The 112,565-nt window shown below is 59.7% G+C and carries 113 protein-coding genes and 1 tRNA gene (1 of these 114 running past the window's edge); 37 read left to right on the top strand and 77 right to left on the bottom strand.

All coding sequences use genetic code 11. The annotated features are described in order from the left end of the window. On the bottom strand, positions 1–175 hold the 5' portion of the coding sequence (locus HX807_RS03855; protein ID WP_134327119.1) for a DUF2442 domain-containing protein. The gene continues 284 nt to the left of window position 1, outside the view; the window shows 175 of its 459 coding nt (coding positions 1–175); it begins with the start codon at positions 173–175; the stop codon falls past the left edge of the window. A gap of 155 nt (positions 176–330) precedes the next feature. Then, a tRNA-Ser gene (locus HX807_RS03850) sits at positions 331–420 on the bottom strand. A 333-nt stretch (positions 421–753) separates the two neighbouring features. Here HX807_RS03850 and HX807_RS03845 point away from each other — a divergent pair. The 3 genes from HX807_RS03845 (at position 754) to HX807_RS03835 (ending at position 3,457) form a co-directional block, all read left to right on the top strand. Next, entirely contained in the window at positions 754–1,443 is a 690-nt protein-coding gene (locus tag HX807_RS03845; RefSeq protein ID WP_177049286.1) for a crotonase/enoyl-CoA hydratase family protein, read from the top strand. Positions 1,444–1,658: 215 nt separating this feature from the next. Continuing rightward, positions 1,659–2,414 carry a 1-acyl-sn-glycerol-3-phosphate acyltransferase gene (locus HX807_RS03840; RefSeq protein ID WP_134327150.1) on the top strand — a complete coding sequence of 252 codons (756 nt, stop codon included), beginning with the start codon at positions 1,659–1,661 and terminating at the stop codon, positions 2,412–2,414. 71 nt (positions 2,415–2,485) lie between these two features. Then, entirely contained in the window at positions 2,486–3,457 is a 972-nt protein-coding gene (locus HX807_RS03835) for a magnesium and cobalt transport protein CorA (RefSeq protein ID WP_004371189.1), read from the top strand. Positions 3,458–3,588: 131 nt separating this feature from the next. Here HX807_RS03835 and HX807_RS03830 read toward each other — a convergent pair whose 3' ends face one another. The 3 genes from HX807_RS03830 to HX807_RS03820 form a co-directional block, all read right to left on the bottom strand. Further along, a complete protein-coding gene (locus HX807_RS03830) occupies positions 3,589–4,317 on the bottom strand; it encodes an amidotransferase (RefSeq protein ID WP_008434897.1) in 729 nt (242 codons plus the stop codon). A 210-nt stretch (positions 4,318–4,527) separates the two neighbouring features. Beyond that, complete coding sequence (locus HX807_RS03825) at positions 4,528–6,675, bottom strand: 3-hydroxyacyl-CoA dehydrogenase NAD-binding domain-containing protein (protein WP_134327152.1); 2,148 nt, start codon at positions 6,673–6,675, stop codon at positions 4,528–4,530. A gap of 16 nt (positions 6,676–6,691) precedes the next feature. Continuing rightward, positions 6,692–7,897, bottom strand: a complete 1,206-nt coding sequence (locus tag HX807_RS03820) for an acetyl-CoA C-acetyltransferase (RefSeq protein WP_102369690.1) — start codon at positions 7,895–7,897, stop codon at positions 6,692–6,694. Positions 7,898–8,578: 681 nt separating this feature from the next. On the opposite strand from HX807_RS03820, the gene HX807_RS03815 reads away from it, so the two are divergent. Then, positions 8,579–9,382: a cytochrome c gene (locus tag HX807_RS03815; RefSeq protein ID WP_177049284.1), complete on the top strand. Its 804-nt coding sequence runs from the start codon at positions 8,579–8,581 to the stop codon at positions 9,380–9,382. Between the two features lie 206 nt (positions 9,383–9,588). On the opposite strand, the gene HX807_RS03810 is transcribed toward HX807_RS03815, so the two are convergent. From HX807_RS03810 to HX807_RS03745, 14 genes are all read right to left on the bottom strand, one after another. Next, positions 9,589–10,392 (bottom strand): transglutaminase family protein, encoded by an 804-nt coding sequence (locus tag HX807_RS03810; protein ID WP_004371203.1) that lies wholly within the window; start codon positions 10,390–10,392, stop codon positions 9,589–9,591. Next, on the bottom strand, positions 10,389–11,339 hold the full coding sequence (locus tag HX807_RS03805; protein WP_004371204.1) for an alpha-E domain-containing protein: 951 nt from the start codon (positions 11,337–11,339) through the stop codon (positions 10,389–10,391). Before HX807_RS03805 ends, HX807_RS03810 begins: the two co-directional genes overlap by 4 nt. Positions 11,340–11,342: 3 nt before the next feature. Next, positions 11,343–12,752 carry a circularly permuted type 2 ATP-grasp protein gene (locus HX807_RS03800; RefSeq protein ID WP_004371206.1) on the bottom strand — a complete coding sequence of 470 codons (1,410 nt, stop codon included), beginning with the start codon at positions 12,750–12,752 and terminating at the stop codon, positions 11,343–11,345. Between the two features lie 425 nt (positions 12,753–13,177). Beyond that, positions 13,178–13,519 (bottom strand): ribonuclease E inhibitor RraB, encoded by a 342-nt coding sequence (locus HX807_RS03795; protein WP_003193463.1) that lies wholly within the window; start codon positions 13,517–13,519, stop codon positions 13,178–13,180. 213 nt (positions 13,520–13,732) lie between these two features. Further along, positions 13,733–13,993: a hypothetical protein gene (locus HX807_RS03790; protein WP_008434908.1), complete on the bottom strand. Its 261-nt coding sequence runs from the start codon at positions 13,991–13,993 to the stop codon at positions 13,733–13,735. Between the two features lie 79 nt (positions 13,994–14,072). After that, positions 14,073–14,678 carry an START domain-containing protein gene (locus HX807_RS03785; RefSeq protein ID WP_004371215.1) on the bottom strand — a complete coding sequence of 202 codons (606 nt, stop codon included), beginning with the start codon at positions 14,676–14,678 and terminating at the stop codon, positions 14,073–14,075. A 44-nt stretch (positions 14,679–14,722) separates the two neighbouring features. Next, positions 14,723–14,977: a YkgJ family cysteine cluster protein gene (locus HX807_RS03780; RefSeq protein WP_004371217.1), complete on the bottom strand. Its 255-nt coding sequence runs from the start codon at positions 14,975–14,977 to the stop codon at positions 14,723–14,725. 163 nt (positions 14,978–15,140) lie between these two features. Next, positions 15,141–15,641, bottom strand: coding sequence for a hypothetical protein (locus HX807_RS03775; protein WP_004371218.1), 501 nt, complete (start codon positions 15,639–15,641; stop codon positions 15,141–15,143). A 104-nt stretch (positions 15,642–15,745) separates the two neighbouring features. Continuing rightward, positions 15,746–17,185, bottom strand: a complete 1,440-nt coding sequence (locus HX807_RS03770) for a PLP-dependent aminotransferase family protein (RefSeq protein WP_008434911.1) — start codon at positions 17,183–17,185, stop codon at positions 15,746–15,748. Between the two features lie 313 nt (positions 17,186–17,498). Further along, positions 17,499–18,311: an OmpA family protein gene (locus HX807_RS03765; RefSeq protein WP_004371220.1), complete on the bottom strand. Its 813-nt coding sequence runs from the start codon at positions 18,309–18,311 to the stop codon at positions 17,499–17,501. Further along, positions 18,308–18,670, bottom strand: a complete 363-nt coding sequence (locus HX807_RS03760; protein ID WP_008434912.1) for a DUF4398 domain-containing protein — start codon at positions 18,668–18,670, stop codon at positions 18,308–18,310. The genes HX807_RS03765 and HX807_RS03760 overlap by 4 nt, the downstream gene beginning before the upstream one ends. A gap of 9 nt (positions 18,671–18,679) precedes the next feature. Continuing rightward, complete coding sequence (locus HX807_RS03755; protein ID WP_177049282.1) at positions 18,680–19,495, bottom strand: ABC transporter substrate-binding protein; 816 nt, start codon at positions 19,493–19,495, stop codon at positions 18,680–18,682. 83 nt (positions 19,496–19,578) lie between these two features. Next, positions 19,579–20,508 (bottom strand): electron transfer flavoprotein subunit alpha/FixB family protein, encoded by a 930-nt coding sequence (locus tag HX807_RS03750; RefSeq protein ID WP_004371223.1) that lies wholly within the window; start codon positions 20,506–20,508, stop codon positions 19,579–19,581. A gap of 2 nt (positions 20,509–20,510) precedes the next feature. Continuing rightward, entirely contained in the window at positions 20,511–21,260 is a 750-nt protein-coding gene (locus HX807_RS03745; protein WP_004371224.1) for an electron transfer flavoprotein subunit beta/FixA family protein, read from the bottom strand. Positions 21,261–21,814: 554 nt separating this feature from the next. Between HX807_RS03745 and HX807_RS03740 the strand changes: the two genes are divergently transcribed. Then, a complete protein-coding gene (locus HX807_RS03740) occupies positions 21,815–23,479 on the top strand; it encodes an electron transfer flavoprotein-ubiquinone oxidoreductase (RefSeq protein ID WP_177049280.1) in 1,665 nt (554 codons plus the stop codon). Positions 23,480–23,672: 193 nt separating this feature from the next. Here the strand turns inward: HX807_RS03740 and HX807_RS03735 are convergent, their stop codons facing one another. Further along, positions 23,673–24,563: an AraC family transcriptional regulator gene (locus tag HX807_RS03735; protein ID WP_177049278.1), complete on the bottom strand. Its 891-nt coding sequence runs from the start codon at positions 24,561–24,563 to the stop codon at positions 23,673–23,675. A 181-nt stretch (positions 24,564–24,744) separates the two neighbouring features. On the opposite strand from HX807_RS03735, the gene HX807_RS03730 reads away from it, so the two are divergent. Further along, positions 24,745–25,797 (top strand): NAD(P)-dependent alcohol dehydrogenase, encoded by a 1,053-nt coding sequence (locus HX807_RS03730; RefSeq protein WP_177049364.1) that lies wholly within the window; start codon positions 24,745–24,747, stop codon positions 25,795–25,797. Positions 25,798–25,933: 136 nt separating this feature from the next. On the opposite strand, the gene HX807_RS03725 is transcribed toward HX807_RS03730, so the two are convergent. The 6 genes from HX807_RS03725 to HX807_RS03700 all read right to left on the bottom strand — a co-directional run bounded on the left by HX807_RS03725 (position 25,934) and on the right by HX807_RS03700 (position 31,872). Then, positions 25,934–26,737 (bottom strand): IclR family transcriptional regulator, encoded by an 804-nt coding sequence (locus tag HX807_RS03725; protein ID WP_177049276.1) that lies wholly within the window; start codon positions 26,735–26,737, stop codon positions 25,934–25,936. Positions 26,738–26,922: 185 nt separating this feature from the next. Next, entirely contained in the window at positions 26,923–27,888 is a 966-nt protein-coding gene (araH, locus tag HX807_RS03720; protein WP_004371231.1) for an L-arabinose ABC transporter permease AraH, read from the bottom strand. A 16-nt stretch (positions 27,889–27,904) separates the two neighbouring features. Next, on the bottom strand, positions 27,905–29,413 hold the full coding sequence (araG, locus tag HX807_RS03715; protein WP_004371233.1) for an L-arabinose ABC transporter ATP-binding protein AraG: 1,509 nt from the start codon (positions 29,411–29,413) through the stop codon (positions 27,905–27,907). Next, complete coding sequence (locus tag HX807_RS03710; protein WP_008434927.1) at positions 29,410–30,390, bottom strand: substrate-binding domain-containing protein; 981 nt, start codon at positions 30,388–30,390, stop codon at positions 29,410–29,412. The genes araG and HX807_RS03710 overlap by 4 nt, the downstream gene beginning before the upstream one ends. Positions 30,391–30,421: 31 nt before the next feature. After that, entirely contained in the window at positions 30,422–31,243 is an 822-nt protein-coding gene (locus HX807_RS03705) for an SDR family oxidoreductase (RefSeq protein ID WP_004371237.1), read from the bottom strand. 149 nt (positions 31,244–31,392) lie between these two features. Further along, on the bottom strand, positions 31,393–31,872 hold the full coding sequence (locus HX807_RS03700) for a GNAT family N-acetyltransferase (protein WP_004371239.1): 480 nt from the start codon (positions 31,870–31,872) through the stop codon (positions 31,393–31,395). A gap of 112 nt (positions 31,873–31,984) precedes the next feature. Between HX807_RS03700 and HX807_RS03695 the strand changes: the two genes are divergently transcribed. The 5 genes from HX807_RS03695 (at position 31,985) to HX807_RS03675 (ending at position 35,119) form a co-directional block, all read left to right on the top strand. Beyond that, positions 31,985–32,644 carry an HD domain-containing protein gene (locus tag HX807_RS03695; protein WP_177027701.1) on the top strand — a complete coding sequence of 220 codons (660 nt, stop codon included), beginning with the start codon at positions 31,985–31,987 and terminating at the stop codon, positions 32,642–32,644. Between the two features lie 86 nt (positions 32,645–32,730). Then, on the top strand, positions 32,731–33,924 hold the full coding sequence (locus HX807_RS03690; RefSeq protein ID WP_087692765.1) for an MFS transporter: 1,194 nt from the start codon (positions 32,731–32,733) through the stop codon (positions 33,922–33,924). 85 nt (positions 33,925–34,009) lie between these two features. Further along, positions 34,010–34,363, top strand: a complete 354-nt coding sequence (locus HX807_RS03685; protein WP_102604805.1) for a hypothetical protein — start codon at positions 34,010–34,012, stop codon at positions 34,361–34,363. Between the two features lie 51 nt (positions 34,364–34,414). After that, entirely contained in the window at positions 34,415–34,681 is a 267-nt protein-coding gene (locus HX807_RS03680; protein WP_017475797.1) for a hypothetical protein, read from the top strand. A 57-nt stretch (positions 34,682–34,738) separates the two neighbouring features. Next, complete coding sequence (locus HX807_RS03675) at positions 34,739–35,119, top strand: Rho termination factor N-terminal domain-containing protein (protein ID WP_177049275.1); 381 nt, start codon at positions 34,739–34,741, stop codon at positions 35,117–35,119. 128 nt (positions 35,120–35,247) lie between these two features. On the opposite strand, the gene HX807_RS03670 is transcribed toward HX807_RS03675, so the two are convergent. The 21 genes from HX807_RS03670 to HX807_RS03570 form a co-directional block, all read right to left on the bottom strand. After that, complete coding sequence (locus HX807_RS03670) at positions 35,248–35,976, bottom strand: bifunctional 2-polyprenyl-6-hydroxyphenol methylase/3-demethylubiquinol 3-O-methyltransferase UbiG (RefSeq protein WP_177049273.1); 729 nt, start codon at positions 35,974–35,976, stop codon at positions 35,248–35,250. A gap of 38 nt (positions 35,977–36,014) precedes the next feature. Further along, positions 36,015–36,935: a PfkB family carbohydrate kinase gene (locus HX807_RS03665; RefSeq protein ID WP_023659250.1), complete on the bottom strand. Its 921-nt coding sequence runs from the start codon at positions 36,933–36,935 to the stop codon at positions 36,015–36,017. Beyond that, positions 36,928–38,394: a cytosine permease gene (locus tag HX807_RS03660; protein WP_008434943.1), complete on the bottom strand. Its 1,467-nt coding sequence runs from the start codon at positions 38,392–38,394 to the stop codon at positions 36,928–36,930. The genes HX807_RS03665 and HX807_RS03660 overlap by 8 nt, the downstream gene beginning before the upstream one ends. 197 nt (positions 38,395–38,591) lie before the next feature. Then, the gene (locus HX807_RS03655; protein WP_004371263.1) at positions 38,592–39,593 is read right to left on the bottom strand and encodes an ADP-ribosylglycohydrolase family protein; all 1,002 of its coding nucleotides are present in this window, start codon (positions 39,591–39,593) and stop codon (positions 38,592–38,594) included. Then, on the bottom strand, positions 39,590–40,303 hold the full coding sequence (locus HX807_RS03650; protein ID WP_080673275.1) for a GntR family transcriptional regulator: 714 nt from the start codon (positions 40,301–40,303) through the stop codon (positions 39,590–39,592). Before HX807_RS03650 ends, HX807_RS03655 begins: the two co-directional genes overlap by 4 nt. Positions 40,304–40,373: 70 nt before the next feature. Then, positions 40,374–40,934, bottom strand: coding sequence for a DUF1285 domain-containing protein (locus tag HX807_RS03645; RefSeq protein ID WP_177049271.1), 561 nt, complete (start codon positions 40,932–40,934; stop codon positions 40,374–40,376). A gap of 17 nt (positions 40,935–40,951) precedes the next feature. After that, a complete protein-coding gene (locus tag HX807_RS03640) occupies positions 40,952–41,557 on the bottom strand; it encodes a DUF4823 domain-containing protein (protein WP_063027950.1) in 606 nt (201 codons plus the stop codon). Positions 41,558–41,632: 75 nt separating this feature from the next. Then, positions 41,633–42,601, bottom strand: coding sequence for a GTP 3',8-cyclase MoaA (locus HX807_RS03635; protein ID WP_004371275.1), 969 nt, complete (start codon positions 42,599–42,601; stop codon positions 41,633–41,635). Between the two features lie 139 nt (positions 42,602–42,740). Then, positions 42,741–43,394: a TetR/AcrR family transcriptional regulator gene (locus tag HX807_RS03630; RefSeq protein WP_004371278.1), complete on the bottom strand. Its 654-nt coding sequence runs from the start codon at positions 43,392–43,394 to the stop codon at positions 42,741–42,743. A 438-nt stretch (positions 43,395–43,832) separates the two neighbouring features. Beyond that, a complete protein-coding gene (locus HX807_RS03625; RefSeq protein ID WP_169386005.1) occupies positions 43,833–44,618 on the bottom strand; it encodes a TatD family hydrolase in 786 nt (261 codons plus the stop codon). A gap of 63 nt (positions 44,619–44,681) precedes the next feature. Continuing rightward, a complete protein-coding gene (locus HX807_RS03620; protein WP_004371282.1) occupies positions 44,682–45,671 on the bottom strand; it encodes a DNA polymerase III subunit delta' in 990 nt (329 codons plus the stop codon). Then, the gene (gene tmk, locus HX807_RS03615; protein ID WP_008434959.1) at positions 45,664–46,296 is read right to left on the bottom strand and encodes a dTMP kinase; all 633 of its coding nucleotides are present in this window, start codon (positions 46,294–46,296) and stop codon (positions 45,664–45,666) included. The genes HX807_RS03620 and tmk overlap by 8 nt, the downstream gene beginning before the upstream one ends. Before the next feature lie 19 nt (positions 46,297–46,315). Continuing rightward, a complete protein-coding gene (gene mltG, locus HX807_RS03610; protein ID WP_023659249.1) occupies positions 46,316–47,434 on the bottom strand; it encodes an endolytic transglycosylase MltG in 1,119 nt (372 codons plus the stop codon). 1 nt (position 47,435) lies between these two features. After that, positions 47,436–48,251, bottom strand: coding sequence for an aminodeoxychorismate lyase (gene pabC, locus HX807_RS03605; protein WP_008434963.1), 816 nt, complete (start codon positions 48,249–48,251; stop codon positions 47,436–47,438). Further along, entirely contained in the window at positions 48,251–49,495 is a 1,245-nt protein-coding gene (gene fabF / locus HX807_RS03600) for a beta-ketoacyl-ACP synthase II (protein ID WP_004371291.1), read from the bottom strand. The genes pabC and fabF overlap by 1 nt, the downstream gene beginning before the upstream one ends. A gap of 110 nt (positions 49,496–49,605) precedes the next feature. Beyond that, positions 49,606–49,842 (bottom strand): acyl carrier protein, encoded by a 237-nt coding sequence (acpP, locus tag HX807_RS03595; protein ID WP_004371293.1) that lies wholly within the window; start codon positions 49,840–49,842, stop codon positions 49,606–49,608. Between the two features lie 192 nt (positions 49,843–50,034). Then, entirely contained in the window at positions 50,035–50,778 is a 744-nt protein-coding gene (gene fabG / locus HX807_RS03590; RefSeq protein WP_004371297.1) for a 3-oxoacyl-ACP reductase FabG, read from the bottom strand. A gap of 30 nt (positions 50,779–50,808) precedes the next feature. Beyond that, a complete protein-coding gene (gene fabD / locus HX807_RS03585) occupies positions 50,809–51,747 on the bottom strand; it encodes an ACP S-malonyltransferase (RefSeq protein WP_023659248.1) in 939 nt (312 codons plus the stop codon). Between the two features lie 126 nt (positions 51,748–51,873). Then, positions 51,874–52,884 carry a phosphate acyltransferase PlsX gene (plsX, locus tag HX807_RS03580; protein WP_080673274.1) on the bottom strand — a complete coding sequence of 337 codons (1,011 nt, stop codon included), beginning with the start codon at positions 52,882–52,884 and terminating at the stop codon, positions 51,874–51,876. Positions 52,885–52,888: 4 nt separating this feature from the next. Continuing rightward, positions 52,889–53,071: a 50S ribosomal protein L32 gene (gene rpmF, locus HX807_RS03575; protein ID WP_004371305.1), complete on the bottom strand. Its 183-nt coding sequence runs from the start codon at positions 53,069–53,071 to the stop codon at positions 52,889–52,891. Positions 53,072–53,084: 13 nt separating this feature from the next. Next, the gene (locus HX807_RS03570; RefSeq protein ID WP_004371317.1) at positions 53,085–53,612 is read right to left on the bottom strand and encodes a YceD family protein; all 528 of its coding nucleotides are present in this window, start codon (positions 53,610–53,612) and stop codon (positions 53,085–53,087) included. Positions 53,613–53,717: 105 nt separating this feature from the next. Between HX807_RS03570 and HX807_RS03565 the strand changes: the two genes are divergently transcribed. Beyond that, on the top strand, positions 53,718–54,296 hold the full coding sequence (locus HX807_RS03565) for a nucleoside triphosphate pyrophosphatase (RefSeq protein ID WP_177049269.1): 579 nt from the start codon (positions 53,718–53,720) through the stop codon (positions 54,294–54,296). A 129-nt stretch (positions 54,297–54,425) separates the two neighbouring features. Here HX807_RS03565 and HX807_RS03560 read toward each other — a convergent pair whose 3' ends face one another. From HX807_RS03560 to rluC, 3 genes are read right to left on the bottom strand one after another with little or no spacing between them, the layout of a single operon-like run. Beyond that, positions 54,426–55,418: a S49 family peptidase gene (locus HX807_RS03560; protein ID WP_177049266.1), complete on the bottom strand. Its 993-nt coding sequence runs from the start codon at positions 55,416–55,418 to the stop codon at positions 54,426–54,428. A gap of 21 nt (positions 55,419–55,439) precedes the next feature. After that, complete coding sequence (locus HX807_RS03555; protein WP_004371323.1) at positions 55,440–56,102, bottom strand: HAD-IA family hydrolase; 663 nt, start codon at positions 56,100–56,102, stop codon at positions 55,440–55,442. Then, positions 56,089–57,048 (bottom strand): 23S rRNA pseudouridine(955/2504/2580) synthase RluC, encoded by a 960-nt coding sequence (gene rluC, locus HX807_RS03550; protein ID WP_004371325.1) that lies wholly within the window; start codon positions 57,046–57,048, stop codon positions 56,089–56,091. Before rluC ends, HX807_RS03555 begins: the two co-directional genes overlap by 14 nt. A 747-nt stretch (positions 57,049–57,795) precedes the next feature. Between rluC and rne the strand changes: the two genes are divergently transcribed. After that, positions 57,796–61,050, top strand: a complete 3,255-nt coding sequence (rne, locus tag HX807_RS03545) for a ribonuclease E (RefSeq protein ID WP_177049265.1) — start codon at positions 57,796–57,798, stop codon at positions 61,048–61,050. Positions 61,051–61,117: 67 nt separating this feature from the next. Here rne and HX807_RS03540 read toward each other — a convergent pair whose 3' ends face one another. The 11 genes from HX807_RS03540 to HX807_RS03490 are packed head-to-tail and all read right to left on the bottom strand — an operon-like array spanning position 61,118 to position 69,683. After that, positions 61,118–61,705 carry a nucleotidyltransferase family protein gene (locus tag HX807_RS03540; protein WP_177049263.1) on the bottom strand — a complete coding sequence of 196 codons (588 nt, stop codon included), beginning with the start codon at positions 61,703–61,705 and terminating at the stop codon, positions 61,118–61,120. Further along, positions 61,702–62,688 (bottom strand): XdhC family protein, encoded by a 987-nt coding sequence (locus tag HX807_RS03535; protein WP_177049261.1) that lies wholly within the window; start codon positions 62,686–62,688, stop codon positions 61,702–61,704. Before HX807_RS03535 ends, HX807_RS03540 begins: the two co-directional genes overlap by 4 nt. Next, positions 62,688–62,831, bottom strand: a complete 144-nt coding sequence (locus HX807_RS03530; RefSeq protein ID WP_177041366.1) for a hypothetical protein — start codon at positions 62,829–62,831, stop codon at positions 62,688–62,690. Before HX807_RS03530 ends, HX807_RS03535 begins: the two co-directional genes overlap by 1 nt. A gap of 7 nt (positions 62,832–62,838) precedes the next feature. Next, the gene (gene murB, locus HX807_RS03525; protein WP_004371335.1) at positions 62,839–63,858 is read right to left on the bottom strand and encodes a UDP-N-acetylmuramate dehydrogenase; all 1,020 of its coding nucleotides are present in this window, start codon (positions 63,856–63,858) and stop codon (positions 62,839–62,841) included. Beyond that, the gene (locus HX807_RS03520; RefSeq protein ID WP_177045075.1) at positions 63,855–64,319 is read right to left on the bottom strand and encodes a low molecular weight protein-tyrosine-phosphatase; all 465 of its coding nucleotides are present in this window, start codon (positions 64,317–64,319) and stop codon (positions 63,855–63,857) included. Before HX807_RS03520 ends, murB begins: the two co-directional genes overlap by 4 nt. Next, complete coding sequence (gene kdsB / locus HX807_RS03515; RefSeq protein WP_008434982.1) at positions 64,319–65,083, bottom strand: 3-deoxy-manno-octulosonate cytidylyltransferase; 765 nt, start codon at positions 65,081–65,083, stop codon at positions 64,319–64,321. The genes HX807_RS03520 and kdsB overlap by 1 nt, the downstream gene beginning before the upstream one ends. Beyond that, the gene (locus HX807_RS03510) at positions 65,080–65,265 is read right to left on the bottom strand and encodes a Trm112 family protein (RefSeq protein WP_003174668.1); all 186 of its coding nucleotides are present in this window, start codon (positions 65,263–65,265) and stop codon (positions 65,080–65,082) included. Before HX807_RS03510 ends, kdsB begins: the two co-directional genes overlap by 4 nt. 24 nt (positions 65,266–65,289) lie before the next feature. Then, complete coding sequence (lpxK, locus tag HX807_RS03505) at positions 65,290–66,300, bottom strand: tetraacyldisaccharide 4'-kinase (protein ID WP_177049259.1); 1,011 nt, start codon at positions 66,298–66,300, stop codon at positions 65,290–65,292. After that, positions 66,300–66,728 carry a biopolymer transporter ExbD gene (locus HX807_RS03500; RefSeq protein ID WP_004371361.1) on the bottom strand — a complete coding sequence of 143 codons (429 nt, stop codon included), beginning with the start codon at positions 66,726–66,728 and terminating at the stop codon, positions 66,300–66,302. The genes lpxK and HX807_RS03500 overlap by 1 nt, the downstream gene beginning before the upstream one ends. Beyond that, a complete protein-coding gene (locus tag HX807_RS03495; RefSeq protein ID WP_004371363.1) occupies positions 66,725–67,360 on the bottom strand; it encodes a MotA/TolQ/ExbB proton channel family protein in 636 nt (211 codons plus the stop codon). Before HX807_RS03495 ends, HX807_RS03500 begins: the two co-directional genes overlap by 4 nt. A gap of 31 nt (positions 67,361–67,391) precedes the next feature. After that, positions 67,392–69,683: a DNA internalization-related competence protein ComEC/Rec2 gene (locus tag HX807_RS03490; RefSeq protein ID WP_177049361.1), complete on the bottom strand. Its 2,292-nt coding sequence runs from the start codon at positions 69,681–69,683 to the stop codon at positions 67,392–67,394. 147 nt (positions 69,684–69,830) lie between these two features. On the opposite strand from HX807_RS03490, the gene HX807_RS03485 reads away from it, so the two are divergent. Further along, the gene (locus tag HX807_RS03485; protein WP_004371367.1) at positions 69,831–70,346 is read left to right on the top strand and encodes a DUF2062 domain-containing protein; all 516 of its coding nucleotides are present in this window, start codon (positions 69,831–69,833) and stop codon (positions 70,344–70,346) included. A 3-nt stretch (positions 70,347–70,349) separates the two neighbouring features. Here the strand turns inward: HX807_RS03485 and HX807_RS03480 are convergent, their stop codons facing one another. Further along, complete coding sequence (locus HX807_RS03480; RefSeq protein WP_008434990.1) at positions 70,350–71,720, bottom strand: sensor histidine kinase; 1,371 nt, start codon at positions 71,718–71,720, stop codon at positions 70,350–70,352. Continuing rightward, complete coding sequence (locus tag HX807_RS03475) at positions 71,707–72,435, bottom strand: response regulator transcription factor (protein ID WP_004371371.1); 729 nt, start codon at positions 72,433–72,435, stop codon at positions 71,707–71,709. The genes HX807_RS03480 and HX807_RS03475 overlap by 14 nt, the downstream gene beginning before the upstream one ends. 205 nt (positions 72,436–72,640) lie before the next feature. On the opposite strand from HX807_RS03475, the gene HX807_RS03470 reads away from it, so the two are divergent. From HX807_RS03470 to HX807_RS03455, 4 genes are all read left to right on the top strand, one after another. Beyond that, entirely contained in the window at positions 72,641–75,394 is a 2,754-nt protein-coding gene (locus HX807_RS03470) for a response regulator (protein WP_008434994.1), read from the top strand. 267 nt (positions 75,395–75,661) lie between these two features. Further along, positions 75,662–76,651, top strand: coding sequence for a 2-hydroxyacid dehydrogenase (locus HX807_RS03465; protein ID WP_177049256.1), 990 nt, complete (start codon positions 75,662–75,664; stop codon positions 76,649–76,651). A 71-nt stretch (positions 76,652–76,722) separates the two neighbouring features. Then, positions 76,723–77,163 carry a hypothetical protein gene (locus tag HX807_RS03460; protein ID WP_004371378.1) on the top strand — a complete coding sequence of 147 codons (441 nt, stop codon included), beginning with the start codon at positions 76,723–76,725 and terminating at the stop codon, positions 77,161–77,163. Next, positions 77,160–77,564 carry an META domain-containing protein gene (locus HX807_RS03455; protein WP_177049254.1) on the top strand — a complete coding sequence of 135 codons (405 nt, stop codon included), beginning with the start codon at positions 77,160–77,162 and terminating at the stop codon, positions 77,562–77,564. Before HX807_RS03460 ends, HX807_RS03455 begins: the two co-directional genes overlap by 4 nt. Positions 77,565–77,682: 118 nt before the next feature. On the opposite strand, the gene HX807_RS03450 is transcribed toward HX807_RS03455, so the two are convergent. Next, positions 77,683–78,144, bottom strand: coding sequence for a TlpA disulfide reductase family protein (locus HX807_RS03450; protein ID WP_004371382.1), 462 nt, complete (start codon positions 78,142–78,144; stop codon positions 77,683–77,685). A 115-nt stretch (positions 78,145–78,259) separates the two neighbouring features. Between HX807_RS03450 and arsC the strand changes: the two genes are divergently transcribed. Genes arsC through HX807_RS03435 form a run of 3 tightly spaced genes read left to right on the top strand, consistent with a single transcriptional unit; the run spans position 78,260 to position 79,627 of the window. Beyond that, on the top strand, positions 78,260–78,613 hold the full coding sequence (arsC, locus tag HX807_RS03445; RefSeq protein ID WP_004371385.1) for an arsenate reductase (glutaredoxin): 354 nt from the start codon (positions 78,260–78,262) through the stop codon (positions 78,611–78,613). Beyond that, positions 78,610–79,224, top strand: a complete 615-nt coding sequence (gene wrbA / locus HX807_RS03440; RefSeq protein WP_004371390.1) for an NAD(P)H:quinone oxidoreductase — start codon at positions 78,610–78,612, stop codon at positions 79,222–79,224. The genes arsC and wrbA overlap by 4 nt, the downstream gene beginning before the upstream one ends. After that, positions 79,208–79,627, top strand: a complete 420-nt coding sequence (locus HX807_RS03435) for a DUF2069 domain-containing protein (RefSeq protein ID WP_102369711.1) — start codon at positions 79,208–79,210, stop codon at positions 79,625–79,627. The genes wrbA and HX807_RS03435 overlap by 17 nt, the downstream gene beginning before the upstream one ends. 106 nt (positions 79,628–79,733) lie before the next feature. On the opposite strand, the gene HX807_RS03430 is transcribed toward HX807_RS03435, so the two are convergent. Continuing rightward, positions 79,734–80,405 (bottom strand): DNA-3-methyladenine glycosylase I, encoded by a 672-nt coding sequence (locus HX807_RS03430; protein ID WP_004371396.1) that lies wholly within the window; start codon positions 80,403–80,405, stop codon positions 79,734–79,736. 67 nt (positions 80,406–80,472) lie between these two features. Continuing rightward, on the bottom strand, positions 80,473–81,297 hold the full coding sequence (gene ttcA, locus HX807_RS03425) for a tRNA 2-thiocytidine(32) synthetase TtcA (RefSeq protein WP_177049251.1): 825 nt from the start codon (positions 81,295–81,297) through the stop codon (positions 80,473–80,475). Between the two features lie 362 nt (positions 81,298–81,659). Between ttcA and HX807_RS03420 the strand changes: the two genes are divergently transcribed. Then, positions 81,660–82,262 (top strand): Yip1 family protein, encoded by a 603-nt coding sequence (locus HX807_RS03420; protein ID WP_004371402.1) that lies wholly within the window; start codon positions 81,660–81,662, stop codon positions 82,260–82,262. A gap of 128 nt (positions 82,263–82,390) precedes the next feature. After that, entirely contained in the window at positions 82,391–82,885 is a 495-nt protein-coding gene (locus HX807_RS03415; RefSeq protein ID WP_004371405.1) for a SprT family zinc-dependent metalloprotease, read from the top strand. 123 nt (positions 82,886–83,008) lie between these two features. Here HX807_RS03415 and HX807_RS03410 read toward each other — a convergent pair whose 3' ends face one another. Both HX807_RS03410 and HX807_RS03405 read right to left on the bottom strand, forming a co-directional pair. Further along, complete coding sequence (locus HX807_RS03410; protein ID WP_177049249.1) at positions 83,009–84,190, bottom strand: CaiB/BaiF CoA-transferase family protein; 1,182 nt, start codon at positions 84,188–84,190, stop codon at positions 83,009–83,011. A 149-nt stretch (positions 84,191–84,339) separates the two neighbouring features. Continuing rightward, positions 84,340–85,674 carry a dicarboxylate/amino acid:cation symporter gene (locus tag HX807_RS03405; protein WP_008435307.1) on the bottom strand — a complete coding sequence of 445 codons (1,335 nt, stop codon included), beginning with the start codon at positions 85,672–85,674 and terminating at the stop codon, positions 84,340–84,342. Between the two features lie 337 nt (positions 85,675–86,011). Here HX807_RS03405 and HX807_RS03400 point away from each other — a divergent pair, with 337 nt between their 5' ends. After that, complete coding sequence (locus HX807_RS03400; protein WP_177049247.1) at positions 86,012–87,010, top strand: AraC family transcriptional regulator; 999 nt, start codon at positions 86,012–86,014, stop codon at positions 87,008–87,010. A gap of 129 nt (positions 87,011–87,139) precedes the next feature. On the opposite strand, the gene HX807_RS03395 is transcribed toward HX807_RS03400, so the two are convergent. The 3 genes from HX807_RS03395 to HX807_RS03385 are packed head-to-tail and all read right to left on the bottom strand — an operon-like array spanning position 87,140 to position 89,487. Beyond that, positions 87,140–88,486: an ATP-binding protein gene (locus HX807_RS03395; protein WP_008435304.1), complete on the bottom strand. Its 1,347-nt coding sequence runs from the start codon at positions 88,484–88,486 to the stop codon at positions 87,140–87,142. Next, positions 88,483–89,160 carry a response regulator transcription factor gene (locus HX807_RS03390; RefSeq protein ID WP_003214228.1) on the bottom strand — a complete coding sequence of 226 codons (678 nt, stop codon included), beginning with the start codon at positions 89,158–89,160 and terminating at the stop codon, positions 88,483–88,485. Before HX807_RS03390 ends, HX807_RS03395 begins: the two co-directional genes overlap by 4 nt. A gap of 18 nt (positions 89,161–89,178) precedes the next feature. Beyond that, complete coding sequence (locus tag HX807_RS03385; RefSeq protein WP_003214230.1) at positions 89,179–89,487, bottom strand: hypothetical protein; 309 nt, start codon at positions 89,485–89,487, stop codon at positions 89,179–89,181. 180 nt (positions 89,488–89,667) lie between these two features. On the opposite strand from HX807_RS03385, the gene HX807_RS03380 reads away from it, so the two are divergent. Continuing rightward, complete coding sequence (locus HX807_RS03380; protein WP_177049244.1) at positions 89,668–90,384, top strand: 4'-phosphopantetheinyl transferase; 717 nt, start codon at positions 89,668–89,670, stop codon at positions 90,382–90,384. Here the strand turns inward: HX807_RS03380 and HX807_RS03375 are convergent. Together HX807_RS03375 and HX807_RS03370 are read right to left on the bottom strand one after the other, a co-directional pair. Beyond that, positions 90,381–91,991 carry an ATP-binding protein gene (locus HX807_RS03375; RefSeq protein ID WP_008435298.1) on the bottom strand — a complete coding sequence of 537 codons (1,611 nt, stop codon included), beginning with the start codon at positions 91,989–91,991 and terminating at the stop codon, positions 90,381–90,383. The two genes, HX807_RS03380 and HX807_RS03375, sit on opposite strands and share 4 nt — an antisense overlap. Continuing rightward, entirely contained in the window at positions 91,988–92,713 is a 726-nt protein-coding gene (locus HX807_RS03370) for a response regulator (RefSeq protein WP_003214236.1), read from the bottom strand. The genes HX807_RS03375 and HX807_RS03370 overlap by 4 nt, the downstream gene beginning before the upstream one ends. An 804-nt stretch (positions 92,714–93,517) precedes the next feature. Between HX807_RS03370 and HX807_RS03365 the strand changes: the two genes are divergently transcribed. The 7 genes from HX807_RS03365 to HX807_RS03335 all read left to right on the top strand — a co-directional run bounded on the left by HX807_RS03365 (position 93,518) and on the right by HX807_RS03335 (position 105,173). Beyond that, on the top strand, positions 93,518–96,415 hold the full coding sequence (locus HX807_RS03365; RefSeq protein WP_008435294.1) for a ribonucleoside-diphosphate reductase subunit alpha: 2,898 nt from the start codon (positions 93,518–93,520) through the stop codon (positions 96,413–96,415). Positions 96,416–96,555: 140 nt separating this feature from the next. Further along, positions 96,556–97,788: a site-specific integrase gene (locus HX807_RS03360; protein WP_256349367.1), complete on the top strand. Its 1,233-nt coding sequence runs from the start codon at positions 96,556–96,558 to the stop codon at positions 97,786–97,788. Further along, positions 97,766–99,265, top strand: coding sequence for a site-specific integrase (locus HX807_RS03355; RefSeq protein ID WP_177049243.1), 1,500 nt, complete (start codon positions 97,766–97,768; stop codon positions 99,263–99,265). Before HX807_RS03360 ends, HX807_RS03355 begins: the two co-directional genes overlap by 23 nt. After that, the gene (locus HX807_RS03350; protein WP_177049242.1) at positions 99,258–101,375 is read left to right on the top strand and encodes a hypothetical protein; all 2,118 of its coding nucleotides are present in this window, start codon (positions 99,258–99,260) and stop codon (positions 101,373–101,375) included. Before HX807_RS03355 ends, HX807_RS03350 begins: the two co-directional genes overlap by 8 nt. Before the next feature lie 14 nt (positions 101,376–101,389). Then, positions 101,390–101,782: a hypothetical protein gene (locus HX807_RS03345; RefSeq protein ID WP_177049241.1), complete on the top strand. Its 393-nt coding sequence runs from the start codon at positions 101,390–101,392 to the stop codon at positions 101,780–101,782. A gap of 239 nt (positions 101,783–102,021) precedes the next feature. After that, the gene (locus HX807_RS03340; protein WP_177049240.1) at positions 102,022–103,158 is read left to right on the top strand and encodes an XRE family transcriptional regulator; all 1,137 of its coding nucleotides are present in this window, start codon (positions 102,022–102,024) and stop codon (positions 103,156–103,158) included. A gap of 1,058 nt (positions 103,159–104,216) precedes the next feature. After that, a complete protein-coding gene (locus tag HX807_RS03335) occupies positions 104,217–105,173 on the top strand; it encodes a DUF4760 domain-containing protein (RefSeq protein WP_177049239.1) in 957 nt (318 codons plus the stop codon). Positions 105,174–106,456: 1,283 nt separating this feature from the next. On the opposite strand, the gene HX807_RS03330 is transcribed toward HX807_RS03335, so the two are convergent. Together HX807_RS03330 and HX807_RS03325 are read right to left on the bottom strand one after the other, a co-directional pair. Then, positions 106,457–107,131 (bottom strand): YEATS-associated helix-containing protein, encoded by a 675-nt coding sequence (locus HX807_RS03330; protein ID WP_177049238.1) that lies wholly within the window; start codon positions 107,129–107,131, stop codon positions 106,457–106,459. A 352-nt stretch (positions 107,132–107,483) separates the two neighbouring features. After that, a complete protein-coding gene (locus HX807_RS03325; protein ID WP_177049237.1) occupies positions 107,484–107,948 on the bottom strand; it encodes a hypothetical protein in 465 nt (154 codons plus the stop codon). Between the two features lie 477 nt (positions 107,949–108,425). Between HX807_RS03325 and HX807_RS03320 the strand changes: the two genes are divergently transcribed. From HX807_RS03320 to HX807_RS03305, 4 genes are all read left to right on the top strand, one after another. Continuing rightward, entirely contained in the window at positions 108,426–108,875 is a 450-nt protein-coding gene (locus tag HX807_RS03320) for a hypothetical protein (RefSeq protein WP_177049235.1), read from the top strand. Between the two features lie 29 nt (positions 108,876–108,904). Continuing rightward, complete coding sequence (locus tag HX807_RS03315; RefSeq protein ID WP_177049232.1) at positions 108,905–109,096, top strand: hypothetical protein; 192 nt, start codon at positions 108,905–108,907, stop codon at positions 109,094–109,096. Positions 109,097–109,196: 100 nt separating this feature from the next. Next, positions 109,197–109,835 (top strand): hypothetical protein, encoded by a 639-nt coding sequence (locus HX807_RS03310; protein WP_177049230.1) that lies wholly within the window; start codon positions 109,197–109,199, stop codon positions 109,833–109,835. Next, positions 109,832–110,881, top strand: a complete 1,050-nt coding sequence (locus HX807_RS03305; RefSeq protein WP_177049357.1) for a hypothetical protein — start codon at positions 109,832–109,834, stop codon at positions 110,879–110,881. Before HX807_RS03310 ends, HX807_RS03305 begins: the two co-directional genes overlap by 4 nt. Positions 110,882–110,982: 101 nt before the next feature. Here the strand turns inward: HX807_RS03305 and HX807_RS31905 are convergent, their stop codons facing one another. Beyond that, entirely contained in the window at positions 110,983–111,180 is a 198-nt protein-coding gene (locus tag HX807_RS31905; RefSeq protein WP_371316447.1) for a hypothetical protein, read from the bottom strand. An 18-nt stretch (positions 111,181–111,198) separates the two neighbouring features. Continuing rightward, on the bottom strand, positions 111,199–111,606 hold the full coding sequence (locus tag HX807_RS03300; RefSeq protein WP_177049228.1) for a hypothetical protein: 408 nt from the start codon (positions 111,604–111,606) through the stop codon (positions 111,199–111,201). 272 nt (positions 111,607–111,878) lie between these two features. Here HX807_RS03300 and HX807_RS03295 point away from each other — a divergent pair, with 272 nt between their 5' ends. Next, a complete protein-coding gene (locus tag HX807_RS03295; protein WP_256324234.1) occupies positions 111,879–112,388 on the top strand; it encodes a hypothetical protein in 510 nt (169 codons plus the stop codon). Positions 112,389–112,565: the final 177 nt, after the last annotated feature.

The following is a 112,565-nucleotide window of genomic DNA, read 5'->3' as shown; positions in this document are numbered from 1 at the left end:
CACCGACTTCAACCCGACCAAATAGAGCCAAGTCCTGAAGGGGTTTTAGAATCGGGAAGGTATTTATGTGATCAGTGAGATCAACGGTATGCCGCTTGCCGTTATTCCACTCAATTTCGATGGCATGCTTGCCGGCAACTGGTTGCACAGCAGAGATGCGAAGCTTGCTGGTCATAAGTCAGTTCCTCCGGTTTTGTTCATTCCATACCCGTTTAGACAAGGAGCTGAAGCTAGAGAAAATTTTTTCCTAGCACAACCAAATATTCAAACCCCAGAAACCACAAAACCCCTGGCTTCTCTCGAAACCAGGGGTTTTGTTTACATCGAATTTGGCGGTGAAGGAGAGATTCGAACTCTCGATACAATTTCTTGTATACACACTTTCCAGGCGTGCTCCTTAAGCCACTCGGACACTTCACCGTATCTCGTCAAACTGATTCAGTCTGTCGAGGCGCGCTAATGTAGTCGAAAGCTTTTCCGATGGCAAAGGTTTTTTTCAGAATTTTCATGCGCTTAGGCGGTTATACCGTTCCAGACCTCTGCGGCGCCGTGCACACCAAGGCAATTCTGCCATTCTCGGGCACTCACGGCGCTTGTCTATAGTAGCTGCTGCGCCTTGCCGAAGGCCACCTGCGGGTGGGCATGGGGGGAAAGTCTGACTGGGTAGTCAGTCATGGCGCTTTACCAGGGCGGGCGCGGTGGGTAACGTCTGCCGTCTGTCCTTCTATTACAAGCATTACAAGGAATCGCGTCATGAGTGAGTTGATTGCCTACCACCTCGAAGACGGTATCGCGACCCTGACCCTGAGCAACGGCAAGGTGAATGCCATTTCGCCGGCAGTGGTCAGTGCGTTTAATCAAGCGCTGGATCAGGCCGAGAAGGATCGGGCGGTGGTGATCATCACGGGCACGCCGGGGATTTTGTCCGGTGGCTATGATTTGAAGGTGATGACCGCCGGCCCTAAAGAAGCCGTGAGCCTGGTGACGTCGGGCTCCACCCTCGCCCGCCGCCTGTTGTCGCACCCGTTCCCGGTGATCGTGGCGTGCCCTGGGCACGCGGTGGCCAAGGGGGCATTCCTGTTGCTGTCGGCGGATTACCGGATCGGTGTAGACGGACCGTTCAGCATTGGTCTGAATGAAGTGATGATCGGCATGACCATGCACCACGCCGGGATCGAGCTGGCGCGGGATCGTCTGCGCAAGTCGGCGTTCCACCGTTCGGTGATCAATGCCGAGATGTTTAACCCGCAGGACGCGTTGAGCGCCGGGTTCCTGGATAAGGTGGTCGCGCCGCAAGAGTTGCAGGCCGCCGCACTGGAAGCCGCTCGCCAACTGAAGAAGATCAATATGAACGCCCACAAACACACCAAGCTGAAGGTGCGTAAGGCGCTGCTGGAAGCCCTGGATGATGCGATCATTCAGGACCAAGGCCACTTGGGTTAATCAAACCTACGCCTGCTGAATCGAAGCCCGACCTTGAGTCGGGCTTTTTCTTACAAAGAATTCCGGTTTGCCTACAACCGCTCTAGACAGTGTCTGTCACAGCATGTTGAAACATGCGCTTAAACATCGCCTATCTTCCGACTCTATAGGGGCAATTGCCGAATACAGTGCACATCCGTACACTGCGCCACCTTTTGTCCCGATGGGCTGTGTCGATGCTTTTTTTGTTACGCATGTTGTTGATGGGCCTGCATTTTATGATTGCGGGCGTACTGGGCGTGCTGCTGGGGATCTGTCGGCCGTTCAATCCGGACAACAGCCGTTACTGCGCGCGCCTGTATGCGGTACCGGCGATGTGGCTATTGCGCCTGCGAGTGAAGGCCGATGTCGACTCGCTGCGTAACAAGCCCAGCAGTTGCGTGATCATCGCCAACCATCAATCCAACTACGACCTGTTTGTGTTCGGCACCGTGGTGCCGTACCGCACGGTGTGTATCGGCAAGAAGAGCCTGAAGTGGGTGCCGTTGTTCGGACAGTTGTTCTGGCTGGCGGGCAATGTGTTGATCGACCGGGGCAATGCGCACAAGGCGCGGCGTTCGATGCTGACCACCACCCACACCTTGGCGCATGCCGACACCTCGATCTGGGTGTTCCCGGAAGGCACGCGCAACTTCGGTGAAACCCTGCTGCCGTTCAAGAAAGGCGCGTTCCAGATGGCGATCGCCGCAGGCGTGCCGATTGTGCAGGTGTGTGTCAGCACCTATGTGAAGCAGATGAAGCTCAATAGCTGGAACAGTGGCGATATTCTGATTCGCTCGTTGCCGCCGATTCCTACGAAGGGGCTGACGATGGATGACATGCCGCTGTTAATGCAGACCTGCCGCGAGCAAATGCGCGACTGCATCGAGGCGATGGACCGCGAGCTGCAAACCACGCCTGCAATCACGGCTGAACCCCGCCGAATTTGCTGACTCTGATTGGGCAGGGCAGCTAAGCTGCCTGACAGTTGTCATCTGCCATTCAAGAAGAAGCGATCAGCACTATGGGTAGAGTTGTTGCGGCCGCCGTCTATAGCGCCGGAAAGAAAGTCACCGATATCACCCTCGACGAAGGCGCCGCGTGGGCCGCCAAGCCTGACCACTTTGTGTGGATCGGCCTGGAGGAGCCCAGCGCGCTGGAACTGGCCAACCTGCAGCGCCAGTTCAACCTGCACGAACTGGCCATCGAAGACGCCCTGGAAAAACACAGCCGCCCCAAGCTTGAAACCTTCGGCGACGCGCTGTTTATCGTGACCTATTCGCCGGTGCGCGATAACGGCAAGCTGGAGTTTATCGAAACCCATATCTTTGCCGGCAACGGCTACATCATCACCGCCCGCAACGGCCACTCGGCATCCTACGGCTATGTGCGCCAGCGCTGTGAGGCGCGACCGCTGTTGCTGGAGCATGGGGAAGATTTCGTACTCTATGCGCTGCTGGATTTTGTTACCGAGAACTACCAGCCGGTGAGCGAGGCGATTCATGCCGAGGTCGATGAACTGGAGCGCAACGTGTTGTGCAACTCCCTGAGTGAAGCGGATATCCAGAAGCTCCACGGCCTGCGCCGCGATGTGCTGCGACTGAAGCGCTATGTGGCACCGATGGTGGAGATCAGTCAGGAATTGCAGAAACTGAGCTTCCCGTTTATCGACAAGAACATGCGTCCGTACTTTCGCGATGTGCAGATTCACGTCACCCGGCAGATGGAAGACCTGACCACCTTGCGGGATATCGCCAGCCAGACCATCGAGATTGGGGTGTTGCTGGAAGCCTCGCGCCAAAGCGTGGTGCAACGCAAGTTTGCCGCGTGGGCAGCGATTCTGGCGTTCCCGACGGCGGTGGCCGGGATTTACGGGATGAACTTCCAGAACATGCCGGAGCTGCAATGGCACTACGGCTATTTTGCGGTGCTGGGGTTTATTGCGGTGGGGTGTACAAGTTTGTGGGCCAGCTTCAAGCGTTCAGGCTGGCTGTAGGAAAACTGCTGTTGTGGCGAGGGAGCTTGCTCCCGCTGGGGTGCGAAGCGCCCCCAAGGCTTGCGACTGCTGCGCAGCCGAACGGGAGCAAGCTCCCTCGCCACAAAAAGCTCGTCAATCAACCCTAATAGTTAGGCCACGTCCGCTTTTGGTTTGTGCGCCACAAACCGCATCATCCATTCCGCCACGGTAACGCCGTGATGGTCTCGCTCCAGGCTGGCCACACCGTTGGTGTAGACCTTCTCCCCCAGCGTTGTCTGAAGAATCTCCAGCAACTCGCGGGAATAGTCGTGGATAAATTCCGGGTGGCCCTGGAAGCACAGCACCTGGTCTTCAATATGATACGCCGCAAACGGGCAGAACTCGCTGGAGGCGATCACGGTGGCGTTTTCCGGCAAGGTGGTGACCTGATCCTGGTGGCTGATCAACAGCGTCAGCTCTTCCACCACCGGGCTCATCCACGGTGCCTTGGCGTTCAGTTTGTAGTCATGGATGCCCATGCCCCAGCCCTTGGTCGCCCGCTCGGTCTTGCCACCCAACAGCAGCGCCAGCAACTGGTGGCCGAAGCAGATGCCGATCAGCTTGTCGCCGCGGGCATGGCGGTCCAGCAGGTAGGTCTTGAGGGTCTGGATCCACGGATCGGTGCCAAAGGAGTCGGCCTTGCTGCCCGTCACCAGGTACGCGTCGAACACTTCTTCATCCGCCGGGTATTCACCCTGCACCACGTTATAGATGACGAACTCGGCGGCAATCGGCTGTTTGGAGAACAGGCGCTTGAACATCTGCCCGTACCCTTGGTACTGATCGATCAGCCCAGGACGCAGGATATCGGTTTCCAGGATGCACACGCGTAACGACATAAAAAATACCTGACACGGCGATGGGAATAATGAACACCCCCAGAGCCTGCCTTGAAATACCCTTTCAAGGCAAGCCCCATCGCCATGCTCAATGTGGGAGCGGCGATTCGACTTACTCGCGAATGCGGTGTGTCAGTCAACACACTCGTTAGCTGATCCACCGCTTTCGCGAGCAAGTCGAATCGTCGCACCGCCGCTCCCACATTTTGATCACCGAAACGCTTCACCCTGTGCAGCTTTCTCCAACAGCAGCGCCGGCGGCGTGAAGCGCTCGCCATATTGCTCGGCCAGGTAGCGGGCGCGGGCGACGAAATCGTTCAGGCCGTACTGGTTGATGAATTGCAGCGCTCCGCCGCTCCAGGCGGCAAAGCCGATACCGAAGATCGAGCCGACGTTGGCATCAGCCGTCGACATCAACACGCCCTCCTCCACACAGCGCACGGTTTCGATGGCCTGGATGAACAGCAAACGGTCGCGCACGTCTTGCGGCGAGATCTGTTGGCCAGGCTTTTCGAAGCGGTTTTTCAGCTCCGGCCACAGGTGTTTCTGCCCGCCCGCCGGGTACTCGTAGAAACCGCCACCCGCCGCCTTGCCCGGGCGCTTGTATTCATTGAGCAACAGGTCGATCACGGCAAACGCCGGGTGCTGCGGCAACGGCTTGCCCTCGGCCTGTAGGTCCTTGGCCGTTTGCTGGCGGATATGGCTCATCAGGCTGAGAGAAACTTCGTCAGAGACCGCCAGCGGTCCCACAGGCATGCCGGCCTTGCGTGCCTCGGTCTCGATCATCGGCGCCGCCACGCCTTCGCCGAGCATGGCGATGCCTTCGTTGGTGAAGGTGCCGAACACCCGCGAGGTGAAGAAGCCGCGACTGTCGTTGACCACAATCGGGGTTTTCTTGATTTGCAGTACGAAGTCGAATCCCCGCGCCAGGGTTTCGTCGCTGGTGCGGGCGCCCTTGATGATTTCCACCAGGGGCATTTTGTCCACCGGGCTGAAGAAGTGCAGGCCGATAAACTTGCCCTGGTCTGGAACGGCGGTGGCTAACCCGCTGATGGGCAAGGTGGAGGTGTTGGAGGCGATCACCGCTTCGGCACCCACCACGCTTTGCGCGGCCGCCGAGACCTTGGCCTTGAGTTCCCGATCCTCGAAGACGGCTTCGATGATCAGGTCGCAGCCGGCAAGATCGGCGTCGGATTCGGTAGGAACAATCCGCGCGAGGATGGTTTCCCGCTGTTCGGCGGTCAATTGCCCACGCCCGACCTTCTTGTCCAGCAACGTGGCCGAGTGGGCCTTGCCCTTCTCTGCCGCCGCCTGGCTGACGTCCTTGAGCACCACCTCAATGCCCGCCGAGGCGCTGACGTAGGCAATGCCCGCGCCCATCATCCCGGCGCCGAGCACGCCGACCTTGCGTGTTACATAAGGTGCAAAGCCCTTGGGCCGCGAACTGCCGGCATTGATTTCATTGAGCTGGAACCAGAAGGTGCCAATCATGTTTTTCGCCACTTGCCCGGTGACCAGCTCGGTGAAGTAGCGGGTCTCGATCAGGTGGGCGGTGTCGAAATCCACCTGGGCACCTTCCACGGCGGCGCAGAGGATTTTCTCCGGGGCCGGGAAGCAGCCGTTGGTTTTGGCGCGCAGGATCGATGGCGCAATGGCGAGCATTTGCGCGACTTTCGGGTTGGACGGCGTACCACCCGGGATCTGATAGCCCTTGATGTCCCAGCGCTGTTTCGCCTCGGGGTTGGCCAGAATCCACGCCCGGGACTTGGCCAGCAGCTCGTCACGGTCTGCCACCAGCTCATCAATCAACCCGGCTTGCAGCGCCTGCTGCGGCGTAATCTTTTTGCCTTCCAGCAAGTAGGGCAAGGCTTTTTCCAGGCCCAGCATCCGCACCATGCGCACCACACCGCCGCCACCCGGCAAAAGCCCGAGGGTGACTTCCGGCAGGCCAATCTGTACCGACTTGTGGTCCAGCGCCACACGGTGCTGGCACGCCAGGCAGATCTCCCAGCCACCGCCCAGCGCTGCGCCGTTGATCGCGGCCACTACCGGTTTGCCGAGGGTTTCCAGGGTGCGCAGTTGCGCCTTCAGCACCAGCACGCTGTCGTAGAAATCCTTGGCGTGGGGCTTGTCGACCTTGATCAGTTCATTAAGGTCGCCGCCGGCAAAGAAGGTCTTCTTCGCCGAGGTGATGATCACGCCCGCAATCGAATCCTTCTCGGCGTCCAGCCGGGCGACGGTGGCCGCCATGGCCTCGCGGTACACCCCGTTCATGGTGTTGGCGCTCTGGCCGGGCATGTCGATGGTCAGCACCACAATCTGGTCCTGGCCCTTTTCGTAACGAATGGCATCGGTCATGACTGATTCCTTAGGCTCAGAGGCGTTCGATGATAGTGGCGATACCCATGCCGCCGCCGACACACAGGGTGGCCAGGCCATAACGCTGCTGGCGCACCTCCAGCTCATCGAGCAAGGTGCCGAGAATCGCGCAGCCCGTGGCGCCCAGCGGGTGGCCCATGGCGATGGAGCCACCGTTGACGTTGACCCGGGCGGCGTCGATGCCCATGTCCTTGATGAACTTGAGCACCACCGACGCAAACGCTTCGTTGACCTCGAACAGGTCGATGTCTTCAACCCGCAAACCCGCCTTGGCCAGTGCCTTGCGGGTTGCCGGTGCCGGGCCGGTCAACATGATGGTGGGATCGGTACTGGTGACAGCGGTGGCGACGATCCGCGCCCGGGGTTGCAGGCCGAGTTCGCGACCTTTGGCTTCAGAACCGATCAGCATCAGCGCCGCGCCATCGACGATCCCGGAACTGTTGCCCGGTGTGTGCACGTGATTGATGCGTTCGACGTGGCTGTAGACCCGCAACGCCGTGGCGTCGAAGCCCATCTGGCCCATCATTTCGAAGCTGGGCTTGAGTTTGCCCAGGCCTTCGAGGGTGGAGTCGGCACGGATGAATTCGTCATGATCCAGCAGCACAATGCCATTTTGGTCCTGCACGGCGATCAGCGACTTGTTGAAGGAACCGTCTGATCTGGCCCGCGCCGCTTTCTGCTGTGAGTGCAGGGCAAAGGCGTCGACGTCCTGGCGGGTGAAGCCTTCCAGGGTGGCGATCAGGTCGGCACCGATGCCTTGCGGGGTGAAGTGGCTGTGCATATTGGTTTGCGGGTCGAGAACCCAGGCGCCGCCGTCACTGCCCATGGGCACTCGGGACATGGACTCGACGCCGCCCACCACCACGAGGTCTTCAAAGCCGGAGCGCACTTTCATCGCGCCGAGGTTCACGGCTTCCAGGCCCGAGGCGCAAAACCGGTTGATCTGCACACCGGCGACGCTGATATCCCAGTCCGCCACCAACGCGGCGGTCTTGGCGATGTCGGCGCCCTGGTCGCCAATCGGTGTGACACAGCCCAGGACGATGTCATCCACTTGCCGGGTGTCGAGGTCGGTGCGCTGTTGCAGTGCCGTCAGCAAACCGGCCACCAGGTTCACCGGCTTGACGCTGTGCAGGGCGCCATCCGCCTTGCCTTTGCCCCGGGGCGTGCGTATCGCATCAAAGATCAAAGCTTGGGTCATGACGTCCTCGAATCACTATGCAACGAATCGTGCCCTTACCTTAGGCGCCGGGGCGCCGGATTCAATGACCGAACCGCTCATTGACCTTGACGCTCACGCTCAGACGAACGGTAGGAGGCTACGGGAATCGGCTGATTAATCGTTTTAGCTGTCTAGCCGTAGGGCTGGCGTCTGGCTGGCAATTGGCCTCATGCCTTTTTAATAAGTTTTCTTCAGGTGATGAGATGAAATGGATCTAAGCCATATAGAACGAGGGCTCTAAGGTTGAATCTGTAAGAGAAGTTAAAGGTTGCTGCCGGGTTTTGCTGGAGCACCTGTAGGAACTGTAAGAAAAGAGTCATGTAGCACCGTCATAGTTGAATCGACCGGCACGCATTTGACGCTCAGGAATAACAACAAAAGGCAGTCAGCCATGTTCAAGCATTCGAAAGTACGTCAGGCGGGACTTATTCTGTTCGCCACCACCCTGATTCTGATCTTGCCCAACCTCACCAAGGTCATTGGGTGACCTCTCACACCCCACATTCTGCGCAGACACAGCGCCAGGATCGCAGCCTTTGGCAGCGCCTTTCGGGATATTGCGTATAGCGATCCCGTCAGGGGCTGCCGTTTTGCGCGCCGAGATTTTTTGATTTTGCGGTATCGTGAGTTCCACCGCCTTTTCCGATATGTGGCCCTTCCTTGAAACAGATCATCGTCCTCCTGATCCTGCTGCTGGCCTTGCCGGCGCACGCCGCGAAATTGACCGTCGAGCTGGATCACGCCAGCAAAACCTGGGAAACCACCGAACTGCTCAAGCGTCCGGATGTGCAGACGGTGCAGATCGTTGATGACGTTTCCTACAAGCGCAACATGACGTATCGCGCAGTGCCGCTGGCAGCACTGTTGCCGGGCATCACGCCGGAAAATCATCTGCAGGCAGTGGCCCTCGACGGCTTTGCCGCGGAACTGACGGCGGCACCGCTGCTATCAAAAAGCGGCGCGCGGGCCTGGCTGGCGGTGGAAGATCCGGCGCATCCGTGGCCGCCACTGGCAGACGGCAAGCCCAGTGCCGGGCCGTTTTATCTGGTGTGGACCGATCCACAAGCCGGGCATATCAGCCCTGAGCAGTGGCCGTTTCAGATTTCCGGGATCAAGCAGTTGAAGACGGTGGCGGAGCGCTTCCCGGCTTTGTTGCCGGATCCGAAACTGGCGGCGAATGACCCGGTGAATCAGGGGTTCGCACTGTTCCAGAAGAACTGCCTGGCATGTCATCGCCTGAACGGGGCCGGCGATGCGCAGGTGGGGCCGGACCTGAATATTCCTTACAACCCCACTGAATATTTTGCCGGGGATTTCCTCAAGCGCTACATCCGCGATCCGCAAAGCATGCGGCACTGGCCACAGGCGAAGATGCCGGCGTTTGCCACCAGCGTGGTGCCGGATGCGGACCTGGATCTGCTGGTGGGGTATTTGAAGCATATGGCGGGCAGAAAGCAGCCTTAAGGCTCAGGTAAATCTGTGGCGAGGGAGCTTGCTCCCGCTGGGCTGCGCAGCAGCCCCAATCAGACAATCGCATTTCTCCAGACAGAACTCGGGGGCATGCCTTGGGGCCGCTTCGCAGCCCAGCGGGAGCAAGCTCCCTCGCCACAAAAAACTGTCCTGGCACGGAGAGCTTTCCTGCTACACAGAGCTCCCTCTCTCCCTGGATCCTACTGCTGCTGCACCGAAATCACCGGTGTCGGCGCTACAAATACCTTCGCATGCATTTGCTCATGCCCTCCCCCACGACGCATGCCTCGTACCGGGCAGGCGTCCAGGTAATCCAGACCCACCGCCAGCTTCAAATGCCGCTCCGGCCGCGCCAGTTGATTGGTCACGTCAAAACTGTACCAGGCGTCATCCAGCCACGCTTCAGCCCAGGCATGGCTGGCGAGGTGCTCGCAGTCTTCGCTGTACAAATACCCCGACACATAACGCGCCGGAATCCCCAGGCTGCGGGCACAGGCGAGGAAGGCGTGGGTGTGGTCCTGGCACACCCCGGCACGCCCGGCAAACGCCTTGGCCGCACAGGTGTCGACTTCGGTAGAGCCGGGCGAATAGGTCATGTACTGGTTCAGCGCGTGCATCAGGTCGATCAATGCGCTGCGGTCGCGGCGTTGATGGCAATGCTTTTCGGCAAAGCTGCGCAGGGCCTCGTCCGGCTCGGTCAACCGGGTGCAGCGCAGGAACGGGAAGGCCGACTGGCTTTCATGCTCGGCCTCGCGCAATTCGTCGATATCCACCTGGCCACGGGCGCCAATGATGATGGCTTCATGGGGCTCGTCCAGGGTCAACACGTGCAGGATGTTGCCGAACGGGTCCAGTTGCGCCCGTACCGGCCGGGGCAAGTCCAACTGCCAACTGAGGACATGCTGGCGCTCGCTGTCGTGGGGCGTGAGCCGCAGGTACTGGATGCTGGCACGCACCTGGTCTTCGTAGTGGTAGGTGGTTTCGTGGCTGATGGAAAGTCTCATGCCGCCTCCAGGTAGGAACTGTAAATAGCATCGCCCAGCTCGCGCACAAGCGGGATGAAGTCGGTCAGCCAAGCGTGCAGGCCTTCCTCGAGAATTTCGTCGATGGCGGTATAGCGCAGGCGTGCGTCCATTTCCGCTGCCAGGCGTTGGGCCGGGCGACCGTTGATGCCGGGCAGGCTGCCAAGGATCTGGTCGATCTCTTCACTGCAGGCCCGCAGCGATCGCGGCACGTCGGCGCGCAGCAGCAACAGTTCGGCGACTTGCCGGGCGCCGGGGGCATCACGGTAGATTTCGGTGTAGGCCTCGAACGACGACAACGCCCGCAACAACGCACTCCATTGATAGTAGGCGTGGGCGGTACCATCGGTGACCGCTTCGGCCTGGTCGCCGGCCATTTCATAGCGGGCGTCGAGCAAGCGCAGGGTGTTGTCGGCGCGCTCGATAAAGGTGCCCAGGCGAATAAAACGAAAGGCGTCGTTACGCATGATGGTGCCGTAGGTGGCACCGCGGAACAGGTGGGAACGTTCCTTGACCCACTCGCAGAACCGGCTCATGCCGTAGCGACTCAGGCCTTGCTGGGCGATGTCGCGAATCTCCAGCCAGGTGGCGTTGATGTTTTCCCACATGTCGGCGGTGATTCGCCCACGCACGGCATGGGCACTGGCGCGTGCAGCGCCGAGGCAGCTGTAGATGCTGGCCGGGTTGGCAGCATCCAGGGCGAAGAAGTGCAGCAGGCGTTCGGCGTGCAGTTCACCGTGGCGCTCGCGGTAATCGTCGAGGGTGCCGGTGATCAGCAGCGGCATCGCCAGTTCATGCAGGCCATCGCCGCGCCCGTCCTGGGGCATCAGCGACAGCGAATAACTGACATCGAGCATCCGCGCGAGGTTTTCCGCGCGCTCCAGGTAGCGTGACATCCAATACAAATCCGAGGCAGTTCTACTTAACATATTTCAATCCTCGACCACCCAGGTGTCTTTGGTGCCGCCGCCCTGGGACGAGTTGACCACCAGCGAACCTTCCCGCAGCGCCACACGAGTCAGGCCGCCGGGGACCACACGGGTTTCCTTGCCTTGCAGCACAAACGGGCGCAGGTCGATGTGCCGTGGGGCGATGCCGTTTTCGACGAAGGTCGGGCATGTCGACAGGCACAGCGTTGGCTGCGCGATATAGGCGTGGGGCTTGGCCTTGATGCGTGCACGGAAGGCTTCGATTTCCGCCGCCGAGGCGGCCGGGCCGACCAACATGCCATAGCCACCGGAGCCCTGGGTTTCCTTCACCACCAGTTGCGGAAGGTTGGCCAGTACGTGGGACAGTTCACTGGGATTACGGCACTGGAACGTCGGAACATTCTTCAGGATCGGTTCTTCATCCAGGTAAAAACGGATCATCTCGGTGACGAAGGGGTACACCGACTTGTCATCCGCCACCCCGGTGCCGATGGCATTGGCCAACACCACGTTGCCCGAGCGGTACGCCGCCAGCAGGCCCGGCACGCCGAGCATGGAGTCCGGGTTGAAGGCCAGCGGGTCGAGGAACGCGTCGTCGAGGCGGCGGTAAATCACGTCGACCGCCTTGGGGCCGTCGGTGGTGCGCATGAACACGCGGTCATCGCGTACAAACAGATCGGCACCTTCCACCAGTTCCACGCCCATTTCCCGGGCCAGGAATGCATGCTCGAAGAACGCACTGTTGAAACGCCCAGGCGTCAGCACCACCACACTGGGATTATCCAGCGGGCTGGAGCTTTTCAGGGTGTCGAGCAACAGGTTGGGATAGTGGTCGATGGGCGCGATGCGCTGGGCCGCGAACAGTTCGGGGAACAGGCGCATCATCATCTTGCGGTCTTCGAGCATGTAGCTCACGCCGCTGGGGGTGCGCAAATTGTCTTCGAGGACGTAGTAAGTGCCGTCGCCATCGCGTACGAGGTCGACACCTGAGATGTGGGAATAGATATCCCGGTGCAGGTCCAGGCCCTGCATCGCCAACTGGTATTGCTCGTTGGCCAGCACTTGCTCGGCGGGGATGATCCCGGCCTTGATAATGCGTTGTTCGTGGTAGAGGTCGGCGAGAAACATGTTCAGCGCCTTGACCCGCTGGATGCAGCCGCGCTCGACGATCCGCCATTCACTGGCCGGGATGCTGCGGGGGATCGTGTCGAAGGGGATCAGGCGCTCGGTACCTTGCTCATCGCCATACAAGGTGAAGGTGATACCGGCCCGGTGAAACAGCAAATCGGCTTCGCGCCGGCGCTGGGCCAGCAGTTCGGCCGGCGTGTCGGCCAACCAGCGGGCGAATTCGCGGTAATGGGGGCGCACCTGCCCTGCCCCGTCGTACATCTCATCATAATAAGTGCGGATCATGCCGTACTCCTTGTCACCCGGACGCCAGAACCATCGCAAGGCCCGTGCCAGCGGCATAAACACTTAAGTATCAATCAGTTGGATATAGACGCAGGTCTCATCGCACCGTCCCGGTGCAGCAAATGCCCGCTGTCATGGGCGGCGCCTCATTGCAATGCAGGCCATGACTATCACCAGCATAGTCAGAGTTGATTTCACTGCCCGGCAAACCCCGCGGATAATCACCTCCATCAGCTGAACAGGACGCGTCCTACAGCTTCATCCATTGCGCATTACCGCTTGTACCGAATCGCTCTCCTCCCTTGCGATCTTCCCTTTGGCCACCCTGCTCGGGTGGCTTTTTTTTGCGCAGGATTTTTCCCGCGCCAGAAACAAAAACGGCCGACCCAAAGGTCAGCCGATACGCTGTGTTATTGCTCATGCCGCTACATGGGTAACCCACGCACCTCCTGTTTCACGCCCCATCCCTCGATGATTCCGCCCAAGGGCTCGACCACCGCCTCAAAGTCCTGCTCGAAGTCTCCTATGCCGTCGTAGGTGGCGAACATGATTTTGCTCAATTCCAGGTACCAGGCGCCGTCATCCCGCGCGCTGACCTGGGCATTCAGGGATTCCCCACGAAACCGACCCGCAGCCCGCCGCGCACGTTCCTCATCCGGGAAAATGGCGTAGAACTCGATGGGGTGGAAACGCGAGAAGTCAAAGCCGCCCTCTTTCATGCGGCGCAACACGTTGGTGCTGATGTCTTCTTGATAGGCTGTGCTCATGAAACGTCCTCCTCAAACCGATGGATAGACTTTCCGTGCTTCCCAAGGCCCGCGCTGCAAGGGCGCGGGTGTTACGGCAGTGACGTCGCCGCTGGGAGACAAGCATGTAGCTGACAAGACCAGACCTTAGCGATTCATTCGCTGATCTCCATTGCAGAGTAGCGCGAAGCTATCACCTCCACCAGAGTCTGTTTAAAGGCGTACAGGGAATGTTCAGGCGGCGGGTTCGACGTTGAGGTCTTTGATGCTGTTTTGATCTTTCAGAATCTTGACCGTGGGTTCGGCGATACGCCCCTCCAGATCGTTGAGATCCAGTTCCTCCAGCACCGGTGATACGCGGGCGCGAACCAGGCGCGCAGCTTCTTCAAGCGTGGGTTTCTGCTCGCACTCGAATTGCTCGACTACCGACTCACCATGATCATTGGTGAAGGAAACGTTCCACTTTGGCATCAGAGCCTCCTCGATAAAACCCATGGGTGGGCTTACATCTATCTGGACCTTGAGGGCCTGGAAATCGTTCCACTCAAGGCAGGAGGCACCTGATCAACTGCAGTTATTTTTCAGCGTGTTCTTTCAGGGCTTTCAAGGTGTTGAACGGTGCGTCCACCACAAACTTGTTGGCCAACCACGACGGCACGCTACCACCTGGCTCGGTGTGCACCTGGTAGGTCACTTCGGTCAGGTTGTCGCCTTTAGGCACCAGCTTCCAGTAACCATCGACCTGGGCTACGCGCACATAGCCTTTGACTTCTGGCTGGTAGGTCGGCACTTCCAACAGCTTGCGGGTGACGGTGCCGTCGGCAGCCTTGGTGGTGGTGATTTCCAGGATCGAGTCACGATCGGTCACCGGGAACGGTGCCTTGAACTGGGTGTAGGTCCAGCTCTTGTCGCCTTCCTGCTTGAGCAGTTTCTGCGACTTGCATTCGTGGATCCAGGAACAGGCCCCCGCCACGTCTTCCTGCAGCGCCTGGATCTTGGCCAGCGGCGCCTTGATGGTCGTCACACCGCGATAAGCCTTGTACTTGGAGCCGGCAATTTCACTCAAGGACACTTTGATGCCGTCTTCATCCTTGGCAGTCTGCCAGTCTTCAGCATGCGCTGCGGCAGCGAACAACGCGGTAAAACCGCACAACACAGCAATTCGTTTCAGTGAACCCATGGTCTTATTCCTTATTGTTGAAGTTCAGTACTTTGAACAGCCCACTAAGCCGCCGTCATCTGTTCCCACCAGCCGATCAACCTGATCGCTTCTGCCTGGCTACTGCCGCAGACCTCGATATCCGCCTGGAACGAACTACACACTGCCGGCCGCTCAGGCTGGCCAAACAACTGGCACAGTTGTTCGACCGAAAGATGCAGGCAGCGTTCGCCCGCCGGTTTGCCGGCAGGCATTCCCGGCAACGGAGAACTGATGGATGGGGCAATGCAGCAAGCGCCACAGCCTTCACGGCATTTCATGACGAACAGATCCTCGACAACTCAAGTGTTGATGGCCACGTAAGACTACGCCCTTAAACAGACGTTTTAAATTGGCTTAACAGGGGTTTTTCACCGAAAACAAAAGTGACTGACCAGTCTGCGACAGAAGGTCAGGGGTGCGCGTCACGTTTACTCGTCGGGTTTATTGCTTGAACTGGAAATCCAGCGCTGCGCCTTCTACTTCGCGGCGTTCTTCGTTGCGCAGTTGCAGCTGCATTTCATTGCTGAGCAGGCGCCCGTTGATCTGGAATGCACTGTTGTCAGTGGGCTTTTCGGCAAACATCGGCGGCAGCAGCGGCACGTTCTTCGGCTGCGGCATGGTGCCGAGGGGTTGCAGGTGGCGGACCATGTTCGACGGCAGGCTCAAATCCAGCTCTGCAGGCGGCAGCGGCGTCTTGGCGACTTCGTGGGCCGACTTTGACTTGCTGGCGATAGGCGCACGTTTTTTCACCGGCGTTGCTTTCTTTGCGGGGGCTTTCTTCGCGACCGGTGCCTTCTTGGCCGCAGCGGCTTTTTTCGCCGGCACCGTTTGCTGGGAGCTGGCAGCAGGTGCCGCTTCACCGGCGGGAGCCGCCAGGACAGCGCCAGCGTTACACAGGCTTAACACGCAGATCAGCAGGGCAGCAGGAAAGGTATAAGTCATATCGCCAGCAGCATTAACGGCAGAAGGCCATATGCTCGCTTGTTGAGGACGGTATGACAAGCATGGTAATTAGCCAGCTACCCGTCGTGTCCCCTTTCCATGCCTCAAAAACCCGCCGCAGTCTCCTGGCATAACTGGCTTGCCAGCATCCCGAGGGTCATTAAGGCGCGCTCCGCCTCGCGGTTCCACGGCGTGCCGCAGTTCAGGCGAATACAGTGGTTGAACTGTTCCGTATTACTGAAGATCAGCCCCGGTGCAATGCTGATGCCCTGCTGCAAGGCGCGCACGTGCAGTTCCTGGGTATTGACCCGTCCAGGCAAACTGACCCACAGGATAAAACCGCCGGTCGGGCGGGTCATCTGGGTGCCTTCGGGAAAATACTGCTGCACGGCCAGCTGGAACGCGCTGAGGTTCTTGCGGTACTCCTGGCGGATATAGCGCAGGTGGCGGTCGTAACCGCCATTCTCCAGGTACGCCGCCGTGCCCATCTGGGTCACGCTGCAGGCCGAATGGGTGCTGAACATTTGCAGGCGCTGGATTTCCTGCTGGTACTTGCCGGCAATCATCCAGCCAATGCGAATGCCCGGTGACAGGGTCTTCGAGAAACTCGAGCAATAGATGACCCGGTCCAGACGGTCGTAGGCTTTCAGGGCCTTGGTGCGGCCCAGTTCGAACATCAGTTCGCCATAGATATCGTCCTCGACCACCTGGATATCGAAATCCGAGGCCAGGCGCAGCAACTGTTTCTGCCGCTCTTCGGGCATGGTGCCGCCCAGGGGATTGCTCAGGCGCGTGGTCAGCACCAGGGCCTTGATCGACCATTGGTTGGCTGCCAGTTGCAGGGCTTCCAGGCTCATGCCGGTGGCCGGGTCGCTGGGGATTTCGATGACCTTCAGGCCCAGCAGATCCGCCAGTTGCAGCAAGCCGTAATAGGTCGGCGATTCGGCGGCGATCAGGTCGCCGGGACGGGTCAGCACCCGCAGCGACATCTGCAATGCATCGACACACCCATGGGTGATCACAACTTCGGAGGGGTCGACCACCACCCCGGCATCGCGCATACGGATCGCCACCTGGCGCCGCAGCGGCTCGAAACCCGGGCTGAACATGTAGCTGAACGCCCGCGGGCTCTGGAAACGCGTGACCTTGGCCAGTTGCTGATGCAGCGCGCGCACAGGCAGGTAGTCGACACTCGGCACGGCGGCGCCCAGCGGGAACACGCCTTCGCGACGGGATTCCACCAACACCTGTTGAATGATGCTGCTGCGGGTGACCAACCCTGGACGCTCGACCCGGGCGATGTCCGGCGTGGGCGCAGTGAGCGCCGGCGTCTGGTGCACGTAATACCCGGACTGCGGCCGCGCGCGAATCAAACCCTGGTCTTCCAGGTTCGCGTAGGCCTGCAACACGGTGGCGTGGCTGACGTTGAGCTGGGAGCTCATTTTGCGTACCGAAGGCACGCGCTCGCCCGGTTGATAGACACCGCGGCGGATATCCTCAGCCAGCTGCTGGGCGATACGTTGGTAGAGCAACAGATTGGTCATGACGCAGCACTCGATTTCACGGGTATTTTATTTTTGTGTGAAACATACCGGCACAGTTTAGAAGTGTACGGGGACAGTTGCCACAATAGTCGAGCGCGGGCGGCAGTGATAGAAAAAACTGTAAGGGTTGCGAACTGAATCGCGGGCATAAAAAACCCGATCATTGATCGGGCTTATGTGGGAGCTGTCGAGCTTCAGCGAGGCTGCGATGCAGGCGCTGCGGTCTCGCAGGTCCACCGAGGCGATCCTGTCGCAGCCTCGCTGGGGCTCGACAGCTCCTACAGGAATCACCCCTCCATCTTGAACAACAGGTTTAGCGAGCAGCGCCCAGTTGGCCTTTCTCGTCGGAGAACACAATTTCTACCCGACGGTTCTGCGCCCTGCCCCGCTCAGACGCGTTGGCTTCGACCGGATACTGATCGCCGTAGCCTTCGACCTGAATGCGTTTTTCGTCGATCCCCAGGTCGCTCAGTACATCCGCAACCGCTTGAGCGCGGTCCCGGGACAGTTTGATATTTTCCTGTTCGCCGCCGGTATTGTCGGTGTAACCCTCGATGCGCACCACGCGCTTGGGGTTCAGTTGCAGGAACTGCACCACTTTGAGCACGGTGCGGTTGGCCGAGTTTTGCAGCTCTGCATCACCCGTATCGAACAGCACGTCACCCAGGGTCATCACCAGCCCGCGATCAGGCTGGACGGTGGTCAGGCTGGATATCTGCGCCTCAATCCATTTGCCCTGTTGCTGAACGCTGGAGAGCTTGGCTTCACGCAGGGCCAGTTGCAGGCGCTGGCGTTCCAGCTCCAGCTTGACCCCACGCTCCTGATTGAGTGCCTGCTCGGTGTGTTCCCGGGCAATCGCGCTGTAGCGCTGGCTCAGGTAGGCGTAATGCGCCACATCGGCGCCGCTGCCCCAGAAGCTGGAGAAACGGTCGGCACGGGCCAGGGACTCACCGGCGCGAATCACGTCCTTGGGTGCGATACGCAGCACATTCGAATCTTCCTTGACCTTCTGGAAGTCAGTGCTGGCCTGTTGCAAGGCGAGGTTACTGTCGGGATGGGTCGCACAACCACCCAGCGCACTGCCCAGCAACACCACACAGCTCAACCCACGCATCAACGGGCTCATTGGGCGTCTCCCAACTGCAACTGCTTGCGCAGGCGGGTGATGCGGGTGTTGAGCACGTTCAGTTGCTCCTGGCTTTTGCGGGTCAGCACCCGCGCTTCCGCCAGGCGGGCGTCCAGCTCGGCTTCTTCAGCCTGCATGCGGGCGTCCTTGTAGGATTCATCGGCCATGTCGGCACGGGCCTGGGTGAACTTGTCTTCCGCCAGCTTCAGCTCGGGCGAATCGCTGGCAACGGCGCCCACGGCGCTGGCTTGTTCCAGGGCTTGCTGGGTCAGGCGCATCTGTTCATTCGGCGCAGGATCGGCTGCACATCCCGCCAGAGCTACAACGGCGAGGGCCGCGAAAAGAGGTCGAATAGTCACTGAAAATCCCTACTTTGTTGGGGTGCCGACGGGTTGCTGCAACTGCGCTTTCCAGCGCTCAAGATTGCTCTGCAGCGCGGTTTCCGCCAGACCGGACGCGGGCAATTCTGTCATCTTTTTGGCGAGCTGTCCGCGCAACCACGGATCGTTGCAGGCGGAGTTGTGGGAAATGGCCAGGTACAGGCCCGGCTGGTCGATGGGGATTTCCCGCGCCACCAGGTCGTTGCTCATGCCCAACGTCTGGGCCATGGCCATGCCGGAATAACGTCCGGCGAGCACGTAGTCCACTTCTCCCAATAGCAGTTTCTGGAACGCCGGGGTCAGGCTGGGCAGGCGCTGCAGGGTCAGTTGCTCACCGGCGAAGGTTTCAAAGTCGCGGCTCAGGCGCGCCCTTTCCGACACCGCGCCCTTGTGACCCTGCAGGTCGCTGGCCTGGCTGTAGGCCAGGGAGGAATCCTTGCGGGTCCAGACCAGATAATCGGTTTGCACCAATGCCGGGTGGATGTAGTCGAGGGAGTCCAGGGCGTCGAGGGTCAATGGCGCGTCGGCGAGGATGTCCATGCGCCCGCTGCGCACTTCTTCCAGCGCCAGGGAACGTTTGCCGCCGTACAGCAGGTCGATTTTCACCCCGAGGTCCTTGGCCACTTGCTGCAGCATGTCGGCGGTGGCGCCGATCAAGTGCGTGGGGTCCTGGGGATCACGCCACAGATAAGGCGGGGCGTCCGGGCTGCCGGTGATCACCAGGCGATCACATTTGCCCGCCGCCAGCGACACCGCCGGCAGCAGTGACAGGGCCAGCAGTACAGTCCAGGAACGCAATTCCATGGCAGGGTTCTCCAGTTGAAAAATTACCGGGCAAAAAAAAGCCCGGTCAAAAGACCGGGCTCTTTATAAGTGAAGCGGCTGGATTAGACCAGCTTCTCCAACTCGGGTACGGCTTCGAACAAGTCCGCCACCAGGCCGTAATCAGCCACCTGGAAGATCGGTGCTTCTTCGTCCTTGTTGATCGCAACGATCACCTTGGAGTCTTTCATACCGGCCAAGTGCTGGATCGCGCCGGAGATACCGACGGCGATGTACAGCTGTGGCGCAACGATCTTGCCGGTCTGGCCGACCTGCATGTCGTTCGGTACAAAACCTGCGTCGACGGCTGCGCGGGAAGCGCCGACCGCAGCGCCCAGCTTGTCGGCCAGGGCGTACAGGTGCTTGAAGTTGTCGCCGTTCTGCATGCCGCGGCCGCCGGAAACGACGATCTTGGCAGCGGTCAGTTCCGGACGATCGGACTTGGCCAGCTCTTCGCCAACGAAGCTGGAAGTGCCAGCGTCGTGGGCAGCGGCCACAGCTTCAACCGCAGCCGAACCACCTTCAGCAGCCACCGGGTCGAAACCGGTGGCACGCACGGTGATGACTTTTACCGACGCAGTGGACTGCACGGTAGCGATGGCGTTACCGGCATAGATCGGACGCTTGAAGGTGTCGGCGCTTTCTACCGAAACGATCTCGGAGATCTGGTCAACGTCCAGTTGCGCAGCAACGCGCGGCAGGATGTTTTTGCCGTTGGAGGTGGCGGCAGCCAGGATGTGGCTGTAGCCAGCGCCCAGCTCTGCTACCAGCGGCGCAACGTTTTCCGGCAATTGGTGAGCGTAGGCTGCGTTATCGGCAACCAGTACTTTGCTCACGCCAGCGATTTTGGCAGCGGCCTCAGCCACGGCACCAACGTTTTGGCCAGCGACCAGGACGTGGATATCACCACCGATTTTGGCGGCGGCGGCGACAGTGTTCAGGGTGGCCGGAGCCACGACCTTGTTGTCGTGTTCTGCGATTACCAAGATAGTCATGGTTAGATTACCTTCGCTTCGTTTTTCAGTTTCTCGACCAGTTCAGCCACCGACTTGACCTTGATGCCCGCGCTGCGTGCAGCCGGCGCTTCGACTTTTACGGTCTTGTTGGTGGAGGCGGTGGAAACGCCCAAAGCATCCGGAGTCAGCACTTCGAGAGGCTTCTTCTTGGCTTTCATGATGTTTGGCAGGGACGCGTAGCGCGGCTCGTTCAAACGCAGGTCGGTGGTGACGATGGCTGGCAGTTTCAGGGAAACCGTTTGCGCGCCGCCGTCGATTTCGCGGGTCACGGCAACCTTGTCGCCGCTCACTTCGACTTTCGAGGCGAAGGTGCCCTGACCGTAACCGGTCAGTGCAGCCAGCATCTGGCCAGTCTGGTTGTTGTCGCTGTCGATGGCTTGTTTGCCGAGGATCACCAGCGATGGCTGTTCCTTGTCGACAACGGCTTTCAACAACTTGGCAACGGCCAGGGAAGTCAGCTCTTCAGCGGATTCGACGAGGATGGCGCGATCGGCACCCAGCGCCAGGGCGGTACGCAGCTGCTCTTGAGCAGTGGTCGGACCGATGGAAACGACGACGATTTCAGTCGCAACGCCTTTCTCTTTCAGGCGTACGGCTTCTTCCACGGCGATTTCGCAGAAAGGGTTCATCGACATCTTGACGTTAGCGAGGTCGACGCCGGAATTGTCCGCCTTGACGCGAACTTTCACGTTGTAATCGACAACGCGTTTGACAGCTACAAGAACCTTCATGGATTCCTCGTTACTCTCCGGTGAAAAGAAAGTCGCCTAGGCGAACCTGGCGGTTTGATGCTCATCGGCACACAAGGGCACCTCCAAAAACACCGGCAATCGTCGGCGGGGGACCTTGCTCACGGGAGTGATGACCGTTCGTCAGCGGTGACTGAGAGGTCATTCATTATCGTGGCGTGTAAACTGCGCGCCATCGTGGCTCGCGCGTCACCCTTATTTGCCTTCAGCCTGTCTTTCGAGGTGGCCTTGAAACCCACAGTCTGCCTACGGGATGCGCAAAACCGACCGTATATTGACCGGAACGCCTATTCCGGTCAATACGCCAAAATGGTCAGTTATAAGCCGCGTTGCTTTGATTTACCTAGCTTGCGGGCAATTCAAACAAACGTTTGTATTGGACGCTGAGAGTGGTGTAGATATAATGCGCCACCTAGAGAGAAAGGTGGGTCGTCCCCTGCCCCTTGCATGAGATTGATGCAGGCATTGTGGGACGGATTACCGAACCTCCACCCATTAGAAAAAAAAGCCGTTGAGCCTTGAGTAGGAGATAGCCTGTGGAACGCGAATACATGGAATTCGACGTGGTCATCGTCGGCGCTGGCCCGGCAGGCCTGTCTGCCGCCTGCCGATTGAAGCAGAAGGCCGCCGAAGCCGGTAAGGAAATCAGCGTCTGCGTGGTCGAAAAAGGCTCCGAAGTCGGCGCTCATATCCTGTCCGGTGCCGTGTTTGAACCCCGTGCCCTGAACGAACTGTTCCCGGACTGGAAAGAACTCGGTGCACCGCTCAACACCCCTGTTGTGCGTGATGACATCTATGTACTGCGCTCCAGCGAAGCTTCCACCAAGGTGCCTGACTTCTTTGTGCCCAAGACCATGCACAACGAAGGCAACTACATTATTTCCCTGGGCAACCTGTGCCGCTGGCTCGCCCAGCAGGCCGAGAACCTGGGTGTGGAAGTCTACCCGGGCTTCGCCGCCCAGGAAGCGCTGTTCGACGAAAACGGCGTGGTGCGCGGGATCATCACCGGTGACCTGGGCGTCGACCGTGAAGGCAACCCGAAAGAAGGCGTCTACACCCCGGGCATGGAACTGCGTGGCAAGTACACGCTGTTCGCCGAAGGTTGCCGTGGCCACATCGGCAAGCAACTGATCCAGCGCTTCAACCTGGACAGCGACGCCGACGCCCAGCACTACGGCATCGGCCTGAAGGAAATCTGGGAAATCGACCCGGCCAAACACCAGCCAGGCCTGGTGGTGCACACCGCCGGTTGGCCGCTGGACATCATGAGCAACGAGAACACCGGCGGCTCGTTCCTCTATCACCTGGAAAACAACCAGGTTGTAGTGGGTTTGATCGTCGACCTGTCCTACAGCAACACTTTCCTGTCGCCGTTCGACGAGTTCCAGCGCCTCAAGCATCACCCGGTGCTGGCCCAGTACCTGGAAGGCGGTAAGCGCATCAGCTACGGTGCCCGCGCGCTGGCCAAAGGTGGCATCAACTCGCTGCCTAAAATGGTATTCAAGGGTGGCGCATTGATCGGCTGCGACCTGGGCACCATGAACGTGGCCAAGATCAAGGGCAGCCACACCGCCATGAAGTCCGGCATGCTCGCCGCTGACGCGGTGGCCGAGCGCCTGTTCGCCGAATCCGAAGGCGGCGACGAGCTGACCAACTACGTCGACAGCTTCAAGAACAGCTGGCTCTACGAAGAACTGTTCGCCAGCCGCAACTTCGGCCCGGCGATGCACAAGTTCGGCCCGATCCTGGGTGCCGGCTTCAACTGGTTCGACCAGAACATCCTCGGCGGCAAAATGCCGTTCACCCTGCACGACACCAAGCCGGACTACGCCTGCCTCAAGCTGGCCAAGGACAGCAAGAAGATCGACTACCCGAAACCCGACGGCAAGCTGAGCTTCGACAAGCTGAGTTCGGTGTTCATCTCCGGTACCAACCACGAAGAAGAACAACCGTGCCACCTGAAGCTGAAAGACCCGAGCATCCCGATCGGCACCAACCTGCCGCTCTACGATGAACCGGCGCAGCGCTACTGCCCGGCCGGCGTGTATGAAGTGATCACCAAGGAAGACGGCGAGAAGCGCTTCCAGATCAACGCCCAGAACTGCGTGCACTGCAAGACCTGTGACATCAAGGACCCTTCGCAGAACATTACGTGGGTGACGCCGGAAGGTGCGGGTGGGCCGACTTACCCGAATATGTAAATCCGCTGCTTGAACAGAAGGCTCCCAAATGGGGGCCTTTTTTGTAGCCCGGAAAAAGACCCATCGACTCGGTCAAATGTGGGAGCGGGCTTGCTCGCGAAAGCGGTGTATCAGTCACAGATATTTTGGCTGAACCACCGCTTTCGCGAGCAAGCCCGCTCCCACATTTTTGACCGAATTGTGCCCGGGAGAGCTACGCAACCCGCTCATCCCCGGGGCTGCGCTCGAAGTAGCGCTTGTACTCCCGGCTGAACTGCGACGTGCTCTGATACCCCACACTGTGGGCCGCCTGCGCCACGCCCATGCCTTCCACCAACAGCAACTGCTGTGCCTTGAGCAGCCGCAGACGCTTGAGGTACTGCACCGGCGACAACAGCGTGCAGCGCTTGAAGTGTTCGTGGAAGGTCGACGCGCTCATGTGCGCATAACCTGCCAATGTCTCGATATTCAGCGGCTCGGCGTAATGGGCATGCAGGTGATTCAACGAAGTCGCCACCCGCGAAAACTGCCCCTGCTGCTCCACCAGCGCCCGCAGCACATCCGCCTGTGGCCCGCGCAATGCGGTGAACAATAATTCCCGCACCCGCGCCGGGCCCATGATCCGGCTCTCCAGCGGATCGTGCAGGCACTGCAACAGGCGTTCGACACAGCCGCGCATGGCGTCGTCCAGCACCACCGAACTCATCGACTCCAACGTCTGCGCCGCCGGCGGTGGCCCGCTCTGGATCCCCATCGCCATCACCAACTCACCCAGCACCACCCGATCAATGCCCACCGTCACACCCAACAGCGGTGCATTCGGCATGGCAAAAGTCTCGCATTCGAACGGCACCGGCATCGCCTGGATCAGGTAATGCCCCGCGCCGTACTCCAGGGTACGCGGGCCCAGGTACGCGACCTTGCTGCCCTGGGCGACGATCATCAGGCTCGGTTCATAAATCTGCGGGCCCCGCGCCACATCGCAACTGGCACGCAATACCTGCACGCCCGGCAGGTTCGTGGGCGAGAACCCATCACGGGGTGTCAGGGGTTCGATCAAGGCAACCAACGCGGCATTGGCATCGACATGGCGGGTCAACAACATGGCAAAAACTTCGCGGAAAAGGGGATGACACCATCATCGCAGGTCTGGCGCCACAACGATCCAATCCAGGTGCACTCCCGGACGAATAGGCATGAGACTCGGAGCAATCGCCATGGCCGCACCCAGGCACGGCGCGGAGAATGCGCCACCTCACCTGTTACTGCACCTGCGAGGTTTCTCCATGTACACCGCCATCGGTTATGCCGCTCAATCGGCCACCACTCCCCTCGCCCCCATGTCCTTCGAACGCCGCAGCCCGCGCGCCGATGACGTGGCGATCGAAATTCTCTACTGCGGCGTCTGCCACTCCGACATCCACCAGGCACGCAACGAATGGGGCATTGCCGTGTACCCGCTGATGCCGGGCCACGAGATCGTCGGTAAAGTCACCGCCGTCGGCGCCAGCGTCACCGCGCACAAAGTCGGCGACCTGGTGGGTGTTGGCTGCATGGTCGACTCCTGCCGTCACTGCGACGCCTGCCACGCGGACCTCGAGCAATACTGCCTCGAAGGCCCGACCATGACCTACGCCACGCCAGACCGGGTCGATGGCAGCAACACCATGGGCGGCTACTCCGACAGCATCGTGGTCAGCGAGCACTTCGTGGTGAAGATCCCGGCCAAGCTCGACCTGGCCAGCGCCGCGCCGATCCTCTGCGCCGGCATCACCACTTACTCGCCGCTCAAGCACTACGGCGTGAATGCTGGCGACAAGGTTGGCGTTCTGGGCATGGGCGGTTTGGGCCATATGGGCATCAAGTTCGCCAAGGCCATGGGCGCGGAAGTGACGCTGTTCACCCGCTCCGCGAGCAAGGCTGAAGAAGGCCGTCGCCAGGGCGCCGACCACGTGATCGTGTCCACCGACGAAGCCCAGATGAAAGCCGCTGCCGGGCATTTCGACTTCCTGCTGGACACCATCCCGGTGCAGCACGACTTGAATCCCTACCTCGACGTACTGCGCTTTGACGGCGTGCACATCCTGGTAGGTTTGATCGAGCCGGTCGACCCGCCCGTCAACGCTGCCAAGCTGGTGCTGGGCCGCAAGGTGCTGGCCGGTTCGTTGATCGGTGGGATTGCCGAAACCCAGGAAGTCCTGGATTTCTGCGCCGAGCACGGCATCACCTGCGACATCGAGATGCTCGACATCCGCCAGATCAACGAAGCCTACACCCGCATGATTGCCGGTGATGTGAAGTACCGCTTCGTGATCGACATGGCGACCCTCAAGGCCTGACCAAGATCGTTCCCACGCTCTGCGTGGGAACGCATGCTGTGACGCTCTGCGTCACCGTTGCGCAGGGCTCAAGTGCTGGACGCGGAGCGTCCGAAGCGGCATTCCCACGCGGAGCATGGGAACGATCACGGCCTGATCAGACCTTCGCGCCCAACTCCGCTGACAGCCGTGCTGCGACCTGTTTGATCACAGGGATCAGCTCGGCCATTTTCTCCAGCGGCATGTAGGGCACGGTACTGGCGATGCTGATGCCGGCGACGATTCGCCGGCTGGCATCGCGCACCGGTGCCGCGACACAACGGATCGACGGTTCGTTGTCTTCCAGATCGAATGCATAACCGCCCGCCACGTATTCCTGCATGCGCTGTTCAAACTGCGCCCAGGATTGCTCGGGGTGCTGCGGCCACTGCAGATTCTTCCCGCCCGTCGGCAAGCTGACCTGATACAGGCGCTGCCACTCTTCCACGCTGTCATCCAGCAACAACGCCTTGCCGATCCCGGTGCGCGCCAGCGGCATGCGATGGCCGACGCGCGAGCGCATTTCCGGGCCGTTGCGGCCAGGGTTCTTGTGCAGGTACAGCACGTCGTCGTATTCGCGAATAGCCAGGTGGATGGTATCGCCGGTCAACGCCGACAACTCGTCCAGATACGGCACTGCCAGGCTGACCAAAGGCAGTTCTTCACGGGCCTGGAAACCCAGCTCGATCAATTTGGGGCCCAGCAGATAACCGACTTGCGGCACTACGCGCAGGTAGCGTTCTTCCACCAGGCAACTGGCCAGGCGGTGAGTGGTGCTGCGGGTGGTGCCGATGCGCTTGGCGATTTCCTTCAGATCCCGCGCACCGGCCGCCACTGCCTGCACCACGCCCAGGCCACGAAGCAGGGTTTGAGTGCCGGTGGGCGCGGCTTCTTTGACGGGAGTTTGGGCGTTTTCCTGCATATCGGGCCTATTGGGAAGTACGAAAACGGCGAGCATTATGGCAAATGCGGACCAGCAAAACAGAGGAGATCAAAATGTGGGAGCGGGCTTGCTCGCGAATGCGGTTTTCCAGTTAATGCATACGCTGACTGACACACCGTTTTCGCGAGCAAGCCCGCTCCCACATTGGTCGTGTGGCGCCCTTTTTATCGTTGTTTCATCCTGTCGATAATCACCGCCAGCAACAGGATCGAGCCGCGAATCACGTATTGGTAGAAGGTGTCGATGTTCTTCAGGTTCATCGCGTTCTCGATGATCGCCAGAATCAGCACCCCGGCAATCACATGCCGGATCATCCCGATTCCGCCGCTCAGCGACACCCCGCCCAGCACGCACGCCGAGATCACCGTCAGCTCGAACCCCTGGCCAATCATCGGTTGCCCCGAGGTCATCCGCGACGCCAGGATCACCCCGGCCAACGCGCCGATCACGCCGTGCACGGCAAAGATGATGATCTTGGTGCGATCGACATTCACCCCGGCCAACAGCGCCGCTTCCTGGTTGCCACCGATGGCCATGGTGTTGCGCCCGTAGGTGGTGTAGTTCAGCAACCAGCCAAAAAACACAAAGCACAGCACGGTGATGACGATTGGCACCGGCACGCCAAACAGCTGGCCGTTACCAAAGACGAAGAAGTTTTCGTCCATCACGCCGACCGCCTTGCCGTTGGAAAAGATATACGCCAGCCCACGCACGATCTGCATCGTCGCCAGCGTCGTGATCAACGCGTTGATCCGCAGCTTGGCGATCACGATGCCGTTGATCAGTCCCACCACCAGGCCCATGGCCAACGCCGCCGACACGCCGAAGAACACGCTGTCGGTGTCGCGAATCACGATCCCCGCCACCACGCCCGAACAGGCGATCACCGAACCCACCGACAAGTCGAAGTGCCCCGACGCCAGGCAAAACAGCATGGTGCAGGCCGCAATCCCCACAGTGGAAATCGCCAGCCCCAGGCCACGCATGTTCAGCGGCGAGAGGAAGTTGTCGATGAAGATGGCGCTGAGCACAAAGATGCTCAAGGCCGCCAGCAGCATGACCCAATCATCGAGAAACTTGCGCTGGTTGAACCCCGGCCAGAAGCTTCTTGCAGTTTTTACCTGTGACATACCCACCTCGTATTCTTCAGTCCCGCGTACGCGGAAGAGCCAGTTGCAGCAGCCGTGCTTCGTCCGCTTGATCGCGGGTCAATTCGCCGGTCAGGGCGCCTTCGCTCATCACCAGGATGCGGTCGGAGATGCCCATCACTTCCATCAGGTCGCTGGACACCACGATCACCGCGATGCCACTGGCCGCCAGGTTGTGAATGATCTGGTAGATCTCCGACTTGGCACCGATATCGATGCCGCGGGTCGGCTCGTCCAGCAGCAACACTTTCATCGGCATCGACAACCAGCGGCCGAGAATCGCCTTCTGCTGGTTACCGCCCGACAGGAACAGAATCGGCTGGTCCGCCGACGGCGTGCGCACGTTCAGCGCGCTGATCTGCCGCTGGGCGTTGGTGCGTTCCCAGCCGCCCTGGATCAGCCAGCCGAAGCGCGCATGGTCGCGCCGCGCACTGATATTGATGTTCTCCGCAACACTCGCGCGGGGCACGATGCCTTCCTTCTTGCGGTCCTCGGGGCAGAGCAACACCCCCGCCGCAATCGCATCCCGTGGTGTCTTGAACGTCTGCGCCTGGCCATGCAGCACCAGGGTCCCCTGGGTGCTGCGGGACAGCCCGGCGAGCAGGCGCAACAACTCTGTGCGCCCGGCCCCCACCAGGCCGAACAGCCCGAGAATCTCGCCCTTGTTCACCTGCAGGCTCACCGGTTCCTGCAACCCCGGCCCGAGCAAACCTTCGACTCGCAGCGCTTCACCGCAGTGCTCGCGCGGCCTGTAGTCGTAGATATCCTGGATATCGCGCCCGACCATGCAGTTGACCAACTGGTCGACGTTCAACTGCGTCATGTCCTCGAACGTGCGCACGAAGCGCCCGTCCTTGAACACCGTCACCGCGTCGCAAATGCGGAACACCTCCTCCATGCGGTGCGACACGTAGAGGATCACCCGGCCTTCATCCCGCAGCCGGGCGATGATCACCATCAGCCGCTCGATCTCACGGGCCGAGAGGCTGCTGGTGGGTTCGTCGAACGCAATCACATGGGCGTTGCGCGACATGGCCTTGGCGATTTCCACCAGTTGCCGCTGGCCGAGGGACAGGCTGCCCAGGCGCATGTTCGGATCGATTTCATCCGCCAGGCCCTTGAGCAGTTCCCGTGCCTTGCGCACCATCGCCCCGCGATTGACCACGCCAAAGCGCGACGGCATATGCCCCAGCAGCAGGTTCTCGGCGACGGTCATTTCCGGCACCAGTTGCAGCTCCTGGTGAATCACTGCGATGCCGCTGGCGATGCTGTCGGCCGCCGACTTGAAACTCACGCTGCGTTCGCCCAACTGCAAGCTGCCGCTGTTGGGCGGATAAAAACCGCCGAGGATTTTCAGCAAGGTCGACTTGCCCGCGCCGTTCTCGCCCATCAGCGCATGCACCGAATGGGGCCGCGCTTCGAAGCTGATCTGCGCCAGGGCCTTCACCCCGGGAAACTCCTTGCCGATGCCGTTGAAGCGCAGGCTCTCTGCAGCGGCGCTGTTCATTTCCACAGACCGATCTTGCTCAACTCTTCCTTGAAGTTGGCGCGGGTGATCAGGGTCACGTTATCCAGTGCGGTGAACTTGGCAGGCTCAGTGCCTTTGGTCACCCACTCGAACATCGAGGTCGCGGTTTTATAGCCGGACGCATCGGGGCTGAGCAGCATCGAGCCGTAGAAACCGGTGTCGGATTTCTTCAGTTCTTCGATGGCGTCGGTGCCGTTGATGCCCACGCCAATCACGTTCGTGGCCTTGAAGCCGGCGCTTTCGGTGGCGCGTACGCCGCCCAGTACGGTGCTGTCGTTCATGCCGCCAATCAGCAGGTTTTTCGCGCCGCTGGGCAGTTTCACCAGGGCCGAGTTGGTGGAGTCCATGGCGCCCGGCACGTCGAGGGTTTTCTGCGCGGTGAACAGGATATGGTCAACCGGCAGGCCGGCGGCCTTGAGGCCTTCTACCGACCCGTCGGTGCGCTTCTTGCCGGTTTCCAGCTCGTCGAAGGTATTGATGACGGCGTAGGTGTCCTTCCAGTCCCAGTTGCGATGCTTGGCTTCGGTGGCCATGGCTTCGCCTTGTTTCTGGCCGATCTTGTAGGCGTCCAGGCCGACGTAAGGCACGTCTTCCATGGGCTTGCCCTTGGCGTCGACGAAGCGGTCGTCTACCGCCAGCACTTTGAGGTTATTCAGCTTGGCCTTGGCCATGATCGCAGGGCCCAGGGACACGTCCGGCGGGCAGATCACGAAACCCTTGGCGCCGTTGGCGGCCAGGGTATCGATGGCGGACAGGGTTTTCTCGCCGTCGGGCACGGCGATCTTGATCACGGTGAAACCATGGTCCTTGCCGGCTTTTTCAGCGAAGGCCCATTCGGTCTGGAACCAGGGCTCTTCCGCCTGCTTGACCAGGAAGCCGATCTTTACTTCTTCGGCAGAGGCCAGGCCGCTGAGCGCCATCGTGAGGGCAAGGGTGCCTAGTGTTTTCTTGAGCATGAACCACCTCTTCTTGTTATTTGGAAAAGTTTTAATCGTGGTACATCACCGACCGCCCACCATCGATCATCAGGCAGGTGGCATTGATAAAGGGCGCCTCATCGGTCGCAAGAAACAGTGCCGTCATCGCCACTTCAATCGGCTGGCCGATGCGCTTGGGCGGGTGCAGGTCGAAGGCACGCTGGCGCTCGGCGTGCGGGTCGGCAAAGCCGTTCCAGTAATCGACGTTGAGTTGGGTTTCGATATAGCCCGGCGCGATGGCATTTACGCGGATGCCCTTGGGCGCGTATTCGATGCCCAGTGCGCGGGTCAGCCCCAGCAGGCCGTGCTTGGCCACCGGGTACGGGAAGCAACCGGGAATGATGTGGCTGGAATGGGTGGAGGCGATATTGATGATGTTGCCGATGCCCTGCTCGATCATGTGCGGTAACACGGTGCGGCAGCCGTACCAGGCGCCGTCGAGGTCGATGGCGAAGCAGCGGCGCCAGTCTTCGTCGGTCATTTCCAGCGGGTCGCGGAACACGTTGACGCCGGCGCAATTGACCAGCACATCGACGCGGCCAAAGCGTTCGATAGCTACGTCCACCAGGGCGCGCCATTGATCCTTGGAAGTGATGTCGACAGGTTGTGCGTAGATCTCGGCGCCGTGTTCGCGCCAGTGGGCGGCGACCTGCTCGACCTTCTCGCCCTGGATATCACCGATCACCAGGCGCGCCTGCTGAGCCTGGAAGCAGGCGACGATAGCCTCGCCAATGCCTTGGGCGGCACCGGTGATGACCACGACTTTGTTCTTCAGTCGCTCGCCGTAAGTCGGCTCGGGCACCGGAGGTAACGACAACGGTTGTGCCTGCATCGCTTCACCTGTTTTGTTTTTGGTAGTGAGTGCTGATGCGCAAGACTATAAACCCAGAAACCGGAACATCTCAATATATAAATTATCATCCCATATAGTGAGCAAATATATAAAAAAACCGGCTTTAAAAGCCGGTCCTTTATGCACACTTAACCCTGTGCGAAATCCCTGAGGGCGTCGCCTTCCATGCGGTAGCGTACCCACTCTTCCTGGGGCTGGGCACCGATGGATTTGTAGAACGCGATGGCCGGCTCGTTCCAGTCCAGCACGCTCCACTCGAAACGCCCGCAGCCGTTGTCACAGGCGATTTTCGCCAGGTGGCGCAGCAACTTCTTGCCCGCCCCGCCACCGCGTTGCTCGGGGTTGATGTACAGGTCTTCGAGGTACAGGCAGTTGCTGCCCAGCCACGTGGAATAGCTGAAAAAGAACACCGCAAAGCCGATCGGCAAACCGTCGCGCAGGCAGATCAGGCCGTGGGCGGTGGCACCTTCACTGAACAGGCTGCGCTCGATGTCCACCACGCTGGCGATCACTTCGTGCCGGGCTTTTTCATAGTCGGCAAGCTCGGTGATGAAGGTCAGGATCTGCGCAGCATCGCTGGGCACGGCGGGGCGAATCTCGATGGTCATGGGCAGGCCTTGTCAGGGAAATAAAGCACACATACTAAGGCGCTTTAATGACCGATTGCAGTGCAATTTGATTCGCGGCTAACCTGCAGGCCATCGATCTTTGAGAATCCCCATGCCCTTCACGCCCTTGACCGACCTTGCCGCGACGTTATTGCCTCACGCCCTTGAGCCTTCGGAAGACGGCGCCCACGACCTGTCCCACTTGCAACGGGTGTGGCACAACGTGCGGTCGATCCAGGCAGAGGAAGGTGGCGATCTGGAGGTGCTGCTGGCGGCGGTGCTGCTCCATGACTGCGTCGCGGTGGAGAAGAATTCGCCGTTGCGTTCCAAGGCCTCAACATTGGCGGCGGACAAGGCCGGGCAGATTTTGCAGGGGTTGGCGTGGCAGCCCGAGACGATTGCAGCGGTGACCCACGCCATCGAGACCCACAGCTTTTCGGCGGGCCTGACGCCGGTGACGCTTGAAGCAAAGATTATGCAGGATGCCGACCGTTTGGACTCCCTCGGCATGATCGGCGTGGCCCGCACATTTTACATCGCCGGGCGCATGGGCAGCGGGCTGTATGACCCGGCTGACCCAACGGCGCAGCATCGCGAGTACGACGACAAGCGCTTTTGCCTCGATCATTTCCAGACCAAGCTGCTGCATCTGGCGAGCGGATTTCAGACGCCGACGGGGCAACGCATGGCCCTGGCGCGCCATGAACGGCTGAAGGGATTCATGGATCTGTTCATCGAAGAAATCGGCACACCATACTCCGCTGCGGGCTAACGCAAGCGCCGCGAACCACAGAACAATCCCACGTGCCGTGCATGGTAAAAAGTTGGGCATAAATCCAACAGACGCAAGGCTCTTCCATGCACGCCTCACCTGCGGTTGGCGGAAAACTGTTCGCCCTCTTCTGCCTCGCCAGCTACCTGCTTTCCCTGTCCTATGGCTCGACATTCTTGCTGTCGCTGCTGATCCATTCGCGCGGCGGCAACGAACACGACGCCGGCAGCGTGATCTCCATGGCGATGCTCAGCACCTTTGTGGCGGTGCTGGTTTCCGGGCATCTGGCCGACCTGCTGGGGGCTGCCAGGTCGATCGCCCTGCTCGGCGTATTGCTGGTGGTGGCGTGCCTGGGCTTTGCGCTGGCGCCGGGGTTCGGCGAGGGCTTGATGTTCTTTGGCTTGTCGTTGGGATTGGGCTGGGGCGTGTTCTACACGTTGGGGCCGATCATCGTCGCGATGCTGGTGGAACCGGCGCAACGGGCCAAGTATTTTGCCCTGCTGTCGGGCAGCATGATGACCGGAATCGGCTCCGGGCCACTGCTGGGGCGGGCGGCAAGTGCCCTGGATTTTTCGCTGACGGCGGCCTTTCATATAGCAGCGCTGGCGAGCTTGGTAGGTGTGCTGATTTTCTGGCGACTGGGTCGCGCGCTGAGTCAACACACCGCGCCGGTGGCGAAGATTTCCTGGTCGGCCACGCGCCAGGTGCTGTCATCGAAAGCGGTGTTCGCGATCATCATGGTGGGCCTCGGCGGTTGCGTGTTTGGCGGGCTGTCGAGTTTCCAGACCAGCTACGCAACGCTGCACGGGCTGGACTATTCGCTGTTCTTCCTGGGCTTCATGAGTGCGGCGATTACCAGCCGCCTGCTGATCGCCGGCATCGTGGTCAAGCGTGATCCGTATTGGGCGGCGTGTGTGTTGTCGGGGTTGATGCTGGTGTCGATTTTCCTGTTCGGGTTCAGGGTCAGCGGCAACTACAGCTACCTGCTGGCGGCCGTCACCCTGGGCGTCGGTTACGGCCTGACGTATTCGGTGATCAATGGTTTGGCTGCGAACGAGGCACCCGCTGGCACCACCTCCCAGGCGTTGCTGTTGTTCAGCCTGGCGTACTTTATCGGGGTGTTCGGTTTCCCGCTGCTGGCGGGCAAGGTCATCGTCGAATACGGCATGCCGACCCTGTTGATGAGCGTACTGGCGGTGGCGCTGCTCAATTGGCTGATCACGGTGGCGCGGTTGATCTGGCGCCGAATCTCGTCACACAAAATCTTACAAGCGACCTAAGACCGTTCGTCGGTATCGAGGCACGAATCACAAACGGGGGCGGACCAATATCAGGTAAGGACATTAATCATATGGAGACACCATCATGACGACTTCCAAATTTGCCGCCCTCGCCCTCACCGGTTTGCTGTCTGCTGTTTCGCTGAGCAGCTTTGCCGCCTCAACCTCCACCGGCCCGACGAATCCCATCGGCAGCCCGGAAAATCCTGCCACCCAAAAGTCCCAGGACTCCATGGGCACCGGCAGCAAAGCGATTGATGGCGGTTCCACCGTGGACCCGAGCGGCACTGACCCACGCGTCCAGGGCAATGACCAAAATCGCCAGGGCTTGGGCACTGATGTTGAAAACGGAAAAATGGGCACCGGTACCGGCAAGAGCGTCACGCCGGGTGGCGACGACTCCAATGTTCCCGGCGCGCCAAAACAGCCACACCCTTAAGCAAGTATCAGTCAGACGAACACCCAACCATTTCCCAGTGAAGAGGTATGCATGAACGTCGATCACAACCTTGAAAAAGAAGTCCTCACCCGTCTGCTCCACGCTCATCCCAGTGGGTTGGGCAAGGAAGTGCTGGACAACTACCGAGGTGAAAAAGTAGTGGCCAGCGCCTTGGCCACCTTGCAGGACCGCGGGTGGATCAAGGAAGGCCATGTGACCTGCAACGATGCCGGGGAACACGCGCTGAACCTGCCGATCAAGCTCACCGCGTCCGGCGTGGAAGCGGCTCGCAAGCTGGAAAGCGAAGCGGGCCAGTAACGCACTTTGTCTGGCCTGGCCCTCGTATCTTGTATGAGGGCCAGAAGGAGTATCGCAATGCCTCGTGGAAGCAAAGCCAAATACACCACCGAACAGAAGCGCAAGGCCGCCCATATCGAAGCGAGTTATGAGCACCAGGGCTTGTCGAAAGAAGAAGCCGAGGCGCGGGCCTGGGCCACCGTCAACAAGCAGTCTGGCGGCGGCGAAAAGGCCGGAGGTTCAGGCCAGCGCAAGGCGCCGGCGAAGAAGTCCCAGGACCGGCATGAGTCGGCCAAGCGGGCTGTGGCCAGTCGTGAAGGGCATTCGCGTAACAGCCGGGTTTCGCTGAGTACACAGACCAAGGAAAGCTTGCTGAAGGAAGCGCGCGCCAAGGACATTCCCGGGCGCTCGACCATGCGCAAGGATGAGTTGATTGAGGCGCTGAAAAAGGCCGGTTAAAGCGGATCAAAATGTGGGAGCGGGCTTGCTCGCGAAAGCGGTGTATCAGTGCCAGATTCATTGGCTGAGCCACCGCATTCGCGAGCAAGCCCGCTCCCACATTTTTGGTCGGGTTTTCACCCAAGGAATCAGCGGTGGGCGGCCACCAGTAGCATCATTGGGCGTTCAAGCTCTTCTGCCAGTGCGGGACGGGCTTTCAGGTCCGCTTCGCTCGGGCCCCACTCGTCGACATGAGTCAGGGTAAACCCCGCCTGGATCAACAGCGTCAGCAACGTGCCCACGGTGCGATGTTGCTTGATCACACCCTCCGCCAGCCAGTTTGTCACCCGTGGTCCTTGCAACTGGTAGCTGTCCACCGGCCAGCTCTTGCGCCCTTGCTCATCAATCAGCCAGCCCGGTTGCCGGGGTGCCATGAAGATCGGGTGTTCGATGGAAAACACCAACCACCCACCCGGGACCAGCGCTTGATGGATGCGCGCGAACAGGCCTTTCAGATCGACGATGTAATGAAACGCCAATGAGCTGTAGGCCAAGTCGAAAGCGGCATCCGGAAGGTCGAGTTTTTCCAGGTCGGCGATGCCATAGGTGATGGCCGACGACGAAGTCATCTCCTTTGCCCGCGCCAGCATTTTTTGCGAGACATCCAGCCCCAGCACCTGCTCGGCGCCCTGCTCCCGGGCCCAGCGACTGAACCAGCCGTAGCCGCAACCCAGGTCCACCACTTTCAATCCCGACATGGGCGGCAGCATGGATTGCAACGCCGGCCACTCCGGCGCGCCGGCGAGGCCTTCTACCGAGCGGCCCATTTTGCTGTAGCCCTCGAAGAAAACCTCGGTGTCGTAGATGTTCTGAGTCATGACGCTGCTCCGTGCTGAATGGCGACTATTCTGCCGAATCAGCCCTCGCTCAACAACGCATCCACTTCAGCCGTGCCCGGTGACGTGGCCGGCCCCCAGCGCGTGACCGCCAAGGCCGCCGCCGCGTTCGCGCGACGTGCCGCGACAGCTGGCGCCAAACCATTGGCCAGGCCAGCGATAAACACCCCGGCGTGAGCATCGCCGGCACCGTTGCTGTCCACCGCCTTGACCTTGAATCCCGGCACATGCTCGGCCTGGCCATTACGGCTGATCCAGCAGCCATTCGGCCCATCGCGCACCACCAGCAAGGTGTCGGCGGGCAAGTGCTCGTTGAGCTTGAGCAATGCCCCCGCCAGATCGCTCGCGCCGGTAAAGGCCAGCGCTTCCGGACCGTTGCTGGTCCAGATATCGATACGCGGCAACAGGGCGACCATCAAGGCCGAGTCCGGTGCCTTCACCAGCGGGCCCGGATCGAACACCACCGTGATCTGGCGCGGCAATGCCAACAGCCAATCGAGCAACGCCTGGGCCTTGCCTTCCAGCAGCAGGCTGTAGCCGCTGACGTACACGTAGTCGTCGTCGCGTGGTACCGCATTGGCCAGGTCTTGCGCCAGCAAGTCACCCTCAGCGCCGATATGGGAAATGAAGGTACGCTCGGTGGTGGCTTCGGTCAGGGACACACACAGGCCGGTGTCCTTGTCGTCGCTGGCGGCCAAGGCCATTTCAATGCCCTCGGCCTGCATCGCCGCGCGCGCCAGGTCGCCGAAGCGGCCGGTGCCATGGCGGCCCAGGTAGACCACCGGCAAGCCATTGCGTCGGGCCGCGGCCATCACGTTGAAGCCACCGCCGGCTTCGAAGCTGGCGGAGTTGGCCAATACATCGCCACCGGTGGCAGGCAATGTGTCGAGGGACATGACCAGGTCGACGATGACCTGGCCGCTGTGCAGCAATCTAGACATTAGCGCTCTCTACCAAAGCCGGACGACGATCAGCCGCGCCACCCAGTACCGCATAAATCCCGCCGGCCACCAGGAAGGTGACGATCCAGCCCAGGCCGTTGTGGCCCAGCCACGAATCGGACAGCGGCCCGGCGAACCAGATGTTCTCGGCCGTGGTGCCGATGGTGGTGAAGCTGAAACCCAGCACAATCGCAATCGCCCAGGCGCCGAACGCACGCCATTCAACTCCGCCACGGTACCAGTAGGCGCTGCTTGGCGTTACGTCCAGCAGGTCTTTGGGGCTGTAGTAGTGGCGATGAATCAGGTCGACGACAAAGATCCCGACCCAGGCGGTGATCGGTACCGCCAGCAACGAGATGAAGGTGATGAACGGGCCGTAGAAGCTGTCGGCGATCAGCATGAAGTAGATCGAACCGGCGAAGATCGCAACGATGTCGACGATCACCGCGTGCACGCGCTTGACCTTCAAACCGAGGGTCAAGGTGGTGAGCCCCGCCGAGTACACCGACAGGTTATTCGACAGCAACAGCCCGCCAAACGCGGTGATCAGGTACGGCACCGCCATCCAGGTCGGCAGCATGTCGCGGATCGCGATGATCGGGTCAGTGGCCGACGCCAGGTCATTGTTGCCCACCGACAGCAAGCCGCCGAGGGTGATCAACAGCACCAGCGGAATCCCCGCACCGAATGCCGCGGAGGCCACCAGGCGCACGGCCTTGACGCTGCGGTGCTGGTAGCGCGACATGTCGGCACCGGCGTTGGCCCAGCCGATACCGGTACCGGCGGCCATGGTGCCGACGCCGATGATCATCGCGCTCAACGGCGCAGGCGTGGCGTTGAATACCGCGCTCCAGTCGATGGTGGCGCAGAGGAAACCGCCCACCAGGATATTCAGTGCGCCGAACACGTAGGTGGCCCACTTCTGGATCACCAGCAAGGTGGCATGGCCCAGGCCCGACACGGCGAGGGTCAGCAGCACGAAGATGCCGATGAACAGCAGGGTCAGTACCGGAGCGCTTTTGGCGGCAACCGGCGAATTGAACAGGATCGAGCACAACGACAACAGCACGAACGCAGCCGTAGTGGTGTTGACGGTTTCCCAGCCGAGGCGCGACATCAGCGACACCAGCGTCGGGCCGATATTGCCGCGTACGCCAAAGATCGCCCGGGACAGGGTCAGGCTCGGTGCACGGCCACGACGGCCGGCGATGGAGATGATGCCCACCACCGCAAACGAGCCGGCGGCGCCGAGGATCGCCACGATGATCGCCTGCCAGATCGCCAGGCCGCGAAACGCTACGAGGGTCGCGCCCAGGGGCAAGCCGAGGATGCTGATGTTGGCCGCAAACCAGACCCAGAACAGTTGCAGCGGATGGCCGTTGCACTCGCCTTCCGGGACCGGCTCGATGCCGCGTGTTTCCAATTGCCCGGCGCTTTGGCCGGAAGAGGACGTACTCATGGTGGGTGCTCCTGATGCCTGTTTTTTTGTGGTTGTGGCAGGTTGGCAAGTTGAATCTGTGTTCCGGTCTTCCTGACTCGACTGGATCAATGTGGGAGCTGGCTTGCCTGCGATAGCGTGGTGTCAGTCGATGATTCATCAACTGATCGACCGCTATCGCAGGCAAGCCAGCTCCCACATTTTTCGATCTGCGGTGCTCAGCGCAGCTCGAGCAGGCCTTGGACCAAGGGTTCCAGGTCCAGGCGGTTAACCTGCTTGACCTGTTCGATCATCGCCTCAGGCCAGCACTGCATCCCCAGGCACGCACCGAGCATCGCGCCGAGAATCGCGGCGATGGTGTCGGTGTCGCCGCCGAGGCTGGCGGCCATGCACAGGGCTTCGATGGCGTTCATTTCACCCACCGCGACTTGCTGCGCGAGGGCAAACGACACGACCACCGATTCCTGGGACGCAACGGAGGTGCCGATCAATTCGTAAAGCAGGTCGGTAAACAGCGCCTTGTCGCCGCTGTCGACACTCAAGGTGCGCGCCCAACTGATGCGGGTGGCGATGCGCCCGCCGGCAATCCAGTGGCCGTGGTTTTCCGCCTGCTGGGCGATCTGCGTGCCGATGTTCAGCGCTTCGCCCAGATCGACGCCGTTGATCCCGGCGGAAACCACCGCCGCCACCGCCGCCGCGCTGGAGATGCCCAGGTTGGTGTTATGGGTGACCTGGCACGCCTGGATCACCGCCTGGATAAACTGCGCCGGGTCGTTGACGTCCGCCGCGATGCCCACCGGGGTGATACGCATGGCGGCGCCGTTGGTGGTGCCGTAGCGCCCGGACTCTTCCGGGGTATGGCCCGCCAGGATCATGTCGATCGCCCGTTTGGTGGACGGGCCCAGCAAATCCTGGGAGCCCTTGGCGCGCATCACCGCTTCCCAGTCGATCAAACGTTGGGCGAGTTCGGTGGGTTCAATCCTGCCCTGCCCGTCCACCAGCAACTGGCCGACGAGGATCGCCTGTTCGGTGTCATCGGTGATCGAGCCCTTGGGCATGTTCGGCGCGATCGGCTGATCGGCGTCGGCATCTTCCAGGCCGGTGATCGCGCCGAAACGCGCCTTGACCTGCTCGCGGCTCAGGGACTGGGTGGGCATGCCCAACGCATCGCCCAAGGCCAGGCCGTAGAAGGCGCCGAGGGCGCGGGTGGTGGCGGTCATGTCGGTGTTCCAAATTGAAGGTGCAAGCGGAAATGCAGAGGGTCGAGCAGGCTTTCGACGGATTCCATGAAGCGGTCCTGGCGGTCGTAGGTGGTGCGCAGGGCCTTGAGGAACACTGTGCCCACCGGGCGCCCCAGGAGTTGGGCGTCTTCTTCGTTCAGAGGCTCGGCACCGATCCATTGGTTGCCGGTGGCGCCGACATAGCCATAGGCCGCCAGGGTGATGGTCAGGGAATTATCGATCAGGCCGACTTGCGGCAGGCTTTCCAGGCCACCCGAGGCCGGCATCAGCGAGCGCTCCAGGGACACGAACGTGCCGTCGGCAGCGCGACGGCGGCGGTCGAGGGCGATGAATTGGTCGCTGCCGTGACGGCTGAGCAGGTCCGGGCGGGTGACCGCTTCCAGGCGCAGGATTTCGGAGGTCACCACCGCGCCGGTGTCGGCCAGGGCTTGGGCCCAGCCGCTGCGCTGGTCGAGCACCATGCCGTCGAAGGTGACGATGGAGCCGACACCGCTTTGGGTGGCGATGTAGCTGCGGCGCTTGAGTTCGGCCAGGGCTTCACGCAGGGTGCCGCGGCTGACGGAAAACTCTTCGGCCAGTTGGTGCTCGCCCGGCAGCAGGACACCGTCAGCCATCACTCCACCCTCGATACGGCGGATCAGCTCGTCGACGACGCGTTTTTTCTTATCAAATCGGACATGTCTAATCATGTACAAATTGATAACCGAAAGCGCCCGGCTACAGCAAGCGAATTATTTCAGGGAGAGCGAGAAATCAGCCTCAGGGCTCCAGGCCGATGGGGAAAAATACCCCGCCGCTCCAGACGCCAAGCCAGTTCTTACCGTTGATCGGACGGGTCACCGCCAGCTCCACCAGCTGGTAGAACGCATTGCGGTGAACCAGGGCTTCGAGGTTGGTGCGCACCCGCAGGTATGGCGAGGGTTCCTGGGTGTCCGGGTCGATCACCACCCGCAGCGGATGCTCGATACCGGCCTCGACCTGCTCATCCACGTTGGTGGTAAAGCGCAGGACCTGGCTTTCGCCCTGCCCTTCGACTTCCAGGGTCACGGCGACGAAGGGCGCGTCATCGACCTTGATCCCGACCTTTTCCACCGGGGTGATCAGGAAATAATCATCGCCATCGCGGCGGATGATAGTGGAGAACAGCTTGACCATCGGCTTGCGGCCAATCGGCGTGCCCATGTAGAACCAGGTGCCGTCGCGGGCGATGCGCATGTCGATATCGCCGCAAAACGCCGGGTTCCACAGATGCACCGGCGCGGGCCCCTTGCCCTTGGGCAATTGCGCCAACAACTCATTGGCCTTGGCCGAATCGGTCATGCTGCTCTCCTTGTGTCTTACTGATCGCTCATGCCCAACAGGCTGCGCGCGTAGTGCGCCAGGGGCTTGCCGATCAGATCATCAGGCTTGTTGTCGTGGAACGTCAGTAAACCGCCACGGCTGTGAATCCGCACAGTATCAATCAAATACTGGGTGCTGGTCTCGATCAACATGACCTGAATGGTGCCGGTGTCGATGCCCAGGCGATCCACCGCCTCCTGGTCAGACCATTCATCGGCGTTACCGATCCGGTCATCCGCCTGGGCAAAGCGGCAGTACAGCAGGTAATGCGCACCGGCCGCGCGGGCTTCAGACATCGCCTGTTCCAGGCCTTCGGGTTTGCGGGCGCGGCGGACCATCGGAAAATATTCGACAAAGCCGTTGAAGGCTTCCTCGGCCACCACGTTAGGCCGTGGATAAGCACTGCCCGGCGGGGTGAAGGCGCCCTGGGCGATGAAGACGAAGGAGTCCGGCTGTATGCGGACCGAATTGACGCGGCGAGTATCGCTGTGGTCCAGCAGCCCGGCATCGCTCATCTGATAGCGCGTGCCTTCGGCCATATCACTGACGGTCATGCAGCCACCCAGCGCGAGTGACGCCAGCACCAAAACCAGACTACGCATCCTAATTCTCCAGAGGCCGGTGACGGAAAACCGGCGAATGGGCACGAGATGCAGATTTTGCGCCAGCTTGCGGGACTAGCCGCCGATGATCTTCATGATGGTGGCGCCGCCGGAGAAGGCCACTTCCTGCTTGTCACCCAAGGCCTTGACCAACAAGCGCTGCAAGGCCGGCAGGGCCTGGTGGCGGGGTTTGTCCAGCAGGTCGCCGACGTAGTGGCGGTTGCTCGACGACAGGCAGCCATGCAGCCAGCCGGTGGACGACAGGCGCAAACGCGAACAGGTCCGGCAGAACGGCACGCTTTCGTTGGCGATGACACCGAAGAAACCTTTGCCGGGCACTTCGTAGCGCACGGCAGTGGCGTCCACCGGGGCGTTGGCTTGCAGGTATTCGTACTGTTCGCCGATCAGGCTGAGCAATTGCTGAAGGCTGACGAATTGCTGCAGGAACGCGTTGGAATCGTTGGCCAGGTGGCCCATGCGCATCAATTCGATAAAGCGCAACTCGTAGCCACGCTCCAGGCAGTAGTCGAGCAGCGGCATCACCTGGTCGAGGTTCTGGCCGCGCAGCGGCACCATATTGACCTTGATCTTGATTCCGGCGGCGCTCGCCTGGTCCATGCCATCGAGCACGGTGGCCAGGTCGCCACCGCGAGCGATGCTGCGGAAGGCGTCGGCGTCCAGGGTGTCGAGGGACACGTTGATCCGGCGAATCCCGGCGTCCACCAGCAGCGGCAGTTTGCGCGCCAGCAGTTGGCCGTTGGTGGTCAGGCTGATATCACTGAGCCCCATCTGCCCCACCGCGCCCATGAAGGCTTCCAGCTTGGGGCTGACCAACGGTTCACCGCCGGTAATCCGCAGGCGCTCGATGCCGGCGGCCTCGATCAGGTACTCGACACCCCGCGCCATCGCCTCGGCCGACAGTTCGTCCTGCGCAGCCACCAGCCGCTTGCCGTTGGGCACGCAGTAGGTACAGGCGTAATTGCAGGCTGAGGTCAGGCTGATCCGCAAATTGCGGAATCGCCTGCCTTGACGATCAACGATCATGGATCACTCCGGCAGAGGATAATTCGGGCGCACTAAAACCTGACTGAAAAATCAAGTTTTAGCAAGGTCCTTGCCTGAGTATATTCCTGGGTTACTGCGCTGGGCAGGAAATCATATCGCCATCACGCTGGCGAATGATTCAAGTGGCCGGCGTTTCGGCGTTCGGCAAATCGGTGCTGTGCTTGCGCTTATTGCCCATGCGCACGCCGATGTCCATCAGGAACTGGAAGAAACCTTCCTGGTCTTCCAGCACATTGCTCCAGAACGGCGAGTGGTACAACGCCACGGCGCCGTGCACCAACGCCCAGGCGGCGCAGTAGTGGAAATACGGTGGCACGTCTTCGAGCTTGCCTTCGCTGATACGGCCCTTGATCAGCAGGGTCAGGCGTTCGAAGTTCGAGGCACGGATCTTGTGCAGCTCCTCGACCATTTCCGGCACCTGATGGCCCTTCACCACTTTTTCTTCCAGGCGATCAAACAAGCGGTAGCGCTGCGGGTCACGCATGCGGAACTCGAAGTAGGCGCGGGACAGCGCTTCCTTGTCCTTATCGACATCGGCCGAGTGCAGCAGTTCGTTCAGGTCGCGCTCGTAGTCGAGCATCAGGCGCAGGTAGATCTCGGCCTTGGACTTGAAGTGCTTGTAGATGGTGCCTTTGCCGATACCCACGGCATCCGCAATCATCTCGACGGTGACGCTGTCTTCACCCTGGTCGAGGAACAGCTTGAGTGCGGTGTCGAGAATTTCCTGCTCGCGGCGGCGAAACTCACGGACCTTGCGGGGTTCTTTGTGCATAAGAAAAAGGTCTGCAGAGATGGATATTGGAAGGGCGTTCGCTCCCCAAGCCGTGCTTGTCGGAACGTTTTACCCGGTGCGCGGGATTATCCCGACTGAACGGTCGTTGGGCAACGCCTATATGAACAACCTTTGCACTTAACTTACAACACGCCAACGAATGTGCCGATTCGAGTCAGAAATAAAACAGGTGATTGGCGCGTGTGCATCGCATCCAATGAGAACTCAACCGAAGCGGGCGTATTCCAAATCTGTTTAAAAAACGATCAGATGTGGCTGGACTGAATCGGATACTGATCAATACTTGAAATGTCGGCGTGGCATCTCCCCCAAGTGACGCGTCGACCTGGGTACCGACGGACTGCGTACCCTTGTTTTACTCCTAATGGTCTTAGCCCGGATTCACCCCCCAGAACCCGGGTTTTTTTTGCCTGCGATTCAGTGGCCGACGTGGGCCAGCGGGAACAGGCGCTTGAAGTTTTCGGTGGTCTGTTCGGCAAAGCGCTCGTAGGACTCGCCCCGCAGCATCGCCAGGTAATCCGCCACATCCCGTACGTATTCCGGCAGGTTGGGTTTGCCGCGATGGGGAATTGGCGCCAGGTACGGCGAATCGGTTTCCACCAGCAGGCGGTCTGCCGGGACCTGGCGCGCGACATCGCGCAGGGCATCGGCGTTGCGGAAGGTCACGATGCCCGACAAGGAAATGTAGAAACCAAGGTCCAGCGCGGCCTTGGCCATGTCCCAGTCTTCAGTGAAGCAATGCAGCACACCAGCCTGGGGCAGCGCGGCTTCGCGCAGCAGGGTCAGGGTGTCGGCACGGGCGCCACGGGTGTGGACGATCACCGGCTTGCCAGTCTGCCGGGCGGCTTGCAGGTGCAGACGGAACGACGCCTGCTGCAACTCGGCGGCTTCCGGTTCGTAGTGGTAATCCAGGCCGGTCTCACCGATGGCCACCACGCGCGGGTGATTGAGTTCGCCGAGCAGCCAGTCGAGGGCCGGGGCTTCGCCGGGCTTGAGGTCCAGCGGGTGAATGCCCACCGAGCAGTCGACGTCGGCATAACGATCGGCCAGGGCTTTGACGTCGGCGGCGTTTTCCGCGCTGACGCCGATGCACAGGAAGTGCCCTACCCCGCGCTGGCGCGCAGCTTCAAGGGCGGCGTCGAGGGAGCCGCCGTGCTGGGCCAGGTCGAGGCGATCAAGGTGGCAATGGGAATCTACGAGCATAGGGATCTACAACTTGAGTCACGGAAAGTGTCTGGCCAACGATACACCCGTCGGCCACTGAAATTAACGGCGGCCGAGCAAACCGACCCACTGCACCAGCAAGGCCTCAAGCAACAGCACGCGATTGAGGTTGGCCTTGCCGAGGACTTTCTGGCGTTGGGCGAGGATCCAGTCCTGGATGTTCAGCACCTTGTCCTGGGCGCTCTTCTGCGCCAGGTATTGCACGACTTTGCGCATGTCCGGCAGCCCAAGGCCGTTTTCGTCCTGGGTCAGCTGGTAGCGCAGGATCAGGCTCGACCAGTCGCAAAACCAGTCGAACAGCAGCAGCAAGGGAATGTCTTTCCAGGCGCTTTCGGCCAGTTGCGTGGCCGACACTTCCTGCTTGAGCAGTTTCTTCACCCCGTCCACCACCAGCGCACGCTGTTCACGCACGCCCTGGGCCTGGAGCTTGACCGCCGCCAGGGGCGAACCGGCCGCCAGGGTCAGCAACTCGACGCGCTCCGCCTCGCCGCAGTCCGGCAACGCCTGGGCCAGCCACTGCAAGCTCATGGCTTCGCTCGGCAACGGGCAGGCCTGCTGCACGCAGCGGCTGCGAATGGTCGGCAGCAGGCGGCTGGACTGGTGGCTGACCAGCAGCAGCACGGTATCGCCGGACGGTTCTTCCAGGCTCTTGAGCAAGGCGTTGGCGGCGTTGATGTTCATCGACTCCACCGGTTCGATCAGCACCACCTTGCGCCCGCCCATCTGCGCGGTCTGCACCACGAAGCTGACCAGATCACGCACCTGGTCGACCTTGATCGCCTTGTCGGCCTCTTCCGGTTCCAGCAGATAGTTGTCCGGGTGGCTGCCGGCCTTGAGCAGCATGCAGGATTTACATTCGCCGCAGGCTTCCAGGCCGTTGGGCCGCTGGCACAACAAGCTGGCCATCAGCCGCTCGGCCAGGGCGCGCTTGCCGATGCCCACCGGGCCGTGGAGCAGGTAGGCGTGGGCGTGCTGGGCACGGCCCGCCAGTTGCTGCCAGAGGCTGTCCTGCCACGGGTAGGCTTCAGCCACGGACACGCTCCACAAGCTTCGGCAACAGGGCGTCAATGCACTGCTGAACCTGAGTCAACGGTTGTGCGGCGTCCAACAGGTAGTAACGGGCGGGGTCGGCTTCGGCGCGCTTGAGAAACGCGCCGCGCACAGCTTCAAAAAAGACTCGGGTTTCCAGTTCGAAACGATCGAGGCGACCCCGGGCGGTGGCACGGGCCATGCCGACTTCCACCGGGAGATCGAACACCAGGGTCAGGTCGGGCCGCAAATCGCCCTGGACGAAGGTCTCCAAGGCCGCAATGCGCTCCAGGGACAAGCCACGGCCGCCGCCCTGATAGGCATAGGTGGAATCGGTAAACCGGTCACAAATCACCACGGCGCCCCGGGCCAGTGCCGGGCGAATGACTTCGGCCAGGTGCTGGGCGCGGGCGGCGAACACCAGCAACAGCTCGGTGTCGGGGTTCATCTGTTCGTCGCCCGGGGTCAGCAGCACTTCACGGATACGCTCGGCCAGTGGCGTGCCGCCAGGCTCACGGGTCAGCAGCACCTCGATACCTTCGGCGCGCAGGCGCTCGGCCAGGTATTCACGGTTGGTGCTCTTGCCGGCGCCTTCCGGGCCTTCCAGGGTAATAAACAAGCCAGTCACAGGCAGTCCTTAGTCAGAGTCATTGCGGGCTTTGCGGCGCGGCGTCATCGGGTGCCGGAGCCGGCTCGGCGGGCGTATCCAGCGGCGCGTCCGCAGGCTTTGCCGCCGGCGCCGGGCTGGAACGGTAATCGGCGCGACGCTTCATCTGGAACTCACGCACTGCTGCGTTATGCGCATCCAGGTTATCCGAGAAAATATGGCTGCCATCGCCTCGGGCAACGAAATACAGGCTGCTGCCCGCCACCGGGTTCAGCGCAGCATGAATCGCCTCCCGCCCGACCATGGCGATCGGCGTCGGCGGCAGGCCGGCGATCACGTAGGTGTTGTAGGGCGTGGCTTCCTTGAGGTGTGCGCGGGTCAGCTTGCCGGTGTAGCGCTCACCGAGGCCGTAGATCACCGTCGGGTCGGTTTGCAGCAGCATGCCGATCTGCATGCGCCGCACGAATACCCCGGCGATCTGGCCGCGCTCTTCCGGCACGCCGGTTTCTTTCTCCACCAGCGAGGCCATGATCAGCGCTTGATAGGGGTCGGTGTACGGCGCATCGGCCGCGCGCTTGCTCCACTCTTGGGCGAGGACATCGTCCAGACGGTTGTAGGATTTTTTCAGCAGTTCGACGTCGCTCATGCCACGCACGAAGCGGTAGGTGTCCGGGAAGAAGCGCCCTTCAGGAAATACGCCCGGGTGGCCGAGTTTTTCCATCACCTCGCTGTCACTCAGGCCGGACAGGGTCTGCTCGATCTTTTCATGCTTGGCCAGGGCCGCGCGCACCTGGCGGAAGTTCCAGCCTTCCACCAGCGTAATGCTGTACTGCACCACTTCGCCACGCTGCCACAGGCCGATCAGGCCCTCGGCGGTGAGGCCCGGGGTCATGCGGTATTCGCCGCTGTGCAGCGGCTGGCCGTCGAGGTTGAAGCGCCAGTAGAGACGCAACCAGAACGCATCCTTGAGCACGCCGTCATTTTCCAGGCGATTGAAGGTGCCGGTGGGCGTCGCGCCAGCCGGTACATCCAGCAATTGCTCCTGGGTCAGATTCAGGGGCTGCTCAAGGGCCGAGTTCAGCTTCCAGGCCGAAGCGCCCAGCAGCAAACCCGCCAGGACCAGACCGATCTCCAGCAACAATACAAATTTACGTCTCAAATCAAATATCCAATAGTGCGCGAACAATGCCCTGCAGTTTACGGGTGAGCGGCCCAACCGGCCAGCTCATCGCAGCACATCCGCGCACCGGCCAAATGCCATATACGCTGTTGCACACCAAGACTTCATCGGCCTGTTGCAGCTGCTCAAGGCTGATATCGGCCACGCTCGTCGGAATGCCCAACGCCTGCGCCTGGGCCAACACCTCGGCCCGCATGACGCCGGCGACGCCGCAGCGTTTCAGATCAGCGGTCAGCAACACGCCGTTACGCACCAGAAACAGGTTGCTGAAGACGCCTTCGATGACTCGACCGGACATATCCAGCATCAAACCTTCGGCGTGTTCGGCATCCTGCCATTCGGCGCGGGCGAACACCTGTTCCAGTCGATTGAGGTGCTTGAGGCCGGCGAGCAACGGTTGCTCGGACAAACGCGTGGTACACGCAAACAGGCGGATGCCTGACGCTGCATGTTCCGGGGGATAAGTGGCAGGTGGACTGCCTTGCAGAATGCGCCGCGCCGGAGCGCCAGCACTGATGCCATAACCGCGCTGGCTGTCGCCACGGGTTAGGATCAACTTGAGTACACCGTCACCGAGGGCGGCGGCGTAGGCCAGCAATTCGCTGCGGATCAGGGGTTGATCCGCAACAATCGCCAACCGCCTGCAACCTTCTTCAAGGCGCTGCAGGTGGCGGTCAAGCAGCACGGGCTGCCCGGCCTTGACGGCAATGGTCTCGAACAGCCCATCACCGTATGCCAGGCCACGGTCTTTCAGGGGCACTGCGCCCGCCGGCTGACCGTCGACCCAGCTCTCCATCACTCGGCGAACCGGCGGAACACCAGGGAACCGTTGGTACCACCAAAACCGAACGAGTTGGACAGCACCACGTCGATCGGCATCTTCTGCGGCTCGTGAGGCACGAAGTTCAGGTCGCAGCCCTCATCCGGTTCATCGAGGTTGATGGTCGGCGGAGCGACCTGATCCTTGATGGCCAGCACGCTGAAGATTGCCTCGACCGCGCCCGCCGCACCCAACAGGTGACCGGTCATGGACTTGGTGGAACTGACCGCCAGCTTGTAGGCGTGCTCGCCGAACACCGACTTGATGGCCTCGGCTTCCGCCAGGTCGCCGGTCGGGGTCGAAGTGCCATGGGCATTGATGTACTGCACCTGGTCAACGTTGACCTTGGCATCACGCAACGCATTGGTGATGCAGCGTGCAGCACCCGCGCCGTCCGACGGAGGCGAGGTCATGTGGTACGCATCACCGCTCATGCCGAAACCAATCAGCTCGGCGTAGATGGTGGCGCCACGGGCCTTCGCGTGCTCCAGCTCTTCGAGTACCAGCGCACCGGCACCGTCGGCCAGAACAAAACCGTCGCGGCCCTTGTCCCACGGACGACTGGCACGGGTCGGCTCGTCATTGCGGGTCGACAACGCACGGGACGCGCCGAAGCCGCCCATGCCCAAACCGCAGGCGGCCATCTCGGCACCGCCGGCGATCATCACGTCGGCCTCGTCATAGGCGATATTGCGCGCCGCCATGCCGATGCAGTGAGTGCCCGTGGTGCACGCCGTGGAAATGGCGTAGTTAGGCCCCTGGGCACCCAAGTGGATGGACAGGAAACCGGAAATCATGTTGATGATCGAGCCAGGCACGAAGAACGGTGAAATTCTGCGAGGGCCGGACTCATGCAGGGTGCGGCTGGTTTCTTCGATATTGGTCAGACCGCCAATACCCGAACCCATGGCCACGCCGATGCGCTCACGGTTGGCGTCGGTGACTTCCAGGCCGGCATTACGCACCGCCTGAAAACCGGCTGCCAGGCCGTATTGAATGAACAGGTCGAGTTTGCGGGACTCTTTGACCGAGAGATATTCCTCGACATTGAAGTCCTTTACCGAGCCGCCAAAACGGGTGGAATAGGCAGAAAGGTCCGTGTGTTCGATCAGACCAATACCACTGCGGCCAGCCAGAATGCCCTGCCAACTGCTCGGCACATCCGTACCCAGTGGCGACAACATACCCATACCGGTGACTACGACGCGTCTACGCGACACAGCACTCTCCTTTTTCTAATGACGACACTTTGCATCAGGCTTAAAGGAAAAAACCGCACGCCATAGGGCAGTGCGGTTTTTCCATCACAGCAAGCGACGATTACAAACTATTACGCCTGGTGGCTAGTAACGTAGTCGATAGCAGCTTGAACGGTAGTGATTTTTTCAGCTTCTTCGTCCGGGATTTCGGTCTCGAATTCCTCTTCCAGAGCCATCACCAGCTCAACGGTGTCAAGGGAGTCGGCACCCAGGTCTTCAACGAAGGAAGCGCTGTTGGTCACTTCTTCTTCTTTAACGCCCAGTTGCTCGGCAACGATTTTCTTGACGCGCTCTTCGATGGTGCTCATACCTTGTTTTCACTCCTAATGGACAAATTCAGGCAGCTGGCCAGTGGGTAAGTGTATAGAAAGACTTTTCAGCTTTTCAACTGAAAGCTTCACCCTCGTACCCTATTGGCCATCTGCCTATAAATAGATTGCAGCTTTATAACGGATTTTAGACAGCTCGTATGACATTTTTTTGAAGCGATCCGTCACAATTTAACTCATGTACATCCCGCCGTTCACCGGGATTGTAGCCCCAGTCACGTATGCCGCACCGTCGGATGCCAGGAAAGCGACCACATTCGCGATCTCTTGAGCCTGGCCCAGACGGCCCAGCGGAATCTGCGTCAGCAACGCTTCACGCTGCGCTTCAGGCAATTCGCGGGTCATATCGGTGTCGATGAACCCTGGGGCCACCGAGTTGACCGTAATCGACCGCGAGCCTACTTCACGCGCCAATGCACGGCTGAAACCTTCCAGACCGGCCTTGGCGGCTGCGTAGTTTACTTGGCCTGCGTTGCCCATGGCACCCACAACAGAGCCAATATTGATAATTCGACCCCAACGAGCCTTGGTCATGCCGCGCAAAACACCCTTGGACAGGCGAAACAGACTGTTCAGGTTGGTATCAACGACGTCATGCCACTCGTCGTCTTTCATACGCATCATCAGGTTATCGCGGGTAATACCGGCATTGTTCACCAGAATAGCCGGTGCACCGAATTGCGCCGTGATTTCAGCCAATACGGCCGCCACGGACTCATCGCTGGTCACGTTAAGCTCAAGACCGGTGCCCTGGACGCCGTTTTCCTTCAGCGTCGCGGCAATACGTTCAGCGCCGGCGGCGGAGGTTGCGGTACCGATGACCACAGCGCCCAGACGGCCCAGCTCCAGGGCGATCGCCTGGCCAATGCCACGGCTTGCGCCGGTGACCAGTGCAACTTTACCTTGCAGACTCATGCAGGCTTCTCCTAGGTTCGGAAATTAACGTCAGGCCAGGGCTGCGCGAGCGGCAGCGAAGGCATCCGGGGTATTGAGGTTGGAAGTCGACACGCCTTCGGCGCAACGCTTGTTCAGGCCGGCGAGGACTTTGCCCGGGCCGCACTCTACCAATTGGGTGGCGCCGTTGGCGGCCAGGGTCTGCACCGACTCAACCCAGCGAACCGGCTTGTACAGCTGTTCCAGCAGATCGCGCTTGAGGGTTTCCAGGTCAGAGGCCACGGCGGCACTGACGTTCTGCACCAACGGAATCTGCGGCGCCTGCCAGTTGATCGCAGCGATCGACTCGGCGAAACGCTCGGCAGCCGGGCGCATCAGTTCGCAGTGGGACGGCACGCTGACCGGCAACGGCAACGCACGCTTGGCGCCACGGGCCTTGCAGCCTTCGATGGCGCGCTCTACCGCCGCCTTGGCGCCGGCGATCACCACCTGGCCAGGGGAGTTGAAGTTCACGGCGCTGACCACTTCGCCCTGGGCCGCTTCGGCGCAGGCAGCAATCACGTCAGCATCTTCCAGGCCGAGAATGGCAGCCATGCCGCCCTGCCCGGCAGGAACCGCTTCCTGCATCAACTGGCCACGACGCTCCACCAGCTTGACCGCTTCACCGAGGGTCAGGCTGCCAGCAGCTACCAGGGCGCTGTATTCGCCCAGGCTATGACCGGCAACGTAGGCCGGACGTGCGCCGCCTTCAGCCAGCCACAGGCGCCACAGGGCGATGGAGGCGGTGAGGATGGCGGGTTGGGTCTTGTCGGTTTGATTGAGCAGCTCTTCCGGCCCTTGCTGGGTCAGTGCCCACAGGTCGTAACCCAAGGCATCGGAGGCTTCCTTGAAAGTGTCCAGGACCAACTGATGTTCCGCGCCCAGCTCGGCCAACATGCCGAGGGACTGCGAACCCTGCCCTGGAAAGACGAATGCGAGGGATGTAGACATGTAACAAGCCCCTAATGATCTGGTCGTCGGAAATTGGCGCCCCACACGTGGGAGCGCAAGAAACTGACAGATTGGATGGTCAATTGAACTGGCCGGTCACATTTAAGCATTTCCGGCCCGATTCGCCTAAGGCAACAGATCCTCAAGGCGGCCGTGCAAGCGTTGCGGCAGGTTTTCCTGGATCTCGATCAAGGCGCGCTGGATGGCACTTTGAAAACCCTGCACCCCCGCCGAACCATGACTTTTCACCACGATGCCCTGCAACCCGAGGAAACTCGCACCATTGTGCCGCGCCGGAGCCAGGTCAGCCTGCAAGCGCCGCATCAAGGGCAGCGCCAAGGCGCCCACCAGGCGTGACGCCAGGTTGCGCTTGAACAAGGCCTCAATGCGCGCAGCAATCATCGTCGCCAGGCCCTCGCTGGACTTGAGCAGGATATTGCCGACAAAACCGTCGCACACCACCACGTCGGCTTCGCCGCGGTACAGACCGTCACCCTCGACAAAGCCGATGTAGTTCAGGCCTCGCGCGCTTTGCAACAGCGTCGCCGCCAGCTTGACCTGCTGGTTGCCCTTGATGTCTTCGGTGCCGATATTCAGCAGCGCCACCCGAGGCCGGGCCACGCCCAGCGCTTCGGCCGCCACCGAGCCCATCAGGGCAAAGTGCAGCAGATGCTCGGCACTGCAATCGACGTTCGCCCCCAGGTCCAGCAACTGGCAATAGCCCTGCTGGGTCGGAATAGCCGCAACCATCGCCGGCCGGTCAATGCCCGGCAGGGTTTTCAGCACATGCCGGGACAACGCCATCAACGCCCCGGTATTGCCGGCACTGACACAGGCCTGGGCCTTGCCGTCGCGTACCAGCTCAAGCGCCACCCGCATCGAAGAATCAGGCTTGCCGCGCAAGGCCTGCGCAGGCTTTTCATCCATGGTGATGGTTTCGCTGGCCGGTGTAATAGTCAGGCGCGCGCGATCCACCGCCGGATGGCTGGCAATCAGTTCTTCAAGTAAGGAGGGTTGACCGACGAGGGTCAGGTGCAGCGAGGGCGTGGCAGACAGGCAAGCAATGCAGGCCTGAACAATGCTGCGGGGACCGAAGTCCCCGCCCATTGCGTCAATCGCGATGACTTGAGCAGACAAGTGATTACTCGTCAGCGCCCTTGTCGATCACTTTACGGCCACGGTATACGCCTTCTGGCGATACGTGGTGACGCAGGTGAACTTCACCGGTGGTTTTTTCTACAGACAGAGTGCTTGCCGTCAGGGCGTCGTGCGAACGACGCATGTCACGGGCAGAGCGGGATTTTTTGTTCTGCTGAACAGCCATAATTGATTAACTCCTAAACGTTTGGGTCACGCTTTAACTGCGCCAATACACTGAACGGGTTGGACCGCGTTACCTCGTCCTCGCTCGGTTCGGGCTCATCGAGACCCGCCGGCTGCTGGCATTCTTCCGGATGATGAGCAGGCACAATGGGCAAGGCGAGCAAAAGCTCCTCCTCGATCAGTGACTGCAGATCCAAAGGATCTTCGCCCAGTTCCAGCACGTCATAACCTTTCGGCAACGACTGGGTATTCGCACCCTCTTTCACCACAGCATAACTGCATTCGCTGTGGATCGGCAGGGTGACCAGCTCAAGACAACGCTGGCAAACCATTTTGACTTCGGTGTCGATAAAGCTGTGGATTACCACAGACTTACGTTCATCTCGTTCAAAAACGAATTTAGCCTGCACCGTACCGACAGTGTCGGAAAGCGGGTCGCAGAGTCTCTCCAAATCGGCCAGGAGCAGCTCACCTTGAAGGGTGGTGCCACGATCAGCCAATTTGCGCGGGTCAACGTGAGGTGGAATCGGGTCATTCAACATAGGCGCAGCATTATAGGGATGCACCCGGCCATGTCAAAGGAAATTCAGCCCTGTCCGTCACCGGGCCTCCCCGCTAGAATCCGCGACTGCCTTGAGGAGACGCCCATGCTGCCTTTATTACTCGCTTCCAGCTCGGTTTATCGCCGGGAATTGTTGAACCGCCTGCACCTGCCGTTCATCTGCAGTTCGCCGGATATCGACGAAAGCCACCGCCCGGACGAGTCCGCCGTGGAGCTGGTCAAGCGCCTGGCCGAGGAAAAGGCCCGCGCCCTGGCTGACAGCCATCCGGACCATCTGATCATCGGCTCGGACCAGGTCGCCGCGCTCGACGGCCAGATCATCGGCAAGCCCCACACCTTCGAGAAAGCCCGTGAGCAACTGCTGGCGGCCAGCGGCAAGCGCGTCAGCTTCCTGACCGGCCTGGCTGTACTGAACAGCGCCACCGGCCATTGCCAGGTCGACTGCATCCCCTTCACCGTACACATGCGCACGCTGGACGCCGCACGCATCGAACGCTACCTGCGCATCGAGCAGCCCTACGACTGCGCTGGCAGCTTCAAGGCCGAAGGCCTGGGGGTGAGCCTGTTTCAAAGCACCGAAGGGCCAGACGCCACCAGCCTGGTCGGACTGCCGCTGATCCGACTGGTGGACATGTTGCTGGCCGAGGGCGTGCAAATCCCCTAAGGACACCACAAACAGATGCGGGAGCTGGCTTGCCTGCGATGCAGACACCTCGGTACATCAGTTGCACCGAGGTGATGCTATCGCAGGCAAGCCAGCTCCCACATTTCGAGCCATGTCGCGCTCAAGCTCTCAGCGCAGGGTCGGACCCTGGAAGCCCATGTATAGCGCCAGCTTCTCAGCCACGCTGGCACCCAGCTTCTTGGAGAAACGGTCAAACGGCGATTCCTGAACAGTGAAGTCCACCAGTTCTTTCTCGCCAATCACGTCCCGCGCCACCGAACTGGCACTGCCCAGGCCATCGATCAAGCCCAATGGCAGCGCTTGCTCGCCAGACCAGACCAGACCGGAAAACAGCTCCGGATGTTCCTTATCCTTGAGCCGGTCACCGCGCCCCTGCTTCACACTGGCGATGAACTGCCGATGAGTGGTATCCAGCACACCCTGCCAGAACTGGGTTTCATCCGCCTTTTGCGGCTGGAACGGGTCCAGGAACGACTTGTGCTCACCCGACGTGTAGGTACGACGCTCAACCCCGAGCTTCTCCATGGTGCCGACAAAGCCATAACCGGCCGCCGTCACACCAATCGAACCCACCAGACTGGCCTTGTCGGCATAGATCTGGTCGGCAGCACTGGCGATGTAGTAGGCACCCGAGGCACCCAGGTCGGAAATCACTGCATACAGCTTGATGTCCGGGTGCAAGGCGCGCAGGCGACGAATCTCGTCGTACACGTAACCCGACTGCACCGGACTGCCGCCCGGGCTGTTGATGCGCAGGATCACAGCCTTGACCTTGGAGTCCTCGAAGGCCGCCCGCAGGCTGCTGACGATGTTGTCTGCACTGGCAGACTCCTTGTCGGCAATCACTCCGCGCACTTCGATCAACGCCGTGTAATGACCGCTTCGGGTGGCGCTCTTCTCCATGTCCATCAGCGGACTGAACAGCGCCAGCATGCCCAACAGATAAATAAAGGTCAGAAGCTTGAAAAAGATCCCCCAACGCCGGGAGCGACGCTGCTCCTGGACACTGGCCAGCAGCGTCTTCTCCAGCAACTTCCAGCTTCTGTCATCGCCATTGTTATCGGCATTGGCCTTCTCAGGCGCTTTCCACTCATCGGTCATGCCATCTACCCCAGCAAAGACTTAATGGGCCCGGCTGAGCCAGGCCTGCAATTCAGAAAAACGGTCAATTGTCAGGCGCGGCTCGTAGGCCTGCAACGCCTGGGCAGATTGGGCGCCGTAGCTGACCGCCACGGAGTCCATGCCAGCATTACGCGCCATCATCAGGTCGAACGACGCATCACCCACCATCAACGCCTGCCGAGGCGACACGCCACATTGAGCGAGGATCTGCTCGAGCATCAGAGGGTGGGGCTTGCTGGCGGTTTCGTCCGCCGCACGGGTGGCGTCGAAATAATCCTCCCAGCCATGGGCCTTGAGCACCCGGTCCAGGCCGCGACGGGCCTTGCCGGTCGCGACCGCAAGGTGATAACCGTCGGCGCGAAATGCTTCCATGGCCTGCGCCACGCCTTCAAACAGCGGCGAAGGCTGGGCGTCGAGCGCCATGTAGTGATCGGCGTAGTGCTGACGAAACGCTATCAGCTCGTCATCACCAATCTCCGGGTACAGGGTGCGGATCGCTTCCGGCAGGCCCAGGCCAATAATGCCCTTGACCGCCAGGTCGTCGCACAATGCATAACCGGAACGGGTCGACGCCGCGTGCATCGACTCGACAATCCGACCAATGGAATTACACAACGTGCCATCCCAGTCAAAGATCAACAGCTTGTAGTCAGGGTGCGACACTCAGGCGCTCCACGGTCTTGGCCCACATTTCATCGACAGGCGCTTGCAGCTTCAATTCGCCACCATCGGGCAGCGGCACGGTCAGCATGTAGGCGTGCAGGAACAGGCGTTTGCCACCCAGGTCGCGGATTTCCTTGGAGAAATCTTCATCGCCGTATTTGGTATCGCCGGCAATGCAGTGCCCCGCATGCAGGGTGTGCACACGAATCTGGTGGGTACGGCCAGTGACCGGCTTGGCCTCGACCATGGTGGCAAAGTCACCAAAGCGGCGCAGCACCTTGAACAGGGTCAGCGCCTCCTTGCCCTCCTCGTCCACCTCGACCATGCGCTCGCCGGAACGCAGGTTGCTCTTCTGCAATGGCGCGCGCACGCTCTTGATCGAGGTGGCCCAGTTGCCACGCACCAGCGCCATGTAGCGCTTGTCCACGCCATCACCGCGCAGGGCGGCATGCAGGTGGCGCAACATGCTGCGTTTCTTGGCGATCATCAACAGGCCGGAGGTGTCACGGTCCAGACGGTGGACCAGCTCCAGCTCCTTGGCATCCGGGCGCAACTGACGAAAGGCTTCGATCACCCCGTAGTTGAGGCCGCTGCCACCGTGGACCGCGATGCCACACGGTTTGTTGATCACGATCAGTGCCTTGTCTTCGAAGACAATCGACGCTTCAAGGCGCTGCAACAGGCCCTGGGCCAGAGGGACCGGTTCGTCACGCTCAGGCACCCGCACCGGCGGCACGCGGACGATGTCGCCCGCCTGCAGCTTGTACTCGGGCTTGATCCGGCCTTTGTTCACGCGCACTTCGCCCTTACGCAAAATGCGGTAAATCAAGGTCTTGGGCACGCCTTTGAGCCTGGCAAGAAGAAAGTTGTCGATGCGTTGGCCGGCATATTCCGGCGAGACCTCGAGCAGCTGGACGCTGGGGGTCTGGGGGGCGGTAGTCGTCATAGCGGCGATGATAACAATTTTTTATGGAATTGAAGCACTTAATCATTGCTGCTATAGTCGCGAACGCCGCCAAAAGCGGCCTGGACAGAGGACTAGCGGCAAACTGCCGGCCCTGACCATCGCAATTCATCAGGACGCGAGGCCGTCCTACGGGGCTTTCGCCACCCTGGAAGGCTCGAGATTGTAACAAGCGCAGGTGACATGAGGCCTGAAGCGAGTGCAAAAAGCAGAGTGATTACTCGCCTTTTGCGCCGATATTTACGGCCAGTTCACAAAGTGCAGTCAGTCTGGAGCCAGACCACGGCGAATGCTTCGGAAACAACGCCTGTTACGAGCTGAGTGAGAGCACAATCGCCCACACCCGGTCTTGTTTAGCCATGAGCGTGGACTCCCCATTGGAGAACACGGTAAATGCCAACCCGCTGCGGATTCTGCGCGCGGCAGCACCCGAATTATCAGGGATACGTGTAGGGTGGAGATGCACAACCGTCGGACTGTGTAGCACTAGGCTTATATTTAGACGCTTCATCTCGTCCACAGTCGCCGGTTGATTCCTCCTCCTGACTGAGTGCTTAAGTCACCACAGCAAGCAGGAAGCGTACGTCGCGATACCGCCCATTTTGGCGAGTATTGCTGGACACTGGAGTGGCCAACCACTCTTGACGCACCTGACACCGACCGTGAGAAGTCGTGTGTGCCGAACGCCGTTTCCGGCAGCCCGGAAACCGACGGTACAACATGAAAAGAATGCTGATTAACGCAACTCAACCCGAAGAGTTGCGTGTTGCACTGGTAGACGGCCAACGCCTCTACGACCTGGACATCGAGTCCGGTGCACGCGAGCAAAAGAAGGCCAACATCTATAAAGGCCGGATTACTCGCATCGAACCAAGCCTTGAGGCTGCCTTTGTCGATTTCGGCTCCGAGCGCCATGGCTTCCTGCCCCTCAAAGAAATCTCCCGCGAATACTTCAAGAAATCCCCTGAAGGCCGCGTGAACATCAAGGACGTCCTGAGCGAAGGCCAGGAAGTCATCGTTCAGGTAGAAAAAGAAGAACGTGGCAACAAGGGCGCCGCCCTGACCACCTTCATCAGCCTGGCTGGCCGCTATCTGGTCCTGATGCCGAACAACCCGCGTGCCGGCGGTATCTCCCGTCGCATCGAAGGCGAAGAGCGCAACGAACTGCGTGAAGCGCTGAACGGCTTGATCGCTCCGGCCGACATGGGCCTGATCGTGCGCACTGCCGGCCTGGGCCGCAGCAGCGAAGAAATGCAGTGGGACCTCGACTACCTGCTGCAGCTGTGGACCGCTATCAAGGAAGCGTCCCTGGATCGTTCCGCGCCATTCCTGATCTACCAGGAAAGCAACGTGATCATCCGCGCCATCCGCGATTACCTGCGCCAGGACATCGGCGAAGTGCTGATCGACAGCGTCGAAGCCCAGGACGAAGCCCTGACCTTCATCCGCCAGGTGATGCCGCAGTACGCCAGCAAGATCAAGCTGTACGAAGACAGCGTTCCGCTGTTCAACCGTTTCCAGATCGAAAGCCAGATCGAAACCGCTTTCCAGCGCGTCGTCGAACTGCCTTCCGGCGGCTCCATCGTGATCGACCCGACCGAAGCCCTGGTGTCCATCGACATCAACTCGGCGCGTGCCACCAAGGGTAGCGACATCGAAGAAACCGCCCTGCAGACCAACCTGGAAGCGGCTGAAGAGATCGCCCGCCAGCTGCGCCTGCGTGACATCGGCGGCCTGATCGTGATCGACTTCATCGACATGACCCCAGCCAAGAACCAGCGCGCCGTGGAAGAGAAAGTCCGCGAATGCCTGGAAGCTGACCGTGCCCGCGTACAGGTCGGCCGCATCTCGCGCTTCGGCCTGCTGGAAATGTCCCGTCAGCGCCTGCGTCCATCCCTGGGTGAAAGCAGCGGCATCGTCTGCCCGCGTTGCAACGGCACCGGCATCATCCGTGACGTTGAATCGCTGTCGCTGGCGATCCTGCGCCTGATCGAAGAAGAAGCCCTGAAAGACCGCACTGCCGAAGTGCGCGCCCAGGTGCCGATCCCGGTCGCTGCGTTCCTGCTCAACGAAAAACGCAACTCGATCACCAAGATCGAACTGCGCACCCGTGCCCGCATCGTCATCCTGCCGAACGATCACCTCGAGACGCCGCACTTCGAAGTGCAGCGCCTGCGTGATGACAGCCCGGAAGCCCACGTCAACCAGTCCAGCTACGAAATCGCTGCTGCCGCTGCCGAAGTGGAAGAAGTCCAGCCAGCCGCTGCGACCCGCACCCTGGTTCGCCAGGAAGCCGCCGTCAAGACCGCGCCAGCCCGTGCCAACGCACCGGTTCCGGTCGAGGCAGCTGCGCCGGTTGCCGCACCAGCTGCCCTGCCTGAGCCAAGCCTGTTCAAGGGCCTGGTGAAGTCGCTGGTCAGCCTGTTCGCCACCAAGGAAGAGCCGGTGGCTCCAGTTGTGGTCGAGAAGCCTGTGACTGAACGCCCTGCACGCAATGAAGAGCGTCGCAACGGTCGCCAGCAGAGCCGCAATCGCAACGGTCGCCGTGACGAAGAGCGCAAGCCTCGTGAAGAACGCGCACCCCGCGAAGAACGCGCCCCACGTGAAGAGCGCCAACCGCGCGAAGCCCGTGAAGAAACACCAACCGTAGCCCGTGAAGAGCGTGCACCACGCGAAGAACGTGCACCGCGTGCTCCACGCGCTCCACGTGAAGACCGCAAGCCACGTGGCGAGCGTGAAGAACGCGTGCGTGAACTGCGCGAGCCGTTGGATGCCGCTCCAGCCGTAGCCGCTGCTGCTGCCACCGCTGCCACTGCTGAAGAGCGTCCAGCTCGTCAGCCGCGTGAAGAACGTGCGCCACGCCCTCCTCGTGAAGAGCGTCAACCACGTGCCGAGCAAGCGGCTCCAGCCGGTGAAGAAGAAGAGCTGCTGTCCAACGAAGACCAGCAACAGGAAGACGGCCAGGACAACGCCGAAGGCGATCGTCCACGCCGCCGCTCCCGTGGCCAGCGTCGTCGCAGCAACCGTCGTGAGCGTCAACGTGATGCCAACGGCAACGAAATCGAAGGCTCGGAAGAGACCGGCGAAGCCAACGCAGCCGCTACCGGCGAACCGACTGGCGCCGAACTGGCTGCCGGCCTGGCCGTTACCGCTGCTGTCGCCAGCTCGGTCATCAGCGCACCTGCTGAAGCCCAGGCCAACGAGCAAGCTGAAGCAGCCACCGCTGCCATCCAGGAAAACACTGTTGTAGAGACGCCAGCCGTCGAAGCGCCAGTGGTTGAAGCAACGACCCCGGTCGAAGCCCCGGTTGTTCCGGAAGTGGAAGTAGCTCCGGCTCGTCACGTTCGTGAAGTTCGTGAAGTTCGCGAGCCTCAGCCTGAAATCGACGTGGTTGCCGAGCCTGCCGTGGTTGTTGAACAACCGCCCGTGGTTGAAGCTGCCGTTGAAGCACCGGTAGCCGAGCCAACCCCTGAAGTGCGTGAAGTTCGCGAAGAACAGACCACCTTCCAGTGGTCTGCCGAACCTGCCCCGGTGGTTGAAGCGGTTGAAGCTCCAGCGCCTGCGCCAGTGGTCGAAGAAGCTCCAGTGCCAGTCGCTGAAGTGGTGGTCGCTGCTGAACCTGTTGCCGTTGTTGCCGAGCCTGCGCCAGTGGTTGAAGCGCCAGTGGTTGCCGAAGTGGCAGCCCCGGTGGTTGAAGCCGCTCCGGCCAGCGCCCTGACCGAAAATGGCCGTGCGCCGAACGACCCACGCGAAGTGCGTCGTCGTCGCAAGGAAGCTGAAGCGGCCGCCGCTGCTGCCAACGCCGCTGCCGAAGCTGCTCCAGCCGTCGCTGAAGTTGCCCAAGCAACCCCTGCTCCGGTCACCGAAGCCGTGGTTGAGCACACTGCCCCTGCCATCGACGAGAACGTACGTTCCGTTGAAGAAGTGGTAGAGCACCACCCTAAGGCGCTGGAAGAAGAGCACGAGCCTAAACCCCTCGTCTGATTCCATCGGCCACTAAAAAGCCCCGCCTGAGTGATCAGGCGGGGCTTTTTTATGCCCGCTACATCAGTTAGCGGTAGTCCAACAACCCTGGCACATCGACGTCCCACAACACACCGGGATCATCGACTACGACTTCCTGCACCGAAGCCTTGGCAAATAACGGTTTTGCCCCGCGGTCTCCGATCAGCGCGATCAAGGCCGGGCCGAATGAACGGCCAAACCCCACGGGGTGCCCGTACTGACCTGCATGCACCGGGGCGCTGATACCGTCTTCCTCCAGGCCTGCCATCACTTGCTCGATACTTGCCGGCAGGATAAACGGCATATCCCCCAACACCACCAGCCAACCAGCCGACGGCCCACTGGCCGCCACCGCTGCGGCGATGCTGTCACCCATGCCCGGCGAGCGCAAAAGCAATACTTCGCAACCGTGCACCTCAGCCAACCGAATCACTTCGGTGCGATCCGGTGACGTCACCAGCCAACGTCTCGTAGCCACAGGCGGCAGATTCACCAATACCTGCTCGATCACCGGCCGCGTGATGCCATCCCGGCCCACGCAGGGCGCCAGCAACTTGTCCTGATCGGCCCCCGCCTCGGCCCGAAAACGACTGCCCTGCCCCGCCGCCAGGATGATTACGGCGATGCCCGTCAACTGACCGCTGCCTGCAACGGCTTTTTCTGCAGCAGATCGATCCCGTTCTTGATGGCGACGATTTCCGCCATCAACGACAAGGCGATTTCCGCCGGCGTATGGCTGCCGATATGCAGGCCAATCGGCCCATGCAGCCGCGCAATGGCGTCCGCACTGAGCCCCAGTGCCGCGAGGTTTTCCCGGCGCTTCTGGCTGTTGACCCGCGAACCCAGCGCGCCTATGTAGAACGCCCGGGAATTGAGGGCCGTCAGCAACGCCATGTCATCCAGGCGCGGGTCATGGGTGAGCGCGACAATGGCGGTGCGTTCATCGGTCTGGATATTCAACACCGCTTCATCCGGCATACCCGGCACAAAGCGCCCGTGCTGCTCCTCCCAGCCATAAACAAACTCCTGGCGCGGATCGCAGATCAGCACTTCGAAATCCAGCAACCGAGCCATTTCCGCCACATAACGTGACAGCTGGCCCGCGCCGATCAGCAGCAGGCGCCAGCGCGGACCGTAGATCGCGCGCAAACGCTCGCCGTCGAAGCTGACCACATCGGTCTTGCTCGCACCGCTCAACACCACCTCGCCGGTGGCCAGGTCCAACTCACGGGCAACAATCTCGTGGGCCTCACAGCGCGCCAGCAGTTCAGCTACCCAACCCGGATCACTCACCCGCTCTTCGGTGAGACGCAGAGTGCCGCCACACGGCAAGCCAAAACGCGCCGCTTCGTCCCGGGTGACACCGTAGGTGACCAGCTGCACCGGCGGCCCGTCGTCAGGCAGCCGACCGTCCTGCAACCGGGCGATCAAGTCGTCCTCGATACAGCCGCCGGACACCGAGCCAATCACCACCCCGTCGCCGCGCAAGGCCAGCATCGCCCCCGGCGGACGCGGGGCGCTGCCCCAGGTCTGGACCACGCTGTACAGCACCACTCGCTGCCCGGCGAGGCGCCATTCCAGCACGCTGCGTAATACATTCAGATCAACACTGTCCATCAGGCTTTCGCCTCCCGCCAACCTTGCAACTGATTTTGATAAACAGCATCTATGGGTTGATCAAAAATATCGGTAGTCAGCCAAGTTAACTCACCGGCAATAAAAAAGCCCTGCAATGCAGGGCTTGGTGCGTCAAAAAACAAGCTTAGTTCAATAGCGATTCGGCTCCATTTCCAGCACCACCTTGAAGCGCTTTTCGATGTCCTGCTGGATACGCAGCGCGAGCCCGGCAATGTCCTGGCCGCTGGCCGCGCCGTAGTTCACCAATACCAGTGCCTGCAAGCGATGCACGCCGGCATCGCCATCGCGAAAGCCTTTCCAGCCGGCCTTGTCGATCAGCCAGCCGGCGGCCAGTTTCATCTGCCCGTCGGCCTGGGGGTAAGCCACCAGGTCCGGGTATTGACGCTGCAACTCGGCAGCCAGTGCCTGGGACACCAGCGGGTTCTTGAAGAAACTCCCCGCATTGCCGAGCACCGCCGGGTCGGGCAGTTTCTCGCTACGAATGCTGCAAATCGCGCGGCTGACATCGCTGGGCGTGGCCTGCGCGATGCCTTGCTCGGTCAGGCGCTGTCGCACCGGCCCGTATTCAAGTTTCAGATGCACGGCGCGGCTCAGGGCAAAACGCACCCGCAGGATCAGCCAGCGCCCCACTTCGTGCTTGAACAGGCTGTCGCGGTAGGCAAAGTTGCACTCGGCCAGGCTGAAATCCCGCAGTTCGCCGGTCTGGCGATCAAGGGCGGTCAGGCCGCTGAATACATCCTTGATCTCTACACCGTAGGCGCCGATGTTCTGCATCGGTGCGGCGCCGACCGTTCCGGGAATCAGGCTGAGGTTTTCCAGGCCGGAAAAGCCCTGGGCCAGGGTCCACAGCACAAACGGATGCCAGGCTTCGCCCGCTTCGGCCTCAACCACGACCTGCACGCCATCGTCGTGCAACACCCGGATGCCCTGGCTGGCCATGCGCAGCACCAGTGCGTCAATATCCTGGGTCAACAGCAAGTTGCTGCCACCGCCAATCACCAGCAACGGCAGTTGTTGCTCGGCGGCACAGGCCAGGGCCTCACGCACGTCGGCGTCATTGTGGGCCTCGGCAAACAGCCGGGCACGCACGTCGATGCCAAAGCTGTTGAACGGCTTGAGCGAAACCTGTGCCCGTACCTGCAAAGTCATAACCGGCCCTTCAATTCAATCACCAACAGGTCACAGGCGCGCTCGATCAGGTCGAGGACAGTTTCAAAGCCCTGGTCACCTTCGTAGTACGGGTCCGGCACTTCATCCACCATCGAGTCGTAGCGGCGCAGGAACAGGTCCAGGTCCGCCTTGCCCTGAGCCGGCTGCATGGCCTTGAGGTTGCGCAGGTTGCTCTGGTCCATGGCGAGGATCAGGTCGTAGCGGGAAAAGTCGGCACGCGACACCTGTTGTGCACGCTGGGCCGACAGGTCGTAGCCGCGTTGCAGCGCTGCACGCTGGCTGCGCTTGTCCGGTGGATTGCCGACGTGCCAATCACCGGTACCGGCAGAGGCCACTTCAACCTGATCGGCCAGGCCGGCTTCGCGCAATTTGTGGCGCAGAACGCCTTCGGCCGTGGGCGAACGGCAGATGTTGCCCAGGCAGACGAACAGAACCTGCATCAGGCCCCCAGAAGGCGACGGACGCGCTCGAGGTCTTCAGGGGTGTCGACGCCCGCCGGCGGCGCTTCCAGGGCATCGCCCACATGAATGCGCACGCCGTGCCACAGGGCACGCAGTTGTTCCAGGGATTCGGTATTTTCCAGCCAGCACGGGCCCCAGCTCACGAAGTCGTGCAGGAAACCGGCGCGGTAGGCGTAGATGCCGATGTGGCGACGGTACGGCACGCCAGCCGGCAGCACGTCAGGCTGTTTGGCGAACGCATCCCGCGCCCACGGTAAGGTGGAGCGGCTGAAGGTCAGCGCCAGGCCATTGATGTCGCTGACCACTTTCACCACGTTGGGGTTGAACAGGGTCTCGATGTCTTCAATCGGCTCGGCCAGGGTCGCCATGCGCGCTTCGCCATGGGCTGCCAGGTTGGCCGCCACCTGATCGATCACGCTGGGCGGAATCAACGGCTCGTCACCTTGCACGTTGACCACGATGGCGTCCGCCGCCAGGCCCAGCTTGGTGGCCACTTCGGCCAGGCGGTCGGTACCGGAGTTGTGGTCTTCACGGGTCAGCACCGCTTCGGCACCAAAGCCTTTGCAGGCCTCGATGATGCGCGGATCGTCGGTGGCCACCACTACCCTTTCGGCGCTGCTTTTGCAGGCCTGTTCCCACACCAGCTGGATCATCGGCTTGTTGCCGATCAGTTGCAGCGGCTTGCCGGGCAGGCGGGTGGAGGCGTAGCGGGACGGGATGACAACGGTGAAGGCGGTGGTCATTTATCCAGGCGCTCGTCGGTGGTCAGGGTGCGGGCTTCGCTTTCGAGCATTACCGGAATGCCATCACGAATCGGGTACGCCAGGCCGGCGCCCTTGCTGATCAGCTCGGTTTTGTCGGCGCTGAGCTTGAGCGGCCCCTTGCAGATCGGGCAAGCGAGGATATCGAGCAGTTTGGTGTCCATGAGTATGTCCTGGAGAGCAGCGTTTTAAGGCAAAAGGCGAGCGGGCAGCAAGCGCATCAACTGCGTGTCGAACCAGGCGATAAACGCCGGTGACGGTGCCGCGTCCACCGCAAGGTACCACCAGTCGGGCCTGGCAAAGGCGCGGCACTTCACCGCGTCCTTTTCAGTCATGACCAACGGCAGTGCCGGTGTGAAATTCAAGACCTCGGCGCTGTACGGCGCGTGGTCGGCAAAAGCATGGGGTATTGGGCGCCAGTGTAGCGTTTCAAGGGTATTGAAGAAACGTTGCGGGTTGCCGATACCGGCCACCGCATGTACCTGCTGCCCCACCGGGAAGTGTTCGACGGGTTTACGCTCGCCGGTATGCAGGTTGACCAGCGCGGCAGGCAACAGACGGAAGGCAAAGCCGTCGTCACGGTCAGAACCTGCGCCGTTGTAAAGCAGCGCATCGACGCTCTGCAAACGCTCGACCGGCTCACGCAACGGCCCCGCCGGCAGGCAGCGACGGTTACCCAGCCCGCGGGCGGCGTCAATCAGCACCAGTTCCAGGTCACGGGCCAGGCGGTAATGTTGCAGGCCGTCGTCGGAGAGGATCAGGTCGAGGGTTTCGCTGGCCAACAGCGCCTTCACGGCGCGGCTGCGGTCGGGGTCGATCATCAGCGGCACGCCGCTGCGCTGCACGATCAGCAAGGGTTCGTCCCCCGCCACCGCAGCGGTTTGATCGGCCTCTACGCGCCATGGAAACTGTGGCGGCTTGGCGCCATAACCGCGGCTGACCACACCGACGCGCAAACCACTGCGCTGGCAATGGTCGATCAGCCAGAGAATCATGGGCGTCTTGCCGGTGCCACCCACCGTGATATTGCCTACCACCACGACCGGCACCGGCGACTGATAGATCTCGCCCTCGCCCGCCAGGAACCGTGCGCGCTTGCGCTGCACCACCCGACGATAGAGGGATTCCAGCGGCTGCAATAACGCAAGTGCAGGATGGCCTTCGTACCAGGCCGTGAGCAAACGATCAGTCATGGCCATCAGGGTTGGCTCGCCGCCTCGACGGTGGTCATGCGCAAATGGCTGAAGCCGAGCTTGCCGGCAGCGTCCATCGCCGTGATCACGGCCTGGTGCTTGGTGTTGCCATCGGCGCTGATGGACAGTGGCAAGTTAGTGTCGCCACCGGACTCCTTCTGCAGTGCTTCCATCAGGCTGGCCAGGTCGTTTTTCTCCAGCAACTGGTTATTCACCGAGAACACGCCATCGGCGCTGATGGCGATGTCCAGTTGCTTGGCCTGCTGGTCTTCCGCCGGCGAACCGCTGACGGCTTCCGGCAGGTCGACGCGCAGCTGGGTTTCCCGGGTAAAGGTGGTGGTGACGACAAAAAACAGCAGCAGGATAAACACCACGTCGATCAACGACGCCAGGTTGATATCGACGTTTTCCCGTTGCTTGCGACGAAATTTCACGCGTTGCCCTCAACCAGGTCCACGTCACGGTCGCCCTGTACCACTTCCACCAGCTTGATGGCTTCCTGCTCCATGCCCACCACCAGTTCGTCGATGCGCCGTTGCAGGAAACGGTGGAAGAACACCGAAGGAATACCGACCATCAGGCCCGCCGCCGTGGTGATCAAGGCCTTGGAAATACCACCGGCCAGCACTGCGGCGTTGGTGGTCATGCCCGACCCCATGAATGAGCTGAAAATATCGATCATGCCCAGTACCGTACCGAGCAGGCCGAGCAACGGTGCCATGGCGGCGATGGTGCCCAGGGCATTGATGTAGCGCTCCAGCTCATGGATGACCCGGGCGGCGGCCTCTTCGATGCACTCCTTCATGATCTCGCGACCGTGCTTGGAGTTGGCGAGGCCGGCGGCGAGGATTTCACCCAGGGGCGAGTTGGCGCGCAGTTCCTTGAGTTTTGTCTTGTCGAGCTGCTTGTTCTTGATCCAGCCCCAGACCTGGCCCAGCAGGTGGTCAGGCGTTACACGGCTGGCACGCAGGGTCCATAGGCGTTCGGCGATGATGCCGAGTGCGGCGATGGAACTCAAAATGATCGGCAACATCATCCAGCCGCCGGATTTGACCAATTCCCACACAGTGAATGTCCCCTCGAAAAAGTGCGCCACTTTACCATAAGGGTCCGGTGGAAGGGCTGGCCTGCCCCAGAGCATCCTGACGCAGGGGCCGGTCTTTGGTAACGCTGTTTTGCGACGGGCGCTCGCGCCAGAAACGCCGCTGGCTGCGCGCGGCCAGCGGCGGCTGGAAGGTGCCCAGTTGCAGGCGGAGTGCGCCTTGCTCGGCACTGTCATAAATCGCGCTGCCCACGGCCTGGTAACGCTCCAGCACCTGTGGATGCGGGTGGCCAAACCCATTGCTGCGCCCCCGGGAAATCAACACGGCCTTGGGTGCCAGGCGCTGTAGAAAGGCCCATGACGACGAGCTGCGGCTGCCGTGGTGCGGCGCTTGCAGCCAATCGACAGGAGCGCCCATGGGAGTGGCCAGCAATGCCCGCTCGGCGTCATGGTCAATATCCCCGGTCAGCAACAAGCGCTCGCCATTGGCCTGCACCCGCAACACGCAGGACATCTGGTTACCGTCCGTCGCATCAGGCCATTGCCATAGCTCGAACCTCACGCCGTCCCACTCCCACTGCTCGCCGCTGACACACGCCTGGGTACCGAGCGAGGCCGGCAGCCGTGCCGTCTCACCGCCCACCACACGCTTGACCGGCAACCCATGGGCGACGGCCAACGCGCCGCCGGCATGATCGGCATCGGCATGACTGAGCAGCATCACGTCCAGCTCTGCGACCCCCAGCTTGCGCAACGCAGGCAATACGACACGCGCGCCAAGATCGAACTCACCGGAGCGCGGCCCGGCGTCATACAGCAGTACATGGTTGCGGGTACGCAGGATGATCGCCAACCCCTGGCCGACATCCAGTTGCACCACCTCGACCAGCCCATGAGGTATCGACTCCCGCGGCGGGAACACTGCCAGCAGCAACATCGGCCAGCCCAGCAGCCGAAACGGGACGCCCTTGGGCAGCAATAACAGCACCGCCCCCAGCAGGCTCACCAGCCAATAGCCAATGGGCACTTGCGCCGGTATCCAGGCCGGCAAGTACTGCGCCAGCAGCGCCAAGGCCTTGAACAGCCCGTCCAGTGTGCCGCCCGCCAGCCATAACAACCCCTCTCCTATATAAGGCAGCGGCAATAACACCGTACCCAGCAAGGCCAGGGGCAGCACCACCAGGCTGATCCACGGCACCGCAACCAGGTTGGCCAGCGGCCCGCTCAGGCTGATAGGCAGGCCGAGCACCAGCAGCAGCGGAAACAGGCCGATGGCAATCATCCATTGGGCGCGGGTCCAGGCTTGCCACAAGGGCCAGGGGCCCAATCGGCCACTGAACGCCAAAATCAGCACCGCAACAGCCGCAAAAGACAGCCAGAACCCCGGCTGCAGGCTGGCCAACGGTTCGAGGATCAGCACCGCGTCCAGCGCCAGCAACAGCGGCCACCAGATTCCCAGGTGACGAAACCGCAGACGCCACAGCAATACCAGGCCCACCATCACACAGGCCCGTTGCACCGGCACCTCGAAACCTGCCAGCAGGCCGTAGCCCATCGCTGCAGCAAACGCCAGGCCGCAGGCCCAGGGCAGCCACGGCAAAGGTTTCGGCCAACCCCCGTAGCGCGCAAGACCGGCGACCAGGCCATAGATCAACCCCGCCAGCAGGCCGATGTGCTGCCCGGATATCACCAGTAAATGCACGGTGCCAGTGGCTTGCAGGACCCGCCAATCCTCGGCGGCCAACCCGGAACCATCGCCGAGCACCAGCGCCGCCAGGCCCGCCTCTCGCCCCTGGGCATCCACTGCCAGCAGCCGCTGGCGAATCCCGTCGCGCCAGGCATGTCGTGCCGGTGCCAGCAGTTGGCCGTCCTTGACCGAGCCGGTGGCGCCAATCCGCTGGGCCAGCAGCCAGGCTTCATAGTCAAAGCCATCGGCATTGAGCAATCCGGAAGGACGCTTGAGAGTCACCGCCAGTCGCCAGCGCTCACCGCTCTTAACCGGCGGACCGCCGCGCCAGGACACGCGAATGCGCTTGGGAAGCAGGTCCTTGCGTGACCGGCTGTCGGTCAGTTCGAAGCGCACACCGTCGCCCATCTGCTGCGGTAACCCGCTGACACGCCCTTCCACCCAGCGGGTCTGGCCATCCAGATGCGGGGCCAACCGGTCATCCAGCGCCCACTGGGCGCTGAGGCATGCCCAGCCCAGGCCAAGCAGGAAAAACCCCAGCGGATAGGTACGAAAAGGCAACAACATCAGGGCCAGCACCGGCATCAGCAACAGCCAGTCGCCAGACGGCAACGCGGGTAAAAAACGCAAGGCGAGCAGCCCCAGCGCGAGTGCGAACATCCCTGTTCTCATGGATCTTTCCTTGAAAGCGACCCATTGAGTCTTAGCCGGGCTAGCGGTGTGGCCTATTATTATTTGTCACAAAGTCTGAATTTCACGTTCGTGGAATGCGGGCATACTTGCCCCTCGAACTGACCTGGACCCCTTATGCCACGGCGCTTATTCAAACGGTACATGCCCGATCCGACCAGCATTCGGGAACACAAGTCCTTACGCTTTCTCGGCAAGTTGCTGCATGACCCGAATCTCTGGCACCTCAATCGGCACTCGGTCGCGCGGGCCATGGCCGTTGGCCTGTTCGCGGCATTCATCCCCATTCCCTTGCAGATGCTGCTGGCAGCGGTCCTCGCCATCAGCGTGCGCGGCAACATGCCGATTGCCGTGAGCCTGGTCTGGCTGACCAACCCGATTACCATGCCGCCGGTGTTTTTCTGCACCTACATGACCGGGGCGTGGCTGATGAATGTGCCACCCCGCAGCATGCCCGACGAGCTGACCTGGGAATGGATCAGCGGGCAGTTGTCGACGCTGTGGCAACCGTTCCTGCTGGGCTCGGTAGTACTGGGGCTGGTGATGGCGGTGCTGGGTTATTGCCTGACCATGGGCTATTGGCGCTGGTGGGTGGCCCGCCAGTGGAAAAAACGCAAACAGCGCAGGTTGTAACCGTTAGCGCGCCAGCAAGCGCATGTGCACACGTAAACCCTGGCCGGTATTTTCCGCCCACAGGCTGCCGTCCTGACGCTGCACGGCGTTGCGCGCAATGCTCAAGCCCAGGCCAAAGCCGCCGTCGCCGGGCCTTGAACCGTCCAGCCGGGTGAATGGCGCAAAGATTCGCTCCAACTCCACCTCATCGATCCCGCCGCCCTGGTCTTCCAGCCACAAGTGCCAGTGATCCCCCTCACGCTGCCCGCCCAATTGCACCGTTCCGTCTTGCGCAGAGTGCCGGATGGCATTGCGCAGGATGTTCTCCAATGCCTGGGCCAGCAGGTTCAGATGACCGCGCACCCAGCAGTCGGCCCCCAGCTCGCACTGCAAGCGTGAAGCCGGCCAGCCACTTTCAAAACAGGCGTTTTCCCGGAGCATGTCCCACAGCGCCTGCACCTGGATGTCTTCCTTGGGCAACGGCGCGCGTTCGGTGTCGAGCCAGGCCAGTTGCAGGGTGTCGTCCACCAGGCGCTGCATGCCGTCGATTTCCCTCCCCAGGCGCTCGCGCAGCTGGGTCAGGTCCTGCTCGCTGTCACTGGCCACACGCAGGCGGCTCAACGGTGTGCGCAACTCATGGGACAAATCCCGCAGCAGTTGCTGTTGCAGGGCCACGGTGCCTTGCAGGCGTTCAGACATCTGGTCAAACGCGCGGCCCAATTCCCCCAGTTCATCCTGGCGGCTGGTGGTGTCGCGGGAAAGCCGGGTGCCCAGTTGATCGGCACGCCAGGCGTTGGCCTGCTCTCGCAGGTGGTTGAGAGGCATGATCAACAGCCGGTAGAGGCCGATGCACAGCAGCAGGGTGAACAGGCCGGGAATCACGCCATTGGTGACGATCCGCCAGAACAGCTGGTTTTGCCCGGGCATGAAACGCCGCGGCAACTCGATCACCAGGGAGCCCGCACCCGGGTCGAGCGGGAACGGGATTTTCAACCACGGCAGGCCCTTGGCATGCCGGCTGACGGGCCAGTCCAGGCCGCGCAGGAAGGTCAGGCGCTGGCTCTCCTTGTCCGTCAGTGGGTAGCTGCTCAGGGATTGCAGGTCGTTGCCGATGACCCCCACCCAGGTGCGCTCGCGCTGGCCCAGGGTGTGCAACCATTCGTCCACACCGGCGTTGCCGCCCTTGTTCCAGGCCAGTTCCGCGCCAGCCGCATAACCGCTCAGGGTGGCGCGGGCCTCGCTGGACAGAAAGGCATTCTGCTCTTCCATATACCGGCCCCATGACCAACTGAGCCAGATCATCAGCAAGCAGAACGCGATCAGCAGACAGGCCAGTTTCCAGAATAACGAATGCTTGCCCGGCAGCCGTTTGAACGCGGCTTTAAAGCCCGTCATCGTGACCGCTCAACACATAGCCCTTGCCCCACACCGTGCGCACTTCCCGCTCGCTGTAGCCGACAGCCTTGAGCTTGCGACGAATCTGGCTGATGTGCATGTCCAGGCTGCGGTCATGGGGCGCATAGCCGCGCTGGAACACATGCTGGTAGAGGAAGGCTTTGCTGAGGACTTCTTCGGCGTTGCGGTGCAGGGTTTCCAACAGGCGATATTCGCTGCGGGTCAGGCCGGCCCACTGCTCCCGGTGAAACACATCACACAGCTCGTCATCGAAACGCAGGCTGCGGGCATCGCCGCGCACCGCCGCCAGGGCCGGCAACGGCCGCCGGTCCAGGGCGACCCGGCGCAGGATCGCTTCGATGCGCACCCGCAACTCGGCCATGCTGAACGGCTTGGGCAGGTAATCGTCGGCCCCCAGGCGAAAACCGCTGATGCGATCGGCTTCGGCCCCCAGGGCCGACATCAGGATCACCGGCATCGAATGGCTCTGGCGCAAATGCGTGAGCACCGACAAACCGTCCATGCCCGGCAGCAGGATGTCCATCAACACCACGTCGAAGCGCTGATCGCGGGCCATTTGCAGGCCCTGCTGGCCATTCTGGCACCAGGTCACCTGGAAGCCACAGAGGCCCAATTGCTCATGGACATAGGCGCCAAGCACAGGATCGTCTTCAATCGCCAGGATACTGGGTAAGCCAAGTGCTGCGGGATTCATTAGCGTCTGCAAGTCATTCTCAATGACTGATTATTCAAGATTGCCCCCCCATGAGCAACCGCCGCCGGGCGTCCGGCGGCCCAAGGTTTGCCTCAGGTCATTAATTTTGCAAGATTCCCCGCCGCGCAAATGGCTACACTGCGCAGGTGGCGCGGGCCGGATGCCTGCGTGGAATTCGACAACAGTGTGGTAGCAGGAGAGTGGCGTGCTTAAAAGAATGGGGATAAAAGGCCGCGTACTGTTGCTGACCTTATTGCCTACCAGCCTGATGGCGTTGCTGCTGGGCGGGTACTTCACCTGGATGCAGCTTTCGGAGTTGCAGTCGCAGTTGCTGCAACGCGGCGAGATGATCGCCGAGCAACTGGCGCCGCTGGTGGCCCCGGCCCTCGGCACCAGGAACACCGACCTGCTGGAACGCATCGCCACCCAGTCCCTGGAACAAACCGATGTGCGCGCCGTGTCGTTCCTCGGGCCCGACCGCACGCCCCTGGCCCACGCCGGGCCGACCATGCTCAACCAGCCGCCCATCGGCAACAGTTCGCACCTGCTGCAGCGCACCGGCAATGACGCCACACGTTATCTGCTGCCGGTGTTCGGCCGCCATCGCAACCTCGCCGGTGAACTGATCCCGGATGAATCCGACCGCCTGCTCGGCTGGGTCGAGCTGGAACTGTCCCACAACGGCATGTTGCTGCGTGGCTACCGCAGCCTGTTCGCCAGCCTGTTGCTGATCGCCATCGGCCTGATCTGTACCGCTGCCCTCGCCTTGCGCATCAGCCGTACGATCAACTCACCGATCGGCCTGATCAAACAGGCCGTCGCGCAACTCAAGGACGGCAATCTGGAAACCCGCTTGCCACCCCTGGGTAGCCAGGAGCTGGATCACCTGGCCTCGGGCATCAACCGCATGGCCGAGACCCTGCAAAACGCCCAGGAAGAATTGCAACACAGCATCGACCAGGCCACCGAAGACGTGCGGCAAAACCTGGAAACCATCGAGATCCAGAACATCGAGTTGGACCTGGCCCGCAAGGAAGCCCTGGAAGCCAGCCGCATCAAGTCGGAGTTTCTGGCCAACATGAGCCATGAAATCCGCACGCCGTTGAACGGCATCCTTGGTTTCACCCATTTGTTGCAGAAAAGCGAACTGTCACCGCGCCAGCTGGATTACCTGGGCACCATCGAAAAATCCGCCGACAACCTGCTGGGCATCATCAACGAAATCCTCGACTTCTCGAAAATCGAGGCCGGCAAGCTGGTGCTCGACAGCATCCCGTTCAACCTGCGGGACTTGCTGCAAGACACCCTGACCATCCTCGCCCCGGCCGCCCACGCCAAACAGCTGGAGCTGGTGAGCCTGGTCTACCGCGACACGCCGCTCGCCTTGGTGGGTGACCCGCTGCGGCTCAAGCAGATCCTCACGAACCTGGTGAGCAACGCGATCAAGTTCACCCGCGAAGGCACCATCGTTGCCCGCGCCATGATTGAAGACGAACAGGAAGACAGCGTACAACTGCGCATCAGCGTGCAGGACACCGGCATCGGCCTGTCGAACCAGGATGTGCGGGCGCTGTTCCAGGCGTTCAGCCAGGCGGACAATTCGCTGTCACGCCAACCCGGCGGGACCGGCCTTGGCCTGGTGATTTCCAAGCGCCTGATCGAACAGATGGGCGGTGAGATCGGCGTCGACAGCACGCCGGGAGAAGGCTCGGAATTCTGGATCAGCCTGAACCTGCCGAAAACCCGTGACGATATCGAAGACCTGCCCTCCGCGCCGCTGCTGGGCCGGCGCGTGGCGGTGCTGGAAAACCACGAGCTGGCGCGCCAGGCCCTGCAACATCAGCTGGAAGACTGCGGCCTGGAAGTCACCCCGTTCAACAGCCTGGAAAGCCTGACCAACGGCATCACCAGCGCCCACCAGACCGAACAGGCGATTGACCTGGCCGTGCTGGGCATCACCGCCAACGACATTCCGCCGGAGCGTTTGAACCAGCACCTGTGGGACCTCGAACACCTGGGCTGCAAGGTACTGGTGTTGTGCCCGACCACCGAACAGCTGCTGTTCAACCCCTCGGTGCCCAACCCCAACAGCCAGTTGCAGGCCAAGCCCGCGTGCACCCGCAAACTGCGTCGCGCCCTGGCCGACCTGATCAGCCCGCGCCCGCTGCGCAGCGAACCCGGCGAGCCCCTGTCCAGCCGCGCGCCGCGGGTGCTGTGTGTCGACGACAACCCGGCCAACCTGCTGCTGGTGCAAACCCTGCTGGAAGACATGGGCGCCAAGGTCCAGGCGGTGGAAAGCGGTTACTCGGCCATCGAGGCAGTGAAGCAGGAAGCCTTCGACCTGGTGCTGATGGACGTGCAGATGCCGGGGATGGACGGTCGCCAGAGCACCGAGGCAATCCGCACGTGGGAAAGCGAACGCCATGGCACACCGCTGCCCATCGTCGCGCTGACGGCCCATGCGATGGCCAACGAAAAACGCGCCCTGCTGCAAAGCGGCATGGATGATTACCTGACCAAACCCATCAGCGAACGGCAACTGGCCCAGGTGGTGTTGAAATGGACCGGGCTGGCCCTGCGCAACCAGGGCCCGGACCGTGGCACCGAAAGTTTCGGGCATGCCACGCAATTGCCGGTACTGGACCATGAAGAAGGTTTGCGCCTGGCGGCCGGTAAGGCGGATCTGGCGGCAGACATGCTCGCGATGCTGCTGGCCTCGCTGGAAGCGGACCGTGAAGCGATTCGCGTCGCCCGTGACGCCAATGACCGCAACGCCCTGATCGAACGGGTGCACCGCCTGCACGGCGCCACCCGGTATTGCGGCGTGCCGCAACTGCGTGCGGCCTGCCAACGGGCCGAGACCCTGCTCAAGCAGGACGACGCCAAGGCCATGCCGGCCCTGGATGAACTGGACATGGCGATTGCCCGGCTGGCCAGCGAGGCGCGAGTCAGCGCGTAAACTTTCGGGGCAATGTGGCGAGGGAGCTTGCTGTGGCTGGGGCGCCTGTTGTGGTGAGGGAGCTTGCTGGGGTGAGGAGCTTGCTGTGGCGAGGGAGCTTGCTCCCGCTGGGCTGCGCAGCGGCCCCAAAATCCTGGGAGCGCTTCGCACTCCAGCGGGAGCAAGCTCCCTCGCCACAACAAGCTCACTCACCACAGCAAGCTCACTCACCACAGACAAGCCCCCTCGCCACAAAAGCAGCTTTCCATCATCAAGAAGGAATATTTGATGCGCATCATCCTCTTCAGCAGCCAGACCTACGACCGCGACAGCTTTCTCGCCCAACCGCTGCCCGAAGGCATGCAGTTGCAATTCCAGCCGGCCCGGCTGAACCTCGACACCGTGGCCCTGGCCGAACACCACGAAGTGGTCTGCGCCTTTATCAACGATGACCTCAGCGCCCCGGTGCTGGAGCAGTTGGCCAGCGGCGGCACCCGCCTGATCGCCCTGCGTTCCGCCGGTTACAACCATGTCGACCTGCCCGCCGCCAAGCGCCTGGGCCTGACCATCGTGCGGGTGCCGGCCTACTCGCCCCATGCGGTGGCCGAACATGCGGTCGCGTTGATCCTGGCCCTCAATCGCCGCCTGCACCGCGCCTACAACCGCACCCGCGACGGTGACTTCAGCCTGCACGGCCTGACCGGTTTCGACCTGGTGGGCAAGACCGTCGGCGTGGTCGGCACCGGGCAGATCGGCGCCACATTCGCCAAGATCATGGCCGGGTTCGGCTGCCAGTTGCTGGCGTACGATCCCTATCCCAACCCGCAGGTCGAAGCCCTCGGCGCCCGGTATGTGAGCCTGTCGCAGTTGCTGGGCGAGTCACAGGTCATCAGCCTGCATTGCCCGCTGACGGCGGACAGCAAACACCTGATCAACGCCCAAAGCCTCGCCCATATGCAGCCCGGCGCGATGCTCATCAACACCGGGCGCGGCGGCCTGGTGGACACCCCGGCGCTGATCGACGCACTCAAGGACGGCCAGCTCGGCTATCTGGGGCTGGATGTATATGAAGAAGAGGCCCAGCTGTTTTTCGAAGACCGCTCGGACCTGCCCCTGCAAGACGACGTATTGGCGCGCCTGCTGACCTTCCCCAATGTGATCATCACCGCGCACCAGGCCTTCCTGACCCGCGAGGCGCTGGGGGCGATTGCCGGCACCACCCTGGCCAACATCGCGGCGTGGGCTGGCGGGCAGGCGCAAAACCTCGTCGAAGGATGATCAGCGGTCACATAGCCGCGCCATGATGGGTAGCGGCGCATGATAGGATGCCGCGCCTATTTGGAGGATCCATGGCCGAACACGATTTCCGCTTCAGCTTGCTGAGCCCGCAACACACCCTGATCGAATGCCGGGCCCTGGTGCCGGGCCGTTATCAAGTCACCGGCAACGGTGGCTCGATCAAGAACGGCGACGTTCTGATCGTCACCCTGCGCGGCAGCAAAACCCTGTCGATGCGCCTGACCGTCGAAGGCGATGCGCGCTACTCCATCCGCCCGGCGGGCCAGTGGGTCGCCATGGCCCAGGGGCCGAAATTCGGCGAACTGGAGATTCACACCTGGAAGGTCAACTGCGACAGCTGCGACAACGTGCTGGAGTTTGAATTCGCGGTGGAAACCAAGCTGACCAAGGAGCCGCTGCAACCGGCCGCCACTGCACGGGTTACCGAGTTGGGCTGGGCCACCCTGGGTGACAAGCACCGCTGCCCGAAATGCCAGCAGGCCGCGCAATGAAAGCCCTGCTGATGCTGGCCGTGCTGGGTGCAGGCCTTGCGGGCTGCGCCAGCGACGAGGTCAAGCTCAAGCAGGATCACAGCTACGTGGTGGAATGGATCGGTGAGCGGCCGCTGATGGATTACGCCCACCTGACCGTGACCCTCGGCGCCGATGGCCGGGCCTATGGCAATGGTGGCTGCAACCATTGGTTTGCGCCCTACACCCTGGACGGCGACAAGCTGAGCTTCGGCAAGGTCGGCAGCACCCGCAAACTCTGCGCCGAAGCGCTGATGGAGCAGGAGCACCGCTTCTTCCAGGCCCTGCAGGGCGTGCAGCGCTGGGACATTTCGCCGATCGAACAGACCCGCTTCTGGCCGACGGATGGCAAGCCGTTGCGGTTGTGGCTGGAAGAAGGCTGATCTGTAAGGCGCAGCAGGTTTAAATGTGGGAGCGGGCTTGCTCGCGAAAGCGGTGGATCAGTCGATGTATCCGGTGACTGTCACACCGCATTCGCGAGCAAGCCCGCTCCCACATTTTTTATCCGCGCAACGCCTTGAGCTTGGCCAACACCCCTTCCGCCGTCTGCTCACCCATCAGTTGCTCGCGCACCTTGCCCTTGTCATCGATGATGTAGGTCACCGGCAGGGCTTCACTGCGGGGAATGTCGAAGATCCCGTCCGGGTTCTGCGCCAGTACGGTGAACTTGATGCCCAGCTTCTCGCTGGCGCTCTTGAGCTCTTCACCCTGGACGTTGTCGAAATTCACCCCGAACACCCCCACCGACTGGCCCTTGAGCTGTTCGGCCAAGGCGTTGAGTTCCGGGATTTCGGTACGGCACGGGCCACACCATTCGGCCCAGTAGTTAACCACCAGCCATTGCTTGTCCAGGCGCTCGGCGGCCACTTTCTGACCATATTGGTCAACGCCATAATCATTGCCACAGCCGCTGAGCAGCAGTGTGCCGATGATTGCCAATGCGCCTAACAGTCGCCTAGTCATGGGGTAATCCTTCGTAAAAATGAACGTTGGCTGCGGCCTATCGCCTCTCATGGTTTAAGGACGCGGCGCAGCGCGGGTAGAATACCCGCCACCTTACGCAAGATGCGACCCGCACATGACCGATCTGACGCTTTATCACAACCCGCGCTGCTCGAAATCCCGCGGTGCGCTCGAACTGCTGGAAGCCCGTGGCCTCACACCGACGGTGGTGCGCTACCTGGAAACCCCGCTCGACGCCGCGCAATTGCAGGCCCTGCTGGGCAAGCTGAACATCAGCGCGCGGCAACTGCTGCGTACCGGCGAGGACGAATATAAAACCCTCAACCTGGCTGACACCAGCCTCAGCGAAGCACAGTTGATCGCTGCCATCGCCGCTCATCCGAAACTGATGGAGCGTCCGATCCTCGCCACCGCCGACAAGGCCGTGATCGGCCGCCCACCGGAGAACATCCTGGAGCTGGTTTCGTGAGTGCGCCGTATGTGCTGGTGTTGTATTACAGCCGCAACGGTTCAGTCAGCGAAATGGCCCGGCAGATTGCCCGGGGCATCGAGCAAGCCGGGCTTGAGGCGCGGCTGCGCACCGTGCCGGCCATCTCCAGTGAATGCGAGGCCGTGGCGCCGGACATTCCGGTCGACGGCCCGCTGTACTGCAGCCTCGATGACCTGAAGAACTGCGCAGGCCTGGCGCTGGGCAGCCCGACCCGTTTCGGCAACATGGCCGCGCCGCTCAAGTACTTTCTCGACGGCACCAGCAACCTGTGGCTGACCGGCGCCCTGGTCGGCAAGCCGGCAGGTGTGTTCACCTCCACCGCCAGCCTGCACGGCGGCCAGGAGACCACGCTGATGTCGATGCTGCTGCCGCTGCTGCACCACGGCATGCTGATCACCGGACTGCCCTACAGTGAACAGGCGCTGCTCGACACCAAGGGCGGCGGTACGCCTTATGGCGCCAGCCACCATTCCGGGGCCGACGGCAAGCGTGCGCTGGATCAACACGAGATCGCCCTGTGCCGCGCTCTCGGCCTGCGCCTGGCGAAGACCGCTGCGCTACTGGAGAACGGCCGTGGCCAGGAAGCCTAAGGTACTGCCGCCCCAGGCCTGGCTGGAGCCACGGGTCAAGGCGATGCGGGCGTTGAGCCTGCTGGCGTTCCTGGGATTGGTGGGGCTGCTGTGTGCCTACTACCTGGCGTTCGCCGATCTGCATGGCGCGCGGCCGTGGGTGATTCTGCTGATCGAGTTGGTGCCGCTGCTGTTGCTGGCGCCGGGGATGATCCTAGGCAGCGCGCGCGGGCATTCATGGATGTGCTTTGTGGTGAACCTGTATTTCATCAAGGGCGCGCTGGCGGCCTATGACCCGAATCGGCAGTGGTTTGGTGTGCTGGAAATGCTGGCGAGCCTGGCGGTGTTCTGCACGGCGTTGATGTATGTGCGGTACCGGCATCAGCTGAACCGGCGGTTGGCGGGGGAAGGATTGCCTGTCTGAATACACTTTTCGGGCAAAGCCCCAATCAATGTGGCTGGGGAGCTTTTTTGTGGCTAGGGAGCTTGCTGTGGGGAGGGAGCTTGCTCCCCACTGGGTATTTTCGGGCTTAGTGGTTGACGGTATACGCCAGCATCATCGACAACTGGCACATCGGCCGCCCGCTCTCGGCATGCCACTGGTTGAATGCGCCCTGCACCGTGGCCAGGTCCCGCAGGCTGGTGGGCACCTTGTCGACGATCTTCTGCGCATTCAGCGCCGCCACCACGTCATAGCTCGGCACGAACGTGTCCTTGCCCACCATCCGTAAAAAGCGTGGCGCCGACAGCCCGCCCAACTGGTGGCCGTGCTTGCTCAGGTACTTCCACAGGCCGACGATATCGGTCACCGGCCAGTCGGCAATAAACCCGCCGAAGCTGCCTTTTTCCTTCTCGATATCCAGAATCATCTGCGCATTGCGCGGCACGCTCTTGAGCTTGCCCAGGTGACGGATGATGCGCGTGTCCTGCATCAGCCGCTCCAGGTGCTCGGCGCCCATGAGCACGACTTTTTCCGGGTCAAACCCAAAGAACACCTGCTCGAAGGCCGGCCACTTGGCGTCCACCACGCTGTGCTTCAGGCCGGCGCGAAACACCCGCAGCGACAGGGTCGACAGGTAGCGGTCATCGCTGATCTTGCGCAGTTTCGCCGGGGTCAGGGGCACAGGCAGGTGGGCTTCCAGCTCGGCCGCCGAACCAAACCGGTTCAGACAATATTCGTGCAGCCACTTGTAATCGCGCATGCCCTCTCCTAAGGATTGAAATGAAAACGGCGCCCAGGAGCGCCGTCTGTCAGAGCGCTGAAAACACTCAGAGGTTCACTACGTTGACGAAGCGCGACGCCGCACTTTCGTCGATACGCAGGCTGGTGAAGTCGAACAGGTTACGGTCGGCCAACTGCGACGGCTGCACGTTCTGCAAGCTGCGGAAGATGCTGTCGACGCGGCCCGGGGTCTTGCGGTCCCAATCCTGGAGCATGTCCTTGACCACCTGGCGCTGCAGGTTTTCCTGGGAGCCGCAGAGGTTGCACGGGATGATCGGGAATTGCTTGAGGTCGGAGTAGGCCTGGATGTCCTTCTCATGGCAGTACGCCAGTGGGCGGATCACCACGTTGCGCCCGTCATCGGCCCGCAGCTTGGGCGGCATGGCCTTGAGGCTGCCGTTGAAGAACATGTTGAGGAAGAAGGTTTCGACGATGTCATCGCGGTGATGACCCAGAGCCATCTTGGTCGCGCCGATTTCGTCGGCAAACGTATAGAGCGTGCCACGGCGCAGGCGCGAGCACAGCGAGCAGGTGGTCTTGCCTTCCGGGACCAGCTCCTTGACCACCGAATAGGTGTCTTTCTCGACGATGTGGTACTCGACCCCCAATTCCTTGAGGTAGGCCGGCAGCACATGCTCGGGAAAACCCGGCTGCTTCTGGTCCATGTTCACGGCAACGATGTCGAACTTGATCGGCGCGACCTTTTGCAGGTGCATCAGCACGTCGAGCATGGTGTAGCTGTCCTTGCCGCCGGACAGGCAGACCATGACCTTGTCGCCCTCTTCGATCATATTGAAATCGGCGACTGCCTCGCCGGCCAGACGACGCAGGCGTTTTTGCAGTTTGTTCTGGTTGACCGTAAGAGTGCCCATGGCGCTTGGATCCGCGAAAGGTGTGTGACGAAAAGCCGGGTATTTTACCGGGATGGACGACCGAGTTCCAATGTGGGAGCGGGCTTGCTCGCGAACGCGAAGTGTCATTCGCCAGGTGTTTAGCTGACCCACCGCATTCGCGAGCAAGCCCGCTCCCACAGTTGACCGCATTCCAATCAACAGACCCCGCCGCGATTAAGCCCAATGTTTACAGCGCAATTTGCTCTAAAGCCCCACACTTTTTCCGGTCATCACTTCCTATACTGCGACATAAGGTCGCACATATATCCAGACCTTTCAGGCCAATTGGCCCGTGGGCGCTCCGCTGGGGGGCGATGGTAATAACGACAGGAGTGACTGGCATGATCCATCACGTCGTGGGACTTTTCACCCACCCCGATCAGGAATGGCGGGAAATTCGTGGCGATAAAGAAGAAAGCATCGGCCACATGTACCTCACCCACACGCTGATTCTCGCGGCCATCCCCGCTGTCTCAGCCTTTATCGGTACCACTCAGGTGGGTTGGGTTATCGGCAGCCGCGCCCCGGTGATGCTGACGGTGGAAAGCGCGTTGTGGATGACCCTCATGTCCTACGCGGCGATGCTCGGCGGCGTGGCGGTGATGGGCGCGTTCATTCACTGGATGGCCCGCACCTATGACGCCAACCCCAGCATGGCGCGCTGCGTGGCGTTTGCCACCTACACCGCGACACCGCTGTTTATCGGCGGGCTGGCGGCGCTGTACCCGCATATGTGGCTGGGCATGGTGGTGGGCACGGCGGCCATTTGCTACACGGTGTATCTGCTGTACGTGGGGCTGCCGACCTTCATGAACATCCACCCGGACGAGGGCTTCCTGTTTTCCAGCTCGGTACTGGCGGTAGGCCTGGTGGTGCTGGTGGCGATCATGGCCTTTACCGTGATCGTCTGGGGGCTGGGCGTAGGCCCGATCTACACCAACTGACGCGGTTTACCCGCAGGAAAAGCCACCGCAAGGTGGCTTTGTGCGTTATGCATGACCATTCGGCGCCTGACAGATTCGGATACACCCTTGTTTGCGGCATACTGGACATCTCTGGAGATATGTACAGCATGCCCGAGCAACTCAATACCCGCGTCGAAGATTGTTTCCTGCAAGCCGAATCCTTTTTCAAACGAAGCTTCAAACGCCCCCAGGTCAGCCTCAAGCTGCGGGGCCAGAAGGCCGGTGTCGCGCATTTGCACGAGAACCTGCTGCGCTTCAACCCGCAGCTGTACCGTGAAAACAGCCAACACTTCCTTAAACAGACAGTCGCCCATGAAGTGGCCCACCTGATTGCCCACCAATTGTTCGGCGAGCGCATCCAGCCCCATGGCGAGGAATGGCAGTTGATCATGCGTGGGGTTTACGAACTGCCGCCGGATCGCTGCCACACCTATGAAATCCAGCGGCGGCGAGTCACGCGGTATATCTACCGCTGTCCGTGTGCCGACAGTGACTTCCCGTTTTCGCCCCAGCGTCACGGGTTGGTGGGCCAGGGGCGGCGGTATTTGTGCCGCAGGTGCCGGCAGACTTTGGTGTTTACCGGGGAAACCCGCGTCGAGTGAGGTTTGTGGTGCTTGTATGGCCCTCTTCGCGAGCAAGCCCGCTCCCACATTTGATCGCATTCCAACGATGGAACTCGGTTGAATGTGGGAGCGGGCTTGCTCGCGAAGGGGCCGGCCCAGGCGCTACTGAATCACCTTGGCACGCCGCAAATCATCTATCTGCTGAGCACTGAAGCCCAACTCCGCCAACACCTCATCGCTGTGAGCGCCCACCGCCGCGCCTATGTGCCTGGCCGCCGGCAAGCCCTCGGAAAACTTCAGCGGGCAGGCGATTTGCGCCTGCCTGGAACCATCGCCCCGCGGCACCTGGCTGACCAGCCCCCGGGCTTTCAACTGCGGGTGTTCAACGGCCTCGCTCAGATTCAGCACCGGCTCGACACACGCATCAATCCCGGCAAACAGCTCACACAGCTCATCAAAGCTGCGTTTCTCGAACTCGACCTGCAGCGCCAGCTTGAGGGCTTTCTGCTGCTCGGGTTTGGGCGATAGGCCCATTGCCGCCAATTCAGGGCGGCCAAGGGCCGTACACAACTGCTGCATAAACGCCGGCTCCAGACTGCCCACCGACAACCAGCGTCCTTCCCGCGATCGGTAATAGTCATAGAAACTGCCGCCATTGAGCACTTGGTTCTCCCACGCAGGCTCCACGCCGCACGCCAGGTAACCGGCGCCGGCCATGGCATTCAGGCTGAAGGCGCAGTCGGTCATGCTCACGTCCAGGTATTGCCCCACCCCACTGTGCTGCCGGGCAATCACCGCCGCCAGCAAACCGATCACCGCGTGCAACGAGCCGCCCCCCACATCCGCCAACTGCACACCCAAGGGCAACGGCCCGCTGTCCTGGCGCCCGGTGTAGCTGGCAATGCCTGCCAGGGCCAGATAATTGATGTCATGGCCGGCGCGATCCTTGTAGGGGCCGGTCTGGCCGTAGCCGGTGATGGAGACGTAGATCAGCTTTGGGTTGATCGCCTTCAACGCCTCGTAACCCAGGCCCAGGCGCTCCATGACCCCGGGACGGAATTGCTCGAGGACGATGTCGTAGTCCGCCACCAGTTGCCGCACGATCGCCACCGCCTCGGCCTGTTTGAGGTCCAGGGCCAGGCTGCGTTTGTTGCGGTTCAGATAGGCATGGCTGGCCGACACGCCCTGGTCATGGGGCGGCAGTACTCGCAGCAGGTCCATCCGTGTGGGGGATTCGATGCGCAACACCTCGGCGCCCATGTCGGCCAGCAGCAACGAGGCGAACGGCCCCGGCAGCAAGGTGGAGAAATCCAGTACTTTGAGGGACGCCAAGGGACCTGACATGCGGACTCCGATTCCGATTCGATTGGCCACAGAGTAGGCAAACCCGGCGGTCGGCGGCAATCACATAAACCATCATCCGAAGTGACTGATGCTTCCCGAAGGCATAAAAAAACCCATCCGAAGATGGGTTTTTCACAAACGCTGCAGCCTTACTTGACGGCGGTTGGAGCCGGGCCTTCGGCCACGCCCAGGTCGTCTTCTTCACGGGTGTCGGAGATACCGCGACCACCGGAAGCCAGTTCGACTTTCAGCTTGTCTTCGTCCAGTTCCTTGACCCACTTGGCCACAACCAGGGTTGCAACAGCGTTGCCAACCAGGTTGGTCAGTGCGCGGGCTTCGGACATGAAGCGGTCGATACCCAGGATCAGCGCCAGGCCGGCAACCGGCAGGTGGCCAACAGCCGATAGGGTAGCGGCCAGTACGATGAAACCACTACCCGTCACGCCAGCAGCGCCCTTGGACGACAGCAGCAGTACCAGCAACAGGGTGATCTGGTGGGTGATGTCCATGTGGGTGTCAGTCGCCTGGGCGATGAACACGGCAGCCATGGTCAGGTAGATCGAAGTACCGTCCAGGTTGAAGGAGTAGCCAGTCGGGATAACCAGGCCGACTACCGACTTCTTGGCGCCCAGGCGTTCCATCTTGATCAGCATGCGTGGCAGTGCGGATTCGGACGAGGAAGTACCCAGTACGATCAGCAGTTCTTCACGGATGTAGCGGATCAGTTTCAGGACGCTGAAGCCGTGTGCGCGGCAGATGGCGCCCAATACCAGCACCACGAACAGGATGCAGGTGATGTAGAAGCAGATCATCAGCTGACCGAGCTGCACCAGCGAACCTACGCCGTAGGCACCGATGGTGAACGCCATGGCGCCCAGGGCACCGAGTGGCGCGAGCTTCATGATCATGTTGATGATGTTGAACATCACGTGGGCGAAACGATCGATGAAGTCCAGCACCGGCTTGCCGTAGGCACCCAGGCGGTGCAGGGCGAAACCGAAGATCACCGAGAACATCAGCACTTGCAGGATGTCACCGGTAGCGAACGCGCCAACGATAGTGTTCGGGATCACGTTCAGCAGGAAGCCAACGATGCTCTGGTCGGCACCGGCAGTCACGTAGGCCGCGACTTTGGAGGCGTCCAGGGTAGCCACGTCGATATGCATGCCGGCGCCCGGTTGCACGACGTTGACCACGACCAGGCCGATCAGCAGGGCGATGGTGGAGACGATTTCGAAGTACAGCAGCGCGTAGCCGCCGGTCTTGCCGACCGATTTCATGCTTTGCATGCCAGCGATGCCGCTGACAACGGTGCAGAAGATGATCGGGGCGATGACCATTTTGATCAGCTTGATAAAGCCGTCACCCAGTGGCTTGAGGGCCACGCCGGTCTGCGGGTAGAAGTGACCGAGCAAAATACCGATAACGATTGCAACGATCACCTGGAAATACAGGGATTTGTACAGTGGCTGACGAGTCGTCATTGCAAAGTTCCTCAATCGTCCCGTGTGGCAAATATCCGCCATTGCCCACGACACTTGAATTGCGAACCCTCCTGCACTGGAGGGATTTGTTGTTTGAGAGCCTGCTCGAGGCGGTCTCCCTGCGCTCTGTATCGCAAGCGTCGTGCCACTTCTGCTGAAACTCCCTGAAGGCCTTTAGACATCAGCGCTCGGGCGATTTCCAGCTTAAGGTTATGCCTACAGACAGTGGCGGATTTCCGCCTGCTCACCTGATCTCGTCCTACAATTTGGCGGATATCCGCCTTGTTGCACCCGCCCGGGGTGGCTAACATCCGCCACTCAATGGACGAGGCCCCTCATGCGTGAACGAACCATCGCCAGTCACTACGCCCGAGCCGCCCTCGGCGGTGCTCGCCGGGCCGGCTACGATTATTCGGGCCTGCTGCAGCAGGTCGGCATCACTGCGGAACTGCTGAGCGAGCCCCGCGCCCGCATCGCCCCCGAGCAATTCACCCGGTTGTTGCAAATGCTGTGGCTGGCGCTGGATGACGAATACCTGGGCTTCGCCGAAGGCCCGAGCAAGCGCGGCACTTTCGCCATGATGTGCCACGCGCTGATTCATTGCCGCACCCTGGAGAAGGCTCTGGAACGCGGCTTATTATTTTATAGCCTATTCCCGCAGGGTCCGCGCTGGCGTCTGACACGTGAAGGGGAAATGGCCCGCCTGAGCCTGGACGATTCGCAACTCTGGGACCCGGATCACTTCCTCAGCGAATGCCTGCTGGTGATCTGGCATCGACTCGGCAGTTGGCTGATTGGCCAGCGCATCCGCCTGCACCAGGCCACCTTCAGCTACCCGACGCCGGCCCATGCCGGTGAGTACGACTTGCTGTTCCCCTGCCCGCAGGTATTCGCGGCACCCACCAGCAGCCTGGTGTTCCCCAGCCGCTACCTGAGCCTGCCGTTGTTGCAGGACGAGCGCACCCTCAAGCATTTCCTCGAACGCTCCCCGGCCGACCTGCTGTCGCGGCCGGATGAAGGCGACAGCCTGAGCAGCCAGTTGCGCCGCCTATTGAGCCGCGACCGCACGCCCTGGCCTGACCTCGAAGCCGTCGCCCAGCACCTGCATATCAGCCCGCAGACCCTGCGTCGGCATTTGCGGGAGGAAGGCACCAGCTTTCAGGCGCTCAAGGATGAGTTGCGCCGGGACATTGCGATCTATCATTTGGGCCGGGCGGATTTGTCGTTGCAGGAAATCGCCGAGCAGCTGGGGTTTTCCGAACCGTCGGCGTTTCATCGGGCGTTCAAGAAGTGGACCGGGCTGACGCCGGGGGCCTATAGAGCACAAGAAACCTAGGTGTGTATTGATGCGACTGGCCTCTTCGCGAGCAAGCCCGCTCCCACATTTGACCGAGTTCCACCTTGGGAATGCCATCGAATGTGGGAGCGGGCTTGCTCGCGAAGAGGCCGGCACAGCCAATAAAGATCAAACAGCCGGGAAGTGAATCTTGAACGCCGCCCCACCCAGCGGTGAATCCCCAAGGGTCAGCCGGGCGCCATAGCTTTCAATGATGTCCTTGACCACCGCCAGGCCAATCCCCTGCCCCGGATGCTGGCGGTCGAGCCGCTCGCCCCGCTGCAGGATGCGCGCACGCTGGTCCGGCGGCACGCCGGGGCCATCGTCTTCGATGCACAACTCGGTGCCCTCCAGGCTTTCCTGCAAGGTGATGCGCACTTCGCTCAGGCACAGGCGATAGGCGTTCTCCAGCAGGTTGCCGAGCAGTTCCAGCAAGGCGCCCTTCTCGATCGGCACGTCGCATTCGTCCGGCAGTTCAAAGGCGACCTTCACGCCCTTATCGCGATAAACCTTGTCCAGCGTGTCGCACAGGCTTTGCAGCACCGGCTCCAGCCGCACCTGGTGGCGCACCAGGCCGCTTTTACGCAGGCTGGCGCGCTGCAATTGGTAGCTGATCTGCTGGCTCATGCGTTCGATCTGCGATTGCAGTACCCAGGCCTGGTCCCGATCTTCGGGGCGCTGGGCCATGTCTTCACTCACGCCTTGCAGCACCGCCAACGGGGTTTTCAGGCTGTGGGCCAGGTCATCCAGGGAATCGCGGTAACGGGTGCGTTGCTCCCGCTCGCTGTGGAGCAACCGGTTCAGGGAGCCGGTCAGGCGCAGCAGCTCGCGCGGGTGTTGCTCGCTGAGGCTTTCCCGGGTACCGCCTTCGATTTCATCCAGTTCCTGGCTCAGCCGGCGCAGCGCCTGCAGGCCCCAGGTCAGGCCCAGCCACAACAGGGTCAGCAGCACCAGCAAGGCGGCGCCGAAGCCCAGGTAGAGGTTTTCCCGCAGGCCTTCGAGGGTCAGTTGGTATTCACGCACCGGTTGCAGGGCGACGATACTGAACGCCGCGCTCTTGCCGCCCAGCAGCTTGACCTCGACGTCATAGACAAAAAATTCCTGGCCGTTGGCCTCGCGGATCCGCGCAAACTCGTTGCCGCGCCCGTCATAGCGCGGCTTGTAGTTGATGTTCTCTTCCTGGGTGGCGCGCGACCGCCAGACCAGATGGCCTTCGCGGTCATAGATGTAGCCCAGCAGGCGGCTGTCGGTGAGGTTGAAACGCTCGTCCGGCAGCTGCGCGGGCATCAGCAGGCGATTGTTTTCAACCCGGGCAGCCGAAATCAGCGTGGTGACATCCGACGCCAGGCGCTGCTCGATGGAGTCCTGCAGGGCCAGGCTGAAGGCGCCCTGCATGGCTGGCAACAAGGCCAGCATAAACAGCACGGCCAGGGTGGTGGCCGCGAGCATCAAACGCACACGTAACGAGCGAATCAACGGCAGCGCTCATTAAACAGGTAGCCCAGGCCACGCACGGTGTCGATCGGCTTGAACCCCGCCGGGCCTTCCAGCTTGCGGCGCAGGCGGCCTACCAGCACTTCGATGACGTTCGGATCGCGCTCGTCGTCATCGGGGTAGAGCTGTTCCATCAGGCGGTCCTTGGCAACCACTTGCTGGTGATGCCGCATCAGGTATTCGAGGATGCGGTATTCGTAGGCGGTCAGCGCCAGTGGCTGTTCGTCGAGGGACGCCTGCTTGCGATTGAGGTCCAGCAGCAACGGCCCGGCGACGATGGTGGATTGGGTGAAACCGCTGGAGCGGCGCAACAGTGCGTTCATCCGCGCTTCCAGCTCTTCGAACTGGAACGGCTTGACCACGTAGTCGTCGGCACCCGCTGCCAGACCTTCAACCTTGTCCTGCCAGTTGCCACGGGCGGTCAGGATCAGGATCGGGAAGGTCTTGGCCTGGGCGCGCAATTGGCGGATCAGGTCCAGGCCGCCCATGCCGGGCAGGCCCAAATCGATGATCGCCAGGTCGTGGTTGAATTGCCCGGTCTGGTACAGCGCCTCTTCGGCATTGGCGACGGCCTCGACCACGTGACCGCTGTCGGTAAGGCGGGTCAACAGGTGATGGCGCAGCAACGCCTCATCTTCGACAACCAGCAATTTCATAAAGCTCTCCAAGGCAAATCAACTTTCCAACTGGGGTATATCATAGCGGCCCTGCAGGTCTTGCTGGCGCAACTTACTGCCGTTGAAGTGACCTGACAGGTTTTCGTTGCCCACGCGATAGTCTGACTGCGGGGTGTGCTGGCCCAGGGACTGGCCCCATGGGGCCGCCTGTTCACCGGCATCCTCGAAGCTCACCCGCTGGAGAAGGCTGTAGGGCTTTTTGCTCTTCTCCTTGGAGAAACCCGCGAAACTCGAATCAGAGGCCTGGACGCCAGCGGTGGCGCTGAGCATGGTTAAGGCCAACATCAGCTTCTTGATCGCAGTCATGGTGCTACCTCATACGCTTGGGCTTTGGGTACGGGGCCAGACTACGCAGACGCCCCTGAACTCCCCCTGAACACTCTCTGAACCTGGGCTGAACCGAGGCCGGCTACTGTGTAAAGAGTTATTTACGTATCCCCGGCCGCAGGCTATCCAGCGGCCCTGCAACTCGGCAAAATACCCGGCATGAATTCCCTACCCGCCTGCTGCACCCCACTTGACGCCCATTGGCCGTTGCCCGATGCCTTGCCCGGCACGGTCTTGCTGAGCACCCGTTTTGACCCGGCCCTGCTGGCCATCGGCGATTTCCAGCGCAGCGCCGTGCCGCCACCCGCGAGCATCCAGCGTTCGGTGGCCAAGCGGCAGGCGGAGTTCCTGGCCGGTCGCCTGTGCGCCCGCGCGGCCCTGCAACAGCTGGACGGGCTGGATTGCGTACCGGCGATCGGCGAGGACCGCGCGCCGGTCTGGCCCGCGCACATCAGTGGTTCGATCACCCACAGCTCCGGCCATGCAGCGGCCATCGTCGCCCACAAGTCACAGTGGCGCGGGCTGGGGATGGACCTGGAGAACCTGCTGCCCCTGGAGCGGGCGGAACGCCTGGCCGGGGAAATTCTCACTCCGGATGAATTGCTGCGCATGGCCGCCGGGCCGCGGGAGCAGGTTGCGCAACTGGTGACGCTGACGTTTTCGGCGAAAGAGAGCCTGTTCAAGGCGCTCTACCCGATCGTGCAGAAGCGCTTTTATTTTGAGCATGCCGAGTTGCTGGAGTGGTCGGATACCGGCCATGCGCGGCTGCGGTTGCTGACGGACCTGTCCGCAGAGTGGTGCCATGGCAAGGAGCTGGAGGCGCAGTTTGCTGTGGATGGCGGGCAGTTGTTGAGCCTGGTGGCCGTCCAGGCCTAGACCTTCTCCTGATCCCGTGGCCAACTCAGGCTGAAACACGCGCCACCCAGATTGTTGCTCTTGCTGATCAACGCCCGGCCGCCGTGCCAATAGATGATCCGCCGCACAATGGATAACCCCAGGCCGTGCCCACCCGACGCGCGGGTCCGGCTGTCATCCAGGCGAAGGAACGGCGTGAAAATCCGCTCCCAGGCACTTTCCGGTACGCCCGGCCCGTCGTCTTCCACGTCGATGCGGCAACGCACCTGGCCCACCTGGTAACTGATCAGCACCTGCCCCTGGGCGTGGCGCATGGCGTTGCTCACCAGGTTTTGCAGGGCACGGTGCAGGTAGCGCGGCTCGGCCTCCACCCATGCATCATCCCAATGCGCCGAGGACAGGCAGATGCCCCGCGCCACGTTGATTTCCGGGCGCAGCGGTGACAGTTCATCAATCACCTGATCCAGCAACGCATTGAGGTCGACCCGCTGGAAATTCAGTGCCGGCGCCCCCTGTTCCAGCCGCGCGTAGGTGAGCATTTCGTCCACCAGGCCATCGAGGTCCTGGATGTCGCTGTCCATGCCCTCCATATACTTGCGCCGCGCTTCAGGCGTGGCCGCGTCGCCGATCATCTCCAGGCCGAACCGCAGGCGCGCCACCGGGGTGCGCAGTTCGTGGGACACCGCCCGCACCAGTTCGCGCTGAATTGCCAACAGGCGTTGCAGGTGCTCGGCCATGCCATTGAACGCTGCCGCCAGGCGCCCCACCGAATCGGCGCCGCGGGCCGGCACCCGCACTTCAAGGCTGCCTTTGGCGATGCGCGTGGCGGCGGCTTCCAGGCCACTCAAGCGCCGCTCCAGCTGGCGCACCAATAAATAGACGATCAAGCCGATCAAGGTCAGGCTGATCAGCGCAATCAGGATCAGCCATTGCGCCGGGTACGGATTCATCTGATACAGCGGGCCGATTTCCAGGACCCACGGCGTGCCGACCATGCCGGCAAATACCCGGATCGAATCCCCACCCTTGCCCAGGGCCATCACGGTATCGCCTTCGGACACGCGGCGGCGCTGGTCTTCGTCCATATCGGCCTGATTGAGCATCACCAGGTGCATCTCGAAACCAAAGCCCTTGGCTTCCTTCAGGTCTGCGAGTTTCTGCGGTTGCTCCGCCACCGGGAAACGCACCAGCTCATCGGCCAGCAGGTAGATCGTCGCGCGGGCCAGTTGTTCGCTGATTTGCTGCACTTCACCGGTCAGCAACAGTTGCTCCTGGTCACTGACCAAGCGCAGCACCCTGGCCGCGTGAGGCCCGGTTTGCTCCACCAACACCTGGCCGCGTTGCAGACGGGTACGCTGGGTCAGGTCCAGGTGCGCCTCCGCCACGGTCTGCAATTGCAGCGGGATACCCAGCAAGCGCTCCCACACTGCCAGGGCACGGCGGCGCTCGATGGCACTCATGGGTTGCAGGTTGTCGCCCATCAGCGCGAAGGTGCCGTGGGCCAGGCGCTCGCGGTACTGGCCGCTGCGCACTTCATTGAGCAGGTGCAAGGCCAGTACGCCGAGCAACGCCACCAGAATCAGCGCCGCGCACATGCCGCCGTAGATGCGCAGGAAGATTGAGTTCACGGCGTCAGGTCAGCCGCAGCTTCGGGGACGAACAGGTAGCCTTTGCTGCGAATGGTCTTGATCAGGCGTGGGTGGATCGGGTCGTCGCCGATTTTCGGGCGGATACGCGAGATGCGCACGTCGATGGAGCGGTCCTGGCCGTCATAGCCAATACCGCGCAAGGCGGTGAAGATTTCTTCCCGGGACAGGATCCGCCCGGCATTCACCACCAGCAGCCACAGCAGGTCGAATTCGGCGCTGGTCAGTTCGATGCCGCCCTCATGCAGCCAGGCTTCACGCAGGGCGTTGTCCACCACCAGCGGGCCGAATTGCAGGCGCCGCTGTTTTTCGGGGAGTGCCGGCTCGACGCTTTCGCTGCGCCGCAGCAGGGCCTGGATGCGTGCCAGCAACAGGCGTGGACGCACGGGTTTGCACACGTAATCGTCGGCGCCCATGTCCAGGCCCAGCACCTGGTCCATGTCGTCGGTGCGCGCGGTCAGCATCAGGATCACCCCGTCGTAGCGCTCGCGCACCTTGCGGCAAATGCTCAGGCCGTCTTCACCGGGCAACATCAGGTCGAGGATCACCAGGTCCGGCTGCTCGGTGATGATCCGCGCCGCCGCGAGGGCGCCATTGCCTTCCACCGACACCCGCAAGCCGTTGCTCTCCAGGTAGTCACGGGTCAACTCGGCCAGTCGCTCGTCGTCCTCGACAATCAATACCTGCCAGGCTTCTTGCTCCATGCGTTACCTCGGTTCTAATTATTGTAGGGGCGGGTTTGCCCGAGAAAACTCGAGGGCGCCGCGCTTATTCAGGTTTCCAGCGTCATCGTTGACGTCCTTCGCGGGCAAGCCCTCTCCTACAGTTGTCATGTAGGCGAGGCATAAACTGTATGGATAACCGCCGATTGTAGCAACGGGCAGGCCCTCTGCCACAAGCGCGCAAATGGGTTCGGACATCGTGTTTTTTTGTGATAGGGTTCGCGCCCGCAAAAATCCAACCGGTTGTTTTTACCTCGGAATATTCGGTGACAAACGGCGCAATGCAGCAGTACTGCGGCCTACACGGCCATTCCACGTTTCATACACATTTTACCCACAGCGTTATCCACAGGTAGTCCGTTGCTAAGCCCCCCAAAACGCATTATCTTGTAGGTCGTCGCCAAAAAAACCCTACATGTAGGGTTTTCAGCGAAAAGACCAAACACAAATCAGACAAGAAACTCAAGCTCTTTCTTGCCCCTGTTTGGTGAACTTAAGCCTTTTTCAGAAGACCAAACCGCGCACGCGGATGGCAGCCGTTTTCTGCCCCGATCAGGCGAAAACGGTACGGGTGTTGCAGTACGAAACTGTCACCCACCAGGAATACGGTAAAGAGCCCCAAGGCTTGTAACCGAAGACTTCGGCATGGAAGCGGCGCGAACAGCTCCCTTCCTCCTGTCCCGAAGTTGTTATGCCAGGCCCCTGGCCTGTTGTAAGTGCTTCAGGACGGAACGGTGGGCACCGTGATGGTGCCCAAATAAATATAGAATGTGGAGACAACCCCCCATGCAAACCGACACAACTCGCGAGAACCCGCAGGGCTCCGTGCCGCAGGCCGCTGATTCGAACCTGGATCTGTCCGCCACCGCGCCCGGCCAATTGCGCGTGATCAAGCGTAACGGCACTGTCGTTCCTTACACCGATGACAAAATCACCGTCGCGATCACCAAAGCGTTTCTTGCAGTTGAAGGCGGCACCGCTGCTGCCTCGTCGCGCATCCACGACACCGTTGCCCGCCTGACCGAACAGGTCACCGCAACCTTCAAGCGTCGCATGCCATCGGGCGGCACCATTCACATCGAAGAAATCCAGGACCAGGTCGAACTGGCCCTGATGCGTGCCGGCGAGCAGAAAGTCGCCCGCGACTACGTGATCTACCGTGACTCGCGCGCCAAGGAACGTGCCGTACGTTCCCCGGCCGAAGAAGCTGCCGTACAAGCTCACCCGTCGATCCGCATCACCCTGGCCGACGGTACGTTTGCACCGCTGGACCTGGGCCGCCTGAACACCATCATCACCGAGGCCTGCGAAGGCCTGGAAGAAGTCGATGGCGACCTGATCCAGCGCGAAACCCTGAAGAACCTGTACGACGGCGTGGCCCTGACCGACGTCAACACCGCACTGGTGATGACCGCCCGTACCCTGGTCGAGCGTGAGCCGAACTACTCGTTCGTCACCGCGCGCCTGCTGATGGACACCCTGCGTGCCGAAGGCCTGGGCTTCCTGAAAGTCGCCGACAGCGCCACCCACCACGAGATGGCCGACCTGTACGCCAAGGCCCTGCCGGCCTACATCGCCAAGGGTATCGAATTCGAATTGCTGAACCCGATCCTGGCCACCTTCGACCTGGAAAAACTCGGCAAGGCGATCAACCACGAGCGCGACCAGCAGTTCACTTACCTGGGCCTGCAAACCCTGTACGACCGTTACTTCATCCACAAGGACGGGATCCGCTTCGAACTGCCGCAAGTGTTCTTCATGCGCGTGGCCATGGGCCTGGCGATCGAAGAGAAGCAGAAAGAAGACCGTGCCATCGAGTTCTACAACCTGTTGTCGTCCTTCGACTACATGTCGTCGACCCCGACCCTGTTCAACGCCGGTACCCTGCGTCCACAGCTGTCCAGCTGCTACCTGACCACCGTGCCGGATGACCTGTCGGGCATCTACCACGCGATCCACGACAACGCCATGCTGTCCAAATTCGCTGGCGGCCTGGGTAACGACTGGACCCCGGTGCGTGCGCTGGGTTCGTACATCAAGGGCACCAACGGCAAGTCCCAGGGCGTTGTACCGTTCCTCAAAGTAGTGAACGACACCGCCGTAGCCGTGAACCAGGGTGGCAAGCGCAAGGGCGCTGTATGTGCCTACCTGGAAACCTGGCACATGGACATCGAAGAGTTCATCGAGCTGCGCAAGAACACCGGTGATGACCGTCGTCGTACCCACGACATGAACACCGCCAACTGGATCCCTGACCTGTTCATGAAGCGCGTCTTCGATGACGGCAAGTGGACCCTGTTCTCGCCATCCGAAGTACCGGACCTGCACGACCTGACCGGCAAGGCTTTCGAAGAGCGCTACGAGTACTACGAAGCCCTCACCGAATACCCGGGCAAGGTCAAGCTGTTCAAGACCATCCAGGCCAAAGACCTGTGGCGCAAAATGCTCTCCATGCTGTTTGAAACCGGCCACCCATGGCTGACCTTCAAAGACCCGTGCAACCTGCGCAGCCCGCAGCAGCACGTGGGCGTGGTCCACAGCTCGAACCTGTGCACCGAGATCACCTTGAACACCAACAAGGACGAGATCGCCGTTTGCAACCTGGGCTCGATCAACCTGCCGAACCACATCGTCAACGGCAAGCTGGACACCGCCAAGCTGGAACGCACCGTGAACACCGCCGTTCGCATGCTCGATAACGTTATCGACATCAACTACTACTCGGTACCCCAGGCGCAGAACTCCAACTTCAAGCACCGTCCGGTCGGCCTGGGCATCATGGGCTTCCAGGACGCGCTGTACCTGCAGCACATTCCTTACGGTTCGGACGCTGCAGTCGAGTTCGCCGACAAGTCCATGGAAGCGGTCAGCTACTACGCGATCCAGGCTTCCTGCGACCTGGCCGACGAGCGTGGCGCCTACGAGACGTTCCAGGGTTCGCTGTGGTCCAAAGGCATCCTGCCGCTGGATTCGCAACAGATCCTGATCGAGCAACGTGGCCAGAAGTACATCGACGTTGACCTGAACGAATCCCTGGACTGGGCGCCGGTACGTGCCCGCGTGCAGAAAGGCATTCGTAACTCCAACATCATGGCCATCGCACCGACCGCCACCATCGCCAACATCACTGGCGTGTCGCAGTCGATCGAACCGACCTACCAGAACCTGTATGTGAAATCGAACCTGTCGGGCGAATTCACCGTGATCAACCCGTACCTGGTTCGCGACCTGAAAGCCCGCGGCCTGTGGGACTCGGTCATGATCAACGACCTGAAGTACTACGACGGTTCGGTGCAGCAGATCGAGCGCATCCCGCAAGAACTCAAAGAGCTCTACGCGACCGCCTTCGAAGTGGACACCAAGTGGATCGTCGACGCCGCCAGCCGTCGCCAGAAGTGGATCGACCAGGCTCAGTCGCTGAACCTGTACATCGCCGGCGCATCGGGCAAGAAGCTCGACGTGACCTACCGCATGGCCTGGTACCGTGGCCTGAAAACCACTTACTACCTCCGTGCCCTGGCTGCCACCAGCACCGAGAAGTCGACCATCAACACCGGCAAGCTGAACGCTGTTTCCAGCGGCGGCAACCACGGTGATGATTCGGTTCTCGCCGCACCTGCCGGCCCGGCGCCAGTGCCTAAAGCCTGCGCGATCGACGAGCCGGATTGCGAAGCTTGCCAATGACAGCCAGGTTCAAATAAACGTATACATTAAGCTTTAGAACTCCATAACCCCCTGATAAAACAGGGGGTTTTTTTGTTTACAGAAAAATACGAAGTTTCTATACTCCCGCCATGCTATCGCAGGTTCAGGGAACGTATACATTGAAAGCCATCCGAATCAAATCCTTCACCGCCACTGATGGCCTACCTATGGCCGTGTTGGTGGATGAGGAAGGCAATCCCCCCTTCTTACCTAATGTCTATGCAACCGTTCGATACCGGGGCAAAGGAGCCGCGCTACCGACTACAGAAAAAGTCCTTCGCACCATCGGCATGGCCTACATGTGGGCACATGCTCGGAAGATCGATATCCACACAGCGCTAACGTCGCAGGCATTTCTGTCATTGGAACAATGCGAAGACTTGGCCAACTTTCTGCGAATGAATAGGGCTGCGCAAGATCTTGAAGTCCAGGCGGCAGTCGTAGCAAAGCCGCAGAAGATTATCCGACTTGAGCAAGTGCGCGGCAGCATGGCAACAACTCAGTCGACCAGCCAGAGCTCAGCAGCTGAGGGCGGCTATAGAATCCAGACGATAGTCAGATTTCTTAATCACCATCATCAACGCCTATGTAACCAGGTGCTGACGAGCGATCAGCAGAATCTGAAAGAAGCCCGAGAGATGGCAATTCAGAGACTCCGCTCTCTAGCTCCAAGGTCGGGAAATCCATCACAGGGAGACCCTGTAGAGGGCCTCCCTGAGGATGTAATGATTCATGTAGAGGGTGTATTCACACCTGGATCTGCTGAAAACCCGTTCAAAGAGGGTTTTATCCAAGCCCGGAATTTTTTGATCTACAGAATGTTGTCGGATAACTCCCAGCGGCGTAATGAGTTAAGACACATCCGTGTTGAAGACGTTGACTACGCCCGAAAGCGGGTACAGGTTCGAGTTTCAAAAACGCGCCCACGTAAATTAGCGATCTCCCAAAAAACCACCGATCTTTATCGTGAATTTGTTAGGGATTACTGGAGCAAGATACCTGTGAAGAAGCGCGCTCATGGATATCTGTTCATCACTAGATCCGGGAATCAGATGTCAACGTCAGCTATTAATCTGATTTTTGAAACTGCGCGAAAAAACTCAAAATCGATACCGAAATTCTTCGCACCACACACCATGCGTAGGACATGGAATGACCGATTGAGCAGGAAGATTGATGCCCTACCGCCTGAAAAGCGTATGCCCCCCGAGGAAGAAAAGAAGATCCGTTGTCTTATCAACGGGTGGTCAGAAAACTCAAAAATGGCTTCGAGGTACGGAGCGAGATCAATTCGAGAGAAGGCAGATCGAATTGCGGAAGAGTTAGCAAATGAAATCGCAGGCAAGGCTTAAAATGGCGCACAACGTAAAAAACTTACTAAATGCTACCGATGCAAACTTAGAAGTAAAAGAACTTAAAAAAGAGATTGTGCTCCTTGATGGTCGAGTTGTTACTGTCTCATCAGGGACTAAACTTGCCATACTCGACAGGGATGGCAAGTCGTGCCCAGTATATTTTGACATATTAGACGAGCGAAATTCTTTTCACGGCAGTCTCTTTATCTGTTTATCCAGCACCCTCAGCACACACAGCCTTAGCTACAACTCCACTATCAGCAAAGCTCTAAGCGCCTGGTTTACGCAAAAGAACATTGGACTTTGCGAAAACATAAGTCTTGCAGAAGTTAGTACAATCTTAGATATCAAGCCCTCTTACAGAGCCTTTATCATCCCAATACTGCGCAGAGTAAAACAACAATCACTTCCCGGCCTCTCGGAAGAAGTTAAAGACTTTTTAGAAAATGATTACAAGTGGGAGCAAAAAGGGGGCGGCTCGTACTACACTCTGATTACCAATGACCCCGAGAAAGGCGCACTGACAAATCAGGAACTGCATAATATTCATCATGCGTTAAACCAAGGGTATGCAAGCAATCACGTCTCTCTATTTGCTTTTACTTTATGCTGGTTTTTTATTGGAACGGGTGTTCGCCCCGTTCAAATCCGTCGCATGAGACGAAGTGATGTAATTATTCACGATAGGTTAGGCATGGAGGTCACCCTCAGAATACCGCTAGCTAAGGGACAGGGGATAATTAAAGATGAATATTGGATCAGAAAGGCTCCAACAGTTTTATCTGAATGTTTGATTAACTATTTGGATTTGTACTTCCCTACGGAAAGCCCTAAGGATGAAGCTTTATTTCGAGGTTCACCTGGAGAGCTGAGCTTACTAATAACTGATACTCTGGCGGCACTGCCTACCTTCTCGGAACGGCTAGAAGGCCCAATTCACATCACCCCATACCGTTTTCGTTACACCATGGCAACGCGCGCGCTAGCTCAAGGTGCATCTGATGCTGAGGTAGCAAGACTGCTTACACACCGAAGCACCTCTTGTATTAAATTTTATAGGGCATCAATGCCTGAGCTCCAAAAGCCGATACGACAAGCGCTAGGAAAGGAAATGGATTACTTCGCCAGTGCTTTCCAAGGACGTCTAATTGATCATCTGGGTGAGGCTAGTCGTGCCGGAGATGACGAATGCGTTATCGCTGATTATCTGAGGTTAACTGGGGAGGCCTTGGGTGCTTGCGGTACTCGCGCGGAATGCCATCAGCACGCACCCATTGCCTGCTTGTCATGCCCATATTTTGAGCCGTTAATCAACGCCCCCTGGGAAACCTTGATGGTGACGTTGATCGAAGATCAGAAAGTCGAGACAGAGCCACGAATTCAACAGATAAATCATAATGCTATGTCTGCGATTCAACAGATCATGACGGTACGAGATAGTAGGACGGCTGAGGTAGTAATCTCACATGGTTGATATTGTTCATTTCGCAGGAAAAGCGGGAGTGGCTGCGGCCACCAACCTGGAAAAATTCATCCTACATGCAAAGGTTAACACACCATTCACAAGTATTTGTTGGGAAGATAATAGCTGGAATATTACTAGCTTCAACATCGGTAAAAACCAAGGCAAGACAAAGAAGATTGCGCACTTCAAATCACTGCGCGATCCTTCCCGCAACAAGTCAACCGTCATAATTCCTTTTTCGATGCCGTTTCTTGAATTTGCAAAATCGGCATTCAGCGAAATCATGCGACGCTTTCACCTTCAAGAGTTCAAGCGCTATCTGTATGCCATGCAAGCGATTGAGCAAGCCCTCCTAGACTCAGGCAAGCCCGCGTGTGTCACTCAGGTGGATGCAAACATTCTGGACGACGCAGCAAGCTTGTTACAGCTCCGCTTCGACGATGCATGGAGCGTAGGTCGTTGCTTAGAGCGGCTAACGACTCAAATCATTGCTCCAGCAAAATTGACACCCGTACCACTCGATTGGGTATCTCCAATTACTTATAAACAACCTATCCGTGCTGATCGTGTAGCCCCGAAGAATAACGACAAAGTCGTTAGCCGTCTTCCTAGTGTACAGACAATTCTAGACCTAGCTGAAATTCATCATACAAGCAAGCATATCCCAGACCGTGTTGTAACTTCGTTCGTTACGTTGGCAATGTTTGCTCCTAGCCGGGGCTCTGAGATACTCACTCTTCCTGTGAACTGTATCCGACATGTACAAGGCGAAGAAGGCCTCATGATGGGTATTGCATGGGATCCGGCTAAGGGTGGGATGCCGCTAACTAAATTCGCGGCGTCCGAGCAGTTTGAAAAGCTTGCAACTGAAACAGTCGACTTTCTACTTGATCTTGGCGCGTCATCTAGAAGGGCGGCTCTTTGGTATGCCGAGAATCCGGGGCAGCTTTACCTGCCTGATGATATGAAGCACTTAAGGGGGCAGCCGATAACTCTTTATGAGGCCTCTAAGATACTGGGCAAACCTACTGAAATTCAATCCAGCCACGCGTCTCGGTTTGGGCTTGTGAAGATCGATGGCAAAACGAACATTTCATCTCGAACTGGAGCTGCTGGGCGGTATTGGGCGAGCCTTTTTGACTTCGCCTCACTTGAAAAGGTCGTCCTGGCAAAACTCCCAGAAATATTTCCAATTTTAGACGGGTCGACAGGACTTAAATGGCATCAGGCGTTGTTTGTATTACCTGAGAACATTATTAACCCTATCGCAGAGACACTTCACAATGTTCCGTCAGTATTCAGCATTAACCAAATCAACAACCAACTAGGTGCCAACCCTGCCGGAGTTACAATTTTCTCCCGTCATGGAAAAACAAACAGGGACGGCAGCCCTATGGCTATAACCACCCACGGATTCCGTCACCTTTTGAACACACTTGCTCAAAGCAAGCACTTGAGCGAGTCTCTAATCGCCTTTTGGTCGGGGCGAAAGAGCGTAATGCAAAACAAATGGTACGACCACGTGCCACAAGAAGCCTTCATCGAAGCGTACCTAAAACTTGGCGACAACATTGGTGGCATTTCTTCCGGTGAAGCGCTGAATGAAAAAGTTCAAGGGCTTATCGCCAGCCACGCATTGACTGAGCATGAGGCAATGGGAATCGAGCTAGGGTCAATCAGCGTAACTCGCTTCGGTCTCTGTAAGCACCCTTACGCTCTGACTCCCTGCCCTCTAGATAAAGACTGCTCTAACTGCTCAGAGCACGTTTTCGTAAAGGGTGATAAACGCCACCGTGAGGAGGCTGAATTCCAATACAACATTCACGCCAAGGCCGTTGCAGCCGCTACAGCCGCGCTTGAGGGTGGTGAGCCAGGTGCAGCACGCTGGCTGAAGCAGAATCATCCCCGTATGCAGCGCTGGGCTCTCATATTGGAGAAGATGAACGATGAAACGATCCCTAATGGAACCATGATCACCCTCCCCCCACCTGAGAATACTCAGTCCAAAACCGGATTGGCTCATGCCGTCAGAATGATAGCTACAGATGTAAATCACCCGGTAGAGGTTGATCCTACAGATGAAGCTGAAAACGCTCTTATGTCGATGGGGTTCTTCTAATGGGCGCACCTAAGATGTCCGACTCGATGATCAATCAGTCGGTATTGATGCTGGACGGTTGGTCAGGAAAGCTGACATGGGATCTGTATCTAGAAGCTCTATCTGTTGATGTAGGTCATCGATACACCAAGGCAGCAATGTTGAGACATGATCGAATTAAAGACGCTTGGAATCATGCGAAAGATCGATGCAGGGGTTCAGATGAGGGCTCAACCAAGCCTCCCGAAATAGCGCTCATGGATACTCGACACAAAGAACTGCAAGAGCGCGTACAACGCCTTACTCGCGAAAACAACAAGCTGCTGGAGCAGTTTGTGCGCTGGGCTCATAACGCTTCACGGCGGGGTATGAGTTTGGAGGATTTGGAGCGACCGTTGCCTTACGTCAAAACCAAAGAGCTTTCGTAAGGAGAGGCCATCCACGTGTGTGGCCCGCCCCACTAACCCGCTGGTTCCTTGCATTGATTCCCCGGTTGACTGCGGAGATGCGTCAACCGGATTGATTACCTACCAGTCGATCTGCAAACGCTGTTTGCTCTAGGTTCTGATGCTCGCCGCTGACCTGCGGCTATCGGGTGAGGCTATAGCCAGACCATGCCAAATACATTTAGGATCAGACCGTCCCGATCAGGAGAGTGGGTGTAGCAATGAATCTAACTGTTTTGGGTTCAAAGCTGTCTCGGTATCGCGAGCAGCTCGCGATGAGCAAGGAGGAGGTAAGTGCGGTGACCCGCATCCCCCTTGAACGCCTGCTGTCAGTTGAAGCCGGCTCCCAAGCGCCTACCGGTGACGAAGTGCTTATCCTGGCAGACCTCTACCACTGCAACTTCAAATTCTTCATCTCGAACGAGCAACTCGCCCCCTTTGAACAGACCGAAATCCTGTATCGCAGGCACGGCGCTGAATTCACCAAGGATGATCGTAGATCTGTGCAGGAATTCCTGTACCTCTGCGAAACAGAGGACTTCTTGATGAGAGAGCTGAATGCAAAACAGCTCGAGTTTCCCGCGCCCCAGGCTTTTGGGCATTTTAAAAATGATGGGATCCGAGCGGCTGAAGCCTTTCGCCGCTTCAACCAGCACGCTAGCAATGCCGTCCCTCGGGATGTGTATCAAGAGATTCGCCAGACCGGCGTGCACGTATTCCGTCGGAAGCTTGGCAATTCCAACATATCAGGGCTCTTTTTAGCTCACCCTACCGCTGGAAAGTGCATTCTGGTCAACTACAGCGAAGACGTATACCGGCAACGGTTTAGCGCCGCACATGAGTTTGCTCACGCTCTTTTCGACGCCAAGAGTGGCCCCAGTATCACATATGCCCGCGCGGCTAACGATGATCTTGTAGAAGTGAGAGCAAACGCCTTCGCTTCCCGGTATTTAATGCCTCCAGAATTCCTTCGACAGCTCCCTGATCCAGAACAATGGACGCAGGCAAATACCGAGCATTGGGCTCATCAATTGCGTGTCAGCTGCGTAGCCTTGGGCATAAGCCTGAAGTCCGAGGGACTTATTAGCGCGCTAGCATTGCAGCGGATAAAGTCTTACCGCGTGCCGAGAGAACTAAAGATTGATCCGGAATTACCGGCTCAGTTGACGACGCATCAGCGTGAACGAAAGGCCAGGTTACTGGAGAAGGGACTGTCTGATAGTTACGTAGCGCTATGTCTGGACGCTGAGAGTCGTGGCGTCATAACCCAGGGGCGTCTGGCTGAAGCCTTGCTTTGTGACTTGGGAGGGCTTCAAGAGTTGCTCAGCCTTTATGGAAGATCCCCCAATGGCCATTGACCCGTCCCGCTTCCATTTGATCAATGTGACAGACACCTGTTCGGTATGGAATGTACTATCGTCTGGAACGTTGTACCGCGCTGCGCTGGCTGCGCAATGCCACTTCTGCGTCACGGAATTCGTGAACTACGAGTGTCTAGTAAAGCACCGCACATCACCAACCGACGCTAGCCGCGAGCTGCAGCGTCGACTAATTGATGCACGTGAAAAGGGCCAGTTTCCGGTACATGCTTGCAGTCTCGATGATCTTCAAGCCATCAGTAGGTTGGAAAACCTTAGGCGTCTTGGAAAGGGGGAGTTGTCCTCTATCGCATTCGCCATGAGTCGTGGTTTAGCTGTGATGACCGACGATCAGGGTGCTAGAAAGCTTTCTGCGGCAGCGGGGAGCCATCCCACGCAGACGACTCCGCACCTGCACAGCTGGCTGATTTTTTTTCGAAAATTGGATGACGCAGATCATTCCAACGTGATTACACAACATATGAGCATGGGGGGCTGTATTGCGCCTCACCTCGCAGACGCGTACGGCTTAGCTTTGCAGTGCGCTCGGAACGCGCATTCTCCTGAACCTAAGCAGGCTTAGCGTAAGTGTCGCTAGCTCAGTGGATCGCCAGGGTGGATGTAGGCAAGCATCCAAAGAGTTCTTCGCCTAGCTCTCTCAATCTTGCGGAGTTCATCGCAGGTCATTTCAGATTCTTCCTGGTACAGCCGTGCGGTGGTTATGGCGTATGCCTGGTGTGAACCGAGCCACCGCTGAGCTGTTTCTCGGCTCTTTGGAGGCTGCGCTTACGATTATCGCGAGCTGAAACTGAAGGCTTGCCCTCTCGCACGCCTCCTATCGGCGCTCTCTGCTAGGTCAATGGAGTAGCATTCTTAGGACGTTTTCTCGCGTCGGGCTAGCTTTCGTCGCGACTCTATTATAAATTAAGGATGCATTCTGACTGATTACTGACAGGAGAAAACATGATAATCACTAATAGTGGCTGCCAAGAGTAATTTTCTTGGAAAAAAAAGGGCTCCTAATGGGGCCTTTTTTTAATGTCTGAAAAGGAGTTCCCATGAATAAAAAGCCTACATTTACGCAAGGCATACTGATTGCCTCTATTTTACTTTTAATCGTTATCGCAATTTTCAGGAAATCTGGCGAAGCAATAGGCTTTCTTGCAAAACAAGAGCTTGACGAATGGGTTTATTTCTTTATTTTCAGCGCAATTTCTTCGCTTATCATACTAACCCTATACCGAATAATCTCTGAAAAATATCAAGAGACGAAAGTGGGGATTAAGTATATCGCCTATAGTTTTTTCTTGGTTTCGATAAGCACCTACCTAGTTCTTAGATACCAAGGAGTCACGAAGGATTATCAGACCTCACTTGCCCTTTTCGCAAGTTCCTCGCTGCTTGGTGCAGGTTGGTGGGTGCAAGCCACGATAAGCTCTGCCGCTGCCAGAAAAGCACACACAGTCAACACCATCATGAGTCATCGATATAGCGAGCTCTTTTTCAAAAGAAACGATAACGCTACTAAAAATTTCCCACCCAGACGTTCAGTTCACCCAACGCTGGTTGACTACGCGAACAACCCTAGTGACAAGAAATTCGTCCACGCTGAGATTCCAGAGCACTATGTACAAGCAGTAAGGGACTTCAACTACGTCTTGAATTTCTATGAGTTCATAAGTGTAGGCGTTATTAGCGGAGACTTTGAGGAGCGTCTCGTAAAAGAGTGTTACGAGGAGATCGTCACTGGCCTTGAGAAACGCGGCTATTACGCTATCAAATCCCATCAACGCCTTGATGGGGAGGGTATTTTTTGCAACCTAATCAAGCTGGTTGATCGTTGGAATACCGATGGATCATTGACTACAAGGGCAAAAAACAACATGCCGGTTGAACCCTACGACATGTATCCCTCTCAGGAGGTTATCGACAAAATGTTGAATGCCAAACTAACAACGAGTCATAGCGAGCCTCAGCACGAAGCAACGCCAATCCGTCCTGCGACTAACGGCTAAGCACAATTATATCGCAGGGCTTGAGCGAGCCCTGCCCCTGGCTATAATTAAGCGTCTTCGGCGTCTAACGCGGCCCACTCATCAGACGTATGTGCTTTACAAAGGTTTATCGTGTCGTGCAAGTTATCCCTACTAAATACCGTGCTAGGTTTAACAAACCCGTCCGCTACCATTTTTGTAAATAGATTTTCAGAAATAAGAAACCCCTCAGTCTTTAGCCTATCCAGCAGAACTTTATTAAAGTCTTGTTCGGAAGGTTGGACTAAAAACTGATTGGAGCCCAGCACATGTTCAACAACGCTAAGCGTGTATGCCTGAACTCGATCTAGCTCCTTTGATTCGTAAGCAGACCTACCGCCATAACAAACTATCTTCGTAGTCATGATCACCCCAAATTTTTGCAATGAGCTGCAGCTCTATGCTATCAGCCATCTCTCACGATAGACGTAGCGACGAAGCTTTTCTAGGAAGATGCGTGTTTTTTTCGTATTAACCGATTGCGAACTATCCCTGAAACCAAAAATCACTTTCTAGCGTTAGCGCTCTTGGCCTCACGGGCACCGATGCCGGTCTCGAACAATGGTCGTGGCAGCCGCTCTCTTGTTTCTGATAATTTCAGATCTATCTCACCACGTACAATTGATGCAGCTATTGCGTGCCGCCGATGGAGTATGAATAGCGTGAACTGAGCCACGTCTCGGCCCTTTGAGCGCTTATCTTGGACGCCTACGTGCTCCGCTTGCCTGGAGCTATCTAGCGCGGCACATACATGGCATTGAAACATCCAAAAGAGTCTCCTAGGGCGTGAGCTCAATGCCCCTCTCCTGCCGCGCCCTTGCGCTAGCAGGAGTATCCCAGTAGCAGGCGCCAAAAACCACACAAGCGCGTCAGGTCAAGAGATCTGTCAGCTCGACAATGCGGTATGTGTACTCGTGGCGTTCGCTCTCTACTGTGTCAATTCGCAGTATTTCTTGCCCTATTTCCAGGGGGCGATCCAACACTTACTGCAGATTGGTTGAAGCTGGTTGATGGTTATGGCGTAACGCCTTGGTGGAAGGCTGTCGTGAACCGAGCCATGGCCTACCATGTCTCGGCCCTACGGGCTGACATCCCGCACGCCTGCGCGCTCCGCTTGCCTGAGTCTCCGGCGCATTATTCGGTCGCAGCGCACGGAGAGGCTGAATGCGCCGGGAGGCCAAACGGTGCAAAACATCTTGCGACTTAGCCATGCTCCACTGAGGGCCATCTTCATGATGTCGCCTCATTATCTCGCATCCATTTTCTCAGGACGGTATTAGAACCTTTTTTAATTCCATTGCTCCTTTTTTACCCGAGCCAGTCAAATACCATCTTTTCTGATTTTTGGCATTTACTCCACGTCTTACAAAATTCATTTCCTGAAGGGCAATCAAAGCTTCGTTGACAAGTTCAAGTTTCAACTCAAGCTCTTGAGCTAGACCTGTAGCCGACCTCATTGTGTAAGGGCCATCAAGGAGGTGGATCAGAACTAGCTTGGTTGTATGGTCTAATCCGGCGAAAACCTCTTGGTCTTTTGAACTCAGTGGCCCAGCCTCCGGCTCCATGGAGCTCTCCGTCGCTTCCAAGGCCGACTCCGCTTTGGTCTGTGCTGCTTCAACTTTCTCCTTCACCTCTCTAAGCTCTTTAATTACATTAGCACTCATTAGGCGGATGAATTTCTGGGCGGATATCGATGCTATTAGGCAGAACCCAATGAGGATGAGATATTTAGTAGAGTCAAGCTCGCTATTGCTCAGAATCTCTTGAAGCAAAGTGCTGGATATAGTGTTGAAAAAAAGAGGAACCATAAGCGCAGCGCAGATGCCCAGCAAAACGTTTTTCCCTACGTTCCATCCCCAGCTTCCACCGTAAAGCAGATGGCCAGCGAAACCTCCAACCGCACCAGTGCCAACGAGCGTCCATAAAACCAATGCGAGCATTTTGCCCTCCTTGCGAATTTTTCGTTTTGTAGTGGCTTATTGGCATAGTGCTTGAAGTGCTGATCTTGATACAACCCATCGCGTGGATGGCGTAATGGAATCAGTCAAGGAAAATGGGCGATTATGGCGAGTCGCCTGCCGGGAAGGGGGGCCGTGAACTGAGGCACAGACGAGTCAAACTCAGCCCTCCGGGCGCTCATCCCGCTCGCCTGCGCGCTCCGCTTGCCATTCCTGCCAGGCACGTGATCACCTGCCTTCGGTTCGAGCGGTTGCACAAGCTGTGCTACACCCATACTTCAATGGACTCATCGCTTTCGCATAGCTGAGGGTAGGTATCCACCCCTCTGGTAGTTCAAGCTTCGAACAAAGCACGGCATGCGTTCATCAAAGCGGTTGCGTCATGGAGAGCTCGGTGGTGCCTAGTCGTGGGCAGTAGGCGATAAATGTCACTGGCAGCCTCCCGACCCACAAACACTTCCAAAGGCTTCAACTCGAAGGTCGGCGTCAGGTCTGCTGCTTCGTAGAGGATATCGAGCCAAAAAACATCTTGAGGTGAGTCGCTGCAAAGCACCTGCCCTGAAAACAGCTGATTCATTCGTTCCGCCACGGTGGGTGGGGCATCACCTTCCTGAAGTAAATGATCCTGAGTGAGACCATGCATGTCTTGCGCATCGAACGACCAGTGCGTCCAATAGCGGGCTGGCTTTATCAACGAACTGAACCAGGTTTCATTCGACACGACAGCCACCTCAATGGGATAGCTATCTGGGGCTATCCCTGATGCCTCGAAATCGATAAAAAAAGAAGGCCGTTCCACCTTGCTGCTCCTGTTTGAAGGTTGCGACTGTCCCTGCACAGCCTGGGAAAGACGGTCTTGATAAGCATGAAGCCGCCCCTAACAAACGGCGGGAAAGTCGTAAGGGTATGCTCGCAAGATACTGATTTCTCGTCGGAAAACCAAAAAACTTACCCTTCACAACCTTGACCAACTGCACCCCATGGTCTTCATTTCTCGCAATCACCCAAGAGAGATGCTGGCATGACCTTTTCATCCTCGTTTCGCCCCGATAGCGCCCCCGTAACACTCGATGACACCTTCAACTACCTCATGTTGAGCTCTCTCCATTGGAACGACGCCGGCCTCTAGGTGATGACAATAGCAGCCAAGCAACGCTTCGCCGTCCTGGCCCTTCGGACTTCTATCCTCAAGCCTGCGCGCTCCGCCTGCCTAGTTGCATAACAGATCAGAAGTCCCCCCAAACAGGAGTTGCCATAGCTCCGCGAGAGGTCACTGATGCAACAGTCACCATACGTAATACATCGCGAAATCCTCCTCAACGGCATGTATGGAACAGCCTATCTGCTGCAAGAGCTCGTCCTTTATCAGCTTGATCCCGGTAGGTACACATTCGACATTGATGAGCATCGCGGAGGGTTCGACAGCGTCCATCTTCAGATCTATCAGGATATGAAGCAGTGGTACTGGGACAACGGCCCATCAAGCGCTGGCTTCAAAGACGTCGCCGAGGCACTTCAAGATAGGTACACCAGGCAAGCTCAAGAGAATCTAGAGGAGCTGTATCTCCTCCGAGCGATGCAGCCAAGCGATTTTCCTGCTGAGCCTGGCGAGATACCTGCAGACTCTCATAGGCATGCAGTTGAGCGAGCTGAGCTGCTTCACAGGGAGTATGTCGGCAAAGGATTCATTGACGAGTGCACATTGCCAGCAGCCCACCCATTCTGATCTCGAATCAATCAGAGGCGAGGCCGGCGATGGCATGGTTCTTTTGGAAAGACAAAGGGCCTGCCTGGGTACAGGCAGAAGAACGAGAATTCATCAAAGCGGTGAACAGCCTGCAAACGCTTCAGACAACACCAGGAGGCGGCATGAGGATTGATCCTGAAGAACTCAGAGATCAGATCCTGGCGTCACGAGAACGGTACAAAAGCCTGGTGAAAAGATAGCGGTATCTAAGCGATGGCTTGATGAGGAAGATGTGGCGTAAGGAATTAGCACCTAGACTTCATCCTGCGTCCTATGGAAGGGACAGTCTCAGGAGATCACATGCGCATAATCATTAAATATCAAGACGGTAAAGGCTGCATTACCGAACGGGAAATCTCGGATCTGCAAAAGGAAAACGATATTCTCATTGGCGCGTTTTGCCACACCCGTGATGAATGGCGATCATTTAATGTAAATCGAATAATTCATGCGGTAGCTCGAGACACGGGAGAGTTGATTAACCCGTATAGGCTTGTGCCAGAGATGAGTGACGAGCAGTCTCTGGACTCGCTGACCTGGAAGTACCGACAGGCTATCAAGTCGGTGAAATTTTTCTGTCTCACCACTCGAGGATTCGGTAAGCGCGAGCGCCCTCGGATCGTCGATTTCGTCAACGTCCTAGTGGGTACATCACAGCACTCCGGAGAAGATATCACCGAGTGGGTTAACAACCTGTGGTGCGCAGACCTTTATCGATACCGCGATGGTGACGTTGATGAGTACAAAGGGCTGCTACAGCAAATCCCTTACTCACTGCTCGACCAATGTCGGGAGTGCGCGCTGAAGATAATCGTGGGCTCAGGCCGGAAATCCGAGAACCCCGACTGGTTGCAGAGAATTGATGAAGAATTCAGCTCTCACCCCGTAGTGCGAAACCCGATCATCCCGGCGTTTGACCATGATCGAGGGAGTGAATAATGAAGCTTTTACGGGACGCACGAACCCTTAAGATCAAAGCTGTCAGTTCCCTTCGTATCGGGATGCAGTCCTTCAATAGCTTTGACGACGATGGCCGTATCACTACCGTATTGCTCCACCTTCAGCACGCCTGTGAAATGCTGCTCAAGGCAGTCCTTGTTCAGAACAAGGCCAAAGTATTCGATAAGGTTACAGGGCGCTCAATTTCGTTCGACAAAAGCCTTGGGCTTTGCATTGCCCACTATGGTCTGACTCAAGAAGAAGCCGGTGTGATGCGCGCGGTGGATAGTCTGCGTGATGCTGCCCAACATTGGTCGGTGGTTGTTGCCGAAGACTTGCTTTACCTCAACACTAGGGCGTTGATAACGGCATTTGATGCCTACCTGCTCCGAGCATTAGATATTAGCCTGATTGATAACATTCCGGCTCGCGTACTGCCAGTGTCGACTATGCCGCCAGGTGATTTTGAGTTTTTAGTGGACAGGGAATACAACCTGATTAGGGATTTGTTGGAGCCGGGAAGACGTCAACGTGATGAAGCACGTGGCCGTATACGTTCAATGCTGGCCATGGAATCCATCGCGGTGGAAGAAGTAGAAGTATCCGAGCGCGATATTGATCGGGTAGAAAAGGCAGTGCGTGGCGGCCAAGGCATCAATGAAGTGTTCCCCCGTCTTTCGATGGTGGGCACTCGTACTGACGGCGAAGGCGTGAACTTGGTTGTTCACTTCACGAAAAAAGTAGGTGCGCCTGTACGATATATCGGCGGAGATGACCCAGCAGAGGCTGCGGCAGTGCGTGAGTTAGATCTACAGAAAAAATTTCATCTTGGAGCAGCCGATCTCGCGAAGAAGGTCGGGCTTTCCCAACCTAAAGCCAAAGCGCTACGAGCACATCTGGGCATAGACGAAGATTTGAAGTGCCGTAACGTATTCGAATTTGGATCGACTCGTATTCCCCAGTTTTCGGACAACGCCTTTACGCTGATGCGCGATGCCTTAGCCAATCTGGACATCGAAGAAATATGGCGAGCACGGAAGCGTTAGTCTAAAAAAACACCTCTCAGAGCTATCTGGCCGCTCTATCTAACAGGCCCATCGGATATGACCGCAAGCTTCCGCACTTCGATAAAAAGTTTCCACTGACATCAAAGCCTCCGCGCTGGCAAGCAATATATGAAATCGATAGACGTACTTAGCTCGTACTGCATGTGCTCAAAAACTCTGTCGAGACTTGGATGAGCTCTCGATTCTCGCAGGGCATTCACTGACCTCAATAGCTCCCGCCCTTGAGCCACCGGCATTTGGATATCGCAATACACGGTGTCATCGCTGTCTCGTTCCACGTCTTTTCTCCGTCTGCATCAATCCAGCTTGGGCTTACTTCTGGCAGCTCTGTGTGCCTCGAGGTGCTGCATCTCTGATTCCCAACAAGCCAGGAATTTATACCAGTCCGCAGCGTAAGGCCCATCTAACAATCTGGTCGACCCGATACTCGCCTGATTGAAGCGCTCCCTCCAGGGCTGGGGGATAGTCTGCTCCAAAATGATGTCGATTCCGGAGTGGTGATACTGCACGGTGACACAATCCCGAAGCTGGTTGAGCTCAAATGCCTTGTCAGCATGAGGGGAGTCTTTTCGCTCTTGAAGTTCAAGGTCATCAAGAATGGATAAGGGATCGAACGCCTTCGAATCGCCTGGAGATATGTTCGCAAGCATCCACAAAGCCTTTCGTCTCTTGGCCTCCAGTTCGCGGAGTTCATCGTCGGGCATTTGAGTTATCTCTTTTTGGCGTTGATGGCGTGCCGCCTGCGGCGTCAGGCTGCCGTGAATCGAGCCCCGCCAAGGCGTGTCTCGCCCCTGCGGGCTCGCATCCCTCACGCCTGCGCGCTCCGCTTGCTTGGTGTCTGAGCCTATGTGAAGCATAGATCGCAATGCATCCTACCCTCATGATTCGGAGCTCGGCATCGCTATTCGAAGCGTTCTGTTATCGTTCTAAAAGTAATTTAGTCGCTCTTATTCATCAGCCTTCTGGGGAGCCGGGAATGGACACAACTCGACGCGTACCAGGCAGAGCCTACCAAACGGTTCGCGATCCCGAGCGTCTGCTCATTGAAGAGCGCGCCGAAGCTCTATCTGCTGCAGGCTACCCGCTGCCAGATGATGATCCGGCTATGTACGCTGAGCAATTGTTGAAAGAGGCCAGAGCGGCAGCTCGTTCGTCGCAGCTAGATGGCGCTGCCGAAGAGGCTCCACTCTCAGCGCGAGAGGTCAGCCAAGTGCTGAGGGAGGTAGCTCTTGGGCGCCTAATTATGGTCAGAGCCTGCGAGAGGGGATGGGAAGAAATTTATGCGGAGCGCTTCAAAGTTAATGTCGAAGGTTGGCGAATATCTATTCATAACGACCGCGATGAGCTGGGCTACTGCGAAGAGTGCATAAGCCCTGACGGACGGCGCTGGTCTTTAGACTCGGGAAATCGCTTTGGCACAGATCCCATTGCTATGCTGAGCACATGGGAGCATCAAACGCTTGAGCGTCTCCTGAAGGCGATTTAAGTGGGGCACCCTCCGCCACCCGCCTCTTTAGACATTTACGCAGGCCTGCCAGGCTGCTAAGACGACTTCCGTGCTCAGATATTTGTCTTTCGTCCTGTGAGTTACAAGGTACTGCCGACTAGGAAGTTAAGAGCTGCCGCCCCCCCCATTTTTAGCATCAAGGAAGAAAATGAAATA

The organism is Pseudomonas sp. D8002 (assembly GCF_013385695.1).
GTDB lineage: Bacteria > Pseudomonadota > Gammaproteobacteria > Pseudomonadales > Pseudomonadaceae > Aquipseudomonas.
The sequence above is the reverse complement of the archived record's forward strand: the minus strand, read 5'-3'. Positions and strand labels throughout refer to the sequence as shown.

What these genes read in the sequence shown, in the direction of transcription:
- HX807_RS03370 (WP_003214236.1), bottom strand. Translation starts at nt 92,713, where the DNA reads ATGGAGCAAGAAGCCTGGCAGGTATTGATTGTCGAGGACGACGAGCGA.
- arsC (WP_004371385.1), top strand. Translation starts at nt 78,260, where the DNA reads ATGACCGATCTGACGCTTTATCACAACCCGCGCTGCTCGAAATCCCGC.
- HX807_RS03625 (WP_169386005.1), bottom strand. Translation starts at nt 44,618, where the DNA reads ATGCTCGTAGATTCCCATTGCCACCTTGATCGCCTCGACCTGGCCCAG.
- HX807_RS03800 (WP_004371206.1), bottom strand. Translation starts at nt 12,752, where the DNA reads ATGATCCGCACTTATTATGATGAGATGTACGACGGGGCAGGGCAGGTG.
- HX807_RS03405 (WP_008435307.1), bottom strand. Translation starts at nt 85,674, where the DNA reads ATGACGACTCGTCAGCCACTGTACAAATCCCTGTATTTCCAGGTGATC.
- HX807_RS03840 (WP_134327150.1), top strand. Translation starts at nt 1,659, where the DNA reads ATGCTTTTTTTGTTACGCATGTTGTTGATGGGCCTGCATTTTATGATT.
- HX807_RS03460 (WP_004371378.1), top strand. Translation starts at nt 76,723, where the DNA reads ATGGCCGAACACGATTTCCGCTTCAGCTTGCTGAGCCCGCAACACACC.
- HX807_RS03350 (WP_177049242.1), top strand. Translation starts at nt 99,258, where the DNA reads ATGGTTGATATTGTTCATTTCGCAGGAAAAGCGGGAGTGGCTGCGGCC.
- HX807_RS03665 (WP_023659250.1), bottom strand. Translation starts at nt 36,935, where the DNA reads ATGTCTAGATTGCTGCACAGCGGCCAGGTCATCGTCGACCTGGTCATG.
- HX807_RS03660 (WP_008434943.1), bottom strand. Translation starts at nt 38,394, where the DNA reads ATGAGTACGTCCTCTTCCGGCCAAAGCGCCGGGCAATTGGAAACACGC.
- ttcA (WP_177049251.1), bottom strand. Translation starts at nt 81,297, where the DNA reads ATGGGCACTCTTACGGTCAACCAGAACAAACTGCAAAAACGCCTGCGT.
- HX807_RS03785 (WP_004371215.1), bottom strand. Translation starts at nt 14,678, where the DNA reads ATGGGTTCACTGAAACGAATTGCTGTGTTGTGCGGTTTTACCGCGTTG.
- HX807_RS03685 (WP_102604805.1), top strand. Translation starts at nt 34,010, where the DNA reads ATGACGACTTCCAAATTTGCCGCCCTCGCCCTCACCGGTTTGCTGTCT.
- HX807_RS03570 (WP_004371317.1), bottom strand. Translation starts at nt 53,612, where the DNA reads ATGTTGAATGACCCGATTCCACCTCACGTTGACCCGCGCAAATTGGCT.
- HX807_RS03750 (WP_004371223.1), bottom strand. Translation starts at nt 20,508, where the DNA reads ATGACTATCTTGGTAATCGCAGAACACGACAACAAGGTCGTGGCTCCG.
- HX807_RS03825 (WP_134327152.1), bottom strand. Translation starts at nt 6,675, where the DNA reads ATGACCGATGCCATTCGTTACGAAAAGGGCCAGGACCAGATTGTGGTG.
- fabD (WP_023659248.1), bottom strand. Translation starts at nt 51,747, where the DNA reads ATGTCTACATCCCTCGCATTCGTCTTTCCAGGGCAGGGTTCGCAGTCC.
- HX807_RS03695 (WP_177027701.1), top strand. Translation starts at nt 31,985, where the DNA reads ATGCCCTTCACGCCCTTGACCGACCTTGCCGCGACGTTATTGCCTCAC.
- HX807_RS03770 (WP_008434911.1), bottom strand. Translation starts at nt 17,185, where the DNA reads ATGACCAATCTGTTGCTCTACCAACGTATCGCCCAGCAGCTGGCTGAG.
- HX807_RS03465 (WP_177049256.1), top strand. Translation starts at nt 75,662, where the DNA reads ATGCGCATCATCCTCTTCAGCAGCCAGACCTACGACCGCGACAGCTTT.
- HX807_RS03330 (WP_177049238.1), bottom strand. Translation starts at nt 107,131, where the DNA reads ATGCTCGCATTGGTTTTATGGACGCTCGTTGGCACTGGTGCGGTTGGA.
- HX807_RS03520 (WP_177045075.1), bottom strand. Translation starts at nt 64,319, where the DNA reads ATGCAGGTTCTGTTCGTCTGCCTGGGCAACATCTGCCGTTCGCCCACG.
- HX807_RS03400 (WP_177049247.1), top strand. Translation starts at nt 86,012, where the DNA reads ATGCGTGAACGAACCATCGCCAGTCACTACGCCCGAGCCGCCCTCGGC.
- HX807_RS03535 (WP_177049261.1), bottom strand. Translation starts at nt 62,688, where the DNA reads ATGGACAGTGTTGATCTGAATGTATTACGCAGCGTGCTGGAATGGCGC.
- lpxK (WP_177049259.1), bottom strand. Translation starts at nt 66,300, where the DNA reads ATGGCCATGACTGATCGTTTGCTCACGGCCTGGTACGAAGGCCATCCT.
- HX807_RS03765 (WP_004371220.1), bottom strand. Translation starts at nt 18,311, where the DNA reads ATGAGCCCGTTGATGCGTGGGTTGAGCTGTGTGGTGTTGCTGGGCAGT.
- HX807_RS03335 (WP_177049239.1), top strand. Translation starts at nt 104,217, where the DNA reads ATGAATAAAAAGCCTACATTTACGCAAGGCATACTGATTGCCTCTATT.
- HX807_RS03725 (WP_177049276.1), bottom strand. Translation starts at nt 26,737, where the DNA reads ATGCAGGAAAACGCCCAAACTCCCGTCAAAGAAGCCGCGCCCACCGGC.
- HX807_RS03300 (WP_177049228.1), bottom strand. Translation starts at nt 111,606, where the DNA reads ATGCCCGACGATGAACTCCGCGAACTGGAGGCCAAGAGACGAAAGGCT.
- HX807_RS03295 (WP_256324234.1), top strand. Translation starts at nt 111,879, where the DNA reads ATGGACACAACTCGACGCGTACCAGGCAGAGCCTACCAAACGGTTCGC.
- araG (WP_004371233.1), bottom strand. Translation starts at nt 29,413, where the DNA reads ATGAACAGCGCCGCTGCAGAGAGCCTGCGCTTCAACGGCATCGGCAAG.
- HX807_RS03410 (WP_177049249.1), bottom strand. Translation starts at nt 84,190, where the DNA reads ATGTCAGGTCCCTTGGCGTCCCTCAAAGTACTGGATTTCTCCACCTTG.
- HX807_RS03830 (WP_008434897.1), bottom strand. Translation starts at nt 4,317, where the DNA reads ATGTCGTTACGCGTGTGCATCCTGGAAACCGATATCCTGCGTCCTGGG.
- HX807_RS03485 (WP_004371367.1), top strand. Translation starts at nt 69,831, where the DNA reads ATGCCACGGCGCTTATTCAAACGGTACATGCCCGATCCGACCAGCATT.
- HX807_RS03670 (WP_177049273.1), bottom strand. Translation starts at nt 35,976, where the DNA reads ATGACTCAGAACATCTACGACACCGAGGTTTTCTTCGAGGGCTACAGC.
- HX807_RS03430 (WP_004371396.1), bottom strand. Translation starts at nt 80,405, where the DNA reads ATGCGCGATTACAAGTGGCTGCACGAATATTGTCTGAACCGGTTTGGT.
- HX807_RS03790 (WP_008434908.1), bottom strand. Translation starts at nt 13,993, where the DNA reads ATGGGTTTTATCGAGGAGGCTCTGATGCCAAAGTGGAACGTTTCCTTC.
- HX807_RS03635 (WP_004371275.1), bottom strand. Translation starts at nt 42,601, where the DNA reads ATGATCGTTGATCGTCAAGGCAGGCGATTCCGCAATTTGCGGATCAGC.
- HX807_RS03385 (WP_003214230.1), bottom strand. Translation starts at nt 89,487, where the DNA reads ATGACTGCGATCAAGAAGCTGATGTTGGCCTTAACCATGCTCAGCGCC.
- HX807_RS03645 (WP_177049271.1), bottom strand. Translation starts at nt 40,934, where the DNA reads ATGACCGATTCGGCCAAGGCCAATGAGTTGTTGGCGCAATTGCCCAAG.
- HX807_RS03820 (WP_102369690.1), bottom strand. Translation starts at nt 7,897, where the DNA reads ATGACCCAAGCTTTGATCTTTGATGCGATACGCACGCCCCGGGGCAAA.
- rluC (WP_004371325.1), bottom strand. Translation starts at nt 57,048, where the DNA reads ATGACGACTACCGCCCCCCAGACCCCCAGCGTCCAGCTGCTCGAGGTC.
- HX807_RS03365 (WP_008435294.1), top strand. Translation starts at nt 93,518, where the DNA reads ATGCAAACCGACACAACTCGCGAGAACCCGCAGGGCTCCGTGCCGCAG.
- rpmF (WP_004371305.1), bottom strand. Translation starts at nt 53,071, where the DNA reads ATGGCTGTTCAGCAGAACAAAAAATCCCGCTCTGCCCGTGACATGCGT.
- acpP (WP_004371293.1), bottom strand. Translation starts at nt 49,842, where the DNA reads ATGAGCACCATCGAAGAGCGCGTCAAGAAAATCGTTGCCGAGCAACTG.
- araH (WP_004371231.1), bottom strand. Translation starts at nt 27,888, where the DNA reads ATGTCACAGGTAAAAACTGCAAGAAGCTTCTGGCCGGGGTTCAACCAG.
- HX807_RS03380 (WP_177049244.1), top strand. Translation starts at nt 89,668, where the DNA reads ATGAATTCCCTACCCGCCTGCTGCACCCCACTTGACGCCCATTGGCCG.
- HX807_RS03315 (WP_177049232.1), top strand. Translation starts at nt 108,905, where the DNA reads ATGGCATGGTTCTTTTGGAAAGACAAAGGGCCTGCCTGGGTACAGGCA.
- HX807_RS03650 (WP_080673275.1), bottom strand. Translation starts at nt 40,303, where the DNA reads ATGATTAGACATGTCCGATTTGATAAGAAAAAACGCGTCGTCGACGAG.
- HX807_RS03455 (WP_177049254.1), top strand. Translation starts at nt 77,160, where the DNA reads ATGAAAGCCCTGCTGATGCTGGCCGTGCTGGGTGCAGGCCTTGCGGGC.
- rne (WP_177049265.1), top strand. Translation starts at nt 57,796, where the DNA reads ATGCTGATTAACGCAACTCAACCCGAAGAGTTGCGTGTTGCACTGGTA.
- HX807_RS03680 (WP_017475797.1), top strand. Translation starts at nt 34,415, where the DNA reads ATGAACGTCGATCACAACCTTGAAAAAGAAGTCCTCACCCGTCTGCTC.
- HX807_RS03655 (WP_004371263.1), bottom strand. Translation starts at nt 39,593, where the DNA reads ATGACCGCCACCACCCGCGCCCTCGGCGCCTTCTACGGCCTGGCCTTG.
- HX807_RS03775 (WP_004371218.1), bottom strand. Translation starts at nt 15,641, where the DNA reads ATGACTTATACCTTTCCTGCTGCCCTGCTGATCTGCGTGTTAAGCCTG.
- HX807_RS03705 (WP_004371237.1), bottom strand. Translation starts at nt 31,243, where the DNA reads ATGCAGGCACAACCGTTGTCGTTACCTCCGGTGCCCGAGCCGACTTAC.
- HX807_RS03795 (WP_003193463.1), bottom strand. Translation starts at nt 13,519, where the DNA reads ATGAGCACAGCCTATCAAGAAGACATCAGCACCAACGTGTTGCGCCGC.
- HX807_RS03475 (WP_004371371.1), bottom strand. Translation starts at nt 72,435, where the DNA reads ATGAATCCCGCAGCACTTGGCTTACCCAGTATCCTGGCGATTGAAGAC.
- HX807_RS03490 (WP_177049361.1), bottom strand. Translation starts at nt 69,683, where the DNA reads ATGTTCGCACTCGCGCTGGGGCTGCTCGCCTTGCGTTTTTTACCCGCG.
- HX807_RS03320 (WP_177049235.1), top strand. Translation starts at nt 108,426, where the DNA reads ATGCAACAGTCACCATACGTAATACATCGCGAAATCCTCCTCAACGGC.
- HX807_RS03390 (WP_003214228.1), bottom strand. Translation starts at nt 89,160, where the DNA reads ATGAAATTGCTGGTTGTCGAAGATGAGGCGTTGCTGCGCCATCACCTG.
- HX807_RS03420 (WP_004371402.1), top strand. Translation starts at nt 81,660, where the DNA reads ATGATCCATCACGTCGTGGGACTTTTCACCCACCCCGATCAGGAATGG.
- HX807_RS03480 (WP_008434990.1), bottom strand. Translation starts at nt 71,720, where the DNA reads ATGACGGGCTTTAAAGCCGCGTTCAAACGGCTGCCGGGCAAGCATTCG.
- HX807_RS03845 (WP_177049286.1), top strand. Translation starts at nt 754, where the DNA reads ATGAGTGAGTTGATTGCCTACCACCTCGAAGACGGTATCGCGACCCTG.
- HX807_RS03835 (WP_004371189.1), top strand. Translation starts at nt 2,486, where the DNA reads ATGGGTAGAGTTGTTGCGGCCGCCGTCTATAGCGCCGGAAAGAAAGTC.
- HX807_RS03710 (WP_008434927.1), bottom strand. Translation starts at nt 30,390, where the DNA reads ATGCTCAAGAAAACACTAGGCACCCTTGCCCTCACGATGGCGCTCAGC.
- HX807_RS03565 (WP_177049269.1), top strand. Translation starts at nt 53,718, where the DNA reads ATGCTGCCTTTATTACTCGCTTCCAGCTCGGTTTATCGCCGGGAATTG.
- HX807_RS03355 (WP_177049243.1), top strand. Translation starts at nt 97,766, where the DNA reads ATGAAATCGCAGGCAAGGCTTAAAATGGCGCACAACGTAAAAAACTTA.
- HX807_RS03730 (WP_177049364.1), top strand. Translation starts at nt 24,745, where the DNA reads ATGTACACCGCCATCGGTTATGCCGCTCAATCGGCCACCACTCCCCTC.
- fabG (WP_004371297.1), bottom strand. Translation starts at nt 50,778, where the DNA reads ATGAGTCTGCAAGGTAAAGTTGCACTGGTCACCGGCGCAAGCCGTGGC.
- HX807_RS03340 (WP_177049240.1), top strand. Translation starts at nt 102,022, where the DNA reads ATGAATCTAACTGTTTTGGGTTCAAAGCTGTCTCGGTATCGCGAGCAG.
- HX807_RS03560 (WP_177049266.1), bottom strand. Translation starts at nt 55,418, where the DNA reads ATGACCGATGAGTGGAAAGCGCCTGAGAAGGCCAATGCCGATAACAAT.
- HX807_RS03630 (WP_004371278.1), bottom strand. Translation starts at nt 43,394, where the DNA reads ATGCACAAAGAACCCCGCAAGGTCCGTGAGTTTCGCCGCCGCGAGCAG.
- pabC (WP_008434963.1), bottom strand. Translation starts at nt 48,251, where the DNA reads ATGGAGAGCTGGGTCGACGGTCAGCCGGCGGGCGCAGTGCCCCTGAAA.
- kdsB (WP_008434982.1), bottom strand. Translation starts at nt 65,083, where the DNA reads ATGACCACCGCCTTCACCGTTGTCATCCCGTCCCGCTACGCCTCCACC.
- HX807_RS03755 (WP_177049282.1), bottom strand. Translation starts at nt 19,495, where the DNA reads ATGGAATTGCGTTCCTGGACTGTACTGCTGGCCCTGTCACTGCTGCCG.
- HX807_RS03415 (WP_004371405.1), top strand. Translation starts at nt 82,391, where the DNA reads ATGCCCGAGCAACTCAATACCCGCGTCGAAGATTGTTTCCTGCAAGCC.
- murB (WP_004371335.1), bottom strand. Translation starts at nt 63,858, where the DNA reads ATGACTTTGCAGGTACGGGCACAGGTTTCGCTCAAGCCGTTCAACAGC.
- HX807_RS03450 (WP_004371382.1), bottom strand. Translation starts at nt 78,144, where the DNA reads ATGACTAGGCGACTGTTAGGCGCATTGGCAATCATCGGCACACTGCTG.
- HX807_RS03690 (WP_087692765.1), top strand. Translation starts at nt 32,731, where the DNA reads ATGCACGCCTCACCTGCGGTTGGCGGAAAACTGTTCGCCCTCTTCTGC.
- HX807_RS03735 (WP_177049278.1), bottom strand. Translation starts at nt 24,563, where the DNA reads ATGTTGTTGACCCGCCATGTCGATGCCAATGCCGCGTTGGTTGCCTTG.
- HX807_RS03700 (WP_004371239.1), bottom strand. Translation starts at nt 31,872, where the DNA reads ATGACCATCGAGATTCGCCCCGCCGTGCCCAGCGATGCTGCGCAGATC.
- HX807_RS03805 (WP_004371204.1), bottom strand. Translation starts at nt 11,339, where the DNA reads ATGTTAAGTAGAACTGCCTCGGATTTGTATTGGATGTCACGCTACCTG.
- HX807_RS03510 (WP_003174668.1), bottom strand. Translation starts at nt 65,265, where the DNA reads ATGGACACCAAACTGCTCGATATCCTCGCTTGCCCGATCTGCAAGGGG.
- HX807_RS03745 (WP_004371224.1), bottom strand. Translation starts at nt 21,260, where the DNA reads ATGAAGGTTCTTGTAGCTGTCAAACGCGTTGTCGATTACAACGTGAAA.
- HX807_RS03780 (WP_004371217.1), bottom strand. Translation starts at nt 14,977, where the DNA reads ATGAAATGCCGTGAAGGCTGTGGCGCTTGCTGCATTGCCCCATCCATC.
- HX807_RS03675 (WP_177049275.1), top strand. Translation starts at nt 34,739, where the DNA reads ATGCCTCGTGGAAGCAAAGCCAAATACACCACCGAACAGAAGCGCAAG.
- HX807_RS03810 (WP_004371203.1), bottom strand. Translation starts at nt 10,392, where the DNA reads ATGAGACTTTCCATCAGCCACGAAACCACCTACCACTACGAAGACCAG.
- HX807_RS03640 (WP_063027950.1), bottom strand. Translation starts at nt 41,557, where the DNA reads ATGCGTAGTCTGGTTTTGGTGCTGGCGTCACTCGCGCTGGGTGGCTGC.
- HX807_RS03345 (WP_177049241.1), top strand. Translation starts at nt 101,390, where the DNA reads ATGTCCGACTCGATGATCAATCAGTCGGTATTGATGCTGGACGGTTGG.
- HX807_RS03310 (WP_177049230.1), top strand. Translation starts at nt 109,197, where the DNA reads ATGCGCATAATCATTAAATATCAAGACGGTAAAGGCTGCATTACCGAA.